111 protein-coding genes and 2 riboswitches (2 of these 113 only partly in view) are annotated in these 112,658 nt (G+C 73.6%); of the genes, 44 read left to right on the forward strand and 67 right to left on the reverse strand.

All coding sequences use genetic code 11. The annotated features are described in order from the left end of the window. Positions 1-995, forward strand: partial view of an FAD/NAD(P)-binding protein gene (locus A3CO_RS0127355; RefSeq protein ID WP_018335450.1) — the 3' portion only. It extends 940 nt beyond the left edge of the window; only the last 995 of its 1,935 coding nucleotides appear in the window; the start codon falls outside the window, past its left edge; the stop codon is at positions 993-995. On the opposite strand, the gene A3CO_RS0127360 is transcribed toward A3CO_RS0127355, so the two are convergent. Further along, positions 962-1,774 (reverse strand): SigB/SigF/SigG family RNA polymerase sigma factor, encoded by an 813-nt coding sequence (locus tag A3CO_RS0127360; RefSeq protein ID WP_018335451.1) that lies wholly within the window; start codon positions 1,772-1,774, stop codon positions 962-964. The genes A3CO_RS0127355 and A3CO_RS0127360 overlap by 34 nt on opposite strands. 205 nt (positions 1,775-1,979) lie before the next feature. Continuing rightward, complete coding sequence (locus tag A3CO_RS0127365) at positions 1,980-2,945, reverse strand: quinone oxidoreductase family protein (RefSeq protein ID WP_018335452.1); 966 nt, start codon at positions 2,943-2,945, stop codon at positions 1,980-1,982. Positions 2,946-3,086: 141 nt separating this feature from the next. Here A3CO_RS0127365 and A3CO_RS0127370 point away from each other — a divergent pair, with 141 nt between their 5' ends. Then, positions 3,087-3,287 (forward strand): hypothetical protein, encoded by a 201-nt coding sequence (locus A3CO_RS0127370; protein WP_026205066.1) that lies wholly within the window; start codon positions 3,087-3,089, stop codon positions 3,285-3,287. 121 nt (positions 3,288-3,408) lie between these two features. Here the strand turns inward: A3CO_RS0127370 and A3CO_RS0127380 are convergent, their stop codons facing one another. From A3CO_RS0127380 to A3CO_RS34620, 3 genes are all read right to left on the reverse strand, one after another. After that, entirely contained in the window at positions 3,409-4,197 is a 789-nt protein-coding gene (locus A3CO_RS0127380) for an enoyl-CoA hydratase-related protein (RefSeq protein ID WP_018335455.1), read from the reverse strand. Positions 4,198-4,288: 91 nt separating this feature from the next. Next, the gene (locus tag A3CO_RS34615; protein ID WP_425393429.1) at positions 4,289-4,969 is read right to left on the reverse strand and encodes a response regulator transcription factor; all 681 of its coding nucleotides are present in this window, start codon (positions 4,967-4,969) and stop codon (positions 4,289-4,291) included. A 536-nt stretch (positions 4,970-5,505) separates the two neighbouring features. Next, positions 5,506-7,686 (reverse strand): MFS transporter, encoded by a 2,181-nt coding sequence (locus A3CO_RS34620; RefSeq protein WP_018335457.1) that lies wholly within the window; start codon positions 7,684-7,686, stop codon positions 5,506-5,508. A 141-nt stretch (positions 7,687-7,827) separates the two neighbouring features. Here A3CO_RS34620 and A3CO_RS34625 point away from each other — a divergent pair, with 141 nt between their 5' ends. Together A3CO_RS34625 and A3CO_RS0127400 are read left to right on the forward strand one after the other, a co-directional pair. Next, positions 7,828-8,316: a DoxX family protein gene (locus A3CO_RS34625; RefSeq protein ID WP_018335458.1), complete on the forward strand. Its 489-nt coding sequence runs from the start codon at positions 7,828-7,830 to the stop codon at positions 8,314-8,316. A gap of 65 nt (positions 8,317-8,381) precedes the next feature. Further along, complete coding sequence (locus A3CO_RS0127400) at positions 8,382-9,548, forward strand: amidohydrolase family protein (protein ID WP_018335459.1); 1,167 nt, start codon at positions 8,382-8,384, stop codon at positions 9,546-9,548. Here A3CO_RS0127400 and A3CO_RS0127405 read toward each other — a convergent pair. Both A3CO_RS0127405 and A3CO_RS0127410 read right to left on the reverse strand, forming a co-directional pair. Further along, a complete protein-coding gene (locus A3CO_RS0127405; RefSeq protein WP_018335460.1) occupies positions 9,523-11,130 on the reverse strand; it encodes an AMP-binding protein in 1,608 nt (535 codons plus the stop codon). The two genes, A3CO_RS0127400 and A3CO_RS0127405, sit on opposite strands and share 26 nt — an antisense overlap. Beyond that, on the reverse strand, positions 11,118-11,885 hold the full coding sequence (locus tag A3CO_RS0127410; protein WP_018335461.1) for an SDR family NAD(P)-dependent oxidoreductase: 768 nt from the start codon (positions 11,883-11,885) through the stop codon (positions 11,118-11,120). Before A3CO_RS0127410 ends, A3CO_RS0127405 begins: the two co-directional genes overlap by 13 nt. A 61-nt stretch (positions 11,886-11,946) precedes the next feature. Here A3CO_RS0127410 and A3CO_RS0127415 point away from each other — a divergent pair, with 61 nt between their 5' ends. Together A3CO_RS0127415 and A3CO_RS0127420 are read left to right on the forward strand one after the other, a co-directional pair. Next, positions 11,947-12,714 carry a glucose 1-dehydrogenase gene (locus A3CO_RS0127415; RefSeq protein WP_018335462.1) on the forward strand — a complete coding sequence of 256 codons (768 nt, stop codon included), beginning with the start codon at positions 11,947-11,949 and terminating at the stop codon, positions 12,712-12,714. Between the two features lie 71 nt (positions 12,715-12,785). Next, positions 12,786-13,247, forward strand: a complete 462-nt coding sequence (locus tag A3CO_RS0127420) for an SRPBCC family protein (RefSeq protein ID WP_018335463.1) — start codon at positions 12,786-12,788, stop codon at positions 13,245-13,247. 44 nt (positions 13,248-13,291) lie between these two features. Here A3CO_RS0127420 and A3CO_RS0127425 read toward each other — a convergent pair whose 3' ends face one another. Further along, entirely contained in the window at positions 13,292-14,089 is a 798-nt protein-coding gene (locus A3CO_RS0127425; protein WP_018335464.1) for an SDR family oxidoreductase, read from the reverse strand. Next, positions 14,086-15,264, reverse strand: a complete 1,179-nt coding sequence (locus A3CO_RS0127430; RefSeq protein ID WP_245561623.1) for an LLM class flavin-dependent oxidoreductase — start codon at positions 15,262-15,264, stop codon at positions 14,086-14,088. The genes A3CO_RS0127425 and A3CO_RS0127430 overlap by 4 nt, the downstream gene beginning before the upstream one ends. Before the next feature lie 89 nt (positions 15,265-15,353). On the opposite strand from A3CO_RS0127430, the gene A3CO_RS34630 reads away from it, so the two are divergent. Beyond that, a complete protein-coding gene (locus A3CO_RS34630) occupies positions 15,354-16,631 on the forward strand; it encodes an MFS transporter (protein WP_157647876.1) in 1,278 nt (425 codons plus the stop codon). On the opposite strand, the gene A3CO_RS0127440 is transcribed toward A3CO_RS34630, so the two are convergent. Together A3CO_RS0127440 and A3CO_RS0127445 are read right to left on the reverse strand one after the other, a co-directional pair. After that, the gene (locus tag A3CO_RS0127440) at positions 16,570-18,258 is read right to left on the reverse strand and encodes a class I adenylate-forming enzyme family protein (protein ID WP_018335467.1); all 1,689 of its coding nucleotides are present in this window, start codon (positions 18,256-18,258) and stop codon (positions 16,570-16,572) included. The two genes, A3CO_RS34630 and A3CO_RS0127440, sit on opposite strands and share 62 nt — an antisense overlap. Next, positions 18,255-19,862, reverse strand: a complete 1,608-nt coding sequence (locus A3CO_RS0127445) for a flavin-containing monooxygenase (protein ID WP_018335468.1) — start codon at positions 19,860-19,862, stop codon at positions 18,255-18,257. The genes A3CO_RS0127440 and A3CO_RS0127445 overlap by 4 nt, the downstream gene beginning before the upstream one ends. A gap of 69 nt (positions 19,863-19,931) precedes the next feature. Here A3CO_RS0127445 and A3CO_RS34635 point away from each other — a divergent pair, with 69 nt between their 5' ends. Then, entirely contained in the window at positions 19,932-20,822 is an 891-nt protein-coding gene (locus A3CO_RS34635; RefSeq protein ID WP_018335469.1) for an enoyl-CoA hydratase-related protein, read from the forward strand. 109 nt (positions 20,823-20,931) lie between these two features. On the opposite strand, the gene A3CO_RS0127455 is transcribed toward A3CO_RS34635, so the two are convergent. Next, positions 20,932-21,699, reverse strand: coding sequence for a crotonase/enoyl-CoA hydratase family protein (locus A3CO_RS0127455; protein WP_018335470.1), 768 nt, complete (start codon positions 21,697-21,699; stop codon positions 20,932-20,934). Between the two features lie 63 nt (positions 21,700-21,762). Here A3CO_RS0127455 and A3CO_RS38490 point away from each other — a divergent pair, with 63 nt between their 5' ends. From A3CO_RS38490 to A3CO_RS0127495, 8 genes are all read left to right on the forward strand, one after another. Continuing rightward, entirely contained in the window at positions 21,763-22,536 is a 774-nt protein-coding gene (locus A3CO_RS38490) for a nuclear transport factor 2 family protein (RefSeq protein ID WP_018335471.1), read from the forward strand. 134 nt (positions 22,537-22,670) lie between these two features. Beyond that, a complete protein-coding gene (locus tag A3CO_RS38495; RefSeq protein WP_018335472.1) occupies positions 22,671-23,672 on the forward strand; it encodes an alpha/beta hydrolase in 1,002 nt (333 codons plus the stop codon). Beyond that, positions 23,669-24,508, forward strand: a complete 840-nt coding sequence (locus A3CO_RS0127470; protein WP_018335473.1) for a 3-hydroxyacyl-CoA dehydrogenase family protein — start codon at positions 23,669-23,671, stop codon at positions 24,506-24,508. The genes A3CO_RS38495 and A3CO_RS0127470 overlap by 4 nt, the downstream gene beginning before the upstream one ends. A gap of 53 nt (positions 24,509-24,561) precedes the next feature. Further along, complete coding sequence (locus tag A3CO_RS0127475; RefSeq protein ID WP_018335474.1) at positions 24,562-25,752, forward strand: acyl-CoA dehydrogenase family protein; 1,191 nt, start codon at positions 24,562-24,564, stop codon at positions 25,750-25,752. Beyond that, positions 25,752-27,257, forward strand: coding sequence for an AMP-binding protein (locus tag A3CO_RS0127480; RefSeq protein ID WP_211214581.1), 1,506 nt, complete (start codon positions 25,752-25,754; stop codon positions 27,255-27,257). The genes A3CO_RS0127475 and A3CO_RS0127480 overlap by 1 nt, the downstream gene beginning before the upstream one ends. A 28-nt stretch (positions 27,258-27,285) precedes the next feature. Beyond that, a complete protein-coding gene (locus A3CO_RS34645) occupies positions 27,286-28,029 on the forward strand; it encodes a TetR/AcrR family transcriptional regulator (protein WP_018335476.1) in 744 nt (247 codons plus the stop codon). Then, positions 28,026-28,946, forward strand: a complete 921-nt coding sequence (locus A3CO_RS0127490; protein ID WP_018335477.1) for an MBL fold metallo-hydrolase — start codon at positions 28,026-28,028, stop codon at positions 28,944-28,946. Before A3CO_RS34645 ends, A3CO_RS0127490 begins: the two co-directional genes overlap by 4 nt. A gap of 7 nt (positions 28,947-28,953) precedes the next feature. Next, entirely contained in the window at positions 28,954-29,865 is a 912-nt protein-coding gene (locus tag A3CO_RS0127495; RefSeq protein WP_018335478.1) for a fumarylacetoacetate hydrolase family protein, read from the forward strand. Between the two features lie 12 nt (positions 29,866-29,877). Here A3CO_RS0127495 and A3CO_RS0127500 read toward each other — a convergent pair whose 3' ends face one another. Further along, the gene (locus A3CO_RS0127500; RefSeq protein WP_018335479.1) at positions 29,878-30,294 is read right to left on the reverse strand and encodes a PPOX class F420-dependent oxidoreductase; all 417 of its coding nucleotides are present in this window, start codon (positions 30,292-30,294) and stop codon (positions 29,878-29,880) included. A gap of 128 nt (positions 30,295-30,422) precedes the next feature. Between A3CO_RS0127500 and A3CO_RS0127505 the strand changes: the two genes are divergently transcribed. Next, entirely contained in the window at positions 30,423-30,722 is a 300-nt protein-coding gene (locus A3CO_RS0127505) for a helix-turn-helix transcriptional regulator (protein ID WP_018335480.1), read from the forward strand. Between the two features lie 271 nt (positions 30,723-30,993). Here A3CO_RS0127505 and A3CO_RS0127510 read toward each other — a convergent pair whose 3' ends face one another. Both A3CO_RS0127510 and A3CO_RS34650 read right to left on the reverse strand, forming a co-directional pair. After that, positions 30,994-31,728, reverse strand: coding sequence for an amino acid ABC transporter ATP-binding protein (locus A3CO_RS0127510; protein WP_018335481.1), 735 nt, complete (start codon positions 31,726-31,728; stop codon positions 30,994-30,996). Beyond that, complete coding sequence (locus A3CO_RS34650) at positions 31,725-32,630, reverse strand: amino acid ABC transporter permease (protein WP_084682237.1); 906 nt, start codon at positions 32,628-32,630, stop codon at positions 31,725-31,727. Before A3CO_RS34650 ends, A3CO_RS0127510 begins: the two co-directional genes overlap by 4 nt. 321 nt (positions 32,631-32,951) lie before the next feature. Here A3CO_RS34650 and A3CO_RS0127520 point away from each other — a divergent pair, with 321 nt between their 5' ends. From A3CO_RS0127520 to A3CO_RS37730, 9 genes are all read left to right on the forward strand, one after another. Further along, positions 32,952-33,854, forward strand: coding sequence for an ABC transporter substrate-binding protein (locus A3CO_RS0127520; RefSeq protein WP_026205070.1), 903 nt, complete (start codon positions 32,952-32,954; stop codon positions 33,852-33,854). Positions 33,855-33,887: 33 nt separating this feature from the next. Beyond that, positions 33,888-34,088, forward strand: coding sequence for a hypothetical protein (locus A3CO_RS0127525; RefSeq protein ID WP_018335484.1), 201 nt, complete (start codon positions 33,888-33,890; stop codon positions 34,086-34,088). A 297-nt stretch (positions 34,089-34,385) separates the two neighbouring features. Beyond that, complete coding sequence (locus A3CO_RS0127530; protein WP_018335485.1) at positions 34,386-35,465, forward strand: ABC transporter substrate-binding protein; 1,080 nt, start codon at positions 34,386-34,388, stop codon at positions 35,463-35,465. 23 nt (positions 35,466-35,488) lie between these two features. Beyond that, complete coding sequence (locus A3CO_RS0127535) at positions 35,489-36,292, forward strand: ABC transporter ATP-binding protein (protein WP_018335486.1); 804 nt, start codon at positions 35,489-35,491, stop codon at positions 36,290-36,292. After that, on the forward strand, positions 36,282-37,187 hold the full coding sequence (locus A3CO_RS0127540) for an ABC transporter permease (RefSeq protein WP_018335487.1): 906 nt from the start codon (positions 36,282-36,284) through the stop codon (positions 37,185-37,187). The genes A3CO_RS0127535 and A3CO_RS0127540 overlap by 11 nt, the downstream gene beginning before the upstream one ends. A 104-nt stretch (positions 37,188-37,291) precedes the next feature. Further along, on the forward strand, positions 37,292-37,903 hold the full coding sequence (gene cysC / locus A3CO_RS34655) for an adenylyl-sulfate kinase (RefSeq protein WP_018335488.1): 612 nt from the start codon (positions 37,292-37,294) through the stop codon (positions 37,901-37,903). Then, a complete protein-coding gene (locus tag A3CO_RS0127550) occupies positions 37,900-38,835 on the forward strand; it encodes a glycoside hydrolase family protein (protein ID WP_018335489.1) in 936 nt (311 codons plus the stop codon). Before cysC ends, A3CO_RS0127550 begins: the two co-directional genes overlap by 4 nt. Further along, a complete protein-coding gene (locus tag A3CO_RS0127555) occupies positions 38,835-39,620 on the forward strand; it encodes a sulfotransferase family protein (RefSeq protein ID WP_018335490.1) in 786 nt (261 codons plus the stop codon). Before A3CO_RS0127550 ends, A3CO_RS0127555 begins: the two co-directional genes overlap by 1 nt. Next, complete coding sequence (locus A3CO_RS37730) at positions 39,620-39,817, forward strand: DUF202 domain-containing protein (protein ID WP_018335491.1); 198 nt, start codon at positions 39,620-39,622, stop codon at positions 39,815-39,817. Before A3CO_RS0127555 ends, A3CO_RS37730 begins: the two co-directional genes overlap by 1 nt. A gap of 1 nt (position 39,818) precedes the next feature. On the opposite strand, the gene A3CO_RS37735 is transcribed toward A3CO_RS37730, so the two are convergent. Next, positions 39,819-40,043, reverse strand: coding sequence for a DUF5134 domain-containing protein (locus tag A3CO_RS37735; protein ID WP_157647877.1), 225 nt, complete (start codon positions 40,041-40,043; stop codon positions 39,819-39,821). Between the two features lie 12 nt (positions 40,044-40,055). Here A3CO_RS37735 and A3CO_RS0127570 point away from each other — a divergent pair, with 12 nt between their 5' ends. Together A3CO_RS0127570 and A3CO_RS0127575 are read left to right on the forward strand one after the other, a co-directional pair. After that, complete coding sequence (locus A3CO_RS0127570) at positions 40,056-40,322, forward strand: hypothetical protein (RefSeq protein WP_157647878.1); 267 nt, start codon at positions 40,056-40,058, stop codon at positions 40,320-40,322. A 172-nt stretch (positions 40,323-40,494) separates the two neighbouring features. Then, complete coding sequence (locus A3CO_RS0127575) at positions 40,495-40,932, forward strand: SRPBCC family protein (RefSeq protein ID WP_018335494.1); 438 nt, start codon at positions 40,495-40,497, stop codon at positions 40,930-40,932. A gap of 9 nt (positions 40,933-40,941) precedes the next feature. Here A3CO_RS0127575 and A3CO_RS0127580 read toward each other — a convergent pair whose 3' ends face one another. Further along, a complete protein-coding gene (locus A3CO_RS0127580; protein WP_018335495.1) occupies positions 40,942-41,286 on the reverse strand; it encodes a 4Fe-4S dicluster domain-containing protein in 345 nt (114 codons plus the stop codon). Further along, positions 41,283-42,854 (reverse strand): FAD-dependent oxidoreductase, encoded by a 1,572-nt coding sequence (locus tag A3CO_RS0127585; protein WP_211214582.1) that lies wholly within the window; start codon positions 42,852-42,854, stop codon positions 41,283-41,285. The genes A3CO_RS0127580 and A3CO_RS0127585 overlap by 4 nt, the downstream gene beginning before the upstream one ends. 197 nt (positions 42,855-43,051) lie before the next feature. On the opposite strand from A3CO_RS0127585, the gene A3CO_RS0127590 reads away from it, so the two are divergent. Further along, positions 43,052-44,371 (forward strand): NtaA/DmoA family FMN-dependent monooxygenase, encoded by a 1,320-nt coding sequence (locus tag A3CO_RS0127590; protein ID WP_018335497.1) that lies wholly within the window; start codon positions 43,052-43,054, stop codon positions 44,369-44,371. A gap of 30 nt (positions 44,372-44,401) precedes the next feature. On the opposite strand, the gene A3CO_RS0127595 is transcribed toward A3CO_RS0127590, so the two are convergent. The 3 genes from A3CO_RS0127595 to A3CO_RS0127605 form a co-directional block, all read right to left on the reverse strand. Then, positions 44,402-44,884, reverse strand: a complete 483-nt coding sequence (locus A3CO_RS0127595; protein WP_018335498.1) for an OsmC family protein — start codon at positions 44,882-44,884, stop codon at positions 44,402-44,404. A 668-nt stretch (positions 44,885-45,552) separates the two neighbouring features. Further along, positions 45,553-46,626 carry an LLM class flavin-dependent oxidoreductase gene (locus tag A3CO_RS0127600; protein WP_018335499.1) on the reverse strand — a complete coding sequence of 358 codons (1,074 nt, stop codon included), beginning with the start codon at positions 46,624-46,626 and terminating at the stop codon, positions 45,553-45,555. A gap of 383 nt (positions 46,627-47,009) precedes the next feature. Beyond that, positions 47,010-48,890: a DUF6777 domain-containing protein gene (locus A3CO_RS0127605; protein ID WP_026205072.1), complete on the reverse strand. Its 1,881-nt coding sequence runs from the start codon at positions 48,888-48,890 to the stop codon at positions 47,010-47,012. A gap of 185 nt (positions 48,891-49,075) precedes the next feature. Between A3CO_RS0127605 and A3CO_RS0127610 the strand changes: the two genes are divergently transcribed. Next, the gene (locus A3CO_RS0127610) at positions 49,076-50,062 is read left to right on the forward strand and encodes an amidohydrolase family protein (protein WP_245561619.1); all 987 of its coding nucleotides are present in this window, start codon (positions 49,076-49,078) and stop codon (positions 50,060-50,062) included. 3 nt (positions 50,063-50,065) lie between these two features. Here the strand turns inward: A3CO_RS0127610 and A3CO_RS0127615 are convergent, their stop codons facing one another. The 6 genes from A3CO_RS0127615 to A3CO_RS0127640 all read right to left on the reverse strand — a co-directional run bounded on the left by A3CO_RS0127615 (position 50,066) and on the right by A3CO_RS0127640 (position 56,373). Further along, positions 50,066-51,286, reverse strand: coding sequence for a trans-sulfuration enzyme family protein (locus tag A3CO_RS0127615; RefSeq protein WP_018335501.1), 1,221 nt, complete (start codon positions 51,284-51,286; stop codon positions 50,066-50,068). Between the two features lie 49 nt (positions 51,287-51,335). Next, positions 51,336-52,640, reverse strand: coding sequence for a pyridoxal-phosphate dependent enzyme (locus A3CO_RS0127620; RefSeq protein ID WP_018335502.1), 1,305 nt, complete (start codon positions 52,638-52,640; stop codon positions 51,336-51,338). Further along, entirely contained in the window at positions 52,637-53,953 is a 1,317-nt protein-coding gene (locus tag A3CO_RS0127625) for an LLM class flavin-dependent oxidoreductase (protein ID WP_018335503.1), read from the reverse strand. Before A3CO_RS0127625 ends, A3CO_RS0127620 begins: the two co-directional genes overlap by 4 nt. Continuing rightward, positions 53,953-55,053, reverse strand: a complete 1,101-nt coding sequence (locus tag A3CO_RS0127630; protein ID WP_018335504.1) for an LLM class flavin-dependent oxidoreductase — start codon at positions 55,051-55,053, stop codon at positions 53,953-53,955. Before A3CO_RS0127630 ends, A3CO_RS0127625 begins: the two co-directional genes overlap by 1 nt. Beyond that, positions 55,050-55,763 (reverse strand): GNAT family N-acetyltransferase, encoded by a 714-nt coding sequence (locus A3CO_RS0127635; protein WP_018335505.1) that lies wholly within the window; start codon positions 55,761-55,763, stop codon positions 55,050-55,052. The genes A3CO_RS0127630 and A3CO_RS0127635 overlap by 4 nt, the downstream gene beginning before the upstream one ends. Before the next feature lie 175 nt (positions 55,764-55,938). Continuing rightward, positions 55,939-56,373, reverse strand: a complete 435-nt coding sequence (locus tag A3CO_RS0127640) for a hypothetical protein (protein ID WP_018335506.1) — start codon at positions 56,371-56,373, stop codon at positions 55,939-55,941. 307 nt (positions 56,374-56,680) lie between these two features. After that, positions 56,681-56,796, forward strand: a riboswitch (SAM riboswitch). A gap of 37 nt (positions 56,797-56,833) precedes the next feature. Here A3CO_RS0127640 and A3CO_RS34660 point away from each other — a divergent pair. Together A3CO_RS34660 and A3CO_RS0127650 are read left to right on the forward strand one after the other, a co-directional pair. Beyond that, complete coding sequence (locus A3CO_RS34660; protein ID WP_018335507.1) at positions 56,834-58,165, forward strand: aminotransferase class V-fold PLP-dependent enzyme; 1,332 nt, start codon at positions 56,834-56,836, stop codon at positions 58,163-58,165. 153 nt (positions 58,166-58,318) lie between these two features. Continuing rightward, positions 58,319-59,434, forward strand: a complete 1,116-nt coding sequence (locus A3CO_RS0127650) for an LLM class flavin-dependent oxidoreductase (protein ID WP_018335508.1) — start codon at positions 58,319-58,321, stop codon at positions 59,432-59,434. Between the two features lie 21 nt (positions 59,435-59,455). On the opposite strand, the gene A3CO_RS0127655 is transcribed toward A3CO_RS0127650, so the two are convergent. From A3CO_RS0127655 to A3CO_RS40275, 9 genes are all read right to left on the reverse strand, one after another. After that, positions 59,456-60,571 carry an LLM class flavin-dependent oxidoreductase gene (locus A3CO_RS0127655; protein WP_018335509.1) on the reverse strand — a complete coding sequence of 372 codons (1,116 nt, stop codon included), beginning with the start codon at positions 60,569-60,571 and terminating at the stop codon, positions 59,456-59,458. A 225-nt stretch (positions 60,572-60,796) separates the two neighbouring features. Next, on the reverse strand, positions 60,797-61,153 hold the full coding sequence (locus A3CO_RS0127660; RefSeq protein WP_018335510.1) for a nuclear transport factor 2 family protein: 357 nt from the start codon (positions 61,151-61,153) through the stop codon (positions 60,797-60,799). Positions 61,154-61,198: 45 nt separating this feature from the next. Next, positions 61,199-62,824 (reverse strand): dipeptide ABC transporter ATP-binding protein, encoded by a 1,626-nt coding sequence (locus A3CO_RS0127665; protein ID WP_051086125.1) that lies wholly within the window; start codon positions 62,822-62,824, stop codon positions 61,199-61,201. Continuing rightward, positions 62,821-63,726, reverse strand: a complete 906-nt coding sequence (locus tag A3CO_RS0127670) for an ABC transporter permease (protein ID WP_018335512.1) — start codon at positions 63,724-63,726, stop codon at positions 62,821-62,823. The genes A3CO_RS0127665 and A3CO_RS0127670 overlap by 4 nt, the downstream gene beginning before the upstream one ends. Next, entirely contained in the window at positions 63,723-64,661 is a 939-nt protein-coding gene (locus A3CO_RS0127675; RefSeq protein WP_018335513.1) for an ABC transporter permease, read from the reverse strand. The genes A3CO_RS0127670 and A3CO_RS0127675 overlap by 4 nt, the downstream gene beginning before the upstream one ends. Then, entirely contained in the window at positions 64,658-66,256 is a 1,599-nt protein-coding gene (locus tag A3CO_RS0127680; RefSeq protein WP_018335514.1) for an ABC transporter substrate-binding protein, read from the reverse strand. Before A3CO_RS0127680 ends, A3CO_RS0127675 begins: the two co-directional genes overlap by 4 nt. Continuing rightward, on the reverse strand, positions 66,253-67,647 hold the full coding sequence (locus A3CO_RS0127685; RefSeq protein ID WP_018335515.1) for an NtaA/DmoA family FMN-dependent monooxygenase: 1,395 nt from the start codon (positions 67,645-67,647) through the stop codon (positions 66,253-66,255). The genes A3CO_RS0127680 and A3CO_RS0127685 overlap by 4 nt, the downstream gene beginning before the upstream one ends. After that, on the reverse strand, positions 67,644-68,855 hold the full coding sequence (locus tag A3CO_RS39225) for an LLM class flavin-dependent oxidoreductase (RefSeq protein WP_026205074.1): 1,212 nt from the start codon (positions 68,853-68,855) through the stop codon (positions 67,644-67,646). Before A3CO_RS39225 ends, A3CO_RS0127685 begins: the two co-directional genes overlap by 4 nt. Before the next feature lie 49 nt (positions 68,856-68,904). Further along, positions 68,905-69,006 carry a putative leader peptide gene (locus A3CO_RS40275; RefSeq protein ID WP_018335517.1) on the reverse strand — a complete coding sequence of 34 codons (102 nt, stop codon included), beginning with the start codon at positions 69,004-69,006 and terminating at the stop codon, positions 68,905-68,907. A gap of 4 nt (positions 69,007-69,010) precedes the next feature. After that, positions 69,011-69,106: riboswitch (SAM riboswitch) on the reverse strand. A gap of 269 nt (positions 69,107-69,375) precedes the next feature. Here A3CO_RS40275 and A3CO_RS0127700 point away from each other — a divergent pair. After that, entirely contained in the window at positions 69,376-69,723 is a 348-nt protein-coding gene (locus A3CO_RS0127700) for a hypothetical protein (RefSeq protein WP_018335518.1), read from the forward strand. A 162-nt stretch (positions 69,724-69,885) separates the two neighbouring features. Continuing rightward, on the forward strand, positions 69,886-71,028 hold the full coding sequence (locus A3CO_RS0127705; RefSeq protein WP_018335519.1) for an LLM class flavin-dependent oxidoreductase: 1,143 nt from the start codon (positions 69,886-69,888) through the stop codon (positions 71,026-71,028). A gap of 10 nt (positions 71,029-71,038) precedes the next feature. On the opposite strand, the gene A3CO_RS36400 is transcribed toward A3CO_RS0127705, so the two are convergent. After that, the gene (locus A3CO_RS36400) at positions 71,039-71,620 is read right to left on the reverse strand and encodes a GNAT family N-acetyltransferase (RefSeq protein ID WP_018335520.1); all 582 of its coding nucleotides are present in this window, start codon (positions 71,618-71,620) and stop codon (positions 71,039-71,041) included. A 134-nt stretch (positions 71,621-71,754) separates the two neighbouring features. Between A3CO_RS36400 and A3CO_RS0127715 the strand changes: the two genes are divergently transcribed. Beyond that, a complete protein-coding gene (locus tag A3CO_RS0127715; RefSeq protein ID WP_018335521.1) occupies positions 71,755-72,840 on the forward strand; it encodes a YeiH family protein in 1,086 nt (361 codons plus the stop codon). A gap of 8 nt (positions 72,841-72,848) precedes the next feature. On the opposite strand, the gene A3CO_RS0127720 is transcribed toward A3CO_RS0127715, so the two are convergent. The 7 genes from A3CO_RS0127720 to A3CO_RS0127745 all read right to left on the reverse strand — a co-directional run bounded on the left by A3CO_RS0127720 (position 72,849) and on the right by A3CO_RS0127745 (position 78,312). After that, on the reverse strand, positions 72,849-73,619 hold the full coding sequence (locus A3CO_RS0127720; protein WP_018335522.1) for a GntR family transcriptional regulator: 771 nt from the start codon (positions 73,617-73,619) through the stop codon (positions 72,849-72,851). 38 nt (positions 73,620-73,657) lie between these two features. Beyond that, complete coding sequence (locus A3CO_RS0127725; protein WP_018335523.1) at positions 73,658-74,965, reverse strand: MFS transporter; 1,308 nt, start codon at positions 74,963-74,965, stop codon at positions 73,658-73,660. Next, entirely contained in the window at positions 74,962-76,134 is a 1,173-nt protein-coding gene (locus tag A3CO_RS0127730; protein WP_018335524.1) for an LLM class flavin-dependent oxidoreductase, read from the reverse strand. Before A3CO_RS0127730 ends, A3CO_RS0127725 begins: the two co-directional genes overlap by 4 nt. Before the next feature lie 111 nt (positions 76,135-76,245). Beyond that, complete coding sequence (locus A3CO_RS40515; protein ID WP_425393430.1) at positions 76,246-76,329, reverse strand: putative leader peptide; 84 nt, start codon at positions 76,327-76,329, stop codon at positions 76,246-76,248. Between the two features lie 55 nt (positions 76,330-76,384). After that, positions 76,385-76,900: a peptide-methionine (S)-S-oxide reductase MsrA gene (gene msrA / locus A3CO_RS0127735; protein WP_018335525.1), complete on the reverse strand. Its 516-nt coding sequence runs from the start codon at positions 76,898-76,900 to the stop codon at positions 76,385-76,387. Positions 76,901-76,956: 56 nt separating this feature from the next. Continuing rightward, complete coding sequence (locus A3CO_RS0127740) at positions 76,957-77,151, reverse strand: hypothetical protein (protein ID WP_157647880.1); 195 nt, start codon at positions 77,149-77,151, stop codon at positions 76,957-76,959. A gap of 57 nt (positions 77,152-77,208) precedes the next feature. Then, a complete protein-coding gene (locus A3CO_RS0127745) occupies positions 77,209-78,312 on the reverse strand; it encodes an LLM class flavin-dependent oxidoreductase (RefSeq protein ID WP_018335527.1) in 1,104 nt (367 codons plus the stop codon). Positions 78,313-78,395: 83 nt separating this feature from the next. Between A3CO_RS0127745 and A3CO_RS0127750 the strand changes: the two genes are divergently transcribed. Further along, on the forward strand, positions 78,396-79,598 hold the full coding sequence (locus A3CO_RS0127750) for an NAD(P)/FAD-dependent oxidoreductase (protein ID WP_018335528.1): 1,203 nt from the start codon (positions 78,396-78,398) through the stop codon (positions 79,596-79,598). Here A3CO_RS0127750 and A3CO_RS0127755 read toward each other — a convergent pair. Both A3CO_RS0127755 and A3CO_RS0127760 read right to left on the reverse strand, forming a co-directional pair. Next, positions 79,589-80,764: an acyl-CoA dehydrogenase family protein gene (locus A3CO_RS0127755; protein WP_018335529.1), complete on the reverse strand. Its 1,176-nt coding sequence runs from the start codon at positions 80,762-80,764 to the stop codon at positions 79,589-79,591. The genes A3CO_RS0127750 and A3CO_RS0127755 overlap by 10 nt on opposite strands. Next, entirely contained in the window at positions 80,761-82,062 is a 1,302-nt protein-coding gene (locus A3CO_RS0127760; RefSeq protein WP_018335530.1) for an MFS transporter, read from the reverse strand. The genes A3CO_RS0127755 and A3CO_RS0127760 overlap by 4 nt, the downstream gene beginning before the upstream one ends. Positions 82,063-82,385: 323 nt before the next feature. On the opposite strand from A3CO_RS0127760, the gene A3CO_RS0127765 reads away from it, so the two are divergent. Then, positions 82,386-82,874, forward strand: a complete 489-nt coding sequence (locus tag A3CO_RS0127765; protein ID WP_018335531.1) for a beta-class carbonic anhydrase — start codon at positions 82,386-82,388, stop codon at positions 82,872-82,874. A gap of 81 nt (positions 82,875-82,955) precedes the next feature. On the opposite strand, the gene A3CO_RS0127770 is transcribed toward A3CO_RS0127765, so the two are convergent. From A3CO_RS0127770 to A3CO_RS0127785, 4 genes are all read right to left on the reverse strand, one after another. Continuing rightward, a complete protein-coding gene (locus A3CO_RS0127770) occupies positions 82,956-84,233 on the reverse strand; it encodes a sulfate adenylyltransferase subunit 1 (RefSeq protein WP_018335532.1) in 1,278 nt (425 codons plus the stop codon). After that, a complete protein-coding gene (gene cysD / locus A3CO_RS0127775) occupies positions 84,233-85,078 on the reverse strand; it encodes a sulfate adenylyltransferase subunit CysD (protein ID WP_245561624.1) in 846 nt (281 codons plus the stop codon). Before cysD ends, A3CO_RS0127770 begins: the two co-directional genes overlap by 1 nt. A 92-nt stretch (positions 85,079-85,170) precedes the next feature. Then, a complete protein-coding gene (locus A3CO_RS0127780) occupies positions 85,171-85,890 on the reverse strand; it encodes a phosphoadenylyl-sulfate reductase (protein ID WP_018335534.1) in 720 nt (239 codons plus the stop codon). A gap of 121 nt (positions 85,891-86,011) precedes the next feature. Further along, positions 86,012-87,706 (reverse strand): nitrite/sulfite reductase, encoded by a 1,695-nt coding sequence (locus A3CO_RS0127785; RefSeq protein ID WP_026205076.1) that lies wholly within the window; start codon positions 87,704-87,706, stop codon positions 86,012-86,014. A gap of 415 nt (positions 87,707-88,121) precedes the next feature. Here A3CO_RS0127785 and hemW point away from each other — a divergent pair, with 415 nt between their 5' ends. Beyond that, entirely contained in the window at positions 88,122-89,357 is a 1,236-nt protein-coding gene (gene hemW, locus A3CO_RS0127795) for a radical SAM family heme chaperone HemW (protein WP_018335536.1), read from the forward strand. Next, positions 89,357-90,208: an alpha/beta fold hydrolase gene (locus A3CO_RS0127800; RefSeq protein WP_018335537.1), complete on the forward strand. Its 852-nt coding sequence runs from the start codon at positions 89,357-89,359 to the stop codon at positions 90,206-90,208. The genes hemW and A3CO_RS0127800 overlap by 1 nt, the downstream gene beginning before the upstream one ends. Before the next feature lie 178 nt (positions 90,209-90,386). On the opposite strand, the gene A3CO_RS0127805 is transcribed toward A3CO_RS0127800, so the two are convergent. Further along, positions 90,387-91,331: an NADP-dependent oxidoreductase gene (locus A3CO_RS0127805; RefSeq protein ID WP_018335538.1), complete on the reverse strand. Its 945-nt coding sequence runs from the start codon at positions 91,329-91,331 to the stop codon at positions 90,387-90,389. 72 nt (positions 91,332-91,403) lie between these two features. Here A3CO_RS0127805 and A3CO_RS0127810 point away from each other — a divergent pair, with 72 nt between their 5' ends. Next, entirely contained in the window at positions 91,404-92,270 is an 867-nt protein-coding gene (locus A3CO_RS0127810; RefSeq protein ID WP_018335539.1) for a LysR family transcriptional regulator, read from the forward strand. Between the two features lie 133 nt (positions 92,271-92,403). On the opposite strand, the gene A3CO_RS37740 is transcribed toward A3CO_RS0127810, so the two are convergent. The 7 genes from A3CO_RS37740 to A3CO_RS0127845 all read right to left on the reverse strand — a co-directional run bounded on the left by A3CO_RS37740 (position 92,404) and on the right by A3CO_RS0127845 (position 97,289). Then, on the reverse strand, positions 92,404-92,709 hold the full coding sequence (locus tag A3CO_RS37740) for a hypothetical protein (protein ID WP_018335540.1): 306 nt from the start codon (positions 92,707-92,709) through the stop codon (positions 92,404-92,406). 108 nt (positions 92,710-92,817) lie between these two features. Beyond that, positions 92,818-94,137 carry a WXG100-like domain-containing protein gene (locus A3CO_RS0127820; RefSeq protein WP_026205078.1) on the reverse strand — a complete coding sequence of 440 codons (1,320 nt, stop codon included), beginning with the start codon at positions 94,135-94,137 and terminating at the stop codon, positions 92,818-92,820. Next, positions 94,137-94,487 (reverse strand): hypothetical protein, encoded by a 351-nt coding sequence (locus tag A3CO_RS0127825; RefSeq protein ID WP_157647881.1) that lies wholly within the window; start codon positions 94,485-94,487, stop codon positions 94,137-94,139. Before A3CO_RS0127825 ends, A3CO_RS0127820 begins: the two co-directional genes overlap by 1 nt. A 40-nt stretch (positions 94,488-94,527) precedes the next feature. Further along, positions 94,528-95,178: a hypothetical protein gene (locus A3CO_RS0127830; protein WP_211214583.1), complete on the reverse strand. Its 651-nt coding sequence runs from the start codon at positions 95,176-95,178 to the stop codon at positions 94,528-94,530. A gap of 23 nt (positions 95,179-95,201) precedes the next feature. Further along, positions 95,202-96,035: an EamA family transporter gene (locus A3CO_RS0127835; RefSeq protein ID WP_018335543.1), complete on the reverse strand. Its 834-nt coding sequence runs from the start codon at positions 96,033-96,035 to the stop codon at positions 95,202-95,204. Positions 96,036-96,235: 200 nt separating this feature from the next. After that, complete coding sequence (locus tag A3CO_RS38500; RefSeq protein ID WP_018335544.1) at positions 96,236-96,409, reverse strand: hypothetical protein; 174 nt, start codon at positions 96,407-96,409, stop codon at positions 96,236-96,238. 103 nt (positions 96,410-96,512) lie between these two features. Further along, positions 96,513-97,289, reverse strand: a complete 777-nt coding sequence (locus A3CO_RS0127845) for a HemK2/MTQ2 family protein methyltransferase (RefSeq protein WP_018335545.1) — start codon at positions 97,287-97,289, stop codon at positions 96,513-96,515. A 244-nt stretch (positions 97,290-97,533) separates the two neighbouring features. On the opposite strand from A3CO_RS0127845, the gene A3CO_RS0127850 reads away from it, so the two are divergent. Then, positions 97,534-98,538, forward strand: coding sequence for an iron-containing redox enzyme family protein (locus A3CO_RS0127850; RefSeq protein WP_018335546.1), 1,005 nt, complete (start codon positions 97,534-97,536; stop codon positions 98,536-98,538). Here the strand turns inward: A3CO_RS0127850 and A3CO_RS0127855 are convergent. From A3CO_RS0127855 to A3CO_RS0127895, 9 genes are all read right to left on the reverse strand, one after another. Then, positions 98,484-98,753, reverse strand: coding sequence for a CDGSH iron-sulfur domain-containing protein (locus A3CO_RS0127855; RefSeq protein WP_051086116.1), 270 nt, complete (start codon positions 98,751-98,753; stop codon positions 98,484-98,486). The genes A3CO_RS0127850 and A3CO_RS0127855 overlap by 55 nt on opposite strands. A 94-nt stretch (positions 98,754-98,847) precedes the next feature. Then, on the reverse strand, positions 98,848-100,629 hold the full coding sequence (locus A3CO_RS0127860) for an acyclic terpene utilization AtuA family protein (RefSeq protein ID WP_018335548.1): 1,782 nt from the start codon (positions 100,627-100,629) through the stop codon (positions 98,848-98,850). Next, entirely contained in the window at positions 100,626-101,429 is an 804-nt protein-coding gene (locus A3CO_RS0127865) for a TIGR03084 family metal-binding protein (protein ID WP_018335549.1), read from the reverse strand. The genes A3CO_RS0127860 and A3CO_RS0127865 overlap by 4 nt, the downstream gene beginning before the upstream one ends. Positions 101,430-101,434: 5 nt before the next feature. Further along, complete coding sequence (locus A3CO_RS0127870) at positions 101,435-102,181, reverse strand: enoyl-CoA hydratase/isomerase family protein (protein ID WP_018335550.1); 747 nt, start codon at positions 102,179-102,181, stop codon at positions 101,435-101,437. Next, complete coding sequence (locus A3CO_RS0127875; protein ID WP_018335551.1) at positions 102,178-103,692, reverse strand: class I adenylate-forming enzyme family protein; 1,515 nt, start codon at positions 103,690-103,692, stop codon at positions 102,178-102,180. Before A3CO_RS0127875 ends, A3CO_RS0127870 begins: the two co-directional genes overlap by 4 nt. After that, positions 103,689-105,656: an ATP-binding protein gene (locus A3CO_RS0127880; protein WP_018335552.1), complete on the reverse strand. Its 1,968-nt coding sequence runs from the start codon at positions 105,654-105,656 to the stop codon at positions 103,689-103,691. Before A3CO_RS0127880 ends, A3CO_RS0127875 begins: the two co-directional genes overlap by 4 nt. Before the next feature lie 65 nt (positions 105,657-105,721). Further along, positions 105,722-107,320 (reverse strand): acyl-CoA carboxylase subunit beta, encoded by a 1,599-nt coding sequence (locus A3CO_RS0127885; protein WP_018335553.1) that lies wholly within the window; start codon positions 107,318-107,320, stop codon positions 105,722-105,724. Next, positions 107,317-108,912, reverse strand: coding sequence for an AMP-binding protein (locus tag A3CO_RS0127890; RefSeq protein ID WP_018335554.1), 1,596 nt, complete (start codon positions 108,910-108,912; stop codon positions 107,317-107,319). Before A3CO_RS0127890 ends, A3CO_RS0127885 begins: the two co-directional genes overlap by 4 nt. Next, positions 108,912-110,063: an acyl-CoA dehydrogenase family protein gene (locus A3CO_RS0127895; RefSeq protein ID WP_018335555.1), complete on the reverse strand. Its 1,152-nt coding sequence runs from the start codon at positions 110,061-110,063 to the stop codon at positions 108,912-108,914. The genes A3CO_RS0127890 and A3CO_RS0127895 overlap by 1 nt, the downstream gene beginning before the upstream one ends. A gap of 147 nt (positions 110,064-110,210) precedes the next feature. Between A3CO_RS0127895 and A3CO_RS0127900 the strand changes: the two genes are divergently transcribed. The 3 genes from A3CO_RS0127900 to A3CO_RS0127910 form a co-directional block, all read left to right on the forward strand. Next, a complete protein-coding gene (locus A3CO_RS0127900; protein WP_018335556.1) occupies positions 110,211-110,816 on the forward strand; it encodes a TetR/AcrR family transcriptional regulator in 606 nt (201 codons plus the stop codon). An 81-nt stretch (positions 110,817-110,897) separates the two neighbouring features. Continuing rightward, complete coding sequence (locus A3CO_RS0127905) at positions 110,898-112,562, forward strand: AMP-binding protein (protein WP_018335557.1); 1,665 nt, start codon at positions 110,898-110,900, stop codon at positions 112,560-112,562. Between the two features lie 2 nt (positions 112,563-112,564). After that, on the forward strand, positions 112,565-112,658 hold the 5' end (the start) of the coding sequence (locus A3CO_RS0127910) for an LLM class F420-dependent oxidoreductase (RefSeq protein WP_018335558.1). 920 nt of this gene lie beyond the right edge of the window; 94 of the gene's 1,014 nt are visible here — the first part of the coding sequence; it begins with the start codon at positions 112,565-112,567; its stop codon lies off the right edge, out of view.

Consider the following 112,658-nt stretch of genomic DNA (forward strand, 5'->3'; position numbering starts at 1 on the left):
TCGCGAGTCGGCAGGGCGGCGTCAGCCTGCGCCAGGACGCCTGGCCGCTGATCGCCAAGGAGGCGGGCTGGGGCTGGTACCACGAGCTCTTCCACGGCCACCCGGACCGCGTCACGGGCGACTGGGACACGTTCGCCGCCGCCTACGCGGACGTCGACTGGTACTCCGTCGAGCGGGAGCGCCTCGTCGAGCGGCACGTCCCCGACGAGGCCGACCGCCTCGACTTCGAGCAGCTCGACCGGCCGCTCGACGGGCTGCGGACCGACCCCGAGACGCTGCAGAAGTTCCTGCGCACCTACATCGGCGACGACCTCGCGCGGCACGTCGACCCGGCCCACACCGAGGAGCTCGGGGCGTTCACGGCGCTGCTGAGCGCGTTCATGATGTCGGTGGAGCTGGCGAGCCGCGGCGGGCTCACCGCGAAGTCGCGGGCCCGCGACCTCGGCTGGTGGCAGAACCTGTTCTCGTCGATGGCGAGCGGTCCGCCCGGGCCGCGGCTGCGGCAGCTGCTCGCGCTCAACCGCGCGGGGTTCGTGACGTTCCTGGGGTCGGGGCTGTCGGTCGAGGTCGACGAGCACGGGCCGTCGTTCCTCGCCACCGGCGCGGCCCTCGACGCGCCGCCGACCCGCGCGACGACCTTCGTCGACGCCCGCCTGGCGTCCCCGAGCGTGCGTCGCAGCTCGGACCCGATGTTGCGCTCGTTGATGCGCGCCGGCCTCGTCGACGAGGAGACGCTGAGCTGGAACGCGTGCTCCCGGGGCGACGACTACTCCGGCGTCGTCGAGCACTCCACGGGGCTGCTCCCGGTGGACCCGTCGGACTACCGGGTGCTCACCGGCCCCGAGGAGGAGCCGCACCCGCGGCTGTTCGCCATCGGCCCGCACACCACCGTCCGGTTGCCAGGTGCGTTCACCCGGCCGAACACGAACAGCCTGAGCTTCCGCGCCAACGACGCGGTCGCTCAGGCGCTCCTGGCGATCACCGACGACGACTGAGCGCCCGACGTCGCGTCGCGCACCCGGGCGCGCTCGCGGAGACGCTCCAGCGTCTGCGCGAGCAGCCGGGACACGTGCATCTGCGAGATCGACAGCCGCTCCGCGATCTCGGACTGCGTCTTCTCGTGCACGAAGCGCAGCACGAGGATCGTGCGCTCCCGCTCGGGCAGCGTGCCGACGAGGTCGCGCACCAGGGCGCGGGACTCGACGTGGGCCAGGTCCGGGTCGTCGTGACCGAGCACGTCGGCGACGGTGGTGTCGGTGCCCTGGGTGAGGGTCGAGTCCAGCGAGTCCGGCCGGTAGGAGTGGTGCGCCGAGATCGCCTCGATGACCTCCTCGCGGTCGATCCCGAGGTGCTCGGCGAGCTCGGTGGCCGTGGGGGCCCGCCCGAGCTGCTGGCCGAGCGTGGTCGAGGCGGTCCCGACCTGCAGGTAGCGGTCCTTCACCCCGCGCGGCGTGCGGATCGCCCAGGCGGCGTCGCGGAAGTGGCGGCGGACCTCGCCCATCATCGTGGGGACGGCGTAGGACAGGAAGTCGCGGCCCTGGTCGGGGTCGAACCGTCGCAGGGCGTGGAGCAGCCCGATCGCGGCGACCTGTTCGAGGTCGTCGACGGACTCGCCGCGCCGCGAGAAGCGCCGCGCGATGTTGCGGGCCACGGGCCGGAAGGCGTCGGTCAGTTCGGCGACGAGGACGGTCCGACGGGGGTCGTCCGCCGCCAACGAGGCGAGTTCCTCGAGCTGCGGGGCGTACTGGTCGTAGGCACTGGTGCGCTCGGACACGGGCAGACCTCACAGACGCGCAAGGATGCGGTCCGTCTGGCTGCGGTGTGAACCACGACGGGGGAGCAGCCGGGCCACCTGGAGCGGCAGGCCCGGAACCAGAACTGGTTGCTCAACCCTGGGACATCGAGATTCCCGGTGCTCGGGAAGATCAAACATGACCGACGACGGGTCCGGCGGCGGACCCGTCGTCGGGACGGCGTCCTCAGCGGGTGAAGACGATCTTGCCGGCGGTCTCGCCGTCGAACATGGAGCGGAATCCGGTCTCGGCCTCGGTCATCGGCAGCTCCTGGCCGACCTCCGGGGTGATCCCGGTGGTCGCGACGAAGTCGAGGAGGTCACGCAGCTCGTCGAGCGTGCCCATGGTCGAGCCGACCAGGTTCTTCTGCAGGAAGAACATCTGCGCGAGCTCGGCGGGCGGCTGGTTGCCCGAGGTGGCGCCGGAGCAGACGATCGTGCCGCCCGGCACCAGCGAACGCACCGAGTGCTTCCAGGTGGCCTCGCCGACGGTCTCGAAGACCGCCTGGACCTTGCCGGGGAGCTTGCCGTTGGACTCGAAGACCTGGTGGGCGCCGAGGCGCAGTGCGAGCTCCCGCTTCTCCTCGCTGCGCCCGGTCACCCAGACCTGCATCCCGGCGGCGCGGCCGAGGGCGATGAGCGCGGTCGAGACGCCGCCGGAGGCGCCCTGGACCAGCATCGTCTGCCCGCCGCGCAGGCCCGACTTGGTGAACAGCATGCGGTAGGCGGTCAGCCACGCGGTGCCCATGACGGCCCCGGCGACGGCCGTCATGCCCTCGGGACGGGGGAGGGCGTTGCGCTTCGGGACGACGACGTAGTCGGCGAAGCTGCCCTGCGCCCACTCGGTGAGCATCTTGCGCTTCGGGTCGAGGGTCTCGTCGCCCTTCCAGTCCGGGTCGCCCATCAGCGAGTGCAGGACCACCGGGGTGCCGTCGTCGAGCGTGCCGGCGCCGTCGCAGCCCAGGATCATGGGGAACTGCTCGGGCTTGATGCCGACGCCCCGCAGCGTCCACAGGTCGTGCATGTTGAGGCTCGCGGCCTCCACCTTGACCCGCACCCAGCCCTCGGGGGTCTCGGGATCGGGACGCTCACCCACGACGAGGGAGGCGAGCGGGTCGTCGCTGTTGGGCTCGGACGCGTAGACGGCGAACATGGCGCCGAACCTAGCGGGGAGCGCCGACCCGCGCGCCGGGGAGACGGAGCGCGGCGGAGCTCGACGGAGCTCGACGGAGCTCGACGGAGCTCGACGGAGCTCGACGGAGCTCGACGATGGTGGACCGGTACCGTGGCGACCGTGCTGCACGCCGTCGCGACCTGGTGGGACGGGGTCGAGCTGTGGCTCACCCAGCTCGACTTCACGCTGCAGGTGATCATCGTGATCGGCGTCGTCGGGCCGGCGTGCTGGGCGGTCGCCGCGCTGGTGGACACCCTGGTCGAGCGGACGGTCGCGTGGCGCCTCGCCGCCCTGGAGCGTCGCAGCGGCTCGGCCGACTAGTGGACCGCCGCTACGCCCGGCTCTGGGTCACGGGCACCCTCGTCGCGCTGATCCTGCTGGTGATCGTGCTCGACGTGCTCCGCAGGTGAGCACTTTCCGTGGCAGGAGCCACGGAAAGTGCTCACGAGGGCGGAGCCCACCTCGGCGGCCGCTTCTCCGCGAACGCCGCCATGCCCTCCTGCCCCTCCTCGGAGGCGAAGAACTCGGCGGACAGGGCGAGCATCGCGTCGAACTCGGCCGCCATGTCCTCGGCCGGCGTGCGGCGCAGCATCTCCTTCGTCGCGGCCAGGGCGTGCGGGGCGCCGAGGGCGAGCATCCCGACGTAGCGGTCCACGGCGGCGTCGAGCTCTCCGGGGTCGACGGCGGCGTTGAGCAGGCCGACCGCGGCCGCCCGATCGGCGTCGACGACCTCTCCGGTCAGCATGAGCTCGTGCGCGGCCCGGGGGAGCAGCCGCGGCAGCACGGTCACCGAGATGACGGCGGGCACGACGCCGATGCGCACCTCGCTGAAGGCGAACGTCGCGCCCTTCGTGTCCCCGCCCGCCCGCGCGGCGACCGCGATGTCGCAGGCGGCGACGAGGCCGACCCCGCCCGCGCGGGCCGGGCCGGCGAGGCGGGCCACCACGGGCTTCGGCGAGGTCCAGAGCAGCTGCAGGATCGCCGGGAACTCGCGCACCCCCTGGTCCCCGGACCCGGCGCCCCGGGACTCCCGCAGGTCCATGCCGGAGCAGAACACGGACCCGGTGTGGGTCAGCACGATCACGCGCACGGCATCGTCGTCGAGCGCGGTCTCCAGGTGCGCGTGCAGCTCGCGGCGCAGCTGGGCGGACAGCGCGTTGCGGTTCGACGGCGAGTCCAGCGTGATGGTCGCGCGGCCCGCGTCGACCTCGAGGTGCACGAGTTCGGTCACGGGCGGCCACGCTATCGGGGCGTTCCCCGATGACGGCACCGCGTCGTTGCCGTCGTCCCGTGCCGGCAACGACGCGTCGCCGGCAGGAGGGTCAGCGCACCACCCCGGCCCGCATGGCCAGCGCGACCATCTGGGCGCGGTCGCCGGTGCCGAGCTTGCGCCCGATGCGGGACAGGTGGGACTTCACGGTGAGCGCGGAGAGGCCGAGCTCGGTGCCGATCTCCGCGTTGGAGTGGCCGTCGGCGACCTGCTGGAGCACCTGCACCTCCCGCGGGGACAGCTCGCGCGGGGCACCGTCGACGGCGGCGATGCGGGTGCCCGTGCCGACGAGCGGGCCGACCGAGGCGTCCGGCTCGACGACCCGGCAGACGCCCGAGTCGGAGGTGAGGTAGGCCAGCGCACCGACCCCGAAGGCGGCCTGGGCGGCGGTGTGGTCGTCGGGGCCGACCGCGACGGCGCGCCAGCCGTCGGCCCGCAGCTCGGCGATGAGGGCGAGCGCGTCGCCGTCGTCGAGCCCCAGGTCGACGACGGCGAGCTCGCAGGGCGGTCCGCTGCGGGCGCGACGCCGGGCCTCGTCGGCGGAGGATGCCTCGTGGACGGTGCCGGCGCCGGCCTCGGCCAGGGAGCGGGTGAGGGCCTCGCGCCGCCGCTGCTCGCCGTCGACGACGAGCACCGAGAGGCGCACCTGGTCCTCGGCGGAGCCCGGGAGCGACGGGGCGAAGAGCGAGCCGGGCGCGGCCCGCTCGGCGTGGGGGGTGCGTGCGGCCGGGATCATCGCCCGACGGGTGTCACCCGACGGAGCGGCAGCCTCCGGACGGACGAAGGACTGGTGGTCGATGAGCGGGAACACACCACTCCATCGGTCGTCCCCCGATCAGGCTTGAGCGACCCGGTCGAGGGCAGGACCGGAGCGGTGCGCCCGTCGGACACGCGTCGTAGAACCGAATGACACCGGTGTCGTCCGAGGGCCACTCGATCAGTCGTACGGCGTCGGCGGCAGTGAGGAACCGGGCCGATCGGCGCCTGCTCGCTGCACCACACGGAGCATCGACTCATGTGACCCGGATCACGCTACAGCTCGACCGATGGAAGCCTTCCGGGCCCTTCCCGACGGCGGGTCGGTGCCCGACGTGCGCACGATCGACCCGCATGATCACGTCGGTGGGACCGTGATGGCTGTGGCCGGAGATCGACATCAGCCTTGGCCGTCCCGCCGACGTGATCATGGGCGGGGAGACCGGCGTGGTCGTCCCGGAGAAGACGGTGGCCCGCCGCCGGGGTCGGCGACGGGCCACGGGGACGGCGGGATTACGACCCGGCGACCGGCGTCCGGGCGCCGCGGGTGGTCGACTCGAGCACCACGTCGTGCCGGGTGCCCCCGACGCCGATCGTCAGCGTCTCCGCGCGCGGCGCGTGGCCGGGCGCCGAGCAGATCAGCAGCGCCGTCCCGGGCCGGGCGCGCAGCGTGAACGCGCCCTCCGAGTCGGCGCGGGCCCGCCCGAGCTGGCGTCCGCTCGCGTCGGTCGCGGTGAGGGTCGCGCCGACCGGGCGGCCCTCCGCGGTGGTGACGCGGCCGGTGAGGACCGCCGCCGACCCAGTGGTGTTCCTGTCACCGGACGACAGCGACGACGCGTCGCTGCCACGGGGGGTGGCGGGAGCACCCGCCGTCGCGAACTCCGCGGTGTCCGCCGTGTCGTCGGTGTCGACCGCCGCCGGTGCCGCGTGCGAGACGGTGGGCGCCGGGAGTGCCGGACCGGCCGGGTCACCCTCGGCGGGCTCCACCGCGTCCTGCCCGTGGACGTACTTCCCGCCGCGGAACAGCGAGGCGATCGCACCGACGAGCGAGACCGCGATGGCGACGGCGAACACGACCACGAGGCCGTCGTGGAAGGCGCCGGTGACGAGGTTCGGGAAGAACTGCTTGCCGACCAGCGTCGCGGCGTTCCCGGGCGGCAGCGCGCCGAGCACCTGCGGGCCGAGGATCTCCGCCATCGGGTTGTAGCCGAGGAACGCGGCGAACAGGGTCCCGACCGGCGGCAGCGCCGCGACCTGCTGCGCCACCGGCAGCGGGACGTTCTGCGCGGTCAGACCGCCCAGCAGCGCGGCGGGCATCGAGGACGCGAGCCCGGCGATCAGCATCGAGAAGAAGATGCCGATGGAGAGCGCCATGCCGGAGTTCTGCAGCGTCGACATCATGCCGCTGCCGGCGCCGCGCTGGTCGGCGGGCAGCGAGTTCATGATCCCGGTCATGTTGGGCGAGATGAACAGCCCCGACCCGACGCCGTTGACGAACAGGATCGCCGCGAACCACCAGTAGTTGAAGTCCGTCGGCAGGACGAGCAGGCCGACGAAGGTCAGCGCGACGATCACGAGACCGCCGGTGGCGAACAGGCGCGCGCCGAACCGGTCGGAGAGCACGCCCGAGATCGGCGCGGAGATCAGGAAGCCGACCGTCAGCGGCAGCATGTAGATGGCCGACCACAAGGGGGTCTGCTCGTAGTCGTACCCGTGCAGCGGCAGCCAGATCCCCTGCAGCCAGATGATCAGCATGAACTGCAGGCCACCACGGGAGAGCGCACTCATCAGCGTCGCGACCAGGCCCGAGGTGAACGCCCGGATCCTGAACAGCTCCAGGTGGAACATCGGCTGGTCGACCTTGGTCTCGACCACGCAGAAGATCGCCAGCACGACCACGCCGCCGATGAGGCAGCCGAGCACGAACGGGTTCGTCCACCCCTCGGCGTGCCCGCCGTAGGGCTGGATGGCGTAGATGACGCCGACGAGCAGCAGGATCAGCCCGACGCCGAAGGTCAGGTTGCCCCACCAGTCGATCTTGTGCTCACGACGGCCGGCCGGGTCGCGCAGGGTCTTGTACGCCCAGATCGTGCCGAGCACCCCGAACGGCACGCTCACCCAGAACACGAGGCGCCAGTCGACCTCGGAGAGCACGCCGCCGACCAGCAGGCCGATGAACGAGCCGCCGATCGCCGCCACCGAGTTGGTGCCGATCGCGAAGCCGCGCCGCTCGGCGGGGAAGGCGTCGGTGAGGATCGCGGTCGCGTTCGCCATGAGCATGGCGCCGCCGATGCCCTGCACCACGCGCACGAGGATGAGCCAGAGCGCCCCGCCGCCCCCGGAGAAGGGGTCGAGGGCCAGGGCGATCGAGGCGACGGTGAACACCGCGAAGCCGGCGTTGTAGATCTTCGCGCGGCCGTACATGTCGCCGAAGCGGCCCAGCGTGACCACCAACACCGCGGTGACCAGCATGTAGCCCATGATCATCCACAGCAGGTAGCTGATGTTGCCGGGCTCGAGCGGGTTGATGCCGATGCCCCGGAAGATCGCGGGCAGCGAGATGAGGACGATCGACGAGTTCATCGTCGCCATCAGCACGCCGAGCGTGGTGTTCGACAGGGCGAGCCACTTGTACCCGGGGTGGGCCGGGTCGGCCCGGGACACGGGCACGGGCTCCTGTGCGGTCGTGGTCATCGGTCGGACCTCTGATCGTTAGGACGTGCAACGACAACCGTTGCATTGTGCACCTATCGGCGGACGACGGCACCTGTGACGTCCGTCGGCGGTGTGGTCTAGCTTGACGTCACAACTGTTCGCTCGGGTAACGGAGTCCTCGTGAAGATCGGAATGGCCGTGCTGCGGCTCGTGGTGGGCCTGCTGTTCGTGGGTCACGGCATGCAGAAGCTCGCCGGGTGGTTCGGGGGCGGCGGCGTGGCGGGCACGGCGGCGGGCTTCGAGAGCATGGGCATCAAGCCGGGCCGGGACAACGCCGTGGCGGCCGGCGTCTCGGAGGCGGGCGGCGGCGCGCTGCTCGCGGCCGGGCTCGCGACCCCGCTCGCCGCGACCATGATCTCGGGCGCCATGGGCTCGGCGGTCTACCACGTGCACCGCACCAACGGCCCCTGGGTGACCCAGGGCGGCTGGGAGTACAACGCCGTCCTCACCGCGGTGGTCTTCGCCGTCGCGGCCGCCGGCCCGGGGGAGCTGTCGCTGGACCACGCCCTCGGCATCGAGCGCTCGGGCCCCGCGATCGCGCTCGCCGCGATCGGTGCGGGTCTGCTCGGGTCGGCCGGGGTCGCGGCGCGGGCGAGGTCGCTGGCCTGAGCCGCCTGTGGGCGACGCCACGGCGACCTCGGCGGCGGGCTCGCGAGCGGGCAGGGTGACCCGACGTGGAGCTCGTCAGCGGTCGCCGGGTGGTCGTCGACGCGGAGCGCCCGCCGCTCGACCACGCGGCGGTGCTGGTCGCCGACGGCCGGGTCGCGGCGGTGGGCCCGACGGCGGACCTGGTCGCCGCCCATCCCGACGTCACCCACCGGGCGTTCCCGGACGCGACCGTCCTGCCCGGCCTGATCGACGCCCACGTCCACCTGGCCTTCGACGTCACACGTGACCCGGTCCCCGCGCTGCGCGACGCCGACCACGACGCCCTGCGCACGACGATCCGCACCCACGCCGCCGCGATGCTCGCGGCGGGGATCACCACCGTGCGCGACCTCGGTGACCGCGACGGGCTGGTCGCGGCCTTCCGCGACGACGTCGCCGCCGGGGTCGTCCCCGGCCCGCGGGTCCTGACGGCGGGTGCCCCGTTGACGCCGCCGGGTGGCCACTGCTGGTTCCTCGGTGGCGAGGTCGGGCGCGACGGGGTGCGGGCCGCGGTGGCCGCCCGGGCCGCGGCAGGGCTCGACGTCGTGAAGGTGATGGCGAGCGGCGGGATGCTCACGCCGGCCGGGCCGGGGATCGCCGACGTGCAGTTCGACCTGCCGACGCTGCGGCTCGTCGTCGAGGCCGCCCGGGAGGTCGGGCTGCCGGTGGCGGTGCACGCGCACGGCACCGCGTCGATCGCGATGGCGGCCCGGGCGGGGGCGGACACCATCGAGCACGCGGGCTGGTACGCCCCCGACGGCGGGCGGGACCTCGACGACGCGGTCGCGGAGCTGGTCGCCGCGAGTGGTGCCGTGACCGTGCCGACCCGCTTCCGGGGCTGGCCGGACTGGCCGGCGGCCGAGCGGACGGCCGCGCTCGCCCGGCAGCGCTGGGCCGACGGGCACGGCGTCCCGGTGATCGTCGGGAACGACGCCGGCGCGGGGCAGGGTCGCTTCGACGACCTCCACGACGCGCTGACGTACTACGCCGCGGTCGGCTGGACCCCGGCGCAGGTGCTCGCGGCGGCGACCGGCCGCGCGGCGGACGCCCTGGGCCTCGGCGGCGTGACCGGCCGGCTCCTGCCGGGTCTCGCGGCGGACCTGATCGTCGTCGACGGGGACCCGTTGACGGACCTGTCGGCGCTGAGGTGCCTGCGGCTCGTGAGCACTAAGTGGGGCTATAGCCCCCGTTAGTGCTCACGAGCGCGGAGCGCACCTTGAACTTCTGCACCTTCCCGGTCGGCGTCCGCGGCAGCTCCGCCACGATCTCGAGCCGCTCCGGGCACTTCTGTCGCGCGACGCCCTGCCCGAGCAGGAACGCCCCCAGCGACGCCAGCGTCACCTCCGCGCCGGGCCGCGGCACCACGACCGCGCACGCCCGCTCGGTCATGACCGGGTCGGGCACCGCGACCACGACCACGTCCGCCACGTCGGGGTGGGTGTAGAGCAGGTCCTCGATCTCCTTCGCCGACAGGTTCTCCCCGCCGCGCAGGATGATGTCCTTGCTCCGCCCCGTCACCGTCAGGAACCCGTCGTCGTCGAGGGAGCCGAGGTCGCCGGTGGGGAACCAGCCGTCCTCGAACGGGCTCGGACGGCCCAGGTAGCCCGCGAACATCTCCGGTCCGCGCGCCAGCAGCATGCCCGCCGTTCCCGACGGCAGGTCGGTGCCGGTCTCGTCGACCACGCGCAGCTCCGCGGCGCCGACCGGGCGGCCGTCGGTGCCGGCGCGCTGCGCGGGGGGGTCGGACGCGTGCCCCGCCGTCGCCGTCGGGATCTCGGTGGAGCCGTAGACGCGGACGACGAGGCAGTCGAGCGCGGCGGTCGCGTCGAGGACCAGGCCCGGCGGCACGTCGGCGCCGCCGCAGGCGAAGACGCGCAGCGAGGAGAGGTCGTGGGCGTCGCGGTCGGGGTGGTGGACGATCCCGTGCAGGAACGGGGTCGCGGCGACGGTGACGCTGCACCGCTCGCGCTCGACGAGGGCCAGGGCGGCGCCCGGGTCCCAGACGTCCTGGTAGACGACCGTCGTGGCGAGCATCGTCGCCAGGTGGAAGCCGTAGAGCACGCCGGTCACGTGGGCGACCGGCGAGGGCATCCACACGACGTCGTCGGCGGTCAGCCCGAGGTGGGCGATCATGCTGGCGTCCTCGGCCGCGAGCGTCTCGTGGCAGTGCACGGCGCCCTTCGGGTCGGACTCGGTGCCGGAGGTGTAGAGCAGCACGGCGGGGTCGGTCGGCTCGCGGCCGGGCGCGGCGGCCGGGTCGTCCCCGTCGAGGGCGTCGAAGCGGAGCTCCCCGTCGCCGCGGACCACGACGAGGTGCGCCAGGTCGTCGAGCTCCTCCCGCAGCGTCCGGCCCAGGGCGGCGTGGTCGAAGCCGCGGAAGACGCCCGGGACCACCAGGACCTTCGACCGTGCGGTGCGCAGCGCGAACCGCATCTCCCGCTCGCGCAGGATCGGCATCAGCGGGTTCGACACGGCACCGAGCCGCAGCACCGCCAGGTGGACGACGAGGGCCTCCCACCAGTTCGGGAGCTGCAGGGAGACGACGTCGCCGCGCCCGACGCCGAGGCCGCGCAGGCCCGCCGTCGTGCGCGCGACCCGGTCCGCGAGCGCGGCGTAGGTCAGGCGGGTGCGGCCCTCGACGACGGCCCTGCGGGCGGGGTGGGCGGCCGCGGCGTCGTCGAGCCAGGAGTCCAGGAGCCGGTTCGGCCAGTGGCCGGAGGCGCGCCAGCGGGCGACCGCGTCCGGGTCGGGTTCCGGGAAGCTCAGGAGGCCCACGTCGACCCGCCGTCCACCACCAGGGAGCTGCCGTGCACGAAGGCGGCCATCGGGCTCGCGAGCCAGACCGCGGCGTCGGCGATGTCCCCGGGCTGCCCGGCACGCCCGAGCGGGATGCGGCTCTCGCTGACCGAGCCGGTGTCGATGCGGCCGAGGTCCGTGCGGGTCATCTCGGTCTCGGTGAGCCCGGGGTGCAACGCGTTGACCCGCACGCCCGCACGGCCGAGTTCGGCGGCGAGGGAGTAGGCGAGCAGTCGGACGGCGCCCTTCGACGCGGTGTAGACCGCGAGGTCGGACTGTCCCTTGAGTCCGCCGGTCGAGGAGACGAGCACGATCGAGCCGCGGCCCCGGTCCACCATCCGCCGGGCGGCGGCCTGGGCGGTGAAGAACGTGCCCTTGGCGTTGACGTCCATCACCGCGTCGTAGTCGGCCTCGGTGACGTCGAGGAGCCCGCCGCGTCGGGCGATACCGGCGGCCGTGACCAGGACGTCCACGCCCCCGAGCGCGTCGGCGGCGGCCACGGCGGCCTCGGCCTGCGCGGGGTCGGTCACGTCGGTCCGGACGAAGACCGCCTCCGCCCCGGCCGACCGCACCAGCTCCGTCGTCGGGACCCCGCCCTCCCGCGGGTCCTCGCGGCGGTCGGCGACCACCACGGCACGGGCTCCGTGGCGAGCGCAGCGCTCGGCGATCGCACGGCCGATGCCGCTGGCCCCACCGGTGACGACGGCGACGATGCCGTCCAGCATGTCGGTCATGAGGTGCGATGATCCTCGCCGGACGACCCGTAATCAACACAGACGTTGACCTGGAGGACTCGTGCAGCTGTTCGACCTGACCGGCAAGGTCGCGGTGGTCACCGGCGGAACGCGCGGCATCGGGCTGATGATCGCGCGCGGCCTGCTCGACGCCGGGGCGCGCGTGTACGTCAGCTCGCGCAAGGCCGCGGCGGGCGACGACGCGGTGCGTGAGCTCGCGCCGCACGGCGACGTCGTCTCGATCCCCGCCGACGTCTCGACCGAGGGGCAGTGCAAGCACCTCGCGGCCCTCGTGCGGGAGAGGGAATCGGCCGTGCACGTGCTCGTCAACAATGCGGGCGCGACGTGGGGGGAGCCGTTGGAGGAGTACCCGGCCGAGGCGTGGGACAAGGTCCTCGACCTGAACCTCAAGGCGCCGTTCTTCCTGACCCGCGCTTTCGTGGACCTGCTGGAGGCCTCGGGGTCACCGGAGGAGACGGCCTCGGTGATCAACATCGGGAGCATCGACGGCCTGCGCGTGACCCCGCTGCCGACCTACGCGTACTCGGCGTCGAAGGCGGGCGTGCACCAGCTGACCCGCGTGCTGGCCGCCGAGCTCGGACCGCGGAACGTGCGGGTCAACGCGATCGCGCCGGGTCCGTTCGAGTCGAAGATGATGGCGGCGACGCTCGCCGAGCGCGGCGACGAGATCGCGGCGTCCTCGGTGCTGGGCCGGATCGGGCAGCCCGACGACATGGCGGGCGCCGCGGTCTTCCTGGCCTCGCGGGCGTCGGCCTACGTCACGGGTGCGGTGCTGCCGGTCGACGGTGGGATCTGGGCCGCCAGGTGACTTCGTCCTGTGAGTACTTTTCCGTGTCCTGACACGGATTAGTACTCAAGGGCCGGAGGCACCCCGGCGCCGTGACCGAGAAGTCCCTCGAAGCGTCCCGCGTCGTCGACGCCCGCCCGGACCAGGTGTTCGCCCTGCTGGCGGCCCCCGACCGACACCCCGAGCTCGATGCCTCCGGCACCGTCCGCGGGTCCCGGACCCACCGCCCGCTCACCGGCGTCGGCGACGTGTTCGAGATGGAGATGCACGGCCGCGACATGGGCGACTACGTCGTCGACAACCACGTCGTGACATACGAGCCCGACACCGAGATCGCCTGGGCGCCTGCCACCCACGGCGGCGACCGGGGCGGCCAGGTGTGGGGCTACCGGCTGGAGGCGTGCAACGGCGGCGGCAGCACCCGGGTCACCCACGTCTACGACTGGTCCGCCGTGACCCTCGAGCGGCTGCTGCCCTACCTGCCCGTGGTCGACGCGGACGGGCTCGCCGCGACGCTGGACCGGGTCGCCGGGTGCTTCGCTCGTGAGCACTAAGTGGGCCTATAGGTCCACTTAGTGCTCACGAGCGCGACGCGCACCTACCAGGCGACGGCGCCGCCGTCCACCAGCAGGTTCGCGCCCGTGACGTAGGACGCCGCCCCGCTCAGCAGGAATACGACCGGACCTACGAGCTCCTCGGTCTCCGCCATGCGTCCGAGCGGGATGTCCTTCGTGTAGGCCTGCACGTGCGGCCACACATCGGGGTGCTTGGCCATCGGCGTGGCCGTGTAGCCGGGGCTGACGGCGTTGACGCGCACGCCGCGGTCCGCCCACTCCAGCGCCAGCGACGTCGTCAGGTGCAGGCCGCCGGCCTTCGCCGCGTTGTAGTGCACCTGCGAGAGGCCGCGGTTGGCGATCGTGGCCGAGATCGACCCGATGTTGACGATGCTGCCGCCCCCGTTGGCCAGCATCGCCGCGCCCTCGGCCTGGCAGCACGTGAACACGCCGGTGAGGTTCACGTCCAGGAGCCGCTGCCACTGCGCGCGCGGCATCTCCTCGGCCGGGGCGTTGTCGTGCACCCCCGCGCAGTTGACGGCGTGGCGCACCGGGCCCAGCTCGTCCTGTGCGCGCCGGACGGCCGCGGCCATCGCGTCGGCGTCCGCGACGTCGGCCTCGATCGCCAGGGCACGCCGGCCGAGGTCCTCGATGGCGGCCACCGTCTGCTTGAGGCCGTCGACCGAGACGTCCACGCAGGCCACGTCGGCGCCGAACTCGGCGAGGCCGAGGGCCACGCGGGCTCCGATCCCACCGGCCGCCCCGGTGACCAGCGCCGTGACCGGGCCGTCCGTGTCGAGCCGGAACGACGGGGCCGGGCCCGCCGGGAAGGAGGTCGTCACGTCTGCGCCACCTGACGCGCCTCGCGCTCGGCCTGGTGCTGCGCGGTGAAGGAGTTGATCGCGTCCCACTGCTTCGCGGCCAGCGGGTCGCGCACGCTGCGGGTCCACGCCTCGTTGGCGAGCAGACGACGGTCGGTCTTCTTGAACTTCGGGATCACGTGGTTGGCGAACAGGTGGTAGTGGTGCAGCGTCGCCTCCCACGGCGCCCAGTTGTGGGCGAACATCAGGTAGGCGCCGAAGCCGCCCTTGGACTGCTCGTCCAGGCGCTCGATCTGGTCGACCGCGTCGTCCACGGTGCCGATGACGCCCATGCCCGACTCGATGACGAACTCGATGCGCTCCTTGGTGTTCTCACCCTGGACGCCGAGCTGCGGCGCGGCCGCGGTGTGCTGCAGGTAGTCGAACCACTCGTTGATGCCGTACTCGACGTCCTTGATCGCCTGGTCCTTGGTGTCGGCGATGTGCATCGGCCCGACGAGGCGCCAGCCCTCGCGGCTGGGCTCGGTGCCGTGCTCGGCGGCCATCTCCTGGACGACGTCCCAGTGCATGGCCAGCGCGTCGAAGCCGGCGGCGCTCATCGTCGCGCCGATCGAGATCATGCCGAGGCCGTGCTTGCCCACCAGGCGGGGGCCCGACGGCGAGACGATCGCGGCGGTGGCGATCTCCGGGTGCGGCCACGAGTACGCGTCCATCTGCAGGCGCGCGTCGACCAGCTTGTAGCGGCCGGTGTCGATCGAGATCGGCTCGTCGCTGGTGAGCAGGTGCATGAGGACGTCGACGTCCTGCTCCAGCGCGGCCCGCGCGTCGGCCGGGTCGAGGCCGAACATGCCGGCGTCGGTGGCGAGGGCGCCCGGCCCGACGCCGAGGATCGTGCGGCCACGGGTGAGGTGGTCGAGCAGGATCAGGCGGTCCGCGATGTGGAACGGGTTGTGGTACGGCAGCGACATCACGCCGGTGCCCAGCTTGATGTGCTTGGTCACCTGCGCGACGTGCGCGATGAACAGCATCGGGTCGCCGATGAGCTCCACGCCGCACGAGTGGTGCTCGCCGAACCACGCCTCGTCGAAGCCCATCTCGTCGAGTCGCTGCACGAGCTCGACGTCGCGCTGCAGCGAGTAGGTCGGGTTCTGCCCGACGGGGACGTGGTGGGGCGGCAGGAAGATACCGAAGCGCATGCGGGACACGGAGGACTCCTTCGTCGGCCGGGAGCTTCGCTGAAGATCGAAACTATGACGGCGATCACGTCGTACCGTCAACGTAGCCGTTGACTGACACGCCCGGCAAGGGTGGGAGCGCGACGGCGTCGCAGGCCGGGCGGCGGACCCGTCGCCGGGCGACCATGGACCTCGTGACGACGGCGTACCGGGAGGTGCTCGCGCGGCCCGGGCTCCGGGCGCTCTACCTCGTCGGGTTCGGCGCACGCCTCCCGGTGAGCGCGACCGGGGTGGTGCTCACGCTGCACGTGGCGGTCGGGCTGGACCGGGGGTTCGCGGCCGCGGGGCTGGTCGGCGGCGCCGTGACGTTCGGGACGGTGCTCGGCGCCCCGCTGCTCGGCCGGCTCGTCGACCGCGTCGGTCTGCGGCCGGTCCTGCTGCTGTGCGGGGTGTCCGAAGCGGTGTTCTGGGGCGTCGCGCCGCTGCTCGACGTCGGGCTCCTCGCGGCCGCGGCCTTCGCCGCGGGGCTGCTCGCGCTGCCCGCCTTCCCCGTCGTCCGGCAGTCGCTCGGCGCGGTGGTGCCCGAGGCCCGGCGGCGCCCGGCGTTCGCGCTGGACGCGATGTCGTCGGAGGTCTCCTTCATCGTCGGACCCGCCGCGGGGACCGGGGCCGTCCTCGCGCTGCCGTCGACGGTCGCGCTGTGGCTCGTCGGCGCCGCGTTCGTCCTCGGGACGGCGGCGCTGTGGTGGCTGGACCCGCCGACCCACGCGGGCGGTGAGCGGACGGCCGCGCCCTCGATGCGGCACTGGATGGGCGCGCCGATGGTCACGGCGCTCGCCGGGGCGGTCGCCGCCGTGCTGCTGCTCTCGGCCACCGAGCTGAGCGTCGTCGCCGCCCTCACGACGCGCGGGGAGACCGGCTGGTTCGCGCTGGCGAACACGGTGTGGTGCCTCGCGTCGCTGGTCGGCGGCTTCCGCTACGGCGTCGCGACGCGTCCGCCGGGCATGCCGACGCTGCTCGCGGCCCTCGCCGTCGGGACGGTCCCGGTGGCGTTCGGCGGCCCGTGGTGGTTGGTCACGGCGTTGATCGTCCCGGCGGGCGCGTTCTGCGCGCCCGCGATGTCGTCGGCCGCGGAGGCGGTCGGGCGGCTCGCCCCCGACGCCGCGCGCGGGATCGCGACCGGCCTGCACGGCGCGGCGATCATGCTCGGCGCCGCGATCGCGCAGCCCCTCGCCGGCGTGCTCATCGACCGGGTGTCCCCGACGGCGGCGCTGCTCACCGCCGTCGGGATCTGCCTGCTCGTGGCCCTGGGTGCCGCGGCGACCCTCAGAGGAGCCCCACCGCCCGCTCGGCCAGCAGGAACTTCCGCGCCCGGCCCGACGGCGTGAGTGGGATGTCGGCCACCGCGATCTCCGCGACGTGGCGCGGCACCTTGAACCGCGCGAGGTTCTCCGTGCACCACGCGACGAGCACCTCGGCGTCGACGGTGTGCCCCTCCCGCGGGACGATCCAGGCCCACCCGACCTCACCGCGCCGGTCGTCGGGAACGGGGACGACGAACGCCTGGTGCACGCTCGGGTGCCGGGCGAGGACGGTCTCGACGTCGCCCGGCACGACCTGCTCGCCGCCGCAGCGGTAGCTGTCCTTGGTGCGCCCGACGAGGTGCAGGTACCCGTCGGGGTCGAGGACGCCGAGGTCCCCCGTGTGCAGCCAGCCGTCGGCCGTGAAGGCCGCCGCCGTCGCCTCGAGGTTGCGGTAGTAGCCCGACGTGACGCCCCACCCGCGGCAGACGAGCTCGCCGACCGACCCGAAGGGCAGGTCCTCGCCGGTCGCCGTGTCGATCACCTTGTACTCGACGAGCCGCCCGTCCATCGCCGGGTCGCCCGCCACGCCGGCCCGCTTCATCCGGCCGTTGGTGGTCATCCGCCGCTCGGGTGGGTCCTCCGGCCAGGTGCACGTGGTGGACGCCGTCGTCTCGCTCATCCCGTACCCGGTGACGACCTCGCCGGGGGAGAGGACCTCGTCGATCTCCGGCCAGATGCCGTGCGGCGACACCCCGCCCGAGGAGTACAGGTGCGTGAGCGACGACAGGTCGCGCGGCGCCGCCCGCTGCACCCGGATGAGCTCCGCGGTCATCGTCGGGATGAGCAGGGCGTCGTCGGCGCGCTCGGCCTCGATCGCGTCGAGGATCGCCGCCGGGTCGAACGTCCGCCGCATGATCACGCAGCCGCCGACGAACGGGACCGTCAGCAGCCCCTCGACGTAGCCGTACACGTGGAAGAGCGGCAGCGAGAACACGACGCGGTGCGCGTCGGTGTACGCGCGGCCCCACGTCGATCCGTACGCCGTGCGCAGCAGCATGTCGTGCGTGAGCTGCACGCCCTTCGGCTCGCCGGTGGTGCCCGAGGTGAACAGGATGTCGGCGACGTCGTCGGGCTCACCGACCGGCACGTGGACCGGGTCCGCCGTCGCCAGGCCGGCGAGCGTGGTGACACCGGGGCGGGGGTCACCCGTCTCGTGCACGACGACGTGACGCAGCTCCGGGGCGGCAGCCGCGGCCACCCCGCCGGCCCAGTCGCCGAGGAGCTCGTCGAGCATCGTGAGGTGGTCGAGGTCGCGGAAGGAGTCCATCGTGATCAGCACGCTCGCGTCGGACCGGCGCACGATGAACCCGAGCTCGTCGCGGCGGTTGGCCACGTTGATCGGCACCGTCACGGCCCCGAGCCGGGCGATGGCGTAGCGCACGGCGACGAACTCGGCGTCGTTCGCGAGCACCACCGCCACGTGGTCACCGCGCCCGACCCCGAGATCTCGCAGGCCACCGGCGACGCGCGCCGACCAGTCGCGCAGCTGCGCGTAGGTCCACGTGCCGGCCTCGGTGATGACGAACGGCCGGTCGGCGAACTCCTCGCACGCGGCGTCCAGGGCGCCCGACAGGGTGCGCGGCACCCACGTCGGCTGCCGCTTCTCGATCGCCGCCCGCCGCTGGGCCGCGGACAGCGGGTGGACGCTCATCGCGCGCCGACGAGGCTGCCGGTGAACGTGAAGCCCTCGTAGTCGTCGGCCACGACCTTCTCGAGGGTCCGTCGGTACCCGCGCACCCCTCCGACGTAGGGCATGAACACGCGCGGCTTCCCGGGGACCTCGGCGCCCATGTAGTACGACGCGGCCCTCGGGTAGAGCGTGGCCGCCGCGCGCTCGTTGACGTGCTCGACCCACTGCGCCTCGGCCTGCTCCGACGCCTCGATCTCGTCCGCGCCCTGCTGGGCCGCGTGGTCGATCAGCCCGGCGATCCAGTCGACGTGCGCCTCGATGGAGAGCAGCACGTTCGACAGCAGCGAGGGGCTGCCGGGACCGGCGATGACGAAGAAGTTCGGGAAGCCCGAGACCCCGACGCCGAGGTAGGTGCGCGGCCCGGCGTTCCAGTGCTCGCGCAGCGTCCGCCCGCCCCGCCCGACGATCTCGGGCTTGAGCAGGGCGCCCGTCATGGCGTCGAAGCCCGTGGCGAAGACGATGGTGTCGAGCTCGATCTCCGCCGCCGTCGTCCGGATGCCCTTCTCGGTGATCCGCTCGAGCGGGGTGTCACGCATGTCGACGAGGTCGACGTTCTCCCGGTTGAACGTCTCGAAGTAGCCGGAGTCGACCGGGGGCCGCTTCGCGCCGAAGGGGTAGCCGCGCGGCATGAGCCGCTCGGCGGTCGCCGGGTCGTCCACCTTCGCGGCGATCTTCTCGCGGATGAAGTCGGCCGCGGTGTCGTTGGCCTGCTCGTCGAGCATGAGGTCGTAGAACGCGAGCAGGAAGCCGAAGCCCGCCGTCTGCCACTGCTCCTCGTAGAGCGCGCGGCGCTCCTCGGGGGAGGCCTGCACCGCGGACTGCTTGTTCGGCTTGAACCCCAGCCCGGAGGGCGACCAGCGCGCCCGCTCGCGGCGCTCGGCGTACGTGGCCTTGACCTCGGCGTCGCGCTCGTCGGAGAGCGGCGCGTTGTTGGCCGGGATGGAGAAGTTGGGCGTGCGCTGGAAGACGGTCAGGTGCTCCACCTGCCGGGCGAGCACCGGGATGAGCTGCGTGCCCGAGGAGCCGGTGCCGATGACGCCGACCCGCTGCCCCGTGAGGTCGACCTCCTCGTGCGGCCACGACCCGGTGTGCAGGATACGCCCGCGGAAGTCCGCCTGGCCCTCGAGCTCGGGCTGCTTGGTCACCGACAGCTGGCCGGTGGCCATGACGAGGTAGCGCGCGCTCCAGTCGCCCCGGTCGGTCGTGACGTGCCAGCGGTGGGCGGCCTCGTCGTACTCGGCGCGCGTCATCCGGGTGGAGAGGTGGACGTCGCGGCGCAGGTCGAAGCGCTCGGCCACGTGGTCGACGTAGCGGAGGATCTCCGGCTGGGTGGCGTAGCGCTCGCTCCAGCGCCACTCCTGCTCGAGCTCGGGGGAGAAGGACAGCGAGTAGTCGTAGCTCTCGACGTCGCACCGCGCGCCCGGGTAGCGGTTGACGTACCAGACGCCCCCCAGCCCGTCGTTGGCCTCGACGACCGCGACCTCGAGGCCGCGCTCGCGGAAGGTGTGCAGGGTGCGGAGCCCGGCGAAGCCGGCGCCCACCACGAGCATGTCGACCTGGCGCATGGTCCCGAGGTTAGGTCGACCCCCCGACAACGTCAACGTGAGTGTTGACGGACGCGCTACCGTCCGGACGTGGACTTCGAGCACCTGATCTACGAGAAGGAGGGTCGGATCGCGACCCTCACGCTCAACCGCCCGAACCGGGGCAACGCGCTGTGTCGCGCGCTGCGCGACGAGATGGACCTCGTCCTGGACGACCTCGACTCCGACGACGACACCCGCGTCCTCGTCGTGAAGTCCAACGGCAAGAACTTCTGCACCGGCTACGACCTCACCGAGTGGGCCTACCTCTGGGGCACCGCCGAGACCCCGAGCCGGCCCGAGGACGCCCGCCCGCACCGGCGCGCGCCGATCTTCTCCCGGCGCGAGTTCCACGAGTCGCGCGAGCGCTGGATGCGGCTCTGGCGCATCCGGCAGGCGACCGTCGGCATCGTCCGGGGTGCCTGCGTCGCCGGTGGGCTCGACCTCGCGGGCGTGCTCGACATCGTCTTCGCCGCCGAGGACGCCCGCTTCGGTCAGCCCGAGGCGCGCACCATGGGCGAGATCCACATGTTCGGGATGTGGCCGGTCCACCTCGGGATGCGCAAGACCAAGGAGTGGCTGTTCACCGGCGACGAGATGACCGGCGTCGAGGCCGCCGAGCTGGGTCTGGCCAACCGGGCCGTGCCCGCCGACGAGGTCGAGGCCGTCGCGTACGCCTACGCCGAGCGCGTCGCGAACGTGCCGCTCGAGATGATCTACGCGCACAAGGAGTCGACGAACCGCTGGTGGGACGCCATGGGCATCACCGCCGCGATCGCCGCCGCGAACGACGCCGACGCCATGGCGATCGCCGGCCCCGCGATGGCCGACTTCGAGCGCATCCAGCGCGCCTCCGGCGTCCGGGCCGCCGTCGAGGACCGCGACGCCCCGTTCACGGAGCACCGCACCTACTGGGACGCCTACCAGGCGTCCAAGGGCTGACCCTTCCCGACGACGGGTCGGTGCCAGGCTCCGCGACCCCTGGCCGCGAGGGCGACGTGGGGCAGGTCCAGCGGTCGGTGGGCCTGCCCCACGTGCGTCTCGCGCGGCGTCAGCGCCCTGACCAGCGCGGCGCGCGCTTTTCGGCGAACGCCCGCGCCCCCTCCTGGGCGTCCCCGGTGGCCTTGATCGCGACCAGCTCGGCCTCCTGGCGCGCCCACGCCTCGTCCACGGGCAGGTCGGCGGCGGCCAGCATCCGCTTCGTCGCCGCCAGCGCTAGCGGGGCGTTCCGGGCGATACGTTCGGCGAGCTCCGTCGCCGCGGACACGGCCGACCCGGGGTCGACGAGCCGGTTCACCAGGCCCCACCCGTGGGCGTCCACCGCGGAGAACCGGTCGCCGGTCAGGGCCAGCTCCGTCGCCACGGCCCGCGGCACCCGGTGCGGCAGTCGCAACAACCCGCCGGACCCGGCGATCAGCCCGATCCCCACCTCCGGCAACCCGAACACGGCCTCGGACGACGCGACCACGAGGTCGCACGCCAGCACCAGCTCGCACCCACCGGCCAGGGCGAACCCCTCGACGGCGGCGATCAACGGCTTCGCGGGCGGCGCCTGGGTGAGCCCGCCGAAGCCCCGGCCGGGCACCTCGGGGGCGTCGCCGTCGAGGAAGGCACGCAGGTCCATCCCGCTGCAGAACGTCCCGCCGGCCCCGGTGAGCACGCCGACCGCGAGGGTGGGGTCGGCGTCGAGGTCGTCCAGTGCCGCGGCGACCGCCCGGCTCATCGCCCCGTCGATCGCGTTGCGCTTCCGCGGGCGGTCCAGGGTGATCAGCAGGACCCCGTCGGTCGGCCGCTCCGTGCGCACACCGGTGCTCTCCACGCGGCCAGCCTGGACATCCCCGGACAGCTAGTCAACACTGGAGTTGACGACAGGGAGGTCACCGTGGACATCCACCCGATGGGTGCGCTCATGCGGCGCTTCGTCGTGGACTGGCTCGACCGGGCGGACACCGGGGTCCCTCCGCAGATCATGGCGCCGGGCTACGCGATCGACATCGCCGGGGTGCAGATGCCCGGGCGCGACGCGTACCTCGAGGCCACGAGTGCGCAGCTCGCCCGCTTCCCGGGGCTGACGGTGACCGTCCACGACGCGCTCTACACGACCGACGGCCGGGCCGCCCTGCGCTTCACCGAGCACGGCGCCTCGGAGCGTGGCGGGTCCGCGGCATGGCGCGGCATCGGGCTGTTCCGGGCCGATGGTGGGTTCCTCGTGCACAACGCGACCGAGGAGGACTACCTCGGCCGGCGCCGCCAACTGCTCACCGGCACCCCCGACCCCGTCGACCCGCCGATGGTCGCGCCCTGGACCGAGCCGCCCGCGGACCCCGACGCCGACGCCGAGAAGGCCGTCCGCACCTGGCTCGACGACGGGGCGCCCGCGCAGCCGGGGATCACCTGCGACGACGGGCTCACCCGGGCCGACCTGCTGGAGGCGGCGTCGGTCGAGGTCGACGCCCTCGTCGTCGCCGGGCGACGGGTCGCGGTGCACGGCGCGGCGCGCGGTCGCTACGCCGGCGGCCTGCCCGACGGTCCCGAGCCCGACGGTGCGGAGGTGACGCTCGGCCTCGCCGCGTTCCTCGACGTCGCCCCCGACGGCACGCTCACGGGGCACGTCGTCCGCGACCGGCTCGGCGTCTACCGCGCCCTCACCCGATGACCGCCCCCGGTGTCAGCGGTGGGCCTCGACGCACACCCGACGTCAGTGGTGGGCCACCGCTGACCGAGCCGGACCGTGCCCCCGATGTCAGCGGTGGGCCACGACGCACACCCGACGTCAGCGGTGGGCCACCGTTGACCGGGGCGGAGGCAGCAGGCGTCGATGGCTCCCCTGACGCGTCCAGTGCGACGGATCGGCCATCGACGACCGCCGCCCCCGCAGGACACACGACGGCCCAGCTCGCCCCCGAGGCCGCCGACCTGCTGCGGCGGCTCACCGAGCTCGGCCTGCGGCCCTACGCCGAGGTGGGAGTCCTCGCCGCCCGGCACGCCGTCGAGGCGTCGCGCTGGATGCAGGGGGAGAAGGTCGCCGTCGCGACGACCGACCTGCTGGTCGACGGCGGGGCCGGCCGTCTCCCCGCCCGCGTCTACCACCCCGAGCCCGGCACGACGCTGCCGCTGACGGTCTGGTTCCACGGCGGCGGCTGGGTGACGGGCAGCGTCGCGAACGCCGACCGTCCGTGTCGCGCGATCGCGCGAGAAGCCCACACGACCCTCGTCTCCGTCGAGTACCGCCGCGCCCCCGAGACCCCGTTCCCGGGCCCGGTCGACGACGCCGAGGCCGCCACGCGCTGGGCGATCGAGCACGCGGCCGAGCTCGGCGCCGACCCGCACCACGTCGTCGTGGGCGGCGACAGCGCGGGTGGCACGCTCGCCGCCGCGGTCGCCCGACGGCTTCGCGCGGCGATCACCCGCCAGCTCCTCGTCTACCCGCCCCTCGCGCCGCCCGGCCCCGACGGCTACCCGGCGTACAACGAGGGCCACCTGCTCACCCACGCCGACATGGCGTGGTTCTGGGAGCACTACCTGTCCGGGCACGAGCCCGTCCCCGACGCCGCGCCCCTGCTCGCCGAGGACGGGGCCGGACTGCCCGCGGCATCCATCGCCGTCGCCGGCTTCGACCCGCTGCACGACGAGGGCGTCGCGTACGCGGAGCTCCTCCGGGAGAACGGCGTCGACGTCGAGCTGCGCGACTGGCCGGACATGATCCACGGCTTCCTCGGCATGGGCGGCGAGCTGCCGCAGACCGCCGACCTCATCACGTGGATCGCCGAGAACCTGAGGAGGACGACATGAGCGTCGCCGTCATCGGCGGCGGGACGATGGGCCGCGGCATCGCGTACGTGTTCGCCGCGGCCGGGCTGCCCACCACGGTCGTCGAGCCGGACCCGACCAGGGCCGAGGCCCTCGTCGGCGAACTCGCACAGCGCGCCCGCACCGGCGCCGAGCGCGGGAAGCTCGACCCGACGGCCGCCGAGCGCCTGCCCGACCTCCTGGACGTCGTCGGGGACACCACTCGGCTCGCCACCGGGCTCGACCTCGTCGTCGAGTCCGTCCCCGAGATCCCGACCCTCAAGGCGGAGGTCCTGACGGCGGCCGAGGCGCGGGAGCCCCGCCTGCTCGCCTCCAACACGAGCTCGATCTCGATCGACGACCTGGCCGGGAACCTCGCCCGGCCGCAGTCGTTCCTCGGGATGCACTTCTTCAACCCGGTGTGGTCGCTGCCGCTGGTCGAGGTCGTCCGCGGCCGGGCCAGCGACGAGGCCGCGATCACCGCCGCCCAGGACTACGCGACGACGATCGGCAAGGAGTCGATCGTCGTCCGGGACGTCCCGGGCTTCGCCACCAGCCGGCTCGACAACATCGCCGCGTTCGAGGCGATGCGAATGGTCGAGGAGGAGGTCGCGACGGCGGCGGACATCGACAAGGCCGCGGTGCTCGCCTACGGGCACCCGATCGGCCCGCTGCGCCTGTCCGACGTCGTGGGGCTCGACGTGCGGCTCGACATCGCACGGCACCTCTCGACCGTCTACGGCGAGCGCTACGCCGCCCCCGCGATCCTCGAGCGCCTCGTCGAGCAGGGCCACCTCGGGCGCAAGACGGGGCAGGGCTTCTACCGCTGGGACCGTTGACGCCCTCCGGAGCCGCACCTACAGTCAACAGTGCTGTTGAAACAGGAGGCGACATGGCCGACGGCATCGTCAGGGACGACCTGCTCCTCGACACCGACGAGCGCAAGGCGCTGCGCGAGAGCGTGGCGAAGCTCGTGGGCAGTTACGGCCGGAGCTACTTCCAGGACGTCACGAAGCGCGGGGCGCGTCCCGACGAGCTGTGGAAGGACCTGGGCGACGCCGGCTACCTCGGCGTGCACCTGCCCGAGGAGTACGGCGGCGGGGGCGGCGGCCTGACCGACCTCGCGATCGTCATCGAGGAGACCTCGGCCGCGGGCTGCCCACTGTTCATGCTCGTGATCTCCCCGGCCATCGCCGGCTCCCTGCTCGCCGCGCACGCGTCGCAGGCCCAGAAGGAGCAGTGGCTCGCGGGCGTCGCCGACGGCACGAAGCGCATCGCGTTCGCCATCACCGAGCCCGACGCCGGCACCAACACCCACAACATCACGACGACGGCGCACGCCGACGGCCCCGACGCCTGGCGCATCCGCGGGCAGAAGTACTGGACCTCCGGGATCGACGACGCCGACGCCGTCATCGTCGTCGCCCGGGGCACCGAGCCCGACGCGCGCGGGCGTCACCCGATCTCGATGTTCCTCGTGCCCACCGACGCCGAGGGCCTGAGCTTCCAGCCGATCGACTCGGCGCTGCAGATCCCGGAGAACCAGTTCACCACGTTCTTCGACGACGTCCGGGTCACCCGGGACGACCTCATCGGCGTCGAGGGCGCGGGGCTGCGCCAGGTGTTCGCGGGCCTGAACCCCGAGCGGGTCACCGCCGCCGCGCAGGCCAACGGCATCGCCCGCTTCGCGCTCGCCCGCGCCGCCCGCTACGCCACCGACCGCACCGTCTGGTCGACCCCGATCGGCGCCCACCAGGGCGTCTCGCACCCGCTGGCGAAGTGCTTCGTCGAGGTCCAGCTCGCCCGGCTCATGACGATGCACGCGGCGAAGCTCACCGACGAGGGCGCCGACCCGGCGGCCACCGGGAGTGCGTCCACCGTCGCGAAGTACGCCGCGGGCGAGGCGGCGGCCGCCGCGGTCGACCAGGCCATCCAGACCCACGGCGGGAACGGCCTGTCGAACGAGTACGGCCTGTCCGACCTGTGGTTCGCGGCGCGCATGTTCCGCACTGCGCCGGTGAGCCGCGAGATGGTGCTCAACCACGTCGCCCAGCACAACCTCGGCCTGCCCAAGAGCTACTGATGACCACCTCGACGCCCGTCATGGACGCCACCCTCGGCGACACGCTGAGCCGGGTGGCGTCGCTCGGGGCCGACCGGCCCGCGCTGACGATCGACGACCGGACGCTGACCTTCGGGGACTTCGACCGCCGCGCCCACCGGGTGGCCGGCGCGCTCGTCCGCGCTGGGTTGCGTCCGGGCGACCGGATGGCCGTGCTGCTCCGCAACCAGCCCGAGTACTTCGAGCTGCTCTTCGGGGCGGCCCGGGCGGGCGTCGTGCTGGTCGCTCTCAACTGGCGGCTCGCGGGGGCGGAGGTCCGGGCGATCCTCGACGACGCCGAGCCGTCGCTGCTGGTCTGCGGCCGCGACCAGCTCGGCCTCGTGCCGGCCGACCGGCGGCCGCTGGTCCTCGAGGACGCCTACGAGGCGTGGCTGGACCACGGCAGCCCCGAGGTCGAGCACGAGCCGGCGCCCGACGACGTCGTCCTGCAGCTCTACAGCTCGGGCACGACGGGCCTGCCCAAGGGCGCAAGGCTCACGCACGCGAACCTCGCCTTCACCCCGCGGATGGGCCGCGAGTTCTACGGCATGGGCCCGGACTCGGTGAACCTCGTGCCCTCCCCGCTGTTCCACATCGGCGGCATCGGCTACGGGCTCACCAGCCTCGGCCAGGGCGGTCACACGATCCTGCTCTCCGACCTGACGCCCGACCACCTCGTCGAGGTCATGGCGCGCCACCGCGTCACGCACGCGTTCGCCGTGCCGGCGATCGTGGCCGCCATCCTGGCCTCACCCGTCGTCGGGACCGCGGATCTGTCCTCCCTGCAGCGGATCGCCTACGGCGGCGCACCGATGACCGAGGCACTGCTGCGCCGCGCGATCGACGTGCTGGGCTGCGGGTTCATGGCGGTGTACGGCATGACCGAGACCGCGGGCACCGTCGTCAGCATGGCGCCGGAGGAGCACGAGCCGCACCGGTTGCGCTCCGTCGGGCGCCCGCTGCCGTGGCTGGAGATCACGCTGGTCGACCCGGTGACCGAGGAGGAGGTCGGGGTCGGCGAGGTCGGGGAGATCCGGGTGCGGTCCGGGCAGAACACGCCGGGCTACTGGCACCGGCCCGAGGAGTCGGCGGCGACGCTGCTCGACGGCGGGTGGCTGCGCACGGGCGACGCCGCCTACCGCGACGCCGAGGGCTACCTCTACCTGCACGACCGGATCAAGGACCTGATCATCTCCGGCGGCGAGAACGTCTACCCGGCCGAGGTGGAGAACGCGCTGGCAGCGCACGCGGGGATCGCCGACGTCGCCGTCATCGGCGTACCGTCCGAGCGCTGGGGCGAGACCGTCAAGGCGATCGTCGTGCCCGCGCCCGGGGTCGTCCTCGACCCCGACGAGGTCCTCGCCGACGTCCGCACCCGCCTCGCCCGCTACAAGTGCCCGACGTCGATCGACGTGGTGGAGGTCCTGCCACGCAACGCGGCTGGCAAGGTGCTCAAGCGCGAGCTCCGCGCCCCGTTCTGGCGCTGACTGCGAGCAAGGACGAGTGGGAGGTCGGATGACGGCACGTGAACCCCGCGGGGACGCCGGCGGCGTCGCGTCTGGCCCGACCTCGAAGGTCAGTGCCATTTCCCGACGACGGGCCGCGGCGCTCGACGAGGGCGGTGCGGCCTATCAGGAGCGCCGCGCCGCGATCGTCCGCGCGGCCGGCGACGTGTTCAAGCGGCACGGCTTCCGTGGCACGAAGATCGGCGACATCGCCGAGGCGGTCGGCATGGACCGCGCGACGATCTACTACTACGTCGGCGGCAAGGAGGAGCTCTTCCACACCGCCGTCGGCGACGCGGTCGAGCGCAACTGTCTGCGCGCGGAGGAGATCCTCGCAGCCGGCGGGACCCCGCCGGAGAAGCTGCGGACGCTGGTCACCGAGCTGATGGTGTCCTACGCCGAGAACTACCCCTACCTGTACCTCTACATCCAGGAGGACCTCGGCGCGCTGGCGCCGCGGTCGCAGTGGGGCCGGACGATGGCCCGCTACAACAAGCGGTACGAGAACGTCCTCGTCGCGATCGTGGAGGACGGACTGGCCGACGGCAGCTTCGAGGCCGACACGAAGCCGTGGGTGATCGCCTACGGGATCCTGGGCATGGTCGCGTGGTCGAACCGGTGGTTCAACCCGGAGACCGCGACCGTCTCCGCTGCCGAGATCGGCGCCGCCTACGCGGACATGGTGCTCGGCGGCCTCCTGCGGGGGGACACGGAGCACAGCGGAGCTCGACCATTCGGAGAGGAACCGACGTGACCCTGCCCCCGCCCGAGATGGTCGAGGTCGCCCGGGGCGTGTACGCCTACGTCCAGCCCGACGGCAGCTGGATGATCAACAACACCGGGGTCGTCGTCGCCGACGGTGCGCACGTCATGATCGACACGACGTCCACGGAGGCCCGCAACCGAGCGCTGCTGGCCGCCGTGGCGGAGGTCGCGCCGGGCGACCCGCGCGCGCTGGTCAATACCCACCACCACGGCGACCACACGTTCGGCAACTGGCTGATGCCCGCGAGCACGCCGGTCGTCGGGCACGTGCACTGCCGCGAGGACACTCTCGCCGCCGGGCTCATCGCCGCCCAGGTGCTCACCGGCCCGGACTACGGCCACCAGGAGGTCCGCCCGCCGGACGTCACCTTCACCGACACGCTCACCCTCTGGGCGGGGGAGCGGCAGGTGCACCTCACCCACGTCGGCCCGGCCCACACCCGCAGCGACGTCATCGCGTTCCTGCCGGACGACGACGTCGTCTTCGCCGGCGACCTCGCCTTCGCGGGCGGCCAGCCGTTCCTCGCGGAGGGCTCGCTCGCCGGCTACCCGCGGGCCCTCGACGCGCTCCGGGCCCTCGAGCCCGCCGTCCTCGTGCCCGGCCACGGCCCCGTGTGCCGCGGCGACGAGGTGCCGCGCCTGCTCGACGACCTCACCGCCTACGCCGCCTTCCTCGACGAGGTCGCCCGCGAGTCCCACGCCGCCGGGCTCTCGCCGCTGGAGGCCGCGCGCAAGCACGAGGACAACCCGTTCGCCTCCTGGCAGGAGAGCGAGCGCCTCGTCGGGAACCTGCACCGCGCGTACTCCGAGCTCGACGGGAACCCGCTCGGGACCCGTCTGCCACTGGCCGACATCTGGCCGGACATGGTCGCCTTCCACGGCGGGCCGATCGGCTGCGTGGCATGAGGCCCGCATGAGCCACTGGGTCACCTACGTCTCGCCCGTCGACGGCCGCGAGCGGGCCGGCCTGCTCGTCGGCGACGAGGTGCGCGGGTTCGACGCCGCCCTGGTCGACCTGCTCGGCGACCTCCCGGCGGCGGCCGCGGCGCTGCCCGTCGAGACGGTCGCCCGCACCGACGTCACGCTGCGCGCCCCGATCCCGCGCCCGCCGTCGGTGCGGGACTTCCTCGCGTTCGAGGAGCACCTGCGCAACGCCCTCGCCGGGCTCGGCCGCACCGACGTGCCCGACGTCTGGTTCGACCAGCCGGTCTTCTACTTCTCCAACCCGGCGGCGATCCGCGGGCCGGGGCAGGACGTGCCGATCGCGCCCGGCAGCAGCCGCTACGACTACGAGGTGGAGGTCGCGGCCGTCGTCGGGAAGGCCGGGTCGGACCTGACGCCCGAGCAGGCGGAGTCGCACATCGCCGGCTACACGATCCTGTGCGACTTCTCGGCGCGCGATCTGCAGGCCACCGAGTCGCCGGTGGGCCTGGGCCCGACCAAGGGCAAGGACACCGCGACGGGCCTCGGGCCCTGGCTGGTGACGCCGGACGAGCTCGCCGACGTCCGCGCCGGCAACGGCTTCGACCTGCGCATGCGCGCGGTGGTCAACGGGCGCGAGTACGGCGGCGGGTCCTGGTCGACGATCCGGTGGAGCTTCGGGCAGATGCTCGCCTACGCCTCGCGCGGCACCGAGCTGCGGCCGGGGGACGTGATCGGGTCGGGCACCGTCGGGACCGGCTGCCTGCTCGAGCTCTCCCACCTGCACGGCAGCGAGGCCTACCCGTGGCTGCAGCCCGGGGACGAGGTGTCGATCGAGGTGGAGCGCCTCGGCGCGCTCACCGCGCGGATCGTGCCCGGACCCGCCGTCGTGCCGCTGACGTGAGCAGGATCCGCCTCAGATGCTGTCGCCGTAGATCCTCTCGACGGTCATCGTCATGAGCACCCGCCGGTCCGCGACCATCGTGGCGCGGTACTCGTCCCAGTCGGGGTGCTCGCCCGCGGCGGCGCGGTAGTAGGCGACGAGCGCCTCGACCTCGGGGCCGTGCGGGTCGGTGCCCGGCCCGACGAGGGTGACCGGGCCCTCCGCGGTGGCCCACGACCGGCCGTCGGACGACGTCACCTCCACCGCGGCCCGGGGGTCCCGACGCAGGTTGGCCGTCTTCGCGCGGCCCTCGGTCATCGACACCTGCAGCGTCCCGGCGTCGGGGTCGTAGAACGGGGTGACGGGGGAGAGCTGCGGGAGCCCGTCGCGCTTGAGCGTGGCGAGCACGGCGAGGCGGCTCTCGGCGAGGAGGGTGCGGTGGTCGGCCATGGCCCGATCATCCCGGCTCCCTGCGCCGCGTGCGATGCACGACCCGAACTGTGCCGCCGGCGGTGGACGACGGAGGGGGACGCCCGCGTACGCGTGCGACGGGCGGCGATCGGGCAGCCCTCCCTGCTATGAGCACGATCGACCGCGAGCGCTGCGACACGCTCGTCCTGGCCGCCCTCGAGTCGTCCGCGCGGACCGGCGAGGAGATCCTCGACCACCTCGCCCGGACGGCCCGCCGCACGGCGCGCCCGTCCGTACGGCAGCTCTGGACCTCTCTCCACCGGCTGGAACGCAACCGGCTCCTCCGGCGGGTCGTCGGCGACCGCCGCCGCTTCCGTCTCACCGACACCGGACTCCGCGTCGTGCAGGCCCGGGTCGCGGCCGCACGGGCCTACAGCGCGGCGTTGGAGATGGTGGCGGCGTCCTGACGGCGGGTCGGCACGGTCGCTCGGTCGGGTGTTGCGCGCGGCGCACACAGTTCGCCGGGCGAGCCTCGTCGAGCCGGTCGCCCTGCCTTGTCGTGGCCTCTCGCCTGCTCCCGCTGACCTTGTCGTTGTGAATCACTGCGACAAGAGCGTCGGCCGACGTCGGTGGACCGCGACAGGGCGCGGCGTCCTCGGGCGAGGTGTCCGGAACGCGCAGGGGTGACACGAGTCGAACGCCGCGACCACACAATTGTGGGCGGGACGCGCTCCCGGGCTAGGCCACCCGCACCGACCGGTCGTCGAGAACCTCCGCCGGCGGACCGGAATGCTCGATGCGCCCGTCGCCCAGCACCACCACCGTGTCCGCCACGTCGCGGGCGAAGGCGATCTCGTGGGTGACCACGACCATCGTCGTGCCGCCGGCGGCGAGGTCGCGCAGGACCTCGAGGACCTCGCCGACGAGGGCAGGGTCGAGGGCGGAGGTGGGCTCGTCGAAGAGCATCAGGGTCGGTTCCATCGCGAGGGCCCGGGCGATCGCCACCCGCTGCTGCTGTCCGCCGGAGAGCTGGCGCGGGTAGGCGTCCTCGCGGCCCTCGAGTCCGACGCGCGCCAGCAGCGCGCGACCCCGCTCGATCGCCTCCCGCCGCGGCACGCCCAGCACCCCGACTGGCGCCTCGATGACGTTCGCGAGCGCCGTCATGTGCCCGAACAGCTGGAACTGCTGGAAGACCATGCCGATGCGACGACGTTGCGGGGCGATGGCGCGCTCCGGCAGCTCGCGCAGCAGGTCGCCGTCCCGGCGGTAGGCGACGAGCGAGCCGTCGACGGCGATCGTCCCGGCGTCGGGCGTCTCGAGGTGGTTGATGCAGCGCAGCAGCGTCGACTTGCCGGATCCGCTGGGCCCGACGAGGACGGTGACCGACCCGGCCTCGACGTCGAGGTCGACCCCGTCGAGCACCGTCACGCCGTTGAACGCCTTGGTGAGGCCCCGGATCTCCAGCAGGCTCATCGGAACGACCTCCGCAGTCGCTGCAGGGGCGTGGGCGGCAACGTCCGCTCCGCTCCGCGCGCGTAGTACCGCTCCACGTAGTACTGCCCGACGGAGAGGATCGACGTCAGGATCACGTACCAGACCGTTGCGACCAGCAAGAGCGGGATGATCTCGTAGGTGCGGTCGTAGATCGTCTGCACCGAGTACAGCAGGTCCGTCACGGCGATGACCGAGACGATCGAGGTGCCCTTGAGCGTCCCGATCACCATGTTGCCGGTGGCCGGGATGATCGAGCGCATCGCCTGGGGGAGCACGATCCGCCGGAGCACCCGGGCGCGGGTCATGCCCAGCGACACCGCCGCCTCGGACTGGCCGGCGTCGACCGACAGGATGCCGCCGCGCACGATCTCCGCCGCGTACGCCGCCTCGTGCAGGATCAGCCCCAGCAGGGCCGCGACGAGGACGCTGACCAGGTTCACCGAGTCGATCGAGAAGAACGTCGGCCCGAACGGGATCCCGAGCGAGAGCTTCGGGTACAGCGCGCCGATGTTGTACCAGAACAGCAGCTGCACCAGCAGCGGCGTCGAGCGGAACAGCCACACGTAGCCCCAGCTGACCGACGACAGCACGGGGTTGCCGGACAGTCGCATCGCCGCGAGCCCGATGCCCAGCAGGAACCCGAGGACCGTCGTCGCGACCGTGAGCAGCAGCGTCGTGGCCAGGCCGTGCAGCACCGCCGTCGTGAACAGGTACTGCGCGACGGTGCCCCAGCCGAACGCCGGGTTCAGCGCCACCGAGCGCAGCGCCCAGACGACGAGGACGACCACGAGCGCGGCCCACACCCAGCGCCCGACGTGGCGGGAGCGGACGGTGCGGGGCGGGGACCCGGGGGGCGCTTCGGGGGCAGCGAGGGACGTCATCGGATCACTCCGGTACACGGGGCTTCACGGGAACGCCGGCGTCCCTCAACGCAGACGACTCCGACCGTACGTCGGTGACCCGGAGGCGTCGAATCGGGCGGACGCCGTCACAGCCTGCTTGACCATGTCGGGTCCGGGTGGTTCTGTCGGTTGCATGGCACCCGGCGGCACGCTGATCACGCGTGAGCACGTCGACCTGTGCCGTGTCTGGTCCGCGGCCTGTCGCTGAGCGAGTCGCTCACCGCCGTCCCGGGCCCGCCCCTCGTCGCCTCACCGCGTCGGGCCCGCGCACGGTTCCGCTCCCTCCGTGACAGGACCGCCATGCCCCGCGCCGTGCTGCTGGCCGTGCTCGCCGTCGTCGGCGCGCTGCTCGCTGGCTGCGCGTCCCCGCTCGACGACGCCGACGCCGGTGTCCCGCGCGAGGACGTGACCTCGGTGGTCACCGTCGACCCGGCGGTGCGGGCGCTGCTGCCCGCGGCGGTCGCGCAGGCCGGCGTGCTGTCGGTCGGGGCGAGCATCTCGGCCCCACCGACCGCGTTCACGCTCGCCGACGGGGTCACGACGACGGGTCAGGACATCGACATGACCGAGGCCGTCGCCCGGACGCTGGGCCTGCGGGTCCAGCGCACCGAGTCGACGTTCGACGGCATCGTCCCGGGCCTGACCAGCGGGAAGTTCGACGTCGGCACCGGCAACTTCGCCGTGACCGAGGCCCGCAAGAAGCAGGTCAGCTTCGTCACCTACATCAACGACGGCCAGGCCTTCGCCGTGCGCGCGGACGACCCCCAGCCGCCGATCACCGACCTCGTCCAGCTCTGCGGCCGCACCGTCTCGGTGCTGACCGGCTCCACCTTCGAATCCACCCTCGCCCAGGCCCAGCCGCGATGTCGTCGGGCGGGCCGACCGGACATCGAGGTCCGCAGCTACCCCGACGGCGCGACGACGGGTCTCGCGCTCGCCCAGCGGCGCGCCGACGTCACGATGAGCACGATCAACGGCCTGCGCTACCTCGTGTCCCAGCAGCCGCGGCTGCGGTTCGTCAACGAGTACCGCCGGCTCGACGTCGGGTTCGCCCTCGCGAAGGACTCCCCGCTGATCCCGGCCGTGCAGGCCGCCGTCGCCACCCTCATGGCCGACGGCACCTATGCCCGGATCCTCGCCAAGTGGGGCACCTCGCCGTCCGCGCTGCGCACCTCCCAGGTCGACCCGCCCGAACCGGCCTGACCTCCCCGAACACCTCGTACCCAGGAGACACCTGTGCCCTTCACCCCCCGCGGCGCCGCCGTGGCCACGTTCCTCACCCATCTCGACGCCGTCGTCCAGCGCGAGGTCTCGGCGGTCGACGCCGGCGCCGGCCGCTGGGAGATCGAGGCCGAGCGCATCGCGGCCGAGGTGGCCGGATCACTGGCGCTGCTGCGCACGGAGCTGCAGCGCCACCGCACCGCCTTCGCCGAGTGACCCGTCCGGTCGCACTGGTCCGTCGGGGTCACCCGCATCACGTCGGTGGCCCCCACGGACGGGTCATGGCAGGCTTACCGTCCATGACCTCCGCGGCCGACGTGCGCCTCGTGGCCCGTCGTCACGTGGACTACGGCCGCGTCTACAGCTGCGCCTGTCTCTCCTCCTGACGCACCCCGTTCCGCCCCTGCCGTCCCGCTGCGTGACGGCGGGCCGAACGCGGGTCCAGCGCGCCGGTCCACCCGTCAGTCGACCTCGCCGCCCCGAGGCGAGGCCTCCTCAGGAGAACCACCACCCGTGACCCGCCACCGTCGGCGCACCCTGCCCGCCGTCGTCATCGCCCTCGTCGTCGCAGCGCTGGCTCTCGCCGGCTGCTCCCGAGCCCAGGAGTCCTCGAGCACGCCCGCCGCGGACCAGGGCCCCGCCCAGCAGCTGCGCCTGGGGTACTTCCCCAACATCACCCACGCCGGCGCGCTGATCGGCGTGCAGAACGGTCTGTTCGCCCAGCAGCTGGGCCAGACCAAGCTCTCCACCCAGACGTTCAACGCCGGGCCGGAGGAGACGAGCGCCCTGCTCGGCAACTCCATCGACATCGGCTTCATCGGCTCGGGTCCGGCGATCAACGCCTACAAGCAGAACCCCGACGGCATCCGCCTCATCTCCGGGGCGACCTCGGGCGGGGCGCAGCTCGTGGTCCGGCCGGGCATCACCAGCCCGCAGCAGCTCCTCGGCAAGAAGATCGCCACCCCGCAGCTCGCGAACACGCAGGACATCGCGCTGAAGAAGTGGCTCAAGCAGAACAACCTGCCGACGGGCACCGGCCCGGGCGCCGTCGAGGTGGTCAACATCGACAACGCGCGGGCGCTCGACGCCTACAAGACCGGCCAGCTCGACGGCGGGTGGCTGCCGGAGCCGTTCGCGTCGCGGTTCGTGCTGGAGGCGGGGGCGACCCCGTTGGTGGACGAGAAGACGCTGTGGCCGAACGGCCAGTTCCCGACCACGGTGGTCATCGCCCGCACCGACTACGTGCAGCAGCACCCCGCCACCGTCGCCGCGTTCCTCAAGGGCCTCGTGGCCGCCGAGAACCTGTCGCAGACCGACCCGAACGCGGCGAAGGCCGCCGCCAACGCCGGGCTCGGCGCGTCGGGCAGCAAGCCGCTCGCGCAGAACGTGCTCGACCGGGCGTGGAGCGAGGTCGCGCTCAACCCCGACCCGCTCGCCTCGACGTTCCCGCAGCTGGCGCAGGACGCCGTGACGGCGGGAACCGCCCAGTCGGCCACGAACGTCAAGGGGCTCTTCGACCTCGGCCCGCTCAACCAGGCGCTGCAGGCCGCCGGCCGACCGACGGTCGACCCGGCCGGTCTCGACACCAAGTAGTTCCCCAGGAAGGGACTCCCACCATGACCGCCACGCTCGAGCGCCACGCCCCGGAACCGCGCACCGGCCCGCCCGCCCTGGACGTCCGTGGGGTGTCCAAGGTCTTCGGCAGCGGGGAGGACGCCGTCGTGGCCCTCGACGGGGTCGACCTGTCGGTCGCGCCGGGGGAGTTCGTGTGCCTCCTCGGCGCGTCGGGCTGTGGCAAGTCGACGCTGTTGAACCTCGTCGCGGGGCTCGACCGGCCGACCAGCGGCACGGTCGAGACCACCGCGGCGCGGCCGGCGGTGATGTTCCAGGAGGCGGCGCTGCTGCCGTGGCTCGACGCGGGCCGCAACGTCGAGCTGCCGCTGCGCCTCGCCGGCATCGGCCGCGCGCAGCGGCGGGAGCGGGCCCGCGAGCTGCTCGCGCTGGTGCGGCTGGAGGGCCAGGCGGCGAAGCGGCCGCACGAGCTCTCGGGCGGCATGCGCCAGCGCGTGGCCCTGGCCCGGGCCCTCGCGGCGGCGACCGGCCTGGGTGGGGAGGGGAAGAGTCGCGAGGAGGCGGGCGTCCTGCTCATGGACGAGCCCTTCGGTGCGCTCGACGCGATCACCCGGGACGTGCTGCAGGCCGAGCTGCTGCGGGTCTGGGAGGCGACCGGCACCACGGTGCTGTTCGTGACCCACGACGTGCGGGAGTCGGTCCGGCTCGCCGAGCGCGTGGTGCTCCTGTCGTCCCGGCCAGGGCGCGTGGTCCGCGAGTGGGCCACCTCCACCGCCGACGACGCCGAGGAGCTGCACGGCGACATCACCGGTGAGCTGCGCGAGGTGATCTCCGCCCATGGCCGCTGACAGCACGACGACCACGGCGGCGACGGCCGCCACCACCGACGACGACGCCGTCGACCTCGGGCGCGGGCTCGACGCCCTCGACACCCCCACCGAGCAGCGCACCCCGCTGTGGAAGCGGCTCCTCACCGGCGTGGTGCCGCCGATCGTGGCGGTGGTGCTCTTCGTGGTGGTCTGGCAGATCCTCTGGGCCTCGGCGATCTGGCCCGAGTTCAAGCTGCCCTCGCCCGAGGCGGTGTTCGGCACGATCGGCACCGACGTCGCCGACGGCCGGGCGCTGTCGATCATCTGGACCTCGATCAGCCGCGCGGTCCTCGGCTTCCTGCTCGCCGTGGTGATCGCGACCCCGATCGGTCTGCTGGTGGCGAGCGTGCCCCTGGTGCGCTCGGCGATCGGCCCGGTCCTCACCGGGCTGCAGAGCCTGCCGTCGGTGGCGTGGGTCCCGGCGGCGGTGCTGTGGTTCGGCCTGAACGACCAGACGATCTACTTCGTCGTCCTCATGGGCGCGGTGCCGTCGATCGCGAACGGGCTGGTCTCGGGCATCGAGCAGGTGCCGCCACTGCTGCCGCGGGTCGGGTTCGCGATGGGTGCGTCCCGCTCGCAGTCGGCGCGGCTGATCATGCTGCCCGCCGCCCTGCCCGGGTTCCTCGGCGGCCTGAAGCAGGGCTGGGCCTTCGCCTGGCGCTCGTTGATGGCCGCGGAGATCATCGCGACCTCGCCGAGCCTGGGCTTCGGCCTCGGTGCCTACCTCAACGAGGGGCAGGCGCTGTCCGACATGCCCTCGGTGATGGCGGCGATCATCCTGATCCTCATCGTCGGGATCGGCGTCGAGCTGCTGTTCTTCCGGCCGGCCGAGCTCCGCGTGCTGCGGGCCCGCGGCCTCGGGACAGGGCCGTGAGGGTGTCGGTGCTGACGCGTCGGCGGCACGTCGACCACGGGCGGGTGGACAGCGCGCTCTGTCGCTGACGGTGCCCCGGGCCCGTCCGCGAACCAGGAGTCGCCATGTCCTCCGGCCCTGCCGTCCACCCGTCCTCCGTCCCGTGCGCCGGCGGCGCCACCGTCTGGCTGACCGGCCTGCCCAGCGCCGGCAAGTCGACCGTGGCCGCCGGTGTCGCCGACCGGCTCCGCACCGAGCGGTGCGGCGTCGAGGTGCTCGACGGCGACATCATCCGCACCAACCTCTCCAAGGGCCTCGGCTACAGCCGCGAGGACCGCGCGGTGAACATCCGCCGCATCGGCTTCGTGTCCGGCCTGCTCGCCCGCAACGGCGTGGTGGTGCTGGTGGCCTCGATCGCGCCGCACGCCGACGTCCGCGCGCAGGTCCGCAGCGACCACGAGGCGCTCGGCGTGCCCTACGTCGAGGTGCACCTGTCGACGCCGGTCGAGGTGACCGCGCAGCGCGACGTCAAGGGGCTGTACGCCAAGCACCGGGCCGGCGAGATCACGGGGCTGACCGGTGTCGACGACGCCTACGAGGTCCCCGAGCGCCCCGACCTCGTCCTGCCCACCCACGAGCAGACGGTCGACGAGTCGGTGGGCGCCCTGCTCGACCACCTCGTCCGGCGCGGGATCCTGTCGCGCGAGCCCGACCGCCTGACCAAGGAGTCCGCGTGAGCCACATCGACCCGACCGGCGCCCCGCTGCCCGACGGCGCCGCGGCGACCGTCGTCGTCCCCCCACCCGACGGCCGCCCCGGCACCTGGGCGGGCGCACCGAGCGCCGTGCGCCACGAGGGCGCGGTCTACCTCGCGTACCGGCTGCGCCGGCCGGAGGGGGAGGGGCGCGGGTACGCCAACGTCGTGGCGCGCTCGGGCGACGGGGTGTCGTTCGAGGTCCTCGCGATCGTCGAGAAGGAGCGGTTCGACGCCGAGTCGCTCGAGCGTCCCGCGCTGGTGGTCACCCCCGCGGGTCGCTGGCGGCTCTACGTCAGCTGTGCCACACCCGGCACGAAGCACTGGTGGGTCGAGCTGCTCGAGGCCGACACCCCCGAGGGGCTCGCGTCCGCGCCGTCGGTGACGGTCCTGCCCGGCTCCGACGAGCTCGCCGTCAAGGACCCCGTGGTGCAGTCCCACGGCGGGCAGTGGCACCTGTGGGCCTCGGTCCACCCGCTCGACGACCCGGACGCGACCGACCGCATGACCACCGAGTACGCCACCAGCCCCGACGGCGTCGCGTGGACCTGGCAGGGCACCGCGCTCGCGCCGCGGCCGGGGGAGTGGGACGCGCGCGGGGTCCGCGTCAGCACCGTCGTCGACCTCGGGGACCGGCTCGTCGCCCTCTACGACGGCCGCGCGAGCGCGGGGGAGAACTGGGAGGAACGGACCGGGGTCGCCGTCTCCCTTCCTGACGGCGGGTTCGGCCGCTTCCGCGCGGAGGGGTCCGGCCCGGTGGCGGAGGCCGCCGACGGCGCCGGCCCGGGGCTGCGCTACGTCCACGCGTTGCCGCTGCCGGGCGGGGAGTACCGCCTCTACTACGAGGTGACCCGGCCCGACGGTGCCCACGAACTGCGGTCCGAAGTCGTGCCGGCCCTGGTGGGGGCGACCTAGTGGCGCTCCCCGACTTCCTGCTCCTCGGCGCCCCGAAGTGCGGCACGTCCGCCCTGCACAAGGCGCTGCAGGGGCACCCGCAGCTGTTCCTGCCCGAGGTGAAGGAGCCCAAGTTCTTCCTCACCGACGGCCCACCGCCCACCAGCGGCGGCGGGCCGGGGGACGTGCCCACGTGGGGCGAGCACGTGTGGCGTCGCGCGGACTACGAGGCGCTCTTCGACCCGGCCCCACCCGGGGCACTCACCGGCGAGGGCACGGTCTTCTACCTCTACGACACCGACGCCCAGCAGCGCATCAGGGACCTCGTCCCGGACGCGAAGCTGATCGCCGTGCTGCGCGACCCGGTGGAGCGGGCGCACTCCAACTGGTCGCACCTGCGCGAGGCCGGGCTCGAACCCGAGGCAGACTTCCTCACCGCCTGCCGGCTCGAGGACGAGCGCCGTGCCGCGGGCTGGGCGCACTTCTGGCACTACGTCGCCCAGGGCCGCTACGGCGATCAGGTCGAGGCGCTGTACTCCCGGTTCGACCCGGAGCAGGTGCTCCTGCTGCGCTACCGCTCCCTGCGGGACTCCCCGATCTGCACGGCCGACCGCGTCTGCGCGTTCCTCGGCGTGGAGACCGGGGTGGTGCGCGGGGTGCCGCGCCACCACGTGCGTCCCGACGTGCACGGCCGTTCGGCCGGGCTGTCGCCCGACGAGCGGGCGGAGGCCCTCGGCTGGTTCGCCGACGACGTCGCCCGCCTCGAGAAGATCACCGGCTGGGACCTCGGCGACTGGCGGAGCTGATGCCCGATCCCCGGTGGTTCCTCGCGCGGGAGCGCACCACGCTCTCCCGGATGCGGTTCTCACTGGGGTTCTCGCTCACCGCCATCGCCCTGGCCGTGCTGGTGCCGCCGGAGGTCCCGGCCGTGTTCGTCGTCGTGCCCGGCGTGCTCTGCGCGCTCGCCGGGCTCGCCGCGGCCGTCGCGACCTTCCGGTCCTGACTCACGTCACCATGATCAGCATGGCGACCATGCCGAGGTCCATGACGACGTGCGGGACGCTCGCCACCCGCAACGTCCGCACCCTGGTCGTCGTGGCGGGGGCCCCGGCCAGGGCGGTCCGTGGGACCAGGGCGACCAGGCCGGTCGTCAGGACCGCGTCGAGCAGGAACGCCACGGCCAGGACCCAGGCGACGATGCCCTGCCACACCGGCCCGGACATGGCCATCCGCATGTGGTCGTGGTCCGTCGACAGGGCCCGCGCCTCGCCGAGGTCGCCTACCCCGACGTCCAGGTGGCCCGTGCCGTCACCGACGGCCGCGCCCTCGACCTCGTGCTGCGGCCCGGCGACGGGCCGGTGCGGACCACGCTCGCCGTCGACCGTCTGGTGCCCGGCCGGACGTACACGAGCCTCGGGACGGCCACCGACACCGTCACCGCCGACGAGCACGGCCGGGCGCTGCTCGAGGTCGACCTCGGCGACCGCCACGAGGTGCGGCTGCACTGACCTCGCCCGGCGGCCGGGGGGCGGACCGTGTCCTAACGGCGTCTCAACGCTCCCGCGCTCGCCTGGTGGAGGGTGTGACGCCCGCTATAGCGTGGTGATCGTGTCCGGAGCCCGCTCCGCAGCGGCGGGTCGGTCGCCGGGCACGTCGGTCCCCACCCAGCGAGGAGTCGTCGTGCCGCGTCCGTACAGCAGTGGAGTCATCGCCGCCCCCGTCGAGCTGGTCTGGGCCCAGCTGCGTGCCTTCAACGACCTGCCGTCGTGGCACCCCGCCGTCGGCGGCAGCGAGCTCGTCGAGGGCGTCGACGGGCAGGTCGGAGCGGTGCGCCGCCTGACCATGGCCTCCGGCGGGGACCCCTTCGACGAGAAGCTGATCACGCTCGACGACACGATCCGCACCTTCACCTACACGTTCACCGGCGCGAACCCGTTCGGCGTCCGCCGCTACCTGTCGACGGTGCGGGTCAGCCCGATCACCGACACCGGCGAGACCTTCGTCGAGTGGTGGGCCGAGTACGACGCCGACGCGAGCCAGGAGCAGGAGCTGAACACGACCTTCGCCGACGGCGTCTTCGGCACCGGCATCAAGGAGCTGCGCGAGAAGCTGGCCTGACGAGCCGGGTCACACGAGCGGCGGCCCGGGCGGGTCGCCGGGCTCGTGGATCAGGGGCGGTCCGATCGCGATCCGCGCTCCCGGTGTGCGGCCCTGCCCCCAGCCGAGGGCGGCGCGGTAGCTCCCCAGCGCCACGTCGGCCTCGGCGGGCGGGGCGGGCAGCGGCGTGCGCTCGGCCGCCACCCACAGCGCGTCGACCGGGCACCAGGCCTCGCACAGGAAGCAGGTCTGGCAGTCGCCCTGCCGGGCGATGACGGGGACGGCGCCCGGCACGCGGTCGAAGACGTCGGTGGGACAGACGTCGACGCAGCGGTCGCAGCCGATGCAGCGGTCGGTGGAGAGCAGCTCGATCATGCGGGAGACGCCGCATCGAGGGGAGCACGCCGATAGGGGAGCTCGACCGATGAGGGGGTCCGGAACCACACGTCGTCGAGCCCGCCGACCGCGATCCGACGCTGCCAGGCCGGGTCGGTCCCCGGACGGTCCTCGCGCTTGTGCATCCCGCGCGACTCCTCCCGCGCCAGGGCCGCCGTGTACATCCAGCGCGCGACCGCGGTCATCGCGGTGGCCTCGCGGACCCGCCACGACCCGCCGTCGAGACCCGCGCGGACCGTGTCCCACACGCCGTCGAGCCGTTCCAGCGCGGGGCGGAGCCGGTCGCCGTGGCGGATCAGGTTGATGTCATAGGGCAGCACCTCGGCCTGCACGGCCGCCACCACGTCCCGGGCAGGGGTCCTTCCGGATGGGACGGGACCCGCACCTGTCGTCGGGAAGGGCCTGCCGTGGGCGTGGGCGTGCGCGGCCGCCGCGCGCCCGGCCCAGCTCCCCGAGGACAGCGCCCAGGCGGCGTTGTGGCTGCCACCGCCGGTGAAGCCGCCGCAGATGTCCTCGCGGCTGGCGGCGTCGCCCGCGGCGTAGAGGCCGGGGACGCCCGTGGCGCAGTCCGTCCCGGCGAGCGCGATGCCGCCGGTCCCGCGGACCGTGCCCTCGGCGACCAGGGTGATCTCGAAGAGGTCGCGGAACGGGTCGATGCCCGCGCGGTCGAAGGGCAGGAAGAAGTTGGGCTGGCCCCGGCGCATCGCGACCTGCTCGGCGGGGCCGGCGTGGTCGAGGCGGCAGAGCACCGGCTCGTCGAGCAGGGTGCGGGCGATGACCGACCGGCCCCGGGTGCTGCCCGCGCCCTCCAGGACCGTGCCGTCGGCGCGGTAGAAGCTCGCGTAGCTGTAGTAGGCGGTCTTCGTCACGGTGCTGTGCGCCGGCGCGATCGCGTAGGCGTTGGAGAACTCCATGCCCGAGAGGTGCGCGCCGACCTCCGCGGCCGCCAGCGCGCCGTCGCCGGTGTCGACGTCGCAGCCCAGGGCGCCGCTGCCGAAGGCGCAGCCTCCGGTCGCGAGCACCACCGCGCCCGCCCGCACGCGGTAGTCCACGCCTTCCTGACGACGGGTCCCCGCGGCTCCCGCCACGACGCCGTCGGACGTCGTGAGCAGTCCCGTGAGGGGGGAGTGGTCGAGGATGCGTACGCCCGCGCGTCGGACGAGCGTCCGCATCCGGCGCATGTACTCCGGTCCCTGGACACCGCGACGGATCTCGCGGCCCTCGTCGTCGCGGGGGAAGGGGTAGCGACCGCGGTCGGCCAGCTCGTTGACGCCCGCATACGTCTCGTCGAGCACGCGCGCCATCCAGCCGCGGTCCGAGAGGTAGCCGCCCAGGCCCTCGCGCGAGGCCATGGCCGTCTCGCGGGCCTCGGCGTCCGGCTCGACGTACCAGACGCTGGTGCCCGAGGCGGCGGTCGCGCCGCTCGCCCCGCACCAGCCCTTGTCGACGAGCACCACGTCGGCGCCCGCGTCCGCGGCCCGCAGGGCGGCCCAGGTCCCGGCGGGGCCGCCGCCGGCGACCAGGACGTCGGTGTCGAGCTCGAGCACGCCGATCACGCTACGGGTGCCCGGGCGCGGCCGCCCGGCTTGCCCCTCGGACCGCCGCGGCCGAGACTCGGGCAGGTGCCCGCCCGCCTCGAGCCGTTCTGGCCCTCGCGGCGCGGGCACGCGTTCGACGAGCACTGTCGCTGAGGTCGCCCGCTCCTCGCCGCCAGATCGCCGTCGACGCATCCCCCGGGAGAACCGTGCCCCGCACGCTCGCGACCGTCACCCACGCCGGTGGGACCGACGGAACCTACGAACTCGCCCTCGACCCGACGCGTTCGACGCTTCACACGGCGATCCGGGTGGCCGGACTCGCCGAGGCGGCCGGCATCGACGCGCTGTTCACCGCGGACCTGCTGCGCTTCGGCGCCCAGGGCGTGATCGGGGCGCAGGAACCGCTGGTGTTCGTGTCGGCGTTGAGCCAGGTCACCTCGCGGATCGGGCTGATCGCGACGGTCTCGACGACTTTCCACCACCCGTTCAACCTGGCGCGCCTGTTCGGGACCCTCGACCACGTCAGCAACGGACGCGCCGCATGGAACCTAGTCACCTCGGCGCTGGGGGAGGAGAACTTCGGTCCCGGCGAACTGCCGAGCCCGGAGCAGCGCTACGCCCGGGCGGCGGAGACCCTGGAGATCGTCAACGCGCTGTGGGACAGCTGGGAGCCGGGTGCGCTCACTCTCGGACCCGACGGCCGAGCGGTGCTCGACCCGGACCGCGTGCATCCGATCGATCACGTCGGCGACTTCTTCTCCGTGGCAGGCCCGCTGAACGTGCCGCCGCTGCCCCAGGGCCGGCCCGTCCAGATCCAGGCCGGTCAGTCGGCGGCGGGGCTCGAGCTCGGCGCCCGGTACGCCGAGGTGGTCTTCACGTCGCTCCCGACGCTGGACGTCGCGCAGGACTTCACGCAGCGCATCCGGGCCCGCGCCGCCGCCCTGGGCCGACCCGCCGGACTGCCGCTGATCTTCAGCTCGTTCCACGCCACCTACGGGGCGACCGAGGCCGAGGCGCAGCGCCTGGTCGCCGAGCGACGGGAGGCGATCGACTTCGAGCGCGGCCGCGCGCAGGTCGCCGACATGCTCGGCGGCGGTCCGGACCTCCTCGCGCGCCTCGCCGAGCTGCCCCTCGACCGGCCGGTGCCCGAAAGCCTGCTCCCCACGCTGTCCTCGATCAACGGGCGCCGTGGACGCGTCGAGGTCTTCTCCCGCCAGGTGGCCCGCGGCGACACGCTGCGCGAGCTGGTGATCGCGGCGCAGGACACCGGCCACTGGACCGTCGCCGGCACCCCCGAGCAGCTGGCCGACGCGGTCGAGGAACGGTTCCGGGCGGGGGTCCTCGACGTCATCTCGCTGAACGGGCTCGACGATCCCCGCCGGCACGAGTTCGTCGTCGACGGCCTGCTCGCCGAACTCCGACGGCGGGGCATCGTCGGGTCGCCCTACCCCGGCCGCACCCTGCGCGAGAACCTCGGGCTACCACCCGTGGGCGCTGGACGCGAACGGGCCGTCCGTCACGGTTGATCGTGACGAACGGCCCGTTCGCGGGGTGTGTCAGACCGTGGCGGACGCCGGGACGCGGGTCCACTGGTTGTCGAACTCGAGCCCGCTGCGCGTGAACATCTGCGTCACGGGGCAGCGGCGCGCGACCTCCGAGACGAACTTCTCGAACTGCTCCTCGGTCGCGTCGGTCTCGACCGTCGCCCGCACCTCGACGCGGTCGAAGTTGGCGTTGCCCTCGGCGCCGCCCACGAAGACGGCGGTGTCGAGGTCACCGACGATGTCGAAGGTCCACTTGGTGACGGTGATGCCCAGGTCCTTCGCGACGATGCTGCCGGTCACCTGGTTGCACGAGGTCAGGGCGCCGAGCAGGTAGAACAGCGGGCTCGGGGCCGAGTCCTTGCCGCCGAAGGCCGGGTAGGCGTCGGTGTGGAAGACGTGGCCGCCCTCGCCGCCGGCGGTGAGGGTCTGGTAGACGCCGGTCCCCTCCGCGTGGACGGGGAACGGGACGACGGTCTCCTTGGGCTTGATGGCCATGCTGGGTGTCTCTCCTGTGAGATCAGGCGGGGACCGGCCCACGGGACGTGGGCCGGCACGTGCAGGGGTGGCGCTCGACGTACGCGCCGAGGTCAGCGCGGGTTCACCGCGGTGACGGACCCGCTAAACGAGGGCGCGGGCGGGGCGACAGCCCATCGCCGGCACGCGGCACAGGTCGACGTGCAGACGGCGCACGAGGAGCTGGCCCATGGCGTCAGTCAACCAGTGGGGCGCAACCGATGTCGAGTCCGACCCGGGTCCGTCACAGTGGCGCAGCCCTGCGCGTGGCACACACATTACGGTCGGTCGGGCGTTCGGTCCTCGCGACTCCGACGCGTCGCGCGCACATTCCGCTCGGTCGTCGGGCGACCGGTGCTGTCGACTCCGACGCGTCCCGCACACAACTGGTCCTCGACTACGTGCCTCTGCGCAAGGTCGGCCGCGCGAGTCCCGGTGCGCCGACCCGGGCCCGGGGCGACAGCTCCCACGAGGCCCGGGCGCTCGACCCGATGTGTGCCCGACGCGCAGGGTCGGTCGCACTCTTCGCCCGACCTCCGAGGTTGTGCGCGCGACGCGCAGGGCTCGACGGGACCCTTCGCCCGACCTCGAGAAGTGTGCGCGTGACGCGTGCGTCGAGCGGGGCCCGGCGCCGGCCCGGGACCTCGTCCTCACCGAAGCAGCGGCAGCACACCCTCGCCGAACTGGTAGGCCTCCTCGAGGTGGGGATAGCCCGACATCACGAACTCGTCGATGCCGAGCTCGTGGTACTCGGCGATCCGTTCCGCCACCTGCTCGTGGCTCCCGACCAGCGCCGTCCCCGCCCCGCCGCGGACCAGCCCGATCCCGGCCCACAGGTTGGGGCTGATCTCGAGCGAGTCGGTGGAGCCGCCGTGCAGGGCGAGCATCCGTTGCTGCCCGACCGACTGGCTCGTGCGCAGCGCCGCCTGGGCACGTTCGATCGCGGCCGGTTCGAGGGAGTCGAGCATGCGCTGCGCCTCGGCCCAGGCCTGCTCGGAGGTGTCGCGGGCGACGACGTGCAGCCGGATACCGAAGCGGATCGGGCGCTCCAGCTCGTCGGCGAGCTTGCGGACCCGCCCGATCTTCTCGGCGACCCCCGACGGCGGCTCGCCCCAGGTCAGGTACACGTCGGCGTGGCGGGCGGCGACGGGCAGGGCGGCGTCGGAGGAGCCGCCGAAGTAGATCGGTGGGGTCGGGTCCGGCGGCGCGTAGGTGGACGCCCCGACGACGCGGTACTGCTCGCCCGAGAAGTCGAACGGCTCCGCGCCCCACGCGCCCCGCAGCACCGTCAGGAACTCGTCGGTGCGGGCGTACCGCGCGTCGTGGTCGGCCCAGTCGCCGAAGCGCTGCTGCTCGACGGCGTCGCCGCCGGTGACGATGTTGAGCATCAGCCGGCCGTCGGAGATGCGCTGGTAGGTCGACGCCTGCTGGGCGGCGAGGGTGGGGGAGATGACGCCGGGCCGGAACGCGACGAGGTAGCGCAGCCGGCGGGTCTCCCGGAGCAGCGCCGCCGTCGTGATCCAGGCGTCCTCGCAGAACGACCCGGTCGGCGTCAGCACCCCGACGAAGCCGAGGTGCTCGGCGGCGCGCGCGACCTGGGCGAGGTAGTCGATGTCGGCGCCGCGGGAGGCGTCGCCGATGTCGCCGCGGTCGGCGTGGCGGCGCGCGACGATGCCGCGTGCGTCGCCGGAGGTCGGCAGGAACCAGTGCGGGACGATGGTCATGGTGTGCGCTCCGCGCAGGTGAGCAGTTCCGGTCGCCCTAGCGACCCTTTCTGCTCACGGAGGCGGAGCCCACCTCCCCTCGAATCGGCGGTCGATCACGTCGGCGAAGCGCATCCGGCCGGGGGCACCGGCAGCTCTGTCCTACCGACAGGTCGTCGCGTCGAGGCACATGAGATCCACGTGGCGACGCCACGTGAACCACCAGCCCCGGAGCATGCCTCGATCGTGCGGAACCGGACCCGGCACCGCAACCCGGGGGTGCGCTCCGCGCCCGTGAGCACTTCTCCGTGTCCTGCCACGGAAAAGTGCTCACAGGCGCGCAGCGCACGCAGGAAAGCCCGGCCCCACCGGAGGGGTGGGGCCGGGCTTCCGTCGTGGTGGGCTCAGTTGCCGTTGCTCTGGGAGGAGCCCTGCGAGCCGGACCCCGAGGACCCCGAGCTCGTGGCCCCGGAGGTGCCGGAGCTGCTCGATCCCGACGACTCCCCGCTGCCCGTCGAGCTCCCCGTGCCCGTCGAGCTCCCCGTGCCCGTCGAGCTCCCCGTGCCCGTCGAGCCCTGCGTGCCCGTCGTACCCGTCGTCGAGCCGGTCGAGGTCGACCCGGCGCCCGAGGTCCCGGACGTCGCCGCGCTCGGGGTGCACTGCGTGGCGGGGTCGGTGACGGACGAGACCGTCGGGCTGGTGCCCGCGGGGCAGGAGACGCTCGCGGTGCCACCCTTGGCCGGGTTCACCGGTGCCTTCCCGCCGTCGGCGCCGGCGACGGTCTGCTGCTTCGGGCCGCCGGCGGCCGGGTCGGTCGCGGCCTTGTTCGCGTCCTTGTTCGCGGGATCAGCCGCAGCCTTGTTCGCAGGATCGGTGGCGGGGTCGGTGGCGAGCTTGTTCGCGGGGTCGGTGGCGGGCTTGGTCGCCGAGGCCTCGGCGGCGTCCTTCGCCTTCTTCGCGGCCTCCTCGGCGACCTTCGCGACGTTCTCGTCGTTCCGGGCCTTCGCCTCGGCGTTCTTGAGCTGGCTCTCGGCGGTGTCGGCCTCCTGGTCGGCCTTGACGGCGTCGTTGCCGGCCTTGATGAGGGCCGTGGCCGCGCTGACCTGCTCGGACCTGGCCTTCGCCAGCCGTTCCTGGGCCTCGAGGACGCGGGCGGGGTTCGGCGGGAAGGCGAGGAAGGCGGCGCTCAGGTCTTTCTGCGCCGCGGCCGCGGCGTTGTTCGCCGCCGTGGCACGGGTCTCGGCCTCGGTCTTGAGGCCGGCGAGGCGGTCGGCCTCGCTCCGGAACACCTTGGCGTTGATCTTCAGACTGTCGGCCTTGTCCCGCGAGTCGGTGGCGTCCTTGCGGGCCTGGTCGGCGAGCTTGTTCGCCTCGTCGGCCTTCTGCACGAGGACCGGGTCGGGCTTGCCGGTGGTGGGCGTGGTGGTTCCGCCGGGCTTGTTGGGGCCGGGGTGCGGCTTGGGGTCGGGCTTGCCCTCGATCACCACGACGTGGCTGTTGTCGATGGTGGTCACGTGGAACTGGGTGATGATCTGCTGGGTGGGGACGATCGTGATCGCCTCGGGGGCGGGGGCGCCGGGGGTGAGCGGGTTGCCGTTGAAGCACTTGACGGTGGGCTCGCCGTACGAGTTCACGAGCACGGCGGTGCCCGGGGCGAGGACGACGGGCTCCTCGACGAAGGCTCCCTGGTGGAACGGGTGGTCGGTGACGCTGGTGGCGGCACGGAGGACGACCGGCGACAGCGAGTTGACGAAGGCGGGCACGTCGGCGGCGCCGAGGCCGAACACCCCGCCCCAGGCGGCGAGCTTCGCGGGGTCGGCCTGGAGCTGCTGGAGGAACGCGGCGCTGTCGCAGCTGGCCGGGTCGGTGGTGGCGAAGAGACCGGTGGTGTCGCCGGGCTGGTTGCCGGTGGCGGCGACGGTGGCGACCTCCGCGTGGTCGGTGCCGAACGGTGCGGTGGTCGGGTCGGCCCCGGCGAAGCTGGTGGCCTGCACGGTGGGCGTGGAACCCGACAGCGTGTACCAGGCGCCGGCACCGCCGACGACCAGACCGGCGGCGACGAGCCCGGCGATGATCTTGCCGGCGATCGGGCGCTTCCTGGGCAGTGGTGACGACGACGGCGGCGGGACCGGGCCGCCGAACTGCCGGCCGGCGAAGCCCTGCGGCGCGAAGGGAGCCTGCCCACCGAGGGGCGGCTGCGGCGGAAAGGGTCGGTGCGGCTCCCGCATGAAGTGCTGCTGCGGGTGGTTCGGGCGGGCGGCGCGGGGGTCGATGTTCGTGGTCATCGGGGGGCTCCTCGGTCTCCCGGGGCCTCGTCGACCCCGATTCGGTGATGGGAGAAGCCTGTCGCGATCGGGTCCCCGCAACGATCGTGCGAACCCCCGGGTCTGCCGGGGAGGACCCCCGTTCTCGAGGGGGGACAGCCCTACCCACGCAGCGTCCCCACATCGTCGGGAGCACGATGGTGAGCATGCGCAAGCTCATTGCTCTGGAGGAGCACATCGCGGTGTCCGAGGTCGCCGAGGCGTGGCGGACCGCGCCGGGCAGCGACCGCGAGCGGGCGGACGTGGCCGGGATGATGGAGGTGGCCGGTGAGGCCCTGCTCGACGTGGGGGAGGGCCGCCTCGCCGCGATGGACGACGCGGGCATCGACGTCCAGGTCCTGTCGCTCACCGCCCCCGGCGTGCAGAACCTCGAGGCGGAGCGGGCCGTGCCGCTCGCCCGGCGCGCCAACGACGCGATCGCGAAGGCCGTCGCGGCCCACCCCGACCGCTTCGACGCGTTCGCCACGCTGCCCACCCCGGACCCGGAGGCGTCGGCGACCGAGCTGCGGCGGTCGGTGACCGACCTCGGCCTCGCCGGCGCGATGATCCACGGCCGGACGGGGCCGGTGCGGTTGGACGACCCGCGCAACGAGCCGATCTGGGCGGCCGCCGCCGAGCTGCGCGCCCCGATCTACGTGCACCCGCACCAGCCGGTCGACGAGGTGCGCGACGCCTACTACACGGGCTTCGACCCGGCGACCGACTCCGCCCTCGCGAGCGCGGCGATCGGCTGGCACTACGAGACCGGCATACAGGTCCTGCGGCTGATCCTCTCGGGGGCGTTCGACCGGCACCCGGAGCTGCAGCTCGTGATCGGGCACTGGGGTGAGGTCGTGCTGTTCTTCCTCGACCGCATCTCCGCGGTGTCCGGTCGCTTCGGCACCGACCTGCGGCGGCCGGTCGCCGACTACTTCCGGGAGAACGTCTCCTACACCGGCAGCGGCCTGACGGTGCCGCGTCTGCTGCGGTGGACGATCGAGCTGGTCGGGGTCGAGCGGGTCATGACGGCGGTCGACCACCCCTTCATCGACAACTCCGGCGGCGCCGCCCGGCGCTTCCTGGAGGAGTCCGACCTCACCGACGCCGAGAAGGACGCGATCGGGCACGGCAACTGGGAGGCGCTCCGCCCGTGAGCACTAATCCGTGTCAGAACGCGGAAAAGTACTCACGAGCGCGGAGCGCACATCGCTGATCAGATCCTCCGGGTCCTCCAGGCCCATTGAGAGCCGCAGGTGCCCGTAGCGGCGGAACTCCTCGGGCCAGTGGGCGGCTCGTGGCCCGTCCGGGCCGACGTGCACGATCAGCGACTCGTCGTGCCCCACCGACACCGCGGAGGTGATGACGCGCAGGTCGGCGACGAACCGGTTCTGCGTGTCGGCGTCGCCGTCCAGGGCGAAGGCCATGACGGCGCCGGGCGGATCGCCGTCGAACAGGCGCGTCGCGAGGTCGTGCTGCGGGTGCGACGGCAGGCCGGGGTACGCGACGTAGGCGACCTCGGGCCTCGTCGTCAGGAACTCCGCCATCCGCTGCGCCGACGCCAGGTGCTGCCGCAGTCGTAGCGGCAGCGTGATCGCCCCGCGCGCGATCAGCCAGGCGTTGAACGGCGAGATGACCCCGCCGACGTCGATCATGACGTCGGCCCGGATCGGGTCGAGCAGCTCCGTCGCCCCGAGGACGGCGCCGCCCATCGCGTCGCCGTGGCCGTTGACGAACTTCGTCAGCGAGTGCACGACGAGGTCCGCGCCGTGCTCGAGCGGCCGGTAGAGCGGCGGCGGGGTGAACGTCGAGTCCACCGAGAGCAGCGCGCCCGCCTCGTGCGCGATCGCGGCGACCGCCGGGATGTCGCACACGCGAGTCGTGGGGTTCGCGACCACCTCGGTGTGCACGAGCTTCGTCTCCGGCCGGATCGCCGCGCGGACGGCGGCGGGGTCGGAGGTGTCGACGAACGTCGCGGTCACCCCGTAGCGGGCGGGCAGGATGTCGCGGAAGAGCCGGAACGTCGCCTCGTACGTCACGTCGGAGATCACGGCGTGGTCGCCGGTGCGCAGCAGGCTGAAGAACACCCCGTGCAGCGCCGCGACCCCGGACGCGAGCACCACCGCGTCCTCGGCGTGCTCCAGGGCCGCGAGCTTGTGCTGCAGCGCGATCTGGTTGACCCCGGAGTTCCGGGTGTACAGCGGCGTGTCGAACCCCGACCACGACAGCGACGACGGGTCCTCCGGCAACGCGTACGAGTTCGCCATCACCAGGGGCGTGCGGATCGCCCGCGTCCCGGGGTCGACGGCGTTGCCGCCGTGCACCGCCTGCGTCTCCAGCCGGCACGACGACGGGTCGTGCTTGTCGGGTCGCTCCGTCACGGCGGGGACCGTACGTCGTGTGGCTCCGCCAGGTGAGCACTCAGTGGGCCTATAGCCCCACTGAGTGCTCACGTGCGCGGAGCGCACTCCGGGTCACGACGCCGGCCAGCCGGCCGTCGCGGACCAGGTGCGCGACCCCGCCGTCGGGAAGACGCTCCAGCGCGTCGGCCACCGACTCGCCCACACCGAGCCCGACCGGCGGGGCAGGAGCCGGCCCCACCGTCCCGGAGCCGGTCAGCTGCGACGCCGTCAGCAGCGCCAGCACCTCACCCGCGGCGGGCGGGAAGCGGTCGGTCCGCCCGGCGAGCACCACCGGGAGCGCCGGCTGCCCGCTCGACTCCAGCACCCGCCGCGCCTCGGCGACCGGCGTCCCCACGGGCACGGAGACGACGTCCGCGACGAACGCCGACAGCTCGCCGTCGAGGAAGCCCTGCCGTCGGCACCACGTGTCCGAGTGGTACTTCGACAGGTAGGCGCGCCCGGAGTCGGGAAGCAGCACGACGACGCAGTCCCCGCTCACTCCCCGGGCCACCGCGAACGCCGTGCCCGACGACCCGCCGACCAGCAGCCCCTCGGTCCTCGCGAGCATCCGACACGCCTCGATCGACGACCGGTCCGGCACCGCGACGACGGCGTCGACGACGTCGCGGTGGTAGGAGTCGGGCCACGGGTCGTTCACGGTCTGGGGGTGCACGTAGTGCCCGGCCGCCTCGATCGCGAACGGCGAGCCGTCGCCGCCGTTGTAGGACGACGTCACGGGGTCGGCGCCGATCACCTGCACCCGGCCGTCCGAGGCCTCCTTGAGGAACCGTCCGGTCCCGGAGATCGTGCCGCCGGTGCCGATGGTCGCCACGAAGTGCGTGATCCGGCCCTCGGTCGCCTCCCAGATCTCCGGACCCGTCGTCCGGACGTGGACCGCCGGGTTGGCCGGGTTGCCGTACTGGTCGGCCCACCAGCCACCGTCGGTCTCCCGCGCGATCCGGGCGGCGTACGCGACGACCTGGTCCGGGTGCTCCTTCGGCAGCGCCGACGGGGTCAGCACCACCTCCGCGCCGTACGCCCGCAGCGCGTCGAGCTTCTCGACGGCGGTCTTGTCCGGCAGTACGCACACCATGCGGTAGCCGCGCGCGGCCGCGACCTGCGCGAGCCCCAGCCCGGTGTTGCCGCTGGTGCCCTCGACGATCGTGCCGCCGGGCCGCAGGGCGCCCGAGGCCTCTGCGGCGAGCACCATCGACAGGGCCGCCCGGTCCTTCACCGAACCGCCCGGGTTGAGGTACTCGAGCTTGGCCAGCACGCCGCTGTGCCGCAGCGACACCAGCGGCGTGCCGCCGACGAGGTCGAGGAGCCCGCTCACGACTGCGAGAGGGCCCGCACCGGCGCCAGCCCCAGGTTCTCCCGCAGCGTGGTGCCCTCGTAGGAGGTGCGGAACGACCCCTTCTCCTGCAGCAGCGGCACGACCTGGTCGACGAACGGGTCCATCCCGCCCGGCGTGATGTGGGGGACAAGGACGAAGCCGTCCGACGCGTTCGACTGCACGAAGTCGTCGATCGTGTCGGCCACCCGCTGCGGCGTCCCGACGAAGGTGTGCCGGCCGTTCTTCGCGATGACGACCTCGCGCAGCGACCAGCCCTTGGCCTCGCCGAGCTCCCGCCACTCCTGCGCGGTCGCGACCGGGTCCCGGTACTGGCGCACGCTCGCGCGTCCGCGGGAGAAGTGCTGCCCCGAGTCCACGTCGTTCTCGGTCACCGGGTCGAAGCTCGGCACCGGGCCGTCCGGGTCGACGTCGGAGAGGTCGCGGTTCCACACCTGCTCGGCGAACGCGATGGCCGTGGCGGGGGAGACCTGCTGGTACTGGACCTCGCGGGCGTTCTCGGCGGCCTCGTCCTCGGTGTCGCCGAGCACGAAGGTCGCGGCCGGGAGGATCTTGAGGTCCTCCTCGCGGCGGCCGAACTTCGCCAGCCGGCCCTTGACGTCGACGTAGAACTCGATGCCGGCCTGCTTCTCGCCGTGCCGCGTGAAGATGGCGTCGGCGGAGCTCGCCGCGAACTCGCGACCCTCCTCCGAGTCGCCGGCCTGGATGATCACCGGGTGGCCCTGGGGGCTGCGCGGGATCGGGAACCGGCCGGTGATGTCGAACTGGTCGGTGTGGATGTCGAAGTCGCCGCCGTCGGTGTCCCACAGCTGCTTGGCGACGTCGAGCATCTCCTTCGCCCGGAGATAGCGCTTCTCCTTGGGCAGGTAGCCGCCGCGACGGAAGTTCTCGCCGGTGAACTCGTCCCAGCTGGTGACGACGTTCCAGGCCGCACGCCCGCCGGAGAGGTAGTCCAGCGTGGCGAGCTTGCGGGCGACGTCGAGCGGCTCGTTGAACGTCGAGTTGACCGTCCCCGCGAGCCCGACGTGCTGCGTCACCGCCGCCATCGCCTGCAGGATCGACAGGTTGTCCGGGCGCCCCATGACGTCCAGGTCGTAGATCTTCCCGCCCTGCTCGCGCAGGCGCAGGCCCTCGGCGAGGAACAGGAAGTCGAACAGGCCCCGCTCGGCGGACTGCGCGAAGTGCCGGAACGACTCGAACTCGATGTGGCTGCCCGACGCCGGGTCGCTCCAGACGGTCGTGTTGTTGACGCCCGGGAAGTGCGCGGCGAGGTGGATCTGCTTCTTCTGGGTCATCACTGCACTCCTGCGTAGCGGTCGGCAGGCTTCGCGAGGCCGAGCAGGCCCCGCAGGGTGTCCGCCTCGTAGGCGGTGCGGGTCAGGCCGCGCCGGGCGAGTTCGGGCGCGAGGTCACGGGTGATGCGGGGCAGGTCGTGGTCGGCGACGGCGGGCCGCAGGCGTGCCCCGTCGAGGCCGGCGGCGGCCCAGCCCTCGAGCTTGGTGGCGAGCTGCTCCGCGGTGCCGGCGAAGACGTCCGCGTCGGAGCGCAGGGTCCGCTCGCCGTCGAGCCGCGTCCACCGGGTGCTCGCAGCGGTCGCGTCGTCGTCGAGGAAGACGATCAGGTCGCCGAGAACCTGGGCTCCCTGGTCGCGCCCGACCTCCGCCTCCGCCGACCGCACCCCGCGCAGCGTCGTCGCCGCGTCCCCGGTGGGCCCGTCGCGGCCGACGCCGTCCGGCGTGGTGAACACGAGGTCCGCGCAGCGGGCGGCGAGCCGGTAGGCGGTGTCGACGTGCGCGAGCGCGGTGACGATCGGCTGCCCCTGCGGCGGGCGCGGCGTGATCGACGGGCCGCGGACGGCGAAGTGCGAGCCGACGAAGTCGATGTAGTGCAGCTTCTCCCGGTCGACGAAGCGGTTGGTCGCGGCGTCGCGGATCTCGGCGTCGTCCTCCCACGAGTCCCACAGCCGGCGCTGCACCTCGACGTGGTCGACCGCCTCGTCGAAGAGCGTCTCGCGGCTCTCCGACGACGGGTCGCGGCGGCCGAACAGGGCGGCCTCGGCCGGGTCCGCGGACACCTTGATCCGCTCGCCGGCGCGGCCCGCGGTGACCCAGTCCAGCGTCGCGATCTGCGTCGAGACGTGGAACGGCTCGGTGTGGGTGGCGACCACGGTCGGCACCAGCCCGACGTGCGACGTCACGGGCCCGGCCCGCAGCGCGATGAGCACCGAGTCCAGACCGGGGCGCGCGAAGCCGTCCTCGAGGGTGACCAGGGTGGCCAGGCCGCGCTCGGCCTCCTGGATCTGCGACACCCAGAAGTCCGGTTCGAGCACGTCGCCGGGTGGGGCGGCGGGGTGCCAGCCGGTGTCGTTGAGGGCGACGGCGAGGTGGAAGGTCATGTCTCCTCCGGAGACGTAGCGTGCGACGGAGCGCGGACGGCGACGAACGAGGGCCGGGCACGCAGGCGGAATCCGAGCTGCTCGTAGAGCCAGATGGCGGTCGTGTTGTCGGCGCTGGCGTGCAGGAACGGGGTCTCCCCCCGGGCCCGGATACCCGCCGCGACGGCGAGGATGAGCCGGGTGGCGAGACCCTGGCCACGCACGGCCGGGTCGGTGCACACGGCGCTGATCTCGCAGGCGCCGGGGACGTGCATCCGCTCGCCGGCCATCGCGACGAGCCCCAGCAGGTCGTCGCGGATCCCCAGGTAGACGCCCAGCTCCCGGGTGCGCCGGGCGAACGGGCCGGGCTTCGTGCGGCCGACGAGCGCGAGCATGGCGTCGACGTCGGTGTCGTCGAGCAGGACGAGCTGCGGGTCGGGCGCGGTCGGCGTGGGGACGGCGTCGTCGAGCACCATCTGCACGCCCGGCAGCTCCCGCTCGAGGGTCCAGCCGGCGGGCACGTCGAGCGGCCCGGACGTGCGGACCACCATGACGTCGCCGAGCGTGGCCGCGTCCTGCCACTCCTGCGGCGAGCGCGGCGGCGCGAGGAACGGGCCGACGTCGGGGTGGTAGCGCACGGCGTCGCCGCGGCGCACCGCGAGATGGGCCTGCGGGCCGTCGAGTGCGGCGCGCAGCGGGTCGTCCAGCACGGTCGTGGTGGGGGCGTCCACCGGGTGTCCTCCCTGTCGGTCCTCCGGGATCGCAGGACTGAAGGGGAACTACAGCCCGGGCGGCGAGCCGACGCCGTCGAGCCAGCGGCGCGACACGAGCACGATCACCTCGCCACCGTAACCACCGTCGCGCCGTGCGTGCAGGTGAGCAACGTCCGCCCGGGGGGCGGAATATTCAGTCGCCCCGCCCGTGACCGCCCCCGCCGTGCCCCTTGCCGTTGCCGTTCCCGTTGCCGTTGTCGCCCTTCGGGCCCTTGCCCTTGTCCTGCCCCGGCGGGCCCGGTTGCCCCGGTCCGTCGTCGCCGGACCCGTTGCCGACGGCGGGTCGGGGCGCGGCGCGCGCTCCGTCGTCGGCGGGTGCCGCCGCCCGGGGCGCCCGGACGGTCGTCGGGTCCGGTGCGTCCTCGGCGAGCGGAGCCGCTGCCGCCGTCGTCGGCGGGGCCACCCCCGCCGGGACGATCGGCGCGCCCGCCGCCGGCAGCACGGCGGCCGGCGGCTGGACCGGCGCCGCCCCCGACGTCGAGAGCACCACCGCGAGGACGGTCGCCGCACCCGCCGTCAGGAACACGCCCGCGGCGGTCGCCGCGAGCCGGGGCCAGGTCCACCTCATGGCAGAGCAGGGAACCACACCGCGGGCGGTACGACGCGTCGCCACCGGGTCGTCCGCGGTCCGTGGCTGTCACGGTCGCCGACGATCACGCCCGGGTTCGCGGACCAGGGACGGGGCCGCCGACCCGGTCGGACCATGATCACGTCGAGGGGACGGTCATGGCTGATGTCGATCTCCGGAACAGCCAGGACGGTCCCCTCGACGTGATCATGGTCCCGGTCGACCCCGCCGACCCCGGATTGCGCCGAGGTCGTGGAGCGGATCACCGGGGTGCGGGAGCGGGCGGCCGTGTTAGCGTCCTCGACCAGGTCACGAGTACCAGCGTCAAGCCCCGGCTCGCTGGTCGGCAACCCTCCTCCGCGGCGGGGTGCTCCGGGTGATGACCCGGCCGGCGCGACACCCGCGATCCGGCAAGCGCGGACCCGCACCGTCGGGTCCCCGACGGTCACGGAGAACCGTCATGACTGCCGTCCTGCGCCCTGCCCTGCCCCCGACCGTCGGTGCGGACCTCGAGGTCCCGCTCGTCGACGGGCGCCGCGTCCGGTACGCCGATCTCGACGCCGCCGCCAGCGCGCCGCCGCTGCAGTCCGTCGCCGACCACGTCGCGGAGGTCCTGCCCTACTACGCGAGCGTCCACCGCGGTGCGGGCTACACCTCGCGGGTCTGCACCTCGCTGCTGGAGTCGGCCCGGGAGACCGTCGGCCGGTTCCTCGGGGCGCGGGAGGACGACGTCGTCGTGTTCACCCGCAACACCACCGACGCGTTCGCCCTGCTCGCGCGGGCCGTGCCCGGCCCGGTGCTCACCCTCGACCTCGAGCACCACGCGACGCTGCTCGCCTGGCGGCACACCGCCCACCACGTGGTGGCCGCGCGCGGGTCGGTCGCGGCGACGCTCGGCGCGCTGCGGGCCGGCATCGAGGCCCACCGCCCGGCCCTCGTCGCGGTCACCGGCGCCTCCAACGTCACCGGCGAGACGTTGCCCCTGACCGCGATCGTCGAGCTCGCGCACGCCGCCGGGGCCCGGGTCGCCGTCGACGCCGCGCAGCTCGCGCCGCACCGCCGGGTCGACCTCGCCGCCCTCGGGGCCGACTACCTCGCCCTGTCCGGGCACAAGCTGTACGCCCCGTACGGCGTCGGGGTCCTCGTCGGACGGCGGGACTGCCTCGACGTCGCGCCCGCGCACCTGGCGGGCGGGGGTGCGGTCCGGTCGGTCGCCGTCGCCGACGGGGAGACCGACACGGCGTGGCTGCCCGCGCCCCAGCGCCACGAGGGCGGCACCCCGAACCTGCTCGGCGCCGTCGCGCTGGCCGCCGCGTGCCGGGCACTCGAGCCGGTGATCGACAGCGTGGTGCCCGCGCACGAGCGGGAGCTCGCCACCCGGCTGCGCGCGGGCCTCACCGACGTGCCCGGCGTGCGGCTCCTGGCGTGCTTCGAGGACGCCCCGGACCAGGTGGCGGTCGTGTCGTTCGAGGTGGGGTCCCTCCCGTCGGGGCTCGTCGCGGCGGCCCTGTCCGCCGAGCACGGCATCGGGGTGCGCGACGGCCGCTTCTGCGCCCACCCGCTGCTCGACCGCCTCACCGGCGGCCGCGACGCCGTGCGGGCGAGCCTCGGCCTCGCGAGCACGGCGGACGACGTCGAGCGGTTGATCGCGGCCGTGGCGCAGCTCGTCGCCCGCGGCCCGGGCTGGACCTACGCGCAGCGCGACGGCCGCTGGGTGCCAACGCCCGACCCGCGGGATCTCGACCCGCTCGCCGTCGGGAACCGGGAGGGGCTGCCCGGCTGCGACCGGTAGGCGCTTGACACCCGACCGGGCGACGGTTGACGCTCGAACCGTGCCTCGTCCCGTCCTGACGCGCCGCCGTCACGTGGATCTCCTCCGCGTGACGGCGCAGGGCTGTCGCCGGGTCCCCGACCCCGCCACCCCCGCCGTCAGGAAGGCACGTCCATGCGTTTCGGAGTCCTCGACATCGTCCCGCACCTCCCGCACCCGGTCACCGGCGAGATCCTCTCGGCGCACGAGCGCCTGAACCGGGTCGTCTCGACCGCGGTGCACGCCGAGGCGCTCGGCTTCGACTCCTACGCGGTGGGGGAGCGGCACGCGGGCGACTTCCTGTCCTCGTCGCCGACCGTGCTGCTCGGGGCGCTCGCGCAGGCCACCGACCGGATCCTGCTCTCGACCGGGGTCACGGTCCTCTCCCTGCTCGACCCGGTCCGTGTGGCGGAGGACTACGCGACGGTCGACCAGCTCTCCGGGGGCCGTCTCGAGATCGTCGTCGGGAAGGGCAACGAGGACCGGCACTTCGGCATGTTCGGCCTCGAGATCGGCAAGCAGTACGAGTACCTCCGGGAGAACTACGAGCTGCTCCGGCGACTGCTCCGCGAGGAGCACGTGGACTGGACGGGCGTCCACCACGCCGACCTCCACGACATCACCACGCACCCGCGCCCCTTCGACGGCCCCTTCCGCATCTGGCACGGGTCGGCGACCTCGACCGACGCCGTCGACCTGGCCGCCCGCTGGGGCGACCCGCTCATGACGGCGAACGCCCTGCAGCCCCGCGAGGCCTACCTGGTCCTCATCGACCGGTACCGCGAGAAGCTCGTCGAGCACGGCCACGACCCCGCCGTCGGCTATGTCGGCTCCGGCTCGGGCGGGCTCTACCTCGCGGCGACCGACGAGCAGGCGGTGCGGCAGTACCGGCCGATCTACGAGGCGATGGCGGCGAAGCTCGCTGCGGCGCACGCCGACGACCCGCGCAAGGGCAAGACGATGTCGTTCACGACGATCGAGGACGCCGTCGCCCACGGCCCCGCGCTCGTCGGGACCCCGGAGCGGGTGGCCGAGAAGATCCTCGACTACCACAAGGCCTACCGCCACGACCTGCAGTCGGTGTCGATCAACCCGGTGCTGCCCCACGGCGAGCAGCAGGAGGTCCTCGCCCGGTTCGCGGAGGAGGTCATCCCGCTGGTGCGCCGTGAGGTGTCGACGACGCTGTGGGGCACCGACGACGCCGGGCGCGCAGGTGCGCTGCGCGCAGGTGAGCAGAAAGTGGGGTTATAGCCCCACTTTCCGCTCACGGGGCTACGCCACCTGGCGGGGCCGGCCGTCGGCCTCGCGGCGCGCGACCTCGGCGCGGACCAGCGGGATGACCTCGCGGCCGAACTCCTCGGCGTCGGCGAGCAGGTCGTACCCGCGCGCCGACATGATGTCGACGCCGAGGTCCCAGTAGTCCACCAGCGCCGCCGCGACGGTCTCCGGCGTCCCGACCAGCGCGTTCGAGTTCCCGCCGCCCCCGGTCGCCTTCGCGGTGACCGTCCACAGCGCGCGGTCGAAGCGCTCGCCCCGGGCCGCGACGGCGAGCAGGCGCTGCGAGCCGGCGTTCTCCGGGTTCTGCAGCCGGTGCCGGTTGGTCAGCGGCACCGACCCGCCCTGGGTCCGCTCCTCGATCCGCGCCACCGTCGCGTACGCCTTCTCCCAGGCCGCCTCCTCGGTGGCGCCGAGGATCGGGCGGAACGCGACCTGGATGCGAGGCATCGTCGTGCGACCGGCGGCCCGCGCCGCCGCGTGCACGGTGCGGATCTGCTCCGCGGTGTCGGCGAGCGGCTCGCCCCACAGCGCGTAGATGTCGGCCTCCGCGCTCCCCACGGCGTAGGCCGCGGTCGACGACCCGCCGAAGCTCAGGTTCGGCCGGGGTGACTGGAGCGGGCGGACGTCGGCGACGAAGTCCTCGAAGGCGTAGTGCTCGCCCGCGTAGTCCCACGGCGCCGTCCGGGTCCACGCCTGCTTGAGGATCTGCATGTACTCCCGCGTGCGGCCGTAGCGCTCGTCCTTCGAGAGACGGTCGCCCTCGCGGGCCTGCTCGTGGTCACTGCCGCCGGTGATGACGTGGACGGTGACGCGGCCGCCGCTGATCGCGTCCATCGTCGCGAACGTCTTCGCCGCGAAGGTGGGGATCGACAGGTTGGGCCGGTGGGCGACCAGCAGCTGCAGGCCCTCGACGTGGTCGAGGATGTAGGTGGCGGCCTGCGCCGGGTCGGGGCTGCCCGACCCGTAGGCGGTGAGCACCCGGTCCCAGCCGTTGTCGCGGTGGGCGCGGGCGAGGCGCAGGGTGTAGTCCGGGTCGAAGGCGGGGCCGCTGCGGGCCCCCGTCTCCGATCCGTCGTTCGTGGCGGCGATACCGAGGAACTCGACGGGCACGGCTCTACTCCAGGGGCGAACGACGACGGGTGGGCGGGCACAGGGCCCACCTCAGGTCGCGGAGCAGACCCGCTCGAGGTCGATGTGACGCCGACGCGTCAGGAACGGCACGACCTCCACCGTCCTCCGCGGGCGGCGGCGGGTCAACGCCGCCCGCGGAGTGGTCCCGGCGCGTCCCGGCGGCGGTGAGACGTCGCGGATTCGAGGCCTGTGCGTTCGGATGCGCTACTTCTGTGCGGGGACCGGCGTGCCCTGGTGGAAGAGCACGCGCCACGGCCCGCCGGGCTCCCGGCGCCAGACCGAGCTCCGCAGCACGGTCCGTTCCCGACGACGGGTCCGGTAGGTCACGAGCACGGCGTCGTCCGCGAGGCGGACCGCCGCCTCGTCGGAGACGACCAGCGGCTCGTGGTCGGGGCCGAACTCCACGCCCAGCACCGCGTCGCGGTCCCACACCCGCCCGGACGCCCCGTACTCGCGGAAGTCCGGGTCGATGAGCGGGCCCGCGAGCTCCGGGGAGCGCCGGACCTCGAGGTCGAGCAGCCGGAGCTCGAGGTCGAGGACCGCGCGCAGCTCGTCGTCCACGGGTGCAAGCCTGCTCGTGAGCACTTATCGGTGCTATAGCCCCATTTAGTGCTCACGAGCCGCAGGCACACGCTGACCGGCGATCGCGCCGAGCAGGGTCCGGGTGTACTCGTGGTGCGGGGCGTCGAACAGCTCGCCCGTGGGCCGCAGCTCGAGCAACTTCCCGCCCTGCATCACGCCGACCCGGTGGGCGACCCGGCGGACCACCGCGAGGTCGTGCGAGATGAACAGGTAGGCGAGCCCGTCGCGCTCCTGCAGCTCGTGGAGCAGGTCGAGCACCTGGGCCTGCACCGACACGTCGAGGGCCGACACCGGCTCGTCGCACACCACGAGGTCGGGGGAGAGCGCGAGCGCCCGGGCGATCGCCACCCGTTGCCGTTGCCCGCCGGAGAGCTCCACCGGCTTGCGGTCGAGCATCGCGGCCGGCAACGCCACCCGGTCGACCAGCTCGGCCGCGCGCGTCGCCTGCTCCTCGCGGGTGCCCACCCCGAACGCCCGCAGCGGTTCGGTGATCACCTCCCGCACGGCGAAGCGGGGATCGAGCGAAGCGTAGGGGTTCTGATAGACGAGCTGGGCCCGGCGGCGCAGGTCGCGCCAGGCCGCACCGCGCACCGTCGTCACGTCCTCGCCGTCGAGGAACACCTGTCCCGACGTCGGGTCCGCGAGGCGCAGCAGGAGCCGTGCGGTCGTCGACTTCCCCGACCCGGACTCCCCGACGAGCGCCAGCGTCTCGCCGCGCGCGATCGTGAACGACACGCCATCCACCGCGCGCAGGTGCTCCCGCCGCCACGATCCGCGCGCCCGCGCCAGCGGGAAGTCCTTCACCAGGTCCCGCACCTCGGCGATCGGCGTCCCGCTCGCGGCGACCGGCGGCAGGGCGTCCACGTCGGCGAGCCCGGGTGCCGCGGCGAGCAGCTCCCGCGTGTACGGGTGGGTCGGCCGCTCCAGGATCTCCGCGGTCGGGCCCTGCTCGACGATGCGTCCCTGCGACATCACGACGATCCGGTCGGCGCGGTCGGCCGCGACCCCGAGGTCGTGGGTGACCAGCAGCAACGCGCTGCCGGTCGCGGCCCGCAGGTCCTCGAGGTGGTCGAGGATCTGCCGCGCGACCGTCGCGTCGAGCGCGCTGGTCGGCTCGTCCGCGATCAGCAGGGCAGGCGACGCGGCGATCGCTACCGCGATGAGCGCCCGCTGCCGCAGCCCGCCCGAGAGCTCGTGCGGGTACTGGCCGGCGCGGACGGCGGCGTCCGGGATGCCCGCCCGCTCCAGCAGCTCCACGGCGCGCGCCGGAGCGGAGCGACGGTCGGCCAGGGCGTGGACCCGCAGCACCTCCGCGACCTGTCGGCCGACCTTCTGCACCGGGTTGAGCGAGACGCCCGGGTCCTGCGGCACGAGCCCGATCCGGGCCCCGCGCACCGCGCGCAGGGCCTTCTCGGAACGGCCGAGCAGCTCCTCCCCGTCGAGCGCGACGCTCCCGGCGCGCACCGCGCCGTTCCCGGCGAGCAGCCCGATCACGGCCTGGGCCAACGTCGACTTCCCGGAGCCGGACTCCCCGACGACCGCGACGACCTCGCCGGCCGCGACCTCGAGGTCGACCCCGCGCAGGGCCTCGACGGTCCCACCGGCGACCCGGTAGTCGACCTGCAGGTCGGTCACGCTCAGCAGGCTCATCGGTCCCGCCCCCACTCGCCGTCGAGCGCCTTGGAGACGCGGTTGACCGAGAGCACCGTCGCGGCGATCGTCAGGCCGGGCATGGCGCACATCCACCAGGAGGTCGCCAGGTAGTTGCGACCCTCGGCCACGAGTGAGCCCCATTCCGGCGCCGGCGGCGGGGCCCCGTAGCCCAGGAACGACAACGAGGACACCGCGAGGATCGCGAGCCCGAACTCGAGCACCGCGAGCACCAGGACCGGGCCGGCGGCGTTGGGCAGCACGTGGCGACCTAACGACACCCACCACCGGGTGCCGACCGCCCGCGCCGCCTCCACGTACACGGTGCCGCGCACCCGCAACGTCTCCGCCCGCATCACGCGGGCGAACTGCGCGACGCTCGCGATGCCCACCGCGATCGCCACGTTCGTCGTGCCGAACCCGAGCGCCGCGATCAGCGCGAGGGCCAGCAGGATCGGCGGGATCGCGAGGAGCACGTCGACCACGCGCATGAGCACCTCGTCGACCCAGCCCCCGACGAAGCCCGCCAGCAGCCCGATCAGCCCGCCGACGACGAGCGCGACCGCCACGGCGGTCAGGGTCGCCTGCAGCGACAGGGAGGTGCCGTGGACCACGCGGGTCCACATGTCGCGGCCCAGGTAGTCGGTGCCGAACCAGTGCCCGGGCCCCGGCGGCAGCGAGCGCTGTCGCGGGATCGCGAGGTTCGGGTCGCCCGGGGCGAACACCGCCGGGAACACCGCCGAGACCAGCACGAACACGATCACGAGGACCGAGACGACGAGCCCCGGACGGCGTCGCAGGAACCGGCCGAGCCGGGCGCGGCCCGTCCCGGGAGACGTTCCCGACGTCGGGGGCGGCGCCGGTTGCGCCGTCGTGGCCCGGGGATCGAGGAGGTCGGTCATGCGGGCACCGCCTGGGTGACGCGGGGGTCGAGCAGGGGGTAGATCAGGTCGACCACGAGGTTCACCACGACGAACACGACCGCCGCGAACAGCACGACACCCTGCACGAGCGGGACGTCCTGGTCGGCGACGGCCTCCACCGTGATGCGGCCGAGGCCGGGGCGGGTGAACACGGTCTCGACGACGACGGTCCCCGCGAGCAGGTTGCCCGCCACGTACCCGAGCACGGTCAGCGCCGGGATCGCCGCGTTGCCCAGCGCGTGGCGGAGGTGGACCGCGACCGGGCCCACCCCCTTGGCCCGCGCGGTGGTCACGTACGGCTCGGCGAGCGCCGTCGACATGCTCTTGACGAGCACCTGCGCGATCAGCGCGCCCGTGGGGAGGGCCAGGGTGACGGCGGGCAGGATCAGCGCCTCCGGCCCGCGCGCCCCGACGGCGGGCAGCCAGCCGAGTTGGAACGAGAACAGCTGCACCAGCATCAGCCCGACCCAGAACACCGGCAGCGACACCGCCAGCGACGGCAGCCCCATGAGGGTCTGCGCGAGCCAGCGGTGCCGCGTGTAGGTGGCGACGAGGGCGACCCCGGCGCCGAACACGACGGCGAGCACGAGGCCCGCCGTCGCGATCTGCAGCGTCGGCGGCAGCGCGTCGGCGATCGTCGCGCCGACGGGCTGGCCGCTGACGAAGGACGTCCCGAGGTCGCCCCGCACCGCGGCGCCCAGCCGCTCGAGGTACTGCACGACCAGCGGCTGGTCGAAGCCGTAACGGGCCTTCAGCGCCGCCAGGTCGGCCGGCGTCACCGACGCGCCGTCCGACGCCCGGGCGACCAGCGTCGCCACGGGGTCGGACAGCAGGAAGAGCACCGCGAAGGACACGGTGTACGCCGCCCAGAGGACCAGGACGGCGAACCCGAGTCGTCTCGCCGGATAGATCACGACGCCGACTTCCAGGTGTCGTGGAGCTGGATGCGCGACGAGGCGTCGAACGCGACGTCGTGCGCGTTCGGGCCCACGGCGAGCGTCGTGGTCAGCTCCGCGACCGGGATCACCAGGTGCTGGCCGACGAGCTGCTGCTGGGCCTGCGCGACGATCTGCGCCCGCTGGCCCGGGTCGAGCGTGCCGGCCTGGGCGGAGAGCAGGGCGTCGACCGGCGTGCCGGCCGGGAAGCGGTAGAAGTTCGAGCCACCGCTGCCGTACTGGGAGCGCAGGATGTCCGGGTCGGCGCGGCTGATGTTGCCCCAGGCCGCGGTGAACTGCCCGCTCTGCTGGACGGCCGCGAGGTTCGCGACCGGGACCTCCTGGATCTGCAGGTCGATCCCCACCGCCCGCAGCTGCTGCTGGAGCAGCTCCAGGGCCGGCCGGTTCGTCGCGATGACCGGCGCGTAGGACAGCGGGACCGAGAGCCGGGTCCCGCCCTTCGCCCGGATCCCGTCGGCGCCCCGGACCCAGCCGGCGGCGTCGAGGACCTGGTTCGCCCGGTTCGGGTCGAAGGCGAGCAGCGCGGACTGGTCGGCGTAGTCCGGTGTCGTCGACGCGAGCGCGGAGGTCGCCGGCTTCGTCTGCGAGGTGTAGACCGCCGACACGACCTCATGCCGGTTGATCGCGGCCGACACGGCCTCGCGGACCGCCGGGTCCGCCCCGAGCGGCGTGGCCAGGTTGAACACGATGCCGAACGGCGTGCCCGGGTTCGCCCGCGAAGGCAGGTCGATGCCGGCGCCCGAGAGCGGCGCCTCGTCCTGCGGGCCGATGCTCGCGATCGCGTCGACCTCGCCGGACTGCAGGCTGCCGGTGCGCACGCCCGACTCCGGGACCACCCGGAACTCGGCCATGTCGAGGTAGGTCTCGCCGGGGTGGGTGAACAGCGAGGAGCCCCAGGAGTAGCCGGCCCGCTTCGTGAGCACGGTGTTCTGGTTCTTGGCGTAGGACTGCAGCACGAACGGCCCGGACCCGATCACCCCGGCGCAGCGCTGGTCGTCGGTCTGCGCGACGCTCGACGGTGCGAGCAGCCCGAGGCTGTGGGTCGACGTGCCCTGCAGGAACTGCACGTTGGGCTGCGCGAACCGCACGGTGAACGACGTCGGGCTCGTCACCGTCGTGCCCTGGTAGCCCGCCAGGTAGCCCTTCGGCAGGGTGCCGCGGGCGCCCAGGGACGGCACGCGGTCGAAGTTCGCCTTGACCGCGTTCGCGTCGACCGGGGTGCCGTCGGAGAACGTGGCGCCCGACCGGAGCTGGAAGGTCCACTCGGTGGCCTGTGGGTTGGACGACCACGACGTCGCGAGCCAGGGCTTGATGTCACCCGTCTTCGGGTCCTGGTCGGTCAGCGAGTCGACGATCTGGCGCATCGAGTAGATGGAGTCGTTGCTGCCGACCTGCTGCGGGTCGGCGCACCCGGCGTCGCTGGACACCGCGAAGACCAGGTCACCACCCGGGCGGGGCGGGCCCGCGTCCTGGCCCTGGCCACCACCGCCGCTGCACGCCGCCAGCGTGAGCAGGCCCGCCACCAGGAAGGCGGGGAGGACGGACCGCTTCACGAGGCCACCCCCGCGGAGGTCGCCGCACGACGCTCGCCGAAGCGGGCCGGTGGGGCCAGCCCGAGGTTCTCGCGCAAGGTGCCTTCCTCGTACTCGGTGCGGAACACCCCGCGCGCGGCGAGGATCGGGACGACCTTCTCGACGATCTCGTCGAGGCCGGTCGGGCTCACGTGGGAGCCGAGGATGAAGCCGTCGCAGGCGTCGGCCCGGACGTAGCGGTCGATCTCGTCGGCGACGTGCTCCGGGGTGCCGACGAACACGGCGCGGTCGAAGACGTGCTTGACCGTCTCGCGCAGGGAGAGCCCGCGGGCGGTCGAGATCTCCCGCCACGCCTTCGCGGTCGCGTGCGCGTCCTGGGTCAGCGGAGCGCGCCCGCGGATCCAGGTCGGAGCCTCGGGCGTGGGCTCGACGTCCGGGACCGGACCGTCGGGGTCGAAGCCCGAGAGGTCGCGGTTCCACACCATCTCGGCGAGCACGATCGCGGTCCAGGGATCGACCTGGCGGTCGTGGATCTCGGCGTGCCGTTCACGCGCCTCGGCCTCGGTGTCACCCAGGACGACCGCCGCCGACGGCAGGATCCGCACCTCGTCGGGGTTGCGGCCGGCCTTCGCGACCCGGGCCTTCACGTCGTCGTAGAACGCCCGTGCCTCGTCGAACTTCTGGTAGCGCGAGAAGATCGCGTCGGCGTTCGCGGCCGCGAAGTCGCGGCCCGCCGGGGACTCCCCGGCCTGCAGGATCACCGGGTGACCCTGCGGGCTGCGCGGCACGGTGAAGCGGCCGGCGATGTCGAACTGGTTCCCGTGGAGCTCGAAGTCGCCGACGTGGCCGTCGCGCAGGAACGTTCCCGACGACGGGTCGGCGACGAGTGCGTCCGACCCCCAGGAGTCCCACAGTGCGCGGACCGCGGCGAGGGTCTCGCCCGCCCGCTCGTAGCGCTGGTGGTGCCCGAGGTAGCCGCCGCGGCGGAAGTTCTCGCCGGTGGGCGCGTCGGAGCTGGTCACGACGTTCCACGCGGCTCGGCCGCCGGAGAGCACGTCGAGCGTGGCGAACTTCCGGGCCAGCTCGTAGGGCTCGTTGAACGTCGAGTTGATCGTGCCCGCGAGCCCGATGTGCCCGGTGACGGCGGCCAGCGCGGCGAGGACGGTGAACGTGTCGGGGCGGCCGACCACGTCCTGGTCGAAGAAGTCCTCGCCGCGGGTGCGGATGCGCAGACCCTCGGCCAGGAACAGCAGGTCGAGCTTCCCGCGCTCCGCGGTGCGCGCCCAGTGCTCGAACGAGGCGAAGTCGATGTGGCTCCCCGAGGCCGGGTCGCTCCACACGGTGTCGTGGTTGACGCCGGGGAAGTAGGCCCCCAGCACGATCTGCTTGCGGGGTCGGTCCGGCTGGCTCACGCGGGGCTCCCGACGGTCGCGTAACGGCTGGTGGGACGCGGCAGCCCGAAGCGCTCGCGCAGGGTCGACCCGACGTAGGCGGTCCGGAACGCGCCCCGCTCCTGCAGCGCGGGCACGAGGCGGTCGACGATGTGGTCGAGGTCGGTCGGCAGGACGGCGGGCCGGAGCCGGTACCCGTCCAGGCCCGCCTCCTGCCAGGAGACGAGCAGGTCCGCGAGGGCGGACGGCGTGGTCGCGAGGATCGCGGCGTCGCTGGTCAGCGGGTCGGTCGCGTCGAGGCGGGCGAGGCGCTCGTCGGCCTCCTCTCGGGTGGGGGCCAGGACGACGACGAGGTCGGCGAGGACCCGGAGCGGCTCGTCCCGGCCCACCTCCGTCTCGATCTCGCGGACCCGTCCGACGATGCCGCGGGCCTGGTGCACGTCGTGCGGGGTGACGAAGAGGACGTCGGCGCCCCGCGCGGCGAGGCGGTAGGGCTCGTCGCCGTGCCCGAGCGAGACGACCAGCGGCTGGCCCTGCGGCGGCCGCGGCACGATCGACGGGCCGCGGACCGAGAACCGGTCGCCGACGAAGTCGACGTGGTGGAGCTTGGCGCGGTCGAGGAACTTCCCGGTGGCGGCGTCGCGGATCTCGGCGTCGTCCTCCCAGGAGTCCCAGAGCCGCCGGACCACCTCGATCGCGTCCGCGGCCTCGCCGAACAGCTCGGCGACCAGCGCCTCCGCCTCCGGGGTGTGCAGCTGGTCACGGCGCAGGCCGGGGATCGAGCGGCGCCCGAAGTGGGCTGCCTCGTCGGGCCGCACCGAGGTCTGCACGCGCCAGCCGGCGCGGCCGCGGGAGTCGTGGTCGAGCGTGGCCAGCGCCGACGCGACGTGGAAGGGCTCGGTGTGCGTGGTGGTGACCGTCGGGACGAGCCCGATCCGGCTGGTCAGCGGCGCGACGAACGCGGCGATGAGCTCGGCGTCGAGCCGACCCTGCACGCGGTCGGTGCGGCGCTCGGGCGCGGCGAGGTGGTCACCGGACTGCAGACCGAGGGAGTCCTCGATCGTGACGAAATCGAGCAGACCGCGCTCCGCGGTGCGGACGAGGTCGGTCCAGTAGCGGGCGGAGAACAGCTCGGTGGGTCGGGCGCCGGGCTCGCGCCAGGCGGCGGGGTGCCAGCCCGCGCCGTCGAGGGCGACGGCGACGTGCAAGGGCAGGGGGGATCCAGGCATGGGGGTACTGCGCTCCTGCGATGGAGGGGGAGGGGTCTGCTCGGGGGCGTCAGCCCGGACAGACCGCGCTCGCGACCCGCTGCAGGTCGACGTGGCGGCGGTAGCTCCCGCGGTGCTCACAGCGCAGGACGACGTCCCGGTCCGTGCGCATGGGTCCTCCATCGGTCCTGGCATGAGCACCCTCGCCCGCGGGATGCGGGGGGTTGCTGCGGCGTCAGGGAGCCAGGTCTCTCGGCCGCTCGGGATGGCTACGAAGGACTCTATGGAGTCGGACCCGTGATCTGTCAACCGTCCTCGGCCCACAGCGGAGCAGGTCACTCACGCTCGGTGAGGACCCGGTGCTCTGGTGATCGAGGGACCGCCCGTGTCAGAGTGGTCGTCGTGACGGGACCCGGATCGCGACTCGTGCGCCGCACGTACGTCGATCTGCTGCGCGTCGTCTCCGCGGGGTGTCGGGCGAGCTGAGCTCACCCGCCCGACCCGTCGGCCCACCCCGGGCCGCTCCTCGTGAGGAACCCTCGTGCCCTCGTCCGTGCCTGCCACCTCCACCCCGACCGCCGCGGCGGACCCGGTCGTCGTTGTCACCGCCCCGCGGCGTCGACGGTCGGCCCCGGACCCGCTGCACCGGGCCGTCGTCGCGGGCGTCCGCCAGCTCGAGGCGGTCGACGCCGAGCCGCCGCAGGAGCGCTACTCGCGGTGCCGCCGCCTCGAGACGACGCTGCGGACCGCCCTCGAGGAGCAACTGACCCTCGGCCCCTCCGACGCCGTGCCCGCGGTGACGATCGCGTGCGCCTACCTCACGGCGACCGACGTGGAGGAGGCGTACGCCGCGCTGCTCGTCGCGGCGGACCGCTTGCGCGGACACTGATCGAGGCGTGGAGTAGGAGTTCACGGTCGGATCGAGCGGGAGGGGGGCCGGGATGCTCCGCCACGGCACCCTGCGCCGGCACGTCGACCTGGTGCGGACGGCGAGCGCGGTGAGTCCGGGGACGGTCCCGACGCCCGCCCTCGCCCGCCCGGAAGGTGCACCGTGCCCTCGTCCGTCCCGCTCTCGATCCTCGACCTCGGCCCCGTCCCGGCCGGTGGCAGCGCCGCCGACGCCCTGCGGAACACGATCGACCTCGCCCGTGTCGCCGAGGCGGCCGGCTACCGCCGCTACTGGCTCGCCGAGCACCACCTGAATCCCGGCGTCGCCTCGTCCTCGACCCCGGTGCTCGCCGGGTTGGTGGCGAGCGCGACGAGCAGCATCCGCGTCGGGTCGGGCGCGGTGCAGATGCCGCTGACGCCGCCGCTGCAGATCGCCGAGCAGTTCGGCACGGTCGCCGCGGTCCACCCCGGCCGCGTCGACCTGGGCCTCGGCCGGTTCGACATCCACAAGATCCTGGCTCGCATCCGCGAGCGCTCGGCGGCCGCCGCGGACGCCCCGCCCCCGCCGCCGTCCCGCCACGTCGAGGGCCTCCTCATCCCGACGCCGGGGCGGGTCCCCGGGGCGGACCTCTCCACCTTCGCCTCGCTGGCCGAGCGCTTCGGCATCGACGGCGACGCGCCCGACCACCGTGCGCAGGTCCTCGAGATCCTGTCCTACGTGCGGGGCACAGCGACCCGCGACGACGGCGCGCCGCTGCACGCCCTGCCGGCCGAGGGCGCCGATCTCGACGTGTGGATCCTGGGCTCCAGCCCCGGGGTGAGCGCGCGGACGGCGGGCGAGCTGGGCCTGCCCTTCGCGGTGAACTACCACACGCTGCCGACGACCGTCCTCGAGACGGTGGCGGCGTACCGGGAGGCGTTCCGACCCTCGGAGCGGCTGGACCGGCCCCATGTCATGGTCTCGGCCGACGTCGTCGTGGCCGATTCCGACGCGGCCGCCCGCGAGCTCGCCGCGCCGTACGGACAGTGGGTGCTCGACATCCGCACCGGGCGGGGTGCGCACCCCTACGTGACGCCCGCGCAGGCCCGGGCCCGCCGCTGGTCGGAGGCCGAGCGCACCGGGGTGGCCGACCGGGTCGACACCCAGTTCGTCGGCTCGCCGTGCACGGTCCGCGCGGGCCTGACGACGCTGGTCAACGCCGTGGGCGCCGACGAGCTGCTCATCACGACGATCACCACCGAGCACGCCGACCGGGTGCGCAGCTACGAGCTGCTTGCCGACGCGGTCGGGGCGGTGGCCGCCTGAACCGACCCGCTCAGAGTTCCTCGCCGTCGCGGACGAGACGTCCGCGTGGCCAGTCGGCCCGCGCCTGGCGTACCGGCAGCAGCATGCCGTTGGCGCGGTCGGTCTCGACGTGGTGGTGGACGTCGATGGCGTGCAGCGGCTGGTCCGCGGGCTGCCAGCCGCCCCGCCGGTAGAACGCGGCGACCTCGGGGCCGCAGGTGAGGAACCCGAAGGGCAGGTCGAGGTCGGCGAGCGTCGCGGCCACCTCGGCGAGCAGCGCGGCGCCGAGCCCGGTGCCCTGCCGGGCCGGGTCGACGGCGACCAGGCCGACGTCGCCGACGAGGACGCTGCGCCCCTCGTCGGGGGCGCGCAGGAAGCGTCGGACGAGCGCCGCGTGCGCGACCGGGCGGCCGTCGCGGCGGGCGACCAGCCGGCGCTCGGGCCGGGCGCCCACCCAGCTCCGGCCCTGCCCGAATGCCCCGGTGCGGGGGAACGCGGCGGCGAGGAGCAGGGCGATCGCATCGTGCTCCGTCTCGCCGAGCTCGGTCTCCCAGTGCCGGGACCACACGAGCCCGGCGTCCGTGGAGGCCGGGGTGCGGGCAGCGGTCGCCATACCCGGCAGCGTAGTCGTGCTGTACCGACATCTCGACGCGTCCGGGTCGGAAACGTACCGACATTGGGTCGCACCGAGTGGACGCGGCCGTTAATGTAGGTACACGTCGGGTCGTGGTCGTGAGGAGGAACGTCGTGCTGGACGTGCGTCACGCCGGAGCCGCGCTCCGGTCCACCGTCGGCGACCGGCTCCGGACGACGGGTGCCGGGCTCGGCCTCGCGGTACTGGTCGCGGCCGTCGCCACCCCGCTCGGGCGACTCGCGCCGATCCTCGGCGCCCCCGTCGTCGGGATCGTCCTGGGCATCGCGCTGGGGGCCGTCCTGCGTCCCGGGCCGGTCTGGCGGCCCGGGCTCGGAACGGCGTCGCGGCCCGTCCTGCAGCTCTCGATCGTGCTGCTCGGGGCGACACTGTCGCTGCGCCAGGTGGTCGCCGTCGGGCTCGACTCGCTGCCGGTGATGCTCGGGTCGCTCGCCGTGGCGCTCGGCGGGGCGTGGGTCCTCGGCCGGCTGCTGCACGTCCGCGGGGACACGCAGCTGCTGATCGGCATCGGCACGGGCATCTGCGGCGCCTCGGCGATCGCGGCGACCGCGGCGGTCCTGCGCCCGCGTGAGCACCAGGTCGCCTACGCGCTCGGCACGATCTTCGTGTTCAACGTGGCCGCCGTCCTCGCCTTCCCGGGCCTCGGGCAGGCCCTGGGCATGGACGGGCACGCCTTCGGGCTGTGGGCCGGGACCGCGATCAACGACACGTCGTCGGTGGTGGCCGCGGCCTACTCCTACGGCGACGGCGCGGGACCCGACGCCGTCGTCGTGAAGCTGACCCGCAGCCTGATGCTGATCCCGGTCGTCGTCGTGCTCGCGGTGTGGAGCGCGCGGCGCGAGGCGGCGCGGGCGGCGGCCGACCCGATGGGACCGGTCGGCCCGGACGCCCCCGAACCGCGGCCCCGGCTCCCGTGGACGCGGATCGTGCCGTGGTTCCTCGTCGGCTTCGTCGTCGCCTCGGCGCTCACCACCGTCGGCGTGGTCCCCGCGACGTGGCACGCCGGGCTGTCCGCGGCGGGGACCTTCCTCATCACCGTGGCGCTCGTCGCGATCGGGCTCTCGATGCGCCTCGCGGACCTCCGCCGGGCCGGGGTGCGCCCGCTGGTCCTCGGCGGGTGCCTGTGGGTCGCGGTCGCCGTGTCGAGCCTCGGGATCCAGGCCCTGATCGGCACCGTGTGACCGGTCCGTCAGCGGCCGCCGACCAGCGAGGACACGGCGAGGCGGTACCCACCTGCGGAGAACTCGGCGCGGAAGGCGAAGCGGTCGCCACGGACGACGGTCTGCCGCCACTCGACGACCCGGTCGCCGACGCGACCGGACCGCTCGATCGCGAAGACCGCCGTGTCCGGGCGGCAGGCGAGCAGGGCCCGTTCGGCGGGGGAGGGGAGGGCCGCGCGGATCTGCTCCTCCCCGCCCTGCAGTCGGACCCCCGCCCGGCCCGCGAGCTCCTCGTAGAGCGAGGTGTGGGTGAAGTCGACGTCGAGCAGTGCGTCGCCGAGCGAGGCGGGCAGCCAGACGCGGTCGAGGGCGAGGGGCTCGTCGTCGGCGAGGCGGAGCCGCTCGAGGTGGACCAGCGGCGTCGACTCCTCCAGGCCCAGCCGCACCGCGACCAGCCCGTCGGTCTGCCGTTCGAGGCGGCGGACGACGCTGCGCTGGCTCAGCCCGGCGGCGCGCACCGACTCGAAGAGGCTGTAGAGCGCCCCGACCGGCTGCTGGATCTCCCGGCCCCGGACGAGGCGGGGGGCCCGGCCCCGCTCGGCGGTGACCAGGCCCTCCTCCCGCAGCGCCCGCAGCGCCTCCCGGACGGTGTTGCGGCTGACGTCGTACTGCGCGACCAGCACGTTCTCGCCCGGGAAGGCGTCGTCGAACTCACCACGACCCGCGCGTCGTCGCAGGTCCCGCTGGACCTGGGCCCACAGCGGCAGCGCGTCGTCACGGTCGACCGCCCGAGCGGGCACGGCGCACCTCCTGACGCGGGTCGTGGGTCGGCATCCTCCTACAGGTGCTCGAGCGGCCGGGCCCGCAGCGCCGCCCAGATGCTCACCAGGGCCGCGATGAAGAGGTAGCCCGCCGCGTACCAGGGCGTGCCGGCACCCAGGGCGAGCAGCGAGGTGAGGATCAGCGGGGTGAGCCCGGAGGCGTAGATCCCGCCGCCCTGGAACGCGAGCGACATGCCGGTGTAGCGGGTCCGCGTCGGGAAGATCTCGGCGAAGAGCGTCGACTCGGCGCCGCTGGTCAGCCCGTAGGAGACGCCGAGCATGACGATCAGCACCAGCCCGACGACGAGCGTCGACCTCAACCCGAGCAGCGCGAACGCGGGGAACACCCCGACGGCGAGGACGGCGCAGCCGATCGCGAAGACACGTCCACGCCCGATGCGGTCGCCGAGGAAGCCGGCCAGCAGCACGACGAACGCGCTCACCACGGCCGCGACCGTCACCGCGATCAGCATCTCGGTACGCGGCAGCTTGAGCGTCGACACGGTGTAGGTGAGGACGAAGACGCCCCAGGTGTTGAAGGAGGCGCCCTCGGCCCAGCGGGCGAGCAGCCCGAGGCCGAGGTTGCGGCGCGACTCCGGGTCGCGCACCACGTCCAGCGCCGGCACCCGGGAGACCTCGGCGGCCTCCTGCATCCGCCGGAACGCCGGGGTCTCCAGGACGGCGAGGCGCACGACGAGGCCGATGACGACCAGGATCACGCTCGCGACGAACGCGATGCGCCAGCCGTAGTCGATGAACGCCTGGTCGTCCATCACGGCGCCGAGCAGCGCGAACGCGCCGGTCCCCAGGGCCAGGCCGAGGCCGAGGCCGATCTGCGGGGTGGCGCCGTAGAGGCCGCGTCTGCCGGGCGGGGCGTACTCGACGGCCATGAGCACGGCGCCGCCCCACTCGCCGCCGATCGCGATGCCCTGGATCACCCGGAGCAGCACGAGCAGGATCGGCGCGGCCACGCCGATCGCGGCGTAGGTGGGCAGCAGCCCGATCGCGGCGGTGGAGAGCCCGGTCAGGGCCATCGTCACGATGAGAGTGCTCCGGCGGCCGACGCGGTCGCCGATGTGCCCGAAGATCAGCCCGCCGATGGGGCGGGCGACGAAGCCGATCGCGAACGTGGCGAAGGAGAGCAGGGTGGCCACCGTCGGGTCGCCGTTGCCGTAGAAGAGCTGCGGGAACACGATCCCGGCGGCGGTGGCGAAGAGGAAGAAGTCGTACCACTCGATCGTCGTGCCGATGAGGGACGCGGCGAGGACGGTACGTCCCTCGCGGCTCCCGGCGGACGGGACCGCGGGGTCGGCGGTGGCGGTCACCGGGCGTGCCCGGCGAACGGCACGGACGCGGCGGGGGCGTCGAGCGCGCGGGCGGCCTCGGAGCCGTCGGCCGGGGTCCACAGGCCGCGGCGTCCGAGCTCGGCCAGCGGGCCCTCGCCGACCCAGTAGGCCTCCTCGAGGTGCGGGTGCCCGGAGAGCACGAACTCGGTGATGCCGAGGTCGTGGTACTCGGCCATGCGGTCGGCGACCTCGGCGTGACTGCCGACCAGTGCCGTGCCCGCCCCACCGCGGACCAGGCCGACGCCGGCCCAGAGGTTGGGGGAGACCTCGAGGTCGGCGGCGGTTTTCGCCCCGCCGTCGTGCAGGGAGCGCATCCGCTGCTGGCCGACGGACTCGCTCTTCGAGAGCCCGGCCTGGACCTGCTCGATCATGTGGTCGGGGATGCCGCGCAGCAGCTCCTCGGCCTGGGCCCACGCCGCGTCGGCGGTGTCGCGGGTGATCACGTGCAGCCGGATGCCGAACCGGACCTCGCGGCCCTCCTCGGCGGCGAGCTTGCGGATCCAGGTGATCTTCTCCTGCACCTGCTCCGGCGGCTCGCCCCAGGTCAGGTACACGTCGACGTGCTTCGAGGCGACCTCGCCGGCCTTCGGCGACGACCCGCCGAAGTAGATCGGCGGCACCGGGTCGGGGAGGCGCTCGAGCTTCGCGCCCTCCACGTGGATCTGCTCGCCCTCGAGCGTGACCTCCTCGCCGGCCCACAGGCGGCGGACGACGTCGAGGAACTCGCCGGTGCGGGTGTAGCGGTCGTCCTTGCCGAGGAAGTCGCCGTAGGCGCGCTGCTCGGAGGGCTCGCCGCCGGTGACGACGTTGACGAGCAGGCGGCCGCCCGAGTGGCGCTGGAAGGTGGCGCCCATCTGCGCGGCGAGCGTGGGGGAGGTGCCGCCGGGGCGGAACGCGACGAGGAACTTCAGCCGCTCGCTCTCCGCGGCGAGCATCGCGGTGGTGAGCCAGGCGTCCTCGCACCACGCGCCGGTGGGCGTGAGGGCGCCCTCGAAACCGACGGTCTCGGCGGCGCGGGCGATCTGGGCGAGGTAACCGAGCGACGCCTCGCGGGGCGTGCCGGCGGCCGAGGCGGCCATGCCGTGGCCGCCGCCGACGAGGCCGCGGGAGTCACCGTAGGTGGGCAGGAACCAGTGGGCAGTGATCACGAGGGAGGGGTCCGATCCGGGCTGGACGTCGGTGTGCGCTCCGCGCTCGTGAGCACTAAGTGGGGCTATAGCCCCAGTTAGTGCTCACCTGCGAAGCACACCGGGCGGTGGTCAGCCCGGACAGGCACAGCTGGTGACCCGGCGGAGGTCGACGTGGCGGCGCTGCGTGAGCAGGCACGTGCGGTCGACCGTCATGGGGAGTCATCCTCCGGTCGCCGGACGAACCCGACAACCGGAGGTGACGTGCGCGTCAGGCCTGCGCGGACTCGGAGCGCTTCGGGAGCTTCCAGTCCGGGCGCACCCAGTGGCAGGTGTAGCCCCAGGGCTGGCGGATCAGGTAGTCCTGGTGCTCCGGCTCGGCCTCCCAGAAGTCACCGGCCGGCTCGACCTCGGTGACGACCTTGCCCGGCCACAGGCCGGAGGCGTCGACGTCGGCGATGGTGTCCTGGGCGACGCGCTTCTGCTCCTCGGAGGTGTAGAAGACCGCCGACCGGTAGCTGCGACCGATGTCGTTGCCCTGACGGTTGCGCGTCGACGGGTCGTGGATCTGGAAGAAGAACTCGAGGATCTCGCGGAACGAGATCTTCTCGTCGTCGAACACGACCTCGACGGCCTCGGCGTGGTCGCCGTGGTTGCGGTAGGTGGCGTTCGGGACGTCCCCGCCGGAGTAGCCGACGCGGGTGGAGATGACGCCGGGGCGACGGCGCAGCAGGTCCTGGGCGCCCCAGAAGCAGCCGCCGGCGAGGATCGCGGTCTCGGTGGCCATGAAGGTCCCTTCTCTCGACTCGTCGTGCACAACGAATCCGGACCGCCGAACCTTCCCTACTCGCGGCTCTGGCGGCGCCGGTACTGGTCGACGATCCCGGGCGGGAGCGGTCCCGACGACGGGACGGGCAGGCCCCGCTCACGGGCCCACATCCGCACCGACTCGACCCAGCCGGAGACCGTGCCGGCGCGCGTCGGTTCGTCGGCGTCGTGGCGGGGCAGGGGCGTGGTGAACGGGCGTGGTTCGGTCATGGCCGACACCTCCGGGGACGTCGTCGTCACCATCCACCTGTACGCCTGTGGTCGCGATCACACAACCGGCGTCAGCGTCCGGTCGGCCTCCGACCGCACGAGCGGCAGCAGGTCCCGGCCGTACGCGGCAACGTCGTCGAACGGGTCGTAGCCGCGCAGCAGGAACGTCGTCACGCCGATCGCGGCGTAGTCGAGCAGGGCCGCGGCCACCGTCTCCGGCGTGCCCACCAGCGCCGTGGAGTTCCCGGCCGCCCCGCTCGCGGCCGCGGTCGGGGTCCAGAGGCACCGGTCGTGCAGCTCGCCCTGCTCGGCCACGGCCATCAGCCGTTGCGACCCGACGTTGGTGCGGGTGGTCTCGTGGGCCTGCCGGTTGGCCGAGCGCCCCGTGAACGACCCGCCGCCCCCGCCCGCCGCGACGATCCGGTCGAGGACGTCGTGCGCCCGGTCCCAGGCCTGCTCCTCGGTGGCGCCCAGGATCGGGCGGAAGGACACGGAGATCCCCGGCATCTCCGTCCGACCCGCCGCCCGCGCCGCGGCGTGCACGGACGCGATCTGCTCGGCGGTCTGCGCGAGCGGCTCGCCCCACAGCGCGAACACGTCGGCGTGCTTCCCGCCGACCCGGTAGGCGGACGCCGACGACCCGCCGAAGAAGACCGGGATCGGCTGAGCCGGCCGGACGTCGGTCTGGACGTCGACGACGTCGTAGAACTCGCCGTGGTGGTCGAACGGCTCGGTCGCGGCCCAGATGCGCCGCACGACGTCGAGGTACTCGTCGGTGCGCCGGTAACGGCCCTCCTTGTCGAGGTGGTCGCCGTCGCGGGCCTGGTCGGCGTCGCTGCCGCCGGAGATCGTGTGCAGCGCGACCCGCCCGCTCCCGGCGAACGCGTCGAGGGTCGCGAAGGCGCGGGCGGCGAGCGTCGGCGCGACGAACCCGGGCCGGTGCGCGACGAGGAAGCCCAGCCGGTCGGTCGACGCGGCGAGCGCGGCGGCCACCTGCATCCCGTCCGGCGACGAGGCGCTGTGGCCGACGAGCACCCGGTCGAACCCGGCCTCCTCGTGCGCCGCGGCGAAGCGGCGCACGAACCCGACGTCGAGAAGAGGTCCCGACGGCGGGTGGATCTCCGAGCCGTACCGGGTGCTGAGCTGGCCGATGAACTCCACGTTCCAGGGTGGCTCCGCCCCGTGAGTACTAATCCGTGCTCTGGAACGGATTAGTACTCACAGGCCGAAGGCACCCTCGCGGCATGCACATCGTCATCATCGGAGCCGGACTCGCCGGGACCACCACGGCGCAGACCCTCCGCGACCAGGGATTCGACGGGGACATCACGCTCCTCGCCGGCGAGGACCGGCTGCCCTACGATCGGCCGCCGCTCTCGAAGGACTACCTGTCGGGCTCCTCGGGGGCCGACGACATCCTGCTCCAGGAGCGGGGCTGGTACGACGAGAACCGGGTCGCCCTGCGGCTCGGGACGCGGGCGAGCGCGGTGGACCCGAAGGCCCATCAGGTGACGCTCGAGGGCGGCGACACGCTCACCTACGACAAGCTCGTCCTCGCCACCGGCTCCACCGCCCGCACCCTCGGGCTGCCCGGCGCCGACGCGGAGGGCGTCCACACCCTGCGGACGCTGGCCGACTCCGACGCGATCAAGGCGGAGTTCGGCGAGGGGCGCCGCCTCGTGGTCATCGGGGCCGGGTGGATCGGGCTGGAGGTCGCGGCCACCGCCCGCGGCGCCGGTACGTCGGTGACCGTGCTGGAGCACGAGGGGCTCCCGCTGCTGAAGGTCCTCGGCCCGGAGATGGCGCAGGTGTTCGCCGACCTGCACACCCAGAACGGCGTCGAGCTGCGCACGCTGGTCGAGGTGGCGGAGATCGTCGTCGAGGACGGCCGGGCCGCCGGGGTCCGGCTCGCCGACGGATCGACCGTCGAGGCCGACGCCGTCCTGATCGGCGTGGGCGCCGCCCCCGACCTCGAGCTCGCGCAGGCCGCCGGGCTCGACGTGGAGGACGGGGTGCTCGTCGACGCGTCGCTGCGCTCCAGCGACCCGGACGTCTACGCCGTCGGTGACATCGCCGCGCACGACCACCCGACCTACGGCCGCCTGCGCGTCGAGCACTGGAACGCCGCCTCGACCCACCCGGCGACCGCCGTCCCCGCGATGCTCGGCGGCAACGACACCTACACCGAGGCGCCGTACTTCTTCTCCGACCAGTACGACCTGGGCATGGAGTACGTCGGGCACGCCCCGCAGGGCAGCTACGCCAGGGTCGTCACCAGCGGCGACGTCGCCGGCCGCGAGTTCGTCGCCTCCTGGCTGGACAGCAAGGACCGCCTCCTCGCCGTGATGAACGTGAACGTCTGGGAGGGCCTCGAGGACATCCGCTCGCACGTCGGCTCGTCCGAGCCCGTCAGCGAGGAGACGCTGCAGGTCGTCGATCAGAAGTAGCCGTTGCGGGGCAGCTCCTCGCCGCTGATCGCGAGGCGGCCGAGGGCGCTCGCCCGGTACGACGCCGGGTTGTGCAGGGTCAGGGTGCGGATGTTGCGCCAGTGCCGGTCCAGGTTCTTCGCCCGGGCCGAGGCCGACGCGCCGCCGACGTCGAACAGCGTCGTCGCCGCGTCGGCCGCCACCCGGTCCAGGTGCACCTTGACCGCACTGGCGGCCACCGACGCCGCCCGACCCACCTCGTCGGTCGGCTCCCCGGCGCGCACCGCGTCCTCGGCGGCCTGCACGGCGTCGGCGGCCGCGAGGACGGCCGACTCCGCCACCCAGGCCGTCGACACCAGCCGGCCGACGGTCTCCTGCAGCATCGGGTCGTCGACCGGCCGCGGGGCGGGGGCGTGGTCGAACGTCCGGGTCCGGGAGCGGACGAGGGCCGCGGCGTCGCTCGCCACCGACCGCAGGATCCCGGCCACGAGCGCCTGCAGGTAGAGCTGGAGGAAGGGCACGTCGGAGGCGGGACGCGGCTCGTGACGGGGCCGGACGGCGAGGAACTCGTCGGGTGCCACCGCGACCCCGTCGAACCGCGTCGTCCCGGTCCCGGTGCGCGACTGGCCCATGCCGTCCCAGTCGTCGACGACCGTGACGCCCGCTCGTGAAACGGGCACGAGCACCGTCGCCACCCGGTCGCCCTCGACCCGCGCCGCCACCGAGATCCAGTCCGAGTACAGCGTGCCGGTGCTGTAGTACTTCACGCCGTCGAGTCGCCAGCCGTCGTCGACCGGGGTGAGCGTCGTCGTGAAGTCGTGGTTCCCGGCAGCCACCGTGCCGGTCTCGGAGATCGCGTTGCCGAACACCGTCCCGGCGCGCACCTCGTCGAGCCAGCGGGTGTGCCCGCCGCGGACGAAGCCGAGCGTCTGGCTGTAGTGGGTGCGCAGCACGTGCGCGACGATCGGGTCGGCCTCCGCGAGGTCGATGACGAACCCGAGCAGCTCCCGGATGGTCGCGCCCTGCCCGCCCTCGTCGACGGGCAGCGCGAGCGCGCCGAGGCCCGCCGTCGCGACCGCCTTCACCTGGTCGAACGGGCTGACGCCGTCGCGCTCGCGCTCGGCGGCGCCCGCCGCGATCTCGGCGAGCAGCTCATGCAGTTCGGGGGAGCCGAGGCGCACGGTCACACCGTCGATCCTTCCCGACGACGGCTCGGGTCGGGGGCGAGCAGCGCCGCGGCCGTCGTCAGGACGGCGAGCCCGGCGTAGGCGAGCACGATCCACCACGGCCGCCCGTTCCCGGCGATGAGCAGCGAGGCGGCCACGAGCGGGGCGAGTCCGCCGGAGAGCACCGAGCCGATCTGATAGCCGAGCGAGGCCCCGCTGTAGCGGACGCGGACGTCGAACATCTCGGCGAACCACGCCGCCTGCGGGCCGTACATGGAGTCGTGCACGACGTTGATCGCGAGGACCGCCGCCAGCACGATCAGCACGGTCGAGCCCGTGTCGACGGCGAGGAAGAACAGCGCCAGCGCCGCCGTCCCGCCGATCGCCCCGACCAGGTAGGGCCGTCGGCGACCGACCCGGTCGGACAGCACCGCCCACAGCGGCGTGGTGGCGAGCCCGAGCGCCGACACCACGACGACGGCCGTCAGGCCCGCCGACGACGCCTTCCCCAGTTTCTGGGTGACGTAGGTCAGCCCGTAGGTCGTGATCAGCGTGTAGAGCCCGATCTGCGAGAGCCGCAGACCCGTCGTCAGGAGCACCTCCCGCGGCGCCGTGCGCAGCACCTCGACGATCGGCAGCCGGGCGACCCGACGTTCCTGGCGCAGCGCGACGAACTCCGGGGCGTCCTCGAGGCGCAGCCGGATCACCAGGCCCACCGCCACGAGCAGGGCGCTGGCCAGGAACGGGATGCGCCAGCCCCACGACAGGAACGCCTCGTCGGAGGTCGTGGCGCGCACGAGGAACAGCGACCCGGTCGCGAGCAGCATCCCGGCCGGCGAGCCGATCTGGGTGAAGCTGCCGTACCAGCCGCGGCGGTGCGGTGGGGCGTGCTCGGTGGACAGCACCGCGGCGCCGCCCCACTCGGCCCCGACCGCGAAGCCCTGCACGAGCCGGAGCACCACGAGCAGGGTTGGCGCCAGCGCGCCGATGCTCGCGTACCCGGGCAGGACCCCGATGAGGGTCGTCGCCCCGCCCATCCCGACGAGCGCGCCGACGAGCACGGTCTTGCGCCCCACCCGGTCACCGAGATGCCCGGCGACGACCGCGCCGATCGGCCGGGCGCCGAAGCCCGCGGCGTAGGTCGCGAACGCGGCGAGGGTGCCCGCCGTCGGGCTGACCGACGGGAAGAACAGCGTGTTGAACACCAGCGCCGTCGCGGTGGCGTAGAGGTAGAAGTCGTACCACTCGATGGCGGTGCCGACCGCGCTCGCGAGGGCGACGCGGCGCGGGGTGGTCACGGGCTGGGTCGTGGTGGTCACACGGGTCTCCGGAGGTCGGTGGTCCAGGGGCGGCCCTACCGACACAGGGACGAGGCGACCAGCAGCAGGTCGATGTGCTCACGCTCCACGAGCAGCCAGCCGGTCACCGCGGCGACGGTAGTTGCTTGCGCCGCTCGCCGCAGGTGCGATCGAATGATGCGTATGTGCGCAGGTGGACTCGACGCCTTCTGGCCGAGCCGCCGCGTGCAGGAGTTCGACCAGTGGTGTCGCCGGGCCGCGTGAGCCCGCAGCCGTTCCCGCGCGTGCCCCCGCGGCCGGTCCGTGCCGTCGTGTCCTGGTCGAATCCCTGAGAGGAACCCGTCGTGTCGGTCACCGACGACTACCTGAAGAACAACGAGACCTACGTCGCGAACTTCCCCGGCGAGCTGCCGCTGCCGCCCGCCCGCAAGACGGCCGTCGTGGCCTGCATGGACGCCCGCGTGAACCCCTACGGTGCGCTGGGCCTGAAGGAGGGCGACTCGCACGTCATCCGCAACGCCGGCGGCGTCGTCACCGACGACACGATCCGCTCGCTCGCGATCTCGCAGCACCTGCTCGGGACCGAGGAGATCATCCTCATCCACCACACCGACTGCGGGATGGTGACGTTCACCGACGAGCAGTTCGCCGACATCCTGGAGAAGGAGACCGGCCAGCGCCCGTCGTGGACCGCGAACGCCTTCCCCGACGCCGAGGGCGACGTCCGCGACTCCATCAAGCGCATCACCGACAGCCCGTTCGTCAAGAACAAGGACTCGGTGCGCGGCTTCGTCATCGACGTCGCGACGGGGAAGCTGAACGAGGTCAGGTGACCTCCCCGGCCTGAGCGAAGGGCCCCTTCGGTCGATCTATCCGACCGAAGGGGCCCTTCACTCACCAGCAGACGTCCCCGCCTACGCGTCGACCGGCGTCGTCACCAACGGCCGCCCGACCAGGCCGGCCGCGAGCGTGTCGCCGGCCTGCGGGTCGATGACGAGGAACGACCCGGTGGCGGCGACCGTGTCGTAGTCGTCCAGCGGCAGCGGCTCGGCCACCGTGATCGCCACGTGGCCGATGTCGTTGATCTCGAGCGTGCCCGGGTCGGCGTCGAGGGCGAGGGTCTGGATGTCCAGGCGGTCCTCGACGGCGGTGATCATGGCCTGCACGGTGTGCGTCCCGTGCTTGACCAGGAGCCGGCGCCCCGGGGTGAGCGGCTTGTCGTGCAGCCACGCCAGGGTCGCGGTGAACTCGGTGACCGGGTCCGGCGCGGACCCCGCGGCCGTGATGACGGCGCCCCGGGCGATGCCGAGGTCGTGCGCGAGCCGCAGCACCACGCTGTCGCCCGCCGAGGCGCTGTCCAACGCCGACGTGTACCGGTCGATCCCCTCGACCGTGGTCCGCTGGCCGTCGGGGAGCACGACGACCTCGTCGCCGACCGACACCGAGCCCGCCGCGACGAGTCCGGCGTAGCCGCGGTAGTCGGGGTACTCGGCCGAGCGCGGCCGGATCACGGTCTGCACCGGGAACCGGAACGGCGCGGTGTCGTCCGGGCCGTCGACCGGGACCGACTCGAGGTGGTCGAGCAGCGTCGGGCCGTCGTACCAGGGGGTGCGGTCCGACGCGAGGACGACGTTGTCGCCCTTCTTGGCCGACACCGGGATCGTCACGACGGTGTCCTCGCCGTAGCCGAGCGCCGCGGTGTGGTCGCGGAACTCCTTGGCGATCGTCAGGTAGGTCGCCTCGTCGTAGTCGACGAGGTCGATCTTGTTGACGGCGAGCACCAGACGCGGCACCCGGAGCAGCGCCATCACCGCGGCGTGACGGCGGGTCTGCTCGACCACGCCGTGCCGCGCGTCGACCAGCAGCACCGCGAGCTGCGCGGTCGACGCACCGGTGACGGTGTTGCGGGTGTACTGCACGTGGCCGGGGGTGTCGGCCAGCACGAAGGAGCGGCGGGGCGTCGCGAAGTAGCGGTACGCCACGTCGATCGTGATGCCCTGCTCCCGTTCCGAGCGCAGGCCGTCGACCAGCAGCGACAGGTCGGGCTCGCCGTCGGCGCTCTTCGACGCCCGCTCGACGGCCTCGAGCTGGTCGGCCAGGACCGACTTGGTGTCGTAGAGCAACCGACCGACGAGCGTGGACTTGCCGTCGTCGACCGAGCCCGCCGTCGCGAGCCGCAGGAGATCGGTCATCAGAAGTAGCCTTCCTTCTTGCGATCTTCCATCGCGGCCTCGGAGAGGCGGTCGTCCGCGCGCGTGGCGCCGCGCTCGGTCAGCCGGGACTCGCGGACCTCGGCGAGCACCTCGTCGAGCGTCGTGGCGGTCGACTCGACCGCGCCGGTGCAGGAACCGTCGCCGACGGTCCGGTACCGGACCGACTTCGTGATGACCTCTTCGCCGTCGCGCGGGCCGCCCCACGGGCCCGACGTCAGCCACATGCCGTCGCGGGCGAACACGTCGCGGGTGTGCGCGTAGTAGATCGTCGGCAGGTCGATCTCCTCGCGCTGGATGTAGCGCCAGACGTCGAGCTCGGTCCAGTTCGACAGCGGGAACACGCGCACGTGCTCGCCCGGCTTGTGGCGCCCGTTGTAGAGGTTCCACAGCTCCGGCCGCTGCCGCGAGGGCTCCCACGCCCCGAAGGCGGTGCGCAGCGAGAAGATGCGCTCCTTGGCCCGCGCCCGCTCCTCGTCGCGTCGGCCGCCGCCGAACACCGCGTCGTGGCGGTGGTCGGCGATCGCGTCGAGCAGCGGCGTGGTCTGCAGCGGGTTGCGGGTGCCGTCGGCGCGCTCGGACAGGCGCCCGTCGTCGATGTAGTCCTGCACGCTCGCGACCTCGAGGGTCAGCCCGTAGCGCTCGACGACGGCGTCGCGGAACTCGATGACCTCGTCGAAGTTGTGCCCGGTGTCGACGTGCAGCACCGGGAACGGGATCGGCGCGGGCCAGAACGCCTTGTGCGCGAGGTGCACCAGCAGCATCGAGTCCTTGCCGCCGGAGAAGAGGATCACCGGGCGGTCGAACTCGCCGGCGACCTCACGCATCACGTGGATCGCTTCGGACTCGAGGACGTCGAGCTGGTCGGTTCCCGCCGGGGACGCAGCGGAGCGGAGCTCGACCCCTGACTCTGTCGCCGTCATCCGTGCAGCCCGCATTCGGTCTTGGTGAAGCCCGCCCAGCGGCCGCTGCGCGGGTCGGCGCCGGGCGCCGGCTTGGCCGTGCACGGCTGACAGCCGATCGACGGGTAGCCCTCGCCGACCAGCGGGTTGACCAGCACCGCGTGCTCCGCGATGTAGGCGTCCATCTGCTCGTCGGTCCAGTGCGCGATCGGGTTGACCTTCGCCAGCCCGTGCCGCTCGTCCCAGGTGACCAGCGGGGTGTTCGCCCGGGTCGGGGCCTCGACGCGCCGCACGCCGGTGACCCAGGCGTCGTAGCGCGCGAGGGTCTTCTTGAGCGGCTCGACCTTGCGCATGTTGCAGCAGGCGCCGGGGTCGGAGGCGAAGAGGTTCTTCCCGAACCGCGCGTCCTGCTCGGCGACGGTCAGCTCCGGCTCGGCCTGCACGATGTTCACGCCGTAGACCTGGGCGACCGCGTCGCGGGTCCCGAGGGTCTCGGCGAAGTGGTAGCCGGTCTCGAGGAACAGCACGTCGACGCCGGGACGCGCCTCGGCGCCCAGCTTCACCAGCACCGCGTCCTGCATGTTCGACGCCACGATGAGCCGGTCGCCGTAGGTGGCGGCCGCCCAGGCGAGGATCTGCGCGGTCAGCTCGACGTGGTCGGTCGTGCCCTCGAGCGCCGCGAAGCGCTCCCCGGCAGCGAGGGCGTCGGCGCGGGTGTCAGCTTCGGTGCTGGTCATGCGGCCACTCCTGAGACGACGAATGTGCTGCGGCAGTCGGCGCACTCCCAGGCGTTCTCGGGTGTCTCCCGGGGGCGCAGGTCCTGCTCGCCGCAGTAGGGGCAGTACTGGATCGCCAACCTCACTGCAGCCGGCTTTCTTCCGCCCGCAGCACCCACTGGGCGAAGCGCTCGTCGTCGTTCCGGTCGGCGACGAAGGCGCGGACCAGCCGCTCGACGTACGGACCGAGGTCGGCGGAGAGGACCTTGTGGCCGCGCAGCTTGCGCCCGAAGCCGGAGTCGAGGCCGAGGCCGCCGCCCAGGTGCACCTGGAAGCCCGCCGCGGGGTTGCCGTCGGCGTCGTTGACGATCTGGCCCTTGAGCCCGATGTCGGCGACCTGGACCCGGGCGCACGAGTTCGGGCAGCCGTTGAGGTGGATCGAGATCGGGGTGTCGAGCTGCGGGGCGACGTCCGCGCAGAGCTGCTCGAGCTCGGTGACGAGGTCGCCCGCCCGGTTCTTGGTGTCGACGAACGCGAGCTTGCAGAACTCGAGGCCGGTGCAGGCCATCGTCGAGCGGCGGAAGACGCTCGGCCGAGCGGGCAGCCCGAGGTGGTCCAGCGCCGTCGTCAGGGTCTCGAGCTTCTCCTCCGGCACGTCGAGGACCAGGATCTTCTGGTACGGCGTGAGCCGGATGCGGGTGGACCCGACGTCCTCAGCGGCCTTCGCGACGCCGACCAGCGTGGAGCCGGAGGTGCGGCCCGCGGGCGGCGCGACACCGACGTACTTGCGGCCGTCGGTCTGGTCGTGGATGCCGACGTGGTCGATGATGCCGGCGATGGCCTCGGGCGCCGGGCCGTCGAGCATCTTCCGGTGCAGGTACTCGTCCTCCATGACCTGCCGGAACCGCTCGGGGCCCCAGTCGGCGATGAGGAACTTGATGCGGGCGCGGGTGCGCAGCCGGCGGTAGCCGTAGTCGCGGAAGACCTGGACGACGGCGTGCCAGACGTCCGGCACCTCCTCCAGCGGCACCCACGCGCCGAGCCGCACCGCGAGCTTCGGGTTGGTGGAGAGCCCGCCGCCGACGTGGAGGTCGAAGCCGGGGCCGTGCTCGGGGTGGTTCACGCCGACGAAGCTGACGTCGTTGACCTCGTGCGCGACGTCCTGCTGGCCGGAGATCGCGGTCTTGAACTTGCGGGGCAGGTTCGACAGCGAGCGGTCGCCGATGTACTTCGCCGCGATCTCGGTGATCGCCGGGGTGCCGTCGAGGATCTCGTCGGCGCTGATCCCGGCGACCGGGGAGCCGAGGATGACGCGCGGGCAGTCGCCGCACGCCTCCGTCGTCGTGAGCCCGACGCCCTCGAGGCGGCGCCAGATCTCCGGGACGTCCTCGACGCGGATCCAGTGGAGCTGGATGTTCTCGCGGTCGGTGACGTCGGCGGTGTCGCGGGCGAAGGTCTGCGAGATCTCGCCGATGACGCGCAGCTGCTCGGTGGTCAGCGCCCCGCCGTCGACCCGGACGCGCAGCATGAAGTACGACGCGTCGAGCTCCTCCTCCTCGACGTGACCGGTGTCGGTCCCGGGGAAGCCCTCGGCGCGCTGGGTGTAGAGACCCATCCAGCGGAAGCGGCCGCGGAGGTCGGCGGGGTCGATCGACTCGAACCCGCGGTGCGCGTAGATGTTCTCGATGCGCGCCCGCACGTTGAGCGGGTTGTCGTCCTTCTTGGACTGCTCGTTCTTGTTCAGCGGCTCGCGGTACCCCAGCGCCCACTGGCCCTCGGCCTTGCCCTTCCGGGCGCGCTTCGGCTTCACCGGCGTGTCCGGCACGTCGCCGCGCATGCCGACCGAGGTGGTCTCCGCGTACGACTGCTCCGGCGTCGTGGCACCTTCGCTGGACGGGGCGCTGGTCATCGGTGGTGCGTCCTCCGGACGCAGGCACGCAGGACCTTCCCGACGACGGGTGCGGTCGCGCGCCTGCTGACGATCGTGGTGGTGGGTGCCCTCTCGGGCGTCAGCGGCCGTGCCTCAGCACGCCGGGCAGAGCGCGCTGGACACGTAGCCGAGGTCGACGTGGGGTCGACCGACCAGCATCGGGTCCAGGGCACGCACGACGACGAGCGTGCCATGTCGTCGGACACGATTCCACCGGCACCGGGTGTGGGGTGGCCCTCTGTGGCCCCTCGTGGCAGGAAAGCGTCGTTGCTGTCGTCCAGTGGCAGGGAAGCCACATCGTCGGCACGCGCACAATGGACGGATGCCCTCCGTGCCCCCCGGCGGTGAACCCGCCCCGGCCGACGGCTCGCTCCCACCCGACGCGCTCACCGGGCTGGGGACGCGCCCGTTCGGCGTCTACGTCCACGTGCCCTTCTGCGCGACCCGCTGCGGGTACTGCGACTTCAACACCTACACCGCCTCCGACCTGGGCCTGACCAGCACGGACGACCCGGCGTCGCCCGCCAGCTGGCTGGAGGGCCTCCGTCGGGAACTCGACCTCGCGACCCGCGTGCTCGGCTCACCGCCACCCGCCGACACCGTTTTCCTCGGCGGCGGCACGCCGTCGCTGCTGGGAGCGGAGGGGCTCACGGCCGTGCTCGACGCTGTCCGGGCGACGTTCGGCCTCGCCCCCGGCGCGGAGGTGACCACCGAGGCCAACCCCGAGTCGACGTCCCCAGAGCTGCTCGCCGCCATCGCCGGCGCCGGGTACACGCGGCTCTCGCTCGGCATGCAGTCCGACGTCGACCACGTCCTCGCCGTGCTCGACCGCCGCCACACCCCGGGCGCGGCCGTCGCCGTGGCCCGCGCGGCACTCGAGGCGGGGCTGCGCCACGTCAACCTGGACCTCATCTACGGCACGCCCACCGAGACCGACGACGACCTCCGCCGCTCCCTCGACGCCGTCCTCGCCAGCGGCGCGGACCACGTCTCGGCCTACTCGTTGATCGTCGAGGACGGCACCGCGCTCGCCCGCCGCGTCGCCCGCGGCGAGCTGCCCATGCCCGACGACGACGTCCTCGCCGACCGCTACGAGATCGTCGACGACGTCCTCGCCGCGCACGGGTTCGGCTGGTACGAGGTGTCGAACTGGGCGCGCACCGAGGCCGCCCGCTGCCGGCACAACCTCGGCTACTGGTCCGGCGGCGACTGGTGGGGCGCCGGCCCCGGCGCCCACTCGCACGTCGGCGGCGTCCGCTGGTGGAACGTCCGTCACCCCGCCCGCTACTCGAAGCAGCTGGGCGCGGGGGAGTCGCCCGCCGAGGCGCGCGAGCTGCTCACCCCGGCCGACCGGCACGTCGAGGAGGTCCTCCTCCACCTGCGGACGATCGAGGGCCTCCCGCAGCGGGTCCTCGACGACGACGGCCGCGCGGCCGCCGAGCAGGCGGTCCGGGACGGCCTGCTCGACGACGGGTCCTGGGCCCGTGGGCAGGCGGTCCTCACCCGGCACGGTCGGCTGCTCGCCGACGGCGTGGCGATCGCGCTGACGGGGGCCTGATGACGCTGCCCGACCCGGAGCGGATCCCGCTGCCCGACGTCACGCTCTCGGTCTACGACGTCGGGTCCGGGCCGGCGGTGCTGCTCCTGCACGGGTTCCCCGACCGCGCGACCCTCTGGCGCGCCCAGATCGAGCGCCTCGTCGACGCCGGGTACCGGGTGCTCGCGCCCGACCTGCGCGGGTTCGGCGAGAGCGACCGTCCCGACGACGTCGCGGCCTACCGGATCCGCCACTCCGTGGCCGACGTGGTGGCGCTGCTGCGGGAGCGCGCGGTGGACCGTGTCGTCGTGGTCGGCCACGACTACGGGGCGGCGGTCGGCTGGGCCCTGGCCATATCCAGCGAGGCGGTGCGGGGTTACGTGGCGCTCTCCGTCGGCCACCCCAACGCGTTCCGGGCCGCCGGGCTCCCGCAGCGCGCCCTGTCCTGGTACATGCTCTGGTTCACCCACCCCGGCGTCGCGGAGGCGGTGCTGCCCGCCGACGACTGGGCCTTCCTCCGCCGCTGGGCCCACCCCGGCACCGAGGACGACGACCTCGTCCGCACCCAGATCCGCGACCTCTCCCGTCCGGGGGCGCTGACCGCGGGCCTGAACTGGTACCGCGCCAACGTCGACCCGCGGACCTTCGCCGACGAGCACCCGCTCGACCTCCCGCCGGTGCGCTGCCCGGTGCTGGGCCTGATCGGCGCGGACGACGTCGCGCTGACCGAGGCGCAGATGGCCGGCTCCGCCGTGTACGTCACGGGCGGGTTCGACTGCGTGACGCTGCCGGGTGCGGGTCACTGGCTCCCCGCCCGGCACGCCGACGCCGTCACCGAGCACGTCCTGGCCTTCCTGGCCCGCCTGGACTGACGTCGATCGACGTCGGTGGGGCGCGAGTGCGGCGATGTGCATCCCTGCTGGCGCATTCCACCGCACTCGCGGAGCGGGGACGGTGACGTGACGGGAGACGGTCAGCCCTCCGGGTCGAGCGCTCCGGCGTCGCCCGCCCGGTACCGGCGGCCGGTGCGCGCCGTGGCGTTCGTGCAGTTCAGGGGGTCAGGAGCAACTTGCCGCCGGCCTGCATCGAGCGGCTCCGCCGGACCGTCTCGGCGAACTCCGCCAGCGGGTAGGTCCCGGCGATCGGCACGTCGACGACGCCGCGCGCCGCGAGCGCGGCCACCTCGGGCAGCGCGTCGTTCCGAAGCGCGCCCCCGCTGTTCCGGACGCCGAGCGTCGCGGCCTCCGCGGGGCGCGCGACCGTCAGCACCCGGTCCGGGTCGCCGGTGATCGCCACGAGCGCGAGCAGGACGCCGTCGGGGGCCGGAGGCGCCTCCGGCGGTGTCCAGGCCACGGGCGCGCTGTCGAAGGCGCGGTCCACCGGCCCGCCCGCGAGCTCCCGCACCCGCTCGACCATGCCCTCGCCGTACCCGGTCACCTGCGCCCCGGAGGCCCGCAGGGAATCGGCGTTCCGTGGCCCCGCCGTCGCGATCACCCTCACCCCACGGTGCAGGGCGAGCTGCGCAGCCATGCGCCCGATCACCGAGCCCGCGCCGTGCACCAGCAGCGTCTCGCCCGGGAGGATCCCGAGCAGGTCCACACAGCGCGTCGCCGTCTCGGCCGCCATCGGCAGGGCCGCGGCGTGGGGGAGGTCCAGCCCGTCGGGGACCGCGGTCCACGCCGTCAGGACGGCGAGCTCGGCCGCCCCCGCCGATGCCGCGTCGTAGCGCGCGGGCCCGAGCACGAGCCGACCGAGCTCGTCGTCGGGAACGCCCTCGCCGACCTCGTCGACGGTGCCGGACACCTCCAGCCCGATCCCGCGGGGCAGCCCCTGGTCCCCGAGGAGGCCCTCGCACAGGGCCCAGTCGGCGGGGTTGAGCCCGCACGCGGCGACGCGGACCCGCACCTGGCCGGGACCGGGGTGCGGCTCGTCGACGTCGTGCAGGGCCAGGACCTTCTCCGGGTCGCCGATGCTGTCGTACTGCAGTGCTCGCATGGCGTCGACGCTAGGAACCGGGTGATCACGGCGTCCAAGACCTGTTCGGCCTGGGAGGCATACCGTGGCGGTATGACCGAGCTGGACCTGCGGCTGCTGCAGTACTTCACGGTGGTGGCGCGACACGGCAACGTCGGCCGGGCCGCGGCGGAGCTGCGGGTGGCGCAGCCGTCCCTGTCCCGGCAGATGCAGCGGCTGGAGTCGCAGGTCGGGGCCCGTCTGCTCGACCGGTCGGCCCGGGGGAGCGCGCTGACCACGGCCGGGAAGGTCCTGCTCTCCCACGCCGAGGAGCTGCTGCACGCGGCGGAGCGGGCGGTCGCCGAGGCCCGCGCGACGACGGAGCCGGACCGCCTCGTCGTGGGCCACACCGGCAACCTCGTCATCACCCCGGTGGTGCGGGAGCTCCGACGGCGGCACCCGGACGCGGACGTCCGCACCGTCGCGGTCGTGGAGCCGGTCCCGGACGCCCTCCTGACCGGCCGGGTCGACGCCGTCATCGCCCGCCTCCCGCTCCCCGACGGTCCCCTGTGTCTGGACCGGCTGTACGACGAGCCACGGGCGCTGGTCGTGCCGGTCGGGAGCCGGCTGGCCGACCAGGCGTCGGTGACGCTCGCCGACTTCGCCGACGAGCCGCTCGCCCGCTACGGCGACCCCGCGGTCGACGCGTGGTGGCGCGTCGACCCGCGCCCCGACGGCTCGCGCGCCCCCGACGGGCCCCTGGCCGACGCCTTCGGGAGCAAGTTCGAGCTGGTAGCAGCGGGCGAGGCGCTGCTCGTGCTGCCGCAGCGCCCCACGAGCACCGGGTTCCGGGACGACCTCGTCGCGGTGCCGGTCGACGACATCCCGCCGACGCCCGTCGTCCTCGCGACCCGCTCCGGACCGCCGTCGCCGCTGGTCGCCGAGGCGCGGGCGCTCGCCCGGGAGCTGCTGGTCCGCTGAGGAGCGGTACCGCGCGGGCCGGGGAGGGAGCCCGAGGCGTGGTCCAGGACGCTCAGCGCTGGGGCGAGGCCTGCGTCGGTAGCGAAGCGTGGTCGACCATCCGAGTCACGACGACTCGGATGATCGAGGGCGGTCAGCCCCCGGGGCCCAGCGCTCCGGCGTCGCCCGCCCGGTACTCGGCCGCGGTCGCGCGCAGCGCCCCGGCGAGTGACGACAGGCCCGCCGCCTCCTGCCCGAGTGCGTCCGTCCCCTCGGCCGCCTTCGGGTCGTACTGCGCGGCGAAGGTGCGGCCCTGCTCGTCGTCGCCGGCCACGTCGCCGAGGCCGATCAACCTCGAGCGCAGGGCCGCGGCCGCGTCCGCCGCGATCCGGCCGGCCTCGTCGAACCGGGTCGCGGCGGCCTCGAGGTCCTCCGGGCGCGTGCCGAATCCGCCTGTCACACGGGCGAGCGTAGGAAGCCCGACGCGTCCCGTGGGCCCGATTCGACGAAGTGGCTCTCCTGCCACTGGATGACAGCAACGACGCTTCCCTGCCACGAGGGGGAGGGGTCACGGCCAGAAGATGCTCCCCTCGTCGAACACGAACCGGATCGAGGTCGGCAGTTCGAGCCCCTCGTCCTTCGCCCGCAGCACCGCGGCGAGCAGGCCCTTCCCGGCCTCGTCGACGTCGAGCGCGATCATCCGGCCGTCCACCACGAGGTCGCCGCCACCCTGGCGGGCGAGCCGGCCACTGCCCTCCAGCACGGCCGCCTCGACGGACTCCGCCGACGACACCTCGGGCACGGTCAGCTCGACGAACCGCCCGCGGTCGCCCGGGTGGGCCCGTAGCAGGGCACCGGCGTCGGCCCGGGCGTGGACGCTCATGCCCTCGGACTCGAGGAGCCGGGCCGTCGGGACCTGCTCCGGAGAGAACGCCGCGCCGGGCGACTCGTGCACGCCGGGCCGGAACAGCGGACCGAGGGCGCCGCGTGACGACGGGTCGAGCGCGGCGGAGATGCGGCCGTCGAGGACGCCGAGGTCGTCGGCGAGGCCCTTCCCGGTGGCGGGAGCCGCGGCGCCCGAACCGATGGCGTCGCCCTCGGGAACCCCTGGCGCGAGCCGACCGGCTGCGGGGCCGCCGGCGTCACCCCCGGGAACACCCGGCGCGAGCCGACCGGCTCCGGGCGCGACGGCGTCGCCCTCGACCACACCCGGCGCGAGCCGGCCGGCGCCGGGCCCGACGGCGCCGAGCCCACCGGCGATCCCACCGAGCACGCCCCCGAACGCGCCGCCGGTCGCGGCGGCGGCCCCGACCTCGTCGAGCGACCAGCCGCCGTGCCCGAAGGCCTCGACGCGCAGCGGCTGGGCGACCGCGAGGTCGACCACCGCCGCCTCGACCGCCCCGAACACGGCGCCGACCACCACCCCGCCGAGGACCGCGGCGGCCGTCGCCGACAGCTCCACCCCGATCGCGGCCGCCGCGGCCACCAGACCGGCACCCACCCCCGCGGCCGCGGCGGCGGAGGTGCCGAACGTCAGCCACGCGAGGCCCACCCCGGCGACGATCGTGGCGCCCGCCGTCACGGCCAGTTCGGTGACCCGGGCCTTCGCGTCCTCGACCGCCGCCGCGAACCGGACGAGCGCCTCGCCCAGCGCCCGGCACCCGGCCGCGTCCTCGCGCAGCGCCGTCTCGTGCGCCGCCCACGTCGTCGCGAAGGCGTCGGCCGCGCCGCCCTCCCACGAGGCGCGCGCCGCGGTCGCCCCCGACCAGCCCACCTCGCGGGCGCGGTCCAGCTCGGCCGCCGCCCGGTCCCACGCGGCGGCCGCGGCGCGCAGGCGTTCTTCGTCGGCGGCGGGCCACCACAGCCCGACCTCCTCCACGACGTCCATCACGCGGCCCGGGCGGTGATCACCTGGCCGTGCGCGGCCGTGATGACGACGACGGCGGCGCCGGTCAGGGTCCAGGTCTCGCTGCGGTCGTCGTAGACCGACGTGGCGGGGTCGGCCAGCGTCCGGCCGATCGCGTCGAGCGAGACGGTGCCCCAGTCGATGCGGCGGAAGCCGTAGTACCGGTTGCCGCAGAGCAGGTCCGAGGTCTCCTCGCCCCGGGCGAACACACGCACCACCTGGTCCTCGGCCGTGTGGGGCCCGCAGACGTCCGGCGGTTCGGCCAGCGCGGACGGCGCGGGCAGGAACACGGCGCCCAGGGCGAGGACGGCGACGACGAACGGACGGAGCACGGTGACCTCCACGGCTCGGGGCCGTGTCGATCACGGCCTCTCACCTGCTCGGACTGCCGCCGGACCCGATCGGTTCCACCGAATTCCCGGCGTTCCCGGCGCCCGCGATCAACGTCGTGATCCGGACCCAGGACGGCGCGGTCGGCGTCGACCCGAACCCGAACCGCACCGGCGGCGAGACCGGGCGGAGGGCTCCCTGGTCGACCCCGTCGAGCGTCGTCGTCGCCGCGACGATCCGGTGCAGGTCCTGCGCGCCGTAGTACTCGGTGCGGCCCCCGCCGGCGCTGCCGACGGTCCGGACGCCGGGCAGCACCCGACGGGCGATCGCGTCGATCGTCGCGATCCACCACGGCGCGGTCGCCACCCGCCACGGCACGGCGCGCAGCAGCAGCCCGAGCGGGGACCGCCCGCCGAGCGTGAAGCGGGACTCGAGCGGACCCGCCGTCAGGAAGAACGCGGAGCCGGCGGAGCGCAGGTCGACGGGGACGTACCGGACCTCGTCGAACGTGTACGTCGCGCCGACGAACGCCGCGACCTCCGGCGAGGGCGCGAGCAGCATCCGGTGCCCGTCGGGACGTTCGAGCATGACGTCGGTGAAGGTCCCGAGCGGCGAGTGCGGCCAGTGGCCGATCACGTAGCGCAGCCCGGACGCGGTGCCGAGTCCGCCGATCCAGCCGTCAAAGCGTTCCACCGCCGCGGGGTGCCCGGCCGGACTCACAGATCCACCAGCACGATCCCGACCACGACGACCGCCGCCGCGACGGCCCGCCGCCACCCGAACCGCTCGCCGAGGAACAGGGTCCCGATGACGGCGCCGATGACGATGGAGGTCTCCCGCAGGGCCGCGACGGCCGCGGTCGCCCCGCTGGTCTGCGCGACCAGCACCAGCCCGTACGCCGCGAGCGACACGAGCCCGCCGAGGAAGCCGACGGCCAGCGACGACCACGGCGCCCGCGCGAGCCCCCGTCCCCGTCGGACGACGGCGAGCACCGGCATCACCGGGCCCTGCACCAGGAACATCCACGCGGCGTAGACCGGCACCGGGGTCGTGGCCACCGCGCCCGCGTCGACCAGCGTGTACCCGGCGATGAACAGGCCGGTCGCGACGGCGGCCGCGAGGGCGGGCAGGGCGGCCCGCGTCAGTCGCCCGCCGTCGAGCGCGAGCGAGATCAGCCCGAGGGAGATGACGGCGACGCCGAGCACCTGCCACCAGGGCAGGCCGCCGCCGAACACGACCTCGTAGAGCGCGACGACCCACGGCGCCGTCCCGCGGGCCACCGGGTAGACCTGACTGAACTCACCGAGCTGGTAGCTCGCCCACAGCAGCAGCGTGTACCCGACGTGCAGGGCGGCGGACGAGAGCACGAACGGCCACGCGTGCGCCGGCGGCGGGCCGAGCACGAGGGCCGCGCCGCCGCCGACCACGACGTAGGACGCGCCGATCAGCGCGAAACCGACGAGGCGGTCGCCCACGCCGTGGGCGATCGCGTTCCACGTCGCGTGCAGGACGGCGGCGAGCAGGGTGAGGGTGATGACGGCGGGGGACACCGGCGGCTCCTGGGGCGTCGGACCGCACTCCGGGTGCGGGCGCGTCGAACTGGAGCCCTCGGGGTTTCTCTCCCGTCAGGTGTCGGCCGTGGGCCGTGGCGCCGCTCGGTCCAGACCCCGGATCGCCCTGGTTGTCGGTCAGGAGGCGGGCGTCGGACGGAACCCTAGGCGCAGGCAGCGCTCACCCTACGCGCGTCGTCTCACCGGACCAGGCCGCCGAACGTCATGGCCTTGTGCCCCCGCGCGCTCAGGCTGACCATGACGCCCCCGACGACGGCGAGCACCGCGCCGATCACGGCCTCGTGCAGGACGAAGCCGGTCAGGGCGCCGGCGAACACGGCGATGATCAGGGTGTCCCGGAGGAAGCGCAGCACGCGGCGGACGGTAGGCCAGGGAGCAGACCGGATCCGGCCGACTCACCCGGACGAGACCCGCGGCGTGGGCGGCCCCACCCGCCGTCGGGAACGGGCCACTGCGTCAGCCCGCGCGGCGGGCGCGGACGACGACGAGTTCCTCGGTGCGCTGCCCGGGCTCGATCAGGCCGCGCTGCTCGAGCATCTGCGCGCGGGCGGTGAAGACCGGGCCGAAGGGGTGCTCGCAGCGGGCGGCGACGTCGGCGTCGAGACCGTGTCCCGCGAGCCGCGCGAGCGTGGTGTCGACCCCGTTGATCGCCGAGTGCACCAGCAGCAGGCAGCCGCCGGGGGCGAGGACGCGCGGGGCCTCGTCGATCACGCGGTCGACCAGGGTGCGCCCGTCGAGTCCGCCGTCGAACGCGCGCATGGCGCCATGCGTCGGCAGCGACGCGTCGGCGGTGGGGACGTAGGGCGGATTGGAGACGACGAGGTCGTACTGCTTCCCGACGACGGGTGCGGCCAGGTCGCCGCGGTGCAGCCGGACCCGGCGGCCCAGCCGTCCGGCGTTGGCCCACGAGCTGAACAGGGCACGGCGTGACACGTCGACGGCGGTGACCTCGGTGCCCGGCACACCGGCCGCCACCAGCGACAACGCCCCGGCGCCGGCGCAGAGCTCGAGCACCCGGGTGCGGGGGAGCGGTGAGTCGAGGAGCTCGCGGACCAGGACGTCGGCGAGCAGCCACGTGTCGCGCTGGGCGGGGTAGACGCCCGGGCCGCGCAGCAGCGGGAGGTGCGCGCGGGTGCCGTCGGCGGCGGGGAGGGGGGTGGGGACGGGAACGACGACGTCGGGCACGACCGGTGCGGGCACGGTGGTGCGGGGGGTGGGCAGGGAGATGGACATACGCATGCTCCTCGGCGGTCACGGGGGCGCGGACGCGGAGGCCTGCCGGGCGTCCGGCGGCCGGGCGTCCCCGAAGAGCAGCTGCGCACTCAACCGCCGGGGACGGGAGTGAGCCTGTGTTACCCGGTGATTACGCGAGCCGATCGTCGTATTCGATGTGATGCACACACCGCGTACACCGCACCCGTCGTCGGGTAGCCGGACCGCTCGATCGCCCGCCCCCGACGTCCGAGGAGATCTCCGCGTGACCGACGTCCTCCACCCGCCCGTGGCCCGTGCCGACGCCCTGCCGGCCTCGCGGGGACCCGTCTCGTCCGCCGTCGTCGACGTCCTCGCCGGCCGGCGTCCGGTGACCGACCTGCCGTCGGAGCCCGCGCTCGACCCCTACGGCGACGACCTGCAGCTGGCGCTCTACGTCCTCTACGAGCTGCACTACCACGGCTTCGCCGAGGTCGACCCCGAGCTCGAGTGGGAGCCCGAGCTGCTGCGGCTGCGGCGCTCGCTGGAGCGGACGTTCCTGGCCGCGCTGCAGGCCGAGGTGCCCGCGGGGGACGACGTCGACGCCGAGGTGGAGGCGCTGCTCGTGGAGCAGGCCGACGGGGACGGACCGTCGTGGCGGCTCGCGCGGGACGGCCAGCTCTGGCAGCTGCGCGAGTACGTCATCCACCGGTCGATCTACCACCTCAAGGAGGCGGACCCGCAGGCCTGGGTGATCCCGCGGATCGACGGGCAGGCGAAGGCGTCGCTGGTGACGGTCGAGCACGACGAGTTCGGTGGGGGCCGCGCCGAGCGCGTCCACGCGCAGGTGTTCGCCGACATGATGACCGAGCTGGACCTCGACCCGCGCTACCACGGTTACCTCGAGGCGGTGCCGGCGGACGCGCTCGCGCCGGTCAACCTGATGTCGCTGTGCGGGCTGCACCGCCGGTGGCGGGGAGCGTCGGTCGGGCAGTTCGCCCTCATCGAGGTGACGTCGTCACCCGGGTCGGCGCGGCTGGTCAAGGCGATGCAACGGCTGGGGACCAGCGAGGCGGCGACCGCCTTCTACGTCGAACACGTCGAGGCCGACGCCGTGCACGAGCAGCTGGTGCGTCGCGGGCTGCTCGCCGACCTCGTCGGGCGGGAGCCGGAGCTCGCCGTCGACGTCGTGTTCGGGATGCGCGCGCTGACGCTGCTCGAGGACCGCCTCGGCGATCACCTCATGCGGTCCTGGGACGCCGGGTCGTCCTCGTTGCGGACCCTCGTCTGACGGACCTTGCGCCGATGGCTGGTGTCGCAGAACGGGAAGCGCTTGCTGCGACGGCAGGTGCACACGGCGACCACCGGCCGCTCGGAGCGGACGATCTCGCCGTCGGGCGTCTCCAGCTCCACGGGGCCCTCGACGAGCATCGGCCCGCCGTCGGTGAGGGTCACGCGGGGGACGCGATCGGGACGGGACAGGGGTGGGGACACGGGGTGCGACATGGCGCGCGGCTACCCGTCGCTCCGCCCGCTCCCACGTGATCCGTGCCCGGCGTGAGGGGAACCCTCGCATCACAAGAGCGCTCGCGGCTTCCCCTCACGACCCCAGCAGCGCCTCCGGGACGTCGACGAGCCGGCTGCGCAGGTACTCGCCGAGCCCCTTGGCCTGCGGGTCGGGGCGGGTCGAGGACGCCACGCCGTCGCCCAGGATCCCGTGCACCACGACGTTCAGCGCCCGCAGGTTCGCGAGCTCGTGGATCTCGATCGCCAGGTCGGCGACCTCCGGCCCGAGGAGCTCGCGGACCCGGTCCGTCGTCAGGAAGCCGCGGAGCCAGGCGTACGCCACGTCGTCGCGGGTCCAGACCCCGATGTTCGCGTCACCGCCCTTGTCGCCCGAGCGGGCGCCGACGACCCCGCCGAGGGGGACACGGCGGGTCGGTCCGGCTGGCGCCAAGGGTGTGGCGTTACTGGCACTGGGTGCAAGCAGTGACGCATTGCTGCTACCGAAGGTGGGCGGGTCCGCCACCACACGCCGCTCCCCGTCGGGCAGCACCACGGTGTGCGTGACGGCGGCGCGCGGCACCGCGGCGGGGCGGTAGACGCCGAAGGCGGACTCGGCGCTCGGCGGGGTGGTGGTGTGGAAGCCCGCGTAGCCGCCGAGGGCCAGCTCCATCGTGGCGTTGGAGAACGCGCGGCCGACGATGCGCGGGTCGGGGTCCTTCACCGTGACGCGCAGGTGCGCGGTAGCTTCGGCGTTCGAGGCGGCGTCGGGGTGGTCGAAGCGGAGCAGCCGCACGTCGACCTCGGCGAACCGGTCGCGCCCGCCGAGCACCTCGAACAGCAGCTGCTCGGCGAACGCCGCCTTGGCCTCGATGTCCAGGCCGGTGAGGACGAGGGTCATCGAGTTCCGGTAGCCGCCGGCGTCGTTGAGGGCGACCTTCAACGTCGGCGGGGGCGCCGACCCGCGCACGCCGGAGATGCGCACCCGGTGCTCGCCGTCGTCGGAGAGCGAGATCGTCTCGAAGTGCGTCGTGCAGTCCGGGCCGAGGTAGGCGGGCGCGGCGATCTCGTAGAGCAGCTGCGCGGTGACGGTGCCGACCGACACCAGTCCGCCCGTGCCCGGGTGCTTCGTGATCACCGACGACCCGTCGGCGGCGACCTCGGCGATCGGGAACCCGGGATAGCGGCGGTCGGTGACCTCGTCGAGGAAGGAGTAGTTCCCGCCGGTCGCCTGGGGCCCGCACTCGATGACGTGGCCCGCGACCACCGCCCCGGCCAGCGCGTCGAGGTCCTCCCGCGACCAGCCGTGCCACCAGGCCGCCGGCCCCACGACCAGCGACGCATCGGTGATCCGCCCCGTCACGACGACGTCCGCGCCCGCGGCCAGCGCCTCCGCGATGCCCCAGCCGCCGAGGTAGGCGTTGGCGGAGACGGGCTTCCCCGTGACCTCGGGCGTGATCGCGTCCAGCGACCCCCGTAGGTCGTCGCCCTCGACGTACGCGACGCGCGCGCCCGTGCCGAGGTCCTCAATCGCCGCCGCGAGCCCGGCGGGGTTCAGTCCACCGGCGTTGGAGACGACCTTGACCCTGCGGGCGACGCAGTCGGCGAGGATGTCGCGCAGCTGCGTCAGGAACGTCTTGGCGTACCCGGCGTCGGGGTCCTTGGCCTGCGCCTTCGCGAGGATGAGCATCGTCAGCTCGGCCAGGTAGTCGCCGCAGAGCACGTCGACCGGCCCGCCGTCGAGCATCTCCCGGGCGGCGTTCAGGCGGTCGCCGTAGAACCCGGAGATGTTGCCGATCCGGACCGGGCGCCCGCCGTGAGGGGAGGATCCGAGCGCTCTCGTGGCACCAGGGTTCCCCTCACGCATGGGGTCGCTCACCGCGCCGTCCTCTCCGAAAGGCTCTGTCTCCCCGTGCCCGCGTCGCCGGCGAACGACTGCCCGATGCGCGCCCACTCCGTCGCGGCGTCCCCGACGACGGCCAGCGCCAGGTCGTCCCGGTGGCGCCGCTGGGTGATGAGCAGCGCGAAGTCCTCGGCGGGCCCGCTGATCCGGTCCGGCGCGTCCTCCGGACCCCAGGCCCACGTCGAGCCGTCGGGGGCGGTGAGCTCCACCCGGATCGGGACGTCGGGCATGACGAGCTCGTGCGCGGCGTAGCTGAACGCGCGGGCACCGACGCCGATGTGGGCCACGTGCCGCAGCCGGTCGGACGGCGCGTGGGTCGCGCCGACCGTGTCGTACACGTCCTGCGCGTGTGCCCAGGTCTCCATGATCCGCGCGGTCAACGAGGACGCCGCGCTCATGGCCGGCCCGAACCACGGCACGCGGGTCTTCGGGTCGAGCTCCCGGAACGCGGCGATCAGCCGGGCCCGGGCCTCGTCGAACCAGGCGAGCATCTCGGCGCCGGAGAGCGACCGGTACCGCTCGACGAACGTGTCCGGGCTGACCCCGCCCTCGGCGTCCATCGCGGCCTTCTCGGCGGCGAACGCGTCGGGGTCGGTCGCCGAGCGCAGCGCGACGTCGTCGAAGTAGGCCAGGTGGGAGACCTGGTCGAGGATCGTCCAACCCTCGGCGGGCGTCGCGAGCTCCCACTGCACCTCGCTCAGCCCCGCCAGCACGGACCGCAGTTCGGCGGACTCGGCCGCGAGGTCGTCGGCGAGCGCGTCCATCGACACCGGCATCGGTGCTACCTCCCCGTCCAGACCGGCGTGCGCTTGTCGCGGAACGCCGCCGGTCCCTCCTGTGCGTCCGCCGACCGGTAGACCGGCGCCCAGATCTCCTCGGCCCGCTCCCAGACGTCGGGTCGCGAGAGGTAGGCCGTCGCCTTCCCCGCGCGCACCGAGAGCGGGGCGTTCGCGGCGATGCGCGACGCCAGCTCCTGCGTGTGTCGACGCAGGTCGGAGGCGGGAACGACGTGGTTCACCAGCCCCACCTCGCGCGCCCGCGTCGCGTCGAGCGGGTCGCCGGTCAGCAGGATCTCCAGCGCCACGCGCGGCGGGACCAGCCACGACAGCGGCGCCGCCCACGGCGACCCGCGGCCCACCTTCACCTCGCTCACCGCGAAGCGGGCGTGCTCGGCGGCGACCACGAGGTCGCACTGCTGGGCGAGCAGGAACCCACCGGCATAGGCGACGCCGTTGACCGCGGCGATCGTCGGCTTGGGCACGTTGATGTTCCGCCCGAACTGCGGCAGGAAGTCCGGCGGCGGGACCTCCAGCGAGGTCTCGGCCATCTCCTTGAGGTCGCCGCCCGCGCAGAACGCCTTCTCCCCGGCGCCGGTGAGCACGAGCACGGCCGCGTCGGGGTCGTCGACGAACCGTCGCGTGCCCTCCCACAGCCCGTCCCGGACCTCCTTCGACAGCGCGTTCCGCGCCTCCGGGCGGTCGATCGTCAACCAGGCGACGCCGTCGTCGACCTCGTACCGGACTGTCACGGGAACATCCTCCGCAGGTCGGGCCGGTTGAGCTTGCCGCTGCCCGTGCGGGGCAGCGCGTCGACGATCTCGATTCGCCGCGGACGGTGCATGCCCTGCAGGTCGGGGTGCTCGGCGCACCAGCGGTGCAGCGCCTCGACGGTGACGCCGTCGCGGCGCGGCACCACCACGGCCGTCACCTGCTCCACCCACCGCTCGTGCGCGGTGCCGATGACGGCGACCTCGGCCAGGTCGGGGTGGCCCGCGAGGTGTTCCTCGACCATCTGCGGGAACACGTTCTCCCCGCCGGAGACGATCATGTCGTCGATCCGGTCGACGTAGTACAGGTAGCCGTCGGCGTCGCAGGACATGAGGTCGCCGGTGCGGAACCAGCCGGTCCCGTCCTCGGACACAGGGAACTTCTCGGAGTCGGGCACGCCCCAGTACCCGGGGGTCACGGCGTCGCCGCGTACCCACAGCTCGCCGACGCCGGAGTCACCCGGCGCCAGGTCCGGTGACCCGTCCACCGGCACCAGGCGCGTCCGGACGATCTGGGACAGCGGTCGTCCCATCGAGTCCGGACGACGGGTCTCGCGGGCGGAGTAGGTGACCACGAGCCCGCTCTGCTCGGTCTGCCCGTAGATCTCCGTGCCCAGGATCCCGGTGCCCTTCTCGAGCCGCTCGATCGCCGCGGTCGGCGTCCGCGAACCGCCGAACATGCAGACGCGGAACGAGTCCAGCACGACCGGCTGATCCACCGTCCGGTTCCCGACGTCGATCATCATCGTGGAGATCAGCCCGCCGTAGCTCGGCCGCAACTCCTCCACCAGCTCCAGCCAGCGCACCACGTCCCAGCGCGGCATGAACGTGATCTGCCCGCCGCGCAGGAGCATCGGCAGGCTCGCGAGCTGCAGCCCGCCGACGTGGAACATCGGCATGCAGTTGAGGACGTGGTCGTCCCCGGACAGCTCGTAGACCTCGATCGCACCGTCGACCTGCGCGGCGATGTTCCGGTGGGTCTGCCGGACGCCCTTCGGCACCCCGGTCGACCCCGACGTGTACATCAACAGCGCGTCGTCGCCGTCCAGGCGCGGCACCACGCCGTCGAGCGGCTCCGCCCCGGCGACCGCCGTCGCGAACGACCCTGCGTCACCCGTCGTCAGGAAGACGGGGGTCTCCTCACCGAGCACCCGCTCGACGCGCTCGACGTCCTGCGCGGGCAGGACGACGAGCCGCACGCCGGAGTCCAGGAGCGCGTGGCGCAGCGGGGCGTCCGGGAACATGTAGTTCAGCGGAACCCCGACCGCGCCGGCCTGCCAGGCCCCGACGATCGCGACGAGGTATTCCAGGCAGTTCGGCGCGAGCACGGCGACGCGGTCGCCCTCGTTCACGCCGGTCGCCCGGAGGTAGCCGGCGAACCGTGCGGCCTGGTCGGCGAACTCCGCGTAGGGGATCTCGGTGGCGTCCAGCCGGAGCGCGACCTTCCCGGCGTGGTCGGCGGCAGCACGCCGCAGCAGGGTCGCGAGGTTCATGACGCTTCCCCCGTCGCTGCGCTCGCCTCGACGACCGCCAGCACCTGGCGCGTCTCCACCTGGTCACCCGCGCCGACGTGCAGTTCCGTCACCGTGCCGTCCACCGGCGCCGCGACCGTGTGCTCCATCTTCATCGCCTCCAGCACGACGAGGGCCGCTCCCGCGGCCACGGTGTCGCCGCTCGCCGCGAGCACCCGCACCACCGTCCCGGGCATCGGCGCGAGCAGGGACCCGGCGTGCGCGACGGCGTTCGGGTCGGCGAAGCGCGGGACGTCGTCGAAGGCGCTCGACCCGTCGGGACCGTCGACGAACGTCCGGCCCGCCGCGCGGTGGATCCGGTAGGTCCGGCGCACGCCGTCCTGCGTCAGCACGACCTCCGACGGGGTCGCCGACACCAGCCCGACGTCGAGCGGCTCGCCGTCGACCGCCACGCCGAGCCCGGAGCGGCGGAAGGAGTACGCGACCTCGAGCGTGCGGTCGCCCGCCGTGTACCCGACCGTCTGCGGCGGACCGCCGACGTTCCGCCATCCCGACGGCAGGTCGCGCAGCACCACCGCATCCGCGCGGTGCCGCGCCTGTGCCGCCAGGGCGGCCGCCACGGCCCGGACCCGCTCGCCGGCGGGCGCGCCCGGCGTCAGGAGCTCGGGGTGGCGGGGCAGGTAGCCGGTGTCGGTGCCGCCGGCGAGGAACTCCTCGTCGCGCAGGATGCCGACGAGCAGGTCGCGGTTGGTGGTGACGCCGTGGATGCCGGCCTGCGCGAGCGCGCGGGCCAGCGTGCGGGCGGCCTCGGTGCGGGTCGGGCCGTGGGCGATGACCTTGGCGAGCATCGGGTCGTAGTGCGGGCTCACGACGGAGCCGTCGGTCACCCCGGCGTCGATCCGGACGCCGGGCAGGGCCGGGACGTCGAAGCGGTGCAGCGTGCCGGTCGCGGGGAGGTAGCCGGCCGGGACGTCCTCGGCGTAGAGGCGGACCTCGATCGCGTGTCCGTCGATGTGCGCCCCGACGACCTCGGGCGGGAGCGGACGGCCCTCGGCGACCCGCAGCTGCAGCGCGACGAGGTCCAGGCCCGTGACCAGCTCCGTCACCGGGTGCTCGACCTGCAGGCGAGTGTTCACCTCGAGGAAGAAGAAGCTGCCGTCGCGGTCGAGGACGAATTCGACGGTGCCCGCGCCGGTGTAGCCGATGGCCTTGCCGGCGGCGACGGCGGCCGCACCGAGCTCGGCGCGCAGCGTCGCGTCGACCGCGGGGGAGGGGCTCTCCTCCACGATCTTCTGGTACCGCCGCTGGATGGAGCACTCACGCTCGAAGAGGTGCACGACCTCGCCGTGCGTGTCGCCCACGATCTGCACCTCGACGTGGCGCGGGTCCTCCACGTAGCGCTCGAGGAACACCGTCCCGTCGCCGAATGCGGACGCGGCCTCCCGGCGGGCGCCCTCGACGGCCTCGCGCAGGTCGGAGGCCCGACGGACGATCCGCATGCCACGCCCACCGCCCCCGAAGGCGGCCTTGACGAGGACCGGGAAGTCGAGGTCGGTCGGGAGCTCGGCGCCCTCGGGCAGGAACGCGCCCGGCAGCACGGGCACGCCGGCCGCGTCCATCATCGCCTTGGCCTCGAGCTTCGAGCCCATCGAGGCGATGGCGTCGGGCGTCGGACCGACGAACGTCAACCCGGCGGCAGCGCAGTCCCGGGCGAACCCGGCGTTCTCGGAGAGGAAGCCGTAGCCGGGGTGCACGGCATCGGCGCCGGTGGCCCGGGCCGCCGCGACGACGAGGTCGGAGCGCAGGTAGGTCTCGGCCGGCGACGCGCCCGGCAGCCGCACCGCCTCGTCGGCGAGGGCGACGAACGGGGCGTCGGCGTCCGGGTCGGAGTACACGGCGACGGTGTCGATGCCCAGCGCCTGCGCGGTGCGCATGACGCGGGCGGCGATCTCGCCACGGTTCGCGACGAGCAGCTTCGTGATCATCGGGAGGTGCCTCCGGCCTGTGAGTACTTTTCCGTGCCAGGGGACGGATTAATGCTCACGGGTGCTCACATCCGGAACGTGCCGTAGCCGCGACGGCCCTGCACGGGGTTCGAGTGGACGGCCGAGAGCGACAGGCCGAGCACGGTGCGGGTGTCCCGGGGGTCGACGATCCCGTCGTCGTAGAGCTTCCCGGAGATGAAGAAGCTGTGGGACTCGGCCTCGATCTGCGCCTCGATCGCCCGGGTGCGGGCGGCGTCGGCCTCCTCGTCGAACGGCTTTCCCTGCGACTGGGCCGACGCCCGGCCGACGATCGACATGACGCCCGCGAGCTGGGCCGCGCCCATGACCGCGAGCTTCGCGCCGGGCCAGGCGAACATCAGCCGCGGGTCGTAGGCCCGGCCCGACATGCCGTAGTTCCCGGCCCCGAACGACGACGCCATGTTGATCGTCAGGTGCGGCACCGCGCTGTTGGTGACGGCGTTGATCATCTTGGCGCCGTCCTTGATGATCCCGCCCTGCTCGTAGTCGGTGCCGACCATGTAGCCCGTGGTGTTCTGCAGGAAGACCAGCGGGGTGTCGGTCTGGTTGGCCAGCTGGATGAACTCGCTGGCCTTCTTCGCCTCCTCGGAGAACAGCACGCCGCGGTGGTTCGCGAGGACCCCGACCGGATAGCCGTGGATGCTCGCCCACCCGGTCACCAGCGAGGTGCCGTAGAGCGGCTTGTACTCGTCGAACTCCGAGCCGTCGACGGTGCGGGCGAGCACCTCGCGCGGGTCGAAGGGCACCTTCGGGTCGGGCGGCAGGAGGCCGAGGATCTCCTCCGGGTCGTAGCGCGGCGGCGCCACGTTCGCGGACGGAGCCGGCCCGAGCTTGCGCCAGTGGAACCGCGACACGATCTCGCGGCCGAGCCGGATCGCGTCGCGCTCGTCGGTCGCGAAGTAGTCCGAGAGGCCCGAGACGCGCGAGTGCATCTCCGCCCCGCCGAGCGCCTCGTCGTCCGCGGTCTCGCCGGTCGCCATCTTCACCAGCGGCGGGCCGCCGAGGAACACCTTCGCGGCGCGGTCGACGAGCACGGCGTAGTCGCACATGCCGGGCACGTACGCGCCGCCGGCGGTCGAGTTGCCGAACACGAGCGCGACCGTCGGGATCGCCATGGACGACAGCTCGGTCAGCTCGTGGAAGATGCGCCCCGCCGGCACGAACAGCTCGGCCTGCGTCGGCAGATCCGCCCCGCCCGACTCCACGAGGTTGATCACCGGCAGCCGGTTGAGCCGCGCGATCTCCAGCGACCGGAGCGTCTTCCGCAGCGAGTACGGGTTCATCGCACCGCCGCGGACCGTCGGGTCGTGCCCGATGACCACGCACTCGACGCCCGACACGACGCCGATCCCGGTGAGGATCGACGCGCCGACCGTGAACTCCGTGCCCCACGCCGCGAGCGGCGAGAGCTCCAGGAACGGCGAGTCCGGGTCGAGCAGCAGCGCGAGCCGCTCGCGCACCGGCAGTTTCCCGCGGTCGCGGTGCCGCTGGGTGTACCGCTCGCCGCCGCCCGCGACGGCGAGCTCGAGCTGCTCGTCGAGCTGCGCGATCACCTCGAGCTGCTGCTTGCGGTTCGAGGCGAAGGTTTCCGACGACGGGTCGAGCAGGCTGGTCAGCACGCTCACCCGCGGCCTCCGTAGTGCATCGCGTGGGTCTCCCGGACGACGTTCTTCTGGATCTTGCCGGTCGAGGTACGGGGGAGCTCATGCTCGACGATCACGGCCTTCGGCACCTTGTAGCCGTCGAGCCGGTCCTTGAGGGCGGCCGTGAGCTTCTCCGCGTCGATCGTCGCGCCCGGCTTCGGCACGACGACGGCGGTGATCGCCTCGCTCCACCGCTGGTGCGGCAGCCCGACGACCACCACCTCGGCGACGTCGGGCTCGGCGTCGTACACCGCCCGCTCCACCTCGAGCGACGCCACGTTCTCGCCGCCGGTCTTGATGACGTCCTTGGTGCGGTCGGCGAACCAGAGCACGCCGTCGTCGCCGAGGCGCCCGACGTCGCCGGAGTGGAACCAGCCGTGCGCGAACGCCGTGGCGGTGGCGGCCTCGTCGTGCAGGTAGCCCTGCATCGTCGAGGGCCCGCGGTAGACGATCTCGCCCTGCTCCCCGCGCGGCAGCAGCTCGCCGTCCGGACCCATGATCGCGACCTGCACCCCCGTCAAGGGGGTGCCGACCGCCCCGACGTGGGTGAGCTGGTGCTCCGGGCGGAAGAGCGTGGTGATCGGCGACATCTCGGTCTGGCCGAACAGCAGCGCGAAGTCGCAGCGGAACCCGTCGAGGCAGGCCTTGATCTGCGCCTCGGGCATCGGGGCCATGGCATAGACCGCGCGCTGCAGCGAGCTCAGGTCGCGGCCGGCGAAGGACGGGTGGTCCAGCGCCGCGCGGTACATCATCGGCAGCCCGAAGACCTGGGTGATGCGTTCGGACTCGACGGTGTCGAGGAAACGCTGGGGGTCGAAGCCGCGGTGCACGTGGATCGTCGCGCCGACCACGACGGCGGGCGTGCAGAACGCGTTGAGCTGCGCGGTGTGGAACATCGGCATCATCGCCAGGAACCGGTCGCCGGCGTTCCAGCCCGAGTCGAGCGCCGCGGACATCGACTCGAGGTGGATGCCGAGGTGCGTGCCCACCACGCCCTTGGGGAACGACGTCGTGCCCGAGGTGTAGAGGTAGGAGAGCGCCGCACGGTCGTGGATCAGCACCTCGACCGGTGACGCGTCGTCGGCCTCCAGGTCGGCCAGCGTCAGCCGTGTGCCGCCGCTGACGTCCGACGTCAGCAGGTCGCCACGCTCGATGCCCGGGGCCACGAACACGTCCGCCACCGACGGGACCTTCCCGACGGCGGCCGTGATCGGCTCGAGCAGCTGGCTCTCGACGACGATCCCGCGGGCCTGCGAGTGCCCGAGCACATAGGCGACCTCGTCGGGGCGCCAGCCCAAGTTGATCGGCACGCACACGACGCCGGTCTTCGCGCAGGCGTAGTAGACGGCGAGGAACTCGGCGCTGTTGCCGGCGGCGAGCGCGAGGGCGTCTCCCACCGCGTAGCCACGTGCGAGGAGCCCGTGCGCGAGCCGGTTCACCCACGCGTCGAACTCGGTGTAGGTCCACCGCCGGTCGCCGTCCACGACGGCGAGCTGCGTGGGCCGGGCGAAGGCGCTGCGGGTCAGCGCGTCGCCGACGTTGATGCGCTGGACGAGGTTCTGGCCGAGGTCCATCAGTACGACCTCGGCAGACCCAGGGTCGTCTGCGCGACGAAGTTCAGCACCATCTCCCGGTTGACCGGCGCGATCCGCAGCAGGCGGGCCAGCCCCCAGTAGGGGAGCAGCCCGAACTCCTGGGAGACCCCGTTGCCGCCGTGGGTCTGCATCGCGGCGTCGCACGCGGCGAGGGCGGCCTCGGCGGCGGCGTACTTGGCCATGTTCGACGCCTCGCCGGCCGGGAGGCCGCGGTCGTGCAGCCAGGCCGCCTTCTGCGTCATGAGCGCGGCGAGCTCGATCTCGATCTTGGCCTTGGCGAGCGGGTGCGACACGCCCTGGTGCGTGCCGATGGGTCGGCCCCACACCTCGCGCTCGGTGGCATACCGGGTGGCCTTCGCCAGGGCGTAGCGGGCGATCCCGACGCACAGCGCGGCACCCGTGATCCGCTCCGGGTTGAGGCCGTGGAAGACCTGCCGGAACCCCTGGTTCTCGTCGCCGACCAGCGCGGACGCGGGCACCCGCACGTCGTCGAACCGGAGCGTGAACTGCTTCTCCGGCAGCAGCACGTCCACAGGCAGCGGCACCTTCTGCAGGCCCTCGGCGTCGGTGGGGACGAGGAACAGCGAGAGTTGGGCCCGGCCGCGCTCGTCGGTCCCGGTGCGCGCCACGAGCAGCAGCGCCTCGGCCTCGTCGACCCCGGAGATGTAGTACTTCTCGCCGCGGATCACCCACTCGTCGCCCTCGCGACGGGCATGGGTGGAGAGCTGGTGGGTGTTCGAGCCGGCGCCCGGCTCGGTGATCGCGAAGACGACCTTCTCCCGGCCCGACGCGAGCCCCGGCAGCCACTCCTTGCGCTGCTCCTCGGTGCCGTACTCGGCGATCACCGCCGCCGAGATCGCGTGCGTGACGAGGAGCAGCAGCATCGGTGCCCCCGCCGCCGCGGTCTCCTCGCAGACCAGCGCCAGCTCGACGAGCCCGCCGCCCCCGCCGCCGTACGCCTCGGGCACGGAGACGCCGACGTACCCGGCGTCGCCGAGGGCGTGCCACAGCTCGGTGCACTCGGCGCCGCGCCGGGCGTGGTCGACGTAGTAGTCGCCCCCGTACGGTGCCGACACCTTCGCGACGGCGGCCCGGAGGTCGCGGTGCTCGTCGGTCTCCACGAAGTCCACGCCGACTCCTCGGTCCTGCGTTGTGACTGGCCGTTCACTCGCGGCGTACCGTAGCGTCCCGGACGGCGGGCCGGAAGGTGCCTGCGGCACGTGAGCACTTTCCGTGCCGATAGCCCCGGAAAGTGCTCACGAGCACCGGAGGTGCACATGGAGCTCGCGGAGGTGGCGGACGGGACCCGCACCCGCCGTCGTCGTGACCCCGCGCGCAAGGACCGCATCTTGACCGCGGCCGCGGAGCTGGTCGCCCGGCACGGCTACCACGCGGTCGGCATGGCCGACATCGGTGCGGCCGCGGGCATCGTCGGGTCGGGCATCTACCGGCACTTCGGCTCGAAGTCGGCGCTGCTCTCCGCGCTGCTCGAGCAGCTCATGGACGAGATGCAGCGGACGGCGGCCGAGGTGGTCGCCGAGGCGGCCGACGACCGGGACGCTCTGGAGCGGCTGGTCGTGAACCACGTGCGGTTCGCCATCGAGGACCGTCGCCTGCTGCAGGTGTACTACCGCGAGGCCCACCACCTGCCCGAGGAGGACCTCCGACGGCTGCGCCGTGCGCAGCGGCACTACATCGAGGAGTGGGTGATCGTGCTGGCCCCGCTGCGGCGCGAGCTCTCCGACGCGGAGCTGCGCGTCGTGGTGCACGGGGCGCTGGGCACGACGCAGGCCGTGCTGTTCCACCACAGCGGACTCCCCGCCGACCGGCTCGCCGCGATGCTGGGCGGGATGGCGCGCAGCGTGCTCGGCCTCGACGAGTGAACCGCCGATAACTCGGGGCTTGCGTTCCGAGCGGCCCCCTGGGAATGCTGCACGTCACATCGCCGCGGCAGGGAGGCCCGTGTGGACCTGGACGCCATCACGTTCGACGTCACGACGCTCCGGGGCCGACGCGCGGTGCACCGGTGGGAGCGCACGTCGGTCGGTGACGTCCTCGAGCGCCTCACCTGGAGCTACCCCGACCAGGTCGCGATCGTCGGCCGCCCCGGCGCCTACGCCGACGAGCGCTTCGCCGCCGTGACCTACCGCGACGCCGACCGCACCGCGAACCGGGTGGCGAACGCCCTGATCGCCCGGGGGCTCGAGCCCGGTGCGCGGGTGCTGCTGTTCTGCGAGAACTCCGTCGAGGCCTACCTCGCGAAGATCGGGATCGCCAAGGCCGGCCTCGTCGCGATACCGCTCAACCCGAATCTCGCCCCCGACGTCGTCGAGCACCTCATCGCCCACGCCGAGCCCGGGTTCGCGATCGTCGACGCCGAGACCTTCCCGCGCGCGGCCCGCGCCTTCGAGGCGGCCGGCCTCGCGCCCGGCGTGACCATCCGGATCGGCGGCGGGCCGGTCGAGGGCAGCCAGGACTTCACCGCCTTCGTCGACGCGGCCCCCGACACCGAGCCCGACGTCGAGATTCACGGCGACGACATCTGGGAGATGCTTTTCACCTCGGGCACCACCGCCATGCCCAAGGGCGTGATGATCTCCCACTCGGCCAGCTACTACGCGGCGCTGAACTTCGCGCTGTCGCTCACGCGGGGCACCGGGCTTGAGAACGAGGTCCGCGTCGGCACCTTCCTGCCGATGATCTACCACGTGGGCGAGCTGATCTTCGCGCTCGGCGCGTTCGTCGCCGGGGGCACGCTCGTGCTGGGGCGTCGTCCGATCCCGGCCGACGTGGCGGCGGCCGTCGCCGAGGACCGGATCACCGCGCTGTGGGCGGGCTCGCCGCAGTTCGTCACGGCGCTGACCAAGGAGTTCGAGGGGCTTGACGTGTCGTGCCTCGACGTCCTGGTCTACGGCTGGGGGGCGCTGCCGCCGGAGGTCTACGACCGGCTGATGCAGCAGGCCGGCGACCCCGTCGTCCTCGGTATCTTCGGCCAGACCGAGGCGATCGCCTGCTACCGCTTCTGGCCCCGTCGCTGGGCGGAGACCTACGCGGCCACGGCCCCCGTCGTGAACTACGTCGGACTGCCGAGCCCGCTGCTCGCCTCCGACGTGTTCGACGACGACGGGGTCTCGCTGCGGGACCGTCCGGGCGTGCCGGGGGAGGTGGTCTACCGGACGCCGACCGTCACTGCCGGCTACTACCGGAACGAGGAGGCCACCCGCGAGGCCTTCCGCACCGGCTGGTTCCACTCCGGCGACAGCGCCGCTTTCGACGACGACGGCCTGCGCGTGGTGGTCGACCGGATCAAGGACATCGTCAAGACCGGCGGTGAGAACGTCTCGAGCCTTCGGGTCGAGGCCGCGCTCTATGCCCACCCGGCGGTCGAGCGCGTGGCAGTGATCGGGCTCCCGCACGAGCGGTGGGGCGAGGCGGTGACGGCGGTCGTCGTCGTGCGCTCCGACGTGGCGGCCGAGGAGCTGATCGCGCACTGCCGCGAGCGGCTCGGCGGCTACGAGACGCCGAAGGCGGTCGTGTTCACCGACGAGCTGCCCGAGACCGTCGGCGGGAAGATCCTCAAGTACAAGCTCCGCGCGCGGTACGCCGACCTGTTCGCCGCGACGGTGTAGCCGTGCGGATCGGCGTCAACGTCGGGCACTTCGCGGGAGCGCCGCCGGCCGACCTCGCAGCGCGGCTGCGCGAGATCGACGAGCGTGGGTTCGCCT

This window comes from Actinomycetospora chiangmaiensis DSM 45062 (assembly GCF_000379625.1).
Taxonomy (GTDB): Bacteria; Actinomycetota; Actinomycetes; order Mycobacteriales; family Pseudonocardiaceae; genus Actinomycetospora; species Actinomycetospora chiangmaiensis.

Coding starts and splice junctions, on each gene's coding strand:
- A3CO_RS0127665 (WP_051086125.1), bottom strand. CDS start 62,824: ATGAGCCTGCTGAGCGTGACCGACCTGCAGGTCGACTACCGGGTCGCC.
- A3CO_RS34645 (WP_018335476.1), top strand. CDS start 27,286: ATGACGGCACGTGAACCCCGCGGGGACGCCGGCGGCGTCGCGTCTGGC.
- A3CO_RS0127810 (WP_018335539.1), top strand. CDS start 91,404: ATGACCGAGCTGGACCTGCGGCTGCTGCAGTACTTCACGGTGGTGGCG.
- A3CO_RS0127900 (WP_018335556.1), top strand. CDS start 110,211: ATGGAGCTCGCGGAGGTGGCGGACGGGACCCGCACCCGCCGTCGTCGT.
- A3CO_RS0127610 (WP_245561619.1), top strand. CDS start 49,076: ATGCGCAAGCTCATTGCTCTGGAGGAGCACATCGCGGTGTCCGAGGTC.
- A3CO_RS0127805 (WP_018335538.1), bottom strand. CDS start 91,331: ATGCGAGCACTGCAGTACGACAGCATCGGCGACCCGGAGAAGGTCCTG.
- A3CO_RS0127625 (WP_018335503.1), bottom strand. CDS start 53,953: ATGACCCAGAAGAAGCAGATCCACCTCGCCGCGCACTTCCCGGGCGTC.
- A3CO_RS0127640 (WP_018335506.1), bottom strand. CDS start 56,373: ATGAGGTGGACCTGGCCCCGGCTCGCGGCGACCGCCGCGGGCGTGTTC.
- A3CO_RS0127845 (WP_018335545.1), bottom strand. CDS start 97,289: ATGTCCATCTCCCTGCCCACCCCCCGCACCACCGTGCCCGCACCGGTC.
- hemW (WP_018335536.1), top strand. CDS start 88,122: ATGCCCTCCGTGCCCCCCGGCGGTGAACCCGCCCCGGCCGACGGCTCG.
- A3CO_RS0127600 (WP_018335499.1), bottom strand. CDS start 46,626: ATGACCATCGTCCCGCACTGGTTCCTGCCGACCTCCGGCGACGCACGC.
- A3CO_RS0127820 (WP_026205078.1), bottom strand. CDS start 94,137: ATGGACGTCGTGGAGGAGGTCGGGCTGTGGTGGCCCGCCGCCGACGAA.
- A3CO_RS0127890 (WP_018335554.1), bottom strand. CDS start 108,912: ATGGACCTCGGCCAGAACCTCGTCCAGCGCATCAACGTCGGCGACGCG.
- A3CO_RS0127630 (WP_018335504.1), bottom strand. CDS start 55,053: ATGACCTTCCACCTCGCCGTCGCCCTCAACGACACCGGCTGGCACCCC.
- A3CO_RS0127535 (WP_018335486.1), top strand. CDS start 35,489: ATGACCGCCACGCTCGAGCGCCACGCCCCGGAACCGCGCACCGGCCCG.
- A3CO_RS0127470 (WP_018335473.1), top strand. CDS start 23,669: ATGAGCGTCGCCGTCATCGGCGGCGGGACGATGGGCCGCGGCATCGCG.
- A3CO_RS0127480 (WP_211214581.1), top strand. CDS start 25,752: ATGACCACCTCGACGCCCGTCATGGACGCCACCCTCGGCGACACGCTG.
- A3CO_RS0127865 (WP_018335549.1), bottom strand. CDS start 101,429: ATGCCGGTGTCGATGGACGCGCTCGCCGACGACCTCGCGGCCGAGTCC.
- A3CO_RS0127520 (WP_026205070.1), top strand. CDS start 32,952: ATGCCCCGCGCCGTGCTGCTGGCCGTGCTCGCCGTCGTCGGCGCGCTG.
- A3CO_RS0127510 (WP_018335481.1), bottom strand. CDS start 31,728: ATGAGCCTGCTGGAGATCCGGGGCCTCACCAAGGCGTTCAACGGCGTG.
- A3CO_RS36400 (WP_018335520.1), bottom strand. CDS start 71,620: ATGGCGACCGCTGCCCGCACCCCGGCCTCCACGGACGCCGGGCTCGTG.
- A3CO_RS0127445 (WP_018335468.1), bottom strand. CDS start 19,862: ATGCGCCAGGTCGACATGCTCGTGGTGGGCGCCGGCTTCGCCGGGCTC.
- A3CO_RS0127595 (WP_018335498.1), bottom strand. CDS start 44,884: ATGGCCATCAAGCCCAAGGAGACCGTCGTCCCGTTCCCCGTCCACGCG.
- A3CO_RS0127365 (WP_018335452.1), bottom strand. CDS start 2,945: ATGTTCGCCGTCTACGCGTCCGAGCCCAACAGCGACGACCCGCTCGCC.
- A3CO_RS0127580 (WP_018335495.1), bottom strand. CDS start 41,286: ATGATCGAGCTGCTCTCCACCGACCGCTGCATCGGCTGCGACCGCTGC.
- A3CO_RS0127875 (WP_018335551.1), bottom strand. CDS start 103,692: ATGAACCTCGCGACCCTGCTGCGGCGTGCTGCCGCCGACCACGCCGGG.
- A3CO_RS0127505 (WP_018335480.1), top strand. CDS start 30,423: ATGAGCACGATCGACCGCGAGCGCTGCGACACGCTCGTCCTGGCCGCC.
- msrA (WP_018335525.1), bottom strand. CDS start 76,900: ATGGCCACCGAGACCGCGATCCTCGCCGGCGGCTGCTTCTGGGGCGCC.
- A3CO_RS34620 (WP_018335457.1), bottom strand. CDS start 7,686: ATGACCACGACCGCACAGGAGCCCGTGCCCGTGTCCCGGGCCGACCCG.
- A3CO_RS0127495 (WP_018335478.1), top strand. CDS start 28,954: ATGAGCCACTGGGTCACCTACGTCTCGCCCGTCGACGGCCGCGAGCGG.
- A3CO_RS0127740 (WP_157647880.1), bottom strand. CDS start 77,151: ATGACCGAACCACGCCCGTTCACCACGCCCCTGCCCCGCCACGACGCC.
- A3CO_RS0127780 (WP_018335534.1), bottom strand. CDS start 85,890: ATGACCAGCACCGAAGCTGACACCCGCGCCGACGCCCTCGCTGCCGGG.
- A3CO_RS39225 (WP_026205074.1), bottom strand. CDS start 68,855: ATGCCTGGATCCCCCCTGCCCTTGCACGTCGCCGTCGCCCTCGACGGC.
- A3CO_RS0127880 (WP_018335552.1), bottom strand. CDS start 105,656: ATGATCACGAAGCTGCTCGTCGCGAACCGTGGCGAGATCGCCGCCCGC.
- A3CO_RS34650 (WP_084682237.1), bottom strand. CDS start 32,630: ATGACGTCCCTCGCTGCCCCCGAAGCGCCCCCCGGGTCCCCGCCCCGC.
- A3CO_RS0127500 (WP_018335479.1), bottom strand. CDS start 30,294: ATGGCCGACCACCGCACCCTCCTCGCCGAGAGCCGCCTCGCCGTGCTC.
- A3CO_RS0127475 (WP_018335474.1), top strand. CDS start 24,562: ATGGCCGACGGCATCGTCAGGGACGACCTGCTCCTCGACACCGACGAG.
- A3CO_RS0127540 (WP_018335487.1), top strand. CDS start 36,282: ATGGCCGCTGACAGCACGACGACCACGGCGGCGACGGCCGCCACCACC.
- A3CO_RS37735 (WP_157647877.1), bottom strand. CDS start 40,043: ATGGCCATGTCCGGGCCGGTGTGGCAGGGCATCGTCGCCTGGGTCCTG.
- A3CO_RS0127410 (WP_018335461.1), bottom strand. CDS start 11,885: ATGACCGACATGCTGGACGGCATCGTCGCCGTCGTCACCGGTGGGGCC.
- A3CO_RS40515 (WP_425393430.1), bottom strand. CDS start 76,329: ATGACGGTCGACCGCACGTGCCTGCTCACGCAGCGCCGCCACGTCGAC.
- A3CO_RS0127785 (WP_026205076.1), bottom strand. CDS start 87,706: ATGCGCGGCGACGTGCCGGACACGCCGGTGAAGCCGAAGCGCGCCCGG.
- A3CO_RS0127770 (WP_018335532.1), bottom strand. CDS start 84,233: ATGACCGATCTCCTGCGGCTCGCGACGGCGGGCTCGGTCGACGACGGC.
- A3CO_RS40275 (WP_018335517.1), bottom strand. CDS start 69,006: ATGCGCACGGACCGGGACGTCGTCCTGCGCTGTGAGCACCGCGGGAGC.
- cysC (WP_018335488.1), top strand. CDS start 37,292: ATGTCCTCCGGCCCTGCCGTCCACCCGTCCTCCGTCCCGTGCGCCGGC.
- A3CO_RS0127800 (WP_018335537.1), top strand. CDS start 89,357: ATGACGCTGCCCGACCCGGAGCGGATCCCGCTGCCCGACGTCACGCTC.
- A3CO_RS0127855 (WP_051086116.1), bottom strand. CDS start 98,753: ATGTCGCACCCCGTGTCCCCACCCCTGTCCCGTCCCGATCGCGTCCCC.
- A3CO_RS0127605 (WP_026205072.1), bottom strand. CDS start 48,890: ATGACCACGAACATCGACCCCCGCGCCGCCCGCCCGAACCACCCGCAG.
- A3CO_RS0127430 (WP_245561623.1), bottom strand. CDS start 15,264: ATGCGCTTCGGTATCTTCCTGCCGCCCCACCACGTCCCCGTCGGGCAG.
- A3CO_RS0127440 (WP_018335467.1), bottom strand. CDS start 18,258: ATGAGCGTCCACCCGCTGTCCGCGGCCCAGCGGCGGGCGGCGATCGAG.
- cysD (WP_245561624.1), bottom strand. CDS start 85,078: ATGCGTGAGGTCGCCGGCGAGTTCGACCGCCCGGTGATCCTCTTCTCC.
- A3CO_RS34660 (WP_018335507.1), top strand. CDS start 56,834: ATGACTGCCGTCCTGCGCCCTGCCCTGCCCCCGACCGTCGGTGCGGAC.
- A3CO_RS0127670 (WP_018335512.1), bottom strand. CDS start 63,726: ATGACCGACCTCCTCGATCCCCGGGCCACGACGGCGCAACCGGCGCCG.
- A3CO_RS0127750 (WP_018335528.1), top strand. CDS start 78,396: ATGCACATCGTCATCATCGGAGCCGGACTCGCCGGGACCACCACGGCG.
- A3CO_RS0127650 (WP_018335508.1), top strand. CDS start 58,319: ATGCGTTTCGGAGTCCTCGACATCGTCCCGCACCTCCCGCACCCGGTC.
- A3CO_RS37730 (WP_018335491.1), top strand. CDS start 39,620: ATGCCCGATCCCCGGTGGTTCCTCGCGCGGGAGCGCACCACGCTCTCC.